Annotated in this window: 91 protein-coding genes and 1 pseudogene (1 of these 92 only partly in view); 52 read left to right on the plus strand and 40 right to left on the minus strand. The window is 62.2% G+C overall.

Annotation, left to right across the window (positions count from 1 at the left end):
* From ACEPP2_RS12225 to ACEPP2_RS12235, 3 genes are all read right to left on the minus strand, one after another.
* Positions 1-1,134: the 5' portion of a methyl-accepting chemotaxis protein gene (locus ACEPP2_RS12225; RefSeq protein ID WP_172973606.1), read on the minus strand. 465 nt of this gene lie to the left of the window's left edge; the window shows 1,134 of its 1,599 coding nt (coding positions 1-1,134); its start codon is at positions 1,132-1,134; the stop codon falls past the left edge of the window.
* Positions 1,131-1,436 carry a hypothetical protein gene (locus tag ACEPP2_RS12230; RefSeq protein WP_077547073.1) on the minus strand — a complete coding sequence of 102 codons (306 nt, stop codon included), beginning with the start codon at positions 1,434-1,436 and terminating at the stop codon, positions 1,131-1,133. Before ACEPP2_RS12230 ends, ACEPP2_RS12225 begins: the two co-directional genes overlap by 4 nt.
* A gap of 68 nt (positions 1,437-1,504) precedes the next feature.
* Positions 1,505-1,657, minus strand: coding sequence for a hypothetical protein (locus tag ACEPP2_RS12235; protein WP_172973607.1), 153 nt, complete (start codon positions 1,655-1,657; stop codon positions 1,505-1,507).
* On the opposite strand from ACEPP2_RS12235, the gene ACEPP2_RS12240 reads away from it, so the two are divergent.
* On the plus strand, positions 1,647-3,533 hold the full coding sequence (locus ACEPP2_RS12240; protein ID WP_077547072.1) for an ABC-F family ATP-binding cassette domain-containing protein: 1,887 nt from the start codon (positions 1,647-1,649) through the stop codon (positions 3,531-3,533). The genes ACEPP2_RS12235 and ACEPP2_RS12240 overlap by 11 nt on opposite strands.
* Positions 3,534-3,536: 3 nt before the next feature.
* On the opposite strand, the gene ACEPP2_RS12245 is transcribed toward ACEPP2_RS12240, so the two are convergent.
* Both ACEPP2_RS12245 and ACEPP2_RS12250 read right to left on the minus strand, forming a co-directional pair.
* Positions 3,537-3,986, minus strand: coding sequence for a DNA polymerase III subunit chi (locus tag ACEPP2_RS12245; RefSeq protein WP_152340509.1), 450 nt, complete (start codon positions 3,984-3,986; stop codon positions 3,537-3,539).
* A 3-nt stretch (positions 3,987-3,989) separates the two neighbouring features.
* Positions 3,990-5,480 carry a leucyl aminopeptidase gene (locus ACEPP2_RS12250; protein WP_395516759.1) on the minus strand — a complete coding sequence of 497 codons (1,491 nt, stop codon included), beginning with the start codon at positions 5,478-5,480 and terminating at the stop codon, positions 3,990-3,992.
* A gap of 367 nt (positions 5,481-5,847) precedes the next feature.
* Here ACEPP2_RS12250 and ACEPP2_RS12255 point away from each other — a divergent pair, with 367 nt between their 5' ends.
* From ACEPP2_RS12255 to ACEPP2_RS12285, 7 genes are all read left to right on the plus strand, one after another.
* Positions 5,848-7,017, plus strand: coding sequence for an LptF/LptG family permease (locus ACEPP2_RS12255; RefSeq protein WP_395516760.1), 1,170 nt, complete (start codon positions 5,848-5,850; stop codon positions 7,015-7,017).
* Positions 7,014-8,102, plus strand: coding sequence for an LPS export ABC transporter permease LptG (gene lptG, locus ACEPP2_RS12260; RefSeq protein ID WP_395516761.1), 1,089 nt, complete (start codon positions 7,014-7,016; stop codon positions 8,100-8,102). The genes ACEPP2_RS12255 and lptG overlap by 4 nt, the downstream gene beginning before the upstream one ends.
* The gene (locus tag ACEPP2_RS12265) at positions 8,102-10,441 is read left to right on the plus strand and encodes an LPS-assembly protein LptD (protein WP_395516762.1); all 2,340 of its coding nucleotides are present in this window, start codon (positions 8,102-8,104) and stop codon (positions 10,439-10,441) included. The genes lptG and ACEPP2_RS12265 overlap by 1 nt, the downstream gene beginning before the upstream one ends.
* Before the next feature lie 107 nt (positions 10,442-10,548).
* On the plus strand, positions 10,549-11,484 hold the full coding sequence (locus tag ACEPP2_RS12270) for a SurA N-terminal domain-containing protein (RefSeq protein ID WP_281977612.1): 936 nt from the start codon (positions 10,549-10,551) through the stop codon (positions 11,482-11,484).
* Positions 11,485-11,499: 15 nt separating this feature from the next.
* Positions 11,500-12,522, plus strand: a complete 1,023-nt coding sequence (pdxA, locus tag ACEPP2_RS12275; RefSeq protein WP_395516763.1) for a 4-hydroxythreonine-4-phosphate dehydrogenase PdxA — start codon at positions 11,500-11,502, stop codon at positions 12,520-12,522.
* Positions 12,522-13,349 (plus strand): 16S rRNA (adenine(1518)-N(6)/adenine(1519)-N(6))-dimethyltransferase RsmA, encoded by an 828-nt coding sequence (gene rsmA / locus ACEPP2_RS12280; protein WP_395516764.1) that lies wholly within the window; start codon positions 12,522-12,524, stop codon positions 13,347-13,349. The genes pdxA and rsmA overlap by 1 nt, the downstream gene beginning before the upstream one ends.
* A gap of 59 nt (positions 13,350-13,408) precedes the next feature.
* Positions 13,409-14,032, plus strand: coding sequence for a methyltransferase family protein (locus tag ACEPP2_RS12285; RefSeq protein WP_281977615.1), 624 nt, complete (start codon positions 13,409-13,411; stop codon positions 14,030-14,032).
* Positions 14,033-14,039: 7 nt separating this feature from the next.
* On the opposite strand, the gene gmk is transcribed toward ACEPP2_RS12285, so the two are convergent.
* The 7 genes from gmk to fabD form a co-directional block, all read right to left on the minus strand.
* The gene (gmk, locus tag ACEPP2_RS12290) at positions 14,040-14,702 is read right to left on the minus strand and encodes a guanylate kinase (protein ID WP_281977616.1); all 663 of its coding nucleotides are present in this window, start codon (positions 14,700-14,702) and stop codon (positions 14,040-14,042) included.
* A 3-nt stretch (positions 14,703-14,705) separates the two neighbouring features.
* Entirely contained in the window at positions 14,706-15,596 is an 891-nt protein-coding gene (locus tag ACEPP2_RS12295) for a YicC/YloC family endoribonuclease (protein ID WP_395516765.1), read from the minus strand.
* A gap of 23 nt (positions 15,597-15,619) precedes the next feature.
* Entirely contained in the window at positions 15,620-16,801 is a 1,182-nt protein-coding gene (gene mltG / locus ACEPP2_RS12300) for an endolytic transglycosylase MltG (RefSeq protein ID WP_395516818.1), read from the minus strand.
* Between the two features lie 127 nt (positions 16,802-16,928).
* The gene (gene fabF / locus ACEPP2_RS12305) at positions 16,929-18,191 is read right to left on the minus strand and encodes a beta-ketoacyl-ACP synthase II (RefSeq protein ID WP_395516766.1); all 1,263 of its coding nucleotides are present in this window, start codon (positions 18,189-18,191) and stop codon (positions 16,929-16,931) included.
* A gap of 105 nt (positions 18,192-18,296) precedes the next feature.
* Positions 18,297-18,533: an acyl carrier protein gene (locus ACEPP2_RS12310; protein WP_029618457.1), complete on the minus strand. Its 237-nt coding sequence runs from the start codon at positions 18,531-18,533 to the stop codon at positions 18,297-18,299.
* A 276-nt stretch (positions 18,534-18,809) separates the two neighbouring features.
* Positions 18,810-19,547: a 3-oxoacyl-[acyl-carrier-protein] reductase gene (gene fabG, locus ACEPP2_RS12315; RefSeq protein WP_395516767.1), complete on the minus strand. Its 738-nt coding sequence runs from the start codon at positions 19,545-19,547 to the stop codon at positions 18,810-18,812.
* 23 nt (positions 19,548-19,570) lie between these two features.
* On the minus strand, positions 19,571-20,515 hold the full coding sequence (gene fabD / locus ACEPP2_RS12320; RefSeq protein ID WP_395516768.1) for an ACP S-malonyltransferase: 945 nt from the start codon (positions 20,513-20,515) through the stop codon (positions 19,571-19,573).
* A gap of 177 nt (positions 20,516-20,692) precedes the next feature.
* Between fabD and ACEPP2_RS12325 the strand changes: the two genes are divergently transcribed.
* From ACEPP2_RS12325 to rplI, 6 genes are all read left to right on the plus strand, one after another.
* Positions 20,693-21,736 (plus strand): aldo/keto reductase, encoded by a 1,044-nt coding sequence (locus tag ACEPP2_RS12325; RefSeq protein ID WP_395516769.1) that lies wholly within the window; start codon positions 20,693-20,695, stop codon positions 21,734-21,736.
* Between the two features lie 200 nt (positions 21,737-21,936).
* Complete coding sequence (locus ACEPP2_RS12330) at positions 21,937-22,206, plus strand: hypothetical protein (RefSeq protein WP_395516770.1); 270 nt, start codon at positions 21,937-21,939, stop codon at positions 22,204-22,206.
* Between the two features lie 297 nt (positions 22,207-22,503).
* Positions 22,504-22,965 carry a 30S ribosomal protein S6 gene (gene rpsF, locus ACEPP2_RS12335; RefSeq protein ID WP_052637783.1) on the plus strand — a complete coding sequence of 154 codons (462 nt, stop codon included), beginning with the start codon at positions 22,504-22,506 and terminating at the stop codon, positions 22,963-22,965.
* Between the two features lie 22 nt (positions 22,966-22,987).
* Positions 22,988-23,236, plus strand: coding sequence for a 30S ribosomal protein S18 (rpsR, locus tag ACEPP2_RS12340; protein ID WP_052637782.1), 249 nt, complete (start codon positions 22,988-22,990; stop codon positions 23,234-23,236).
* Between the two features lie 155 nt (positions 23,237-23,391).
* The gene (locus ACEPP2_RS12345) at positions 23,392-24,360 is read left to right on the plus strand and encodes a DUF2232 domain-containing protein (RefSeq protein ID WP_395516771.1); all 969 of its coding nucleotides are present in this window, start codon (positions 23,392-23,394) and stop codon (positions 24,358-24,360) included.
* Between the two features lie 23 nt (positions 24,361-24,383).
* On the plus strand, positions 24,384-24,959 hold the full coding sequence (gene rplI, locus ACEPP2_RS12350) for a 50S ribosomal protein L9 (protein ID WP_052637780.1): 576 nt from the start codon (positions 24,384-24,386) through the stop codon (positions 24,957-24,959).
* An 86-nt stretch (positions 24,960-25,045) separates the two neighbouring features.
* Here the strand turns inward: rplI and ACEPP2_RS12355 are convergent, their stop codons facing one another.
* From ACEPP2_RS12355 to ugpB, 4 genes are all read right to left on the minus strand, one after another.
* Positions 25,046-26,098: a sn-glycerol-3-phosphate import ATP-binding protein UgpC gene (locus tag ACEPP2_RS12355; protein WP_395516772.1), complete on the minus strand. Its 1,053-nt coding sequence runs from the start codon at positions 26,096-26,098 to the stop codon at positions 25,046-25,048.
* Positions 26,098-26,946: a sn-glycerol-3-phosphate ABC transporter permease UgpE gene (gene ugpE / locus ACEPP2_RS12360; protein WP_395516773.1), complete on the minus strand. Its 849-nt coding sequence runs from the start codon at positions 26,944-26,946 to the stop codon at positions 26,098-26,100. Before ugpE ends, ACEPP2_RS12355 begins: the two co-directional genes overlap by 1 nt.
* 9 nt (positions 26,947-26,955) lie before the next feature.
* Positions 26,956-27,837: a sn-glycerol-3-phosphate ABC transporter permease UgpA gene (gene ugpA, locus ACEPP2_RS12365; RefSeq protein ID WP_052637777.1), complete on the minus strand. Its 882-nt coding sequence runs from the start codon at positions 27,835-27,837 to the stop codon at positions 26,956-26,958.
* 68 nt (positions 27,838-27,905) lie between these two features.
* Entirely contained in the window at positions 27,906-29,216 is a 1,311-nt protein-coding gene (ugpB, locus tag ACEPP2_RS12370) for a sn-glycerol-3-phosphate ABC transporter substrate-binding protein UgpB (RefSeq protein ID WP_395516774.1), read from the minus strand.
* Positions 29,217-29,503: 287 nt separating this feature from the next.
* Between ugpB and ACEPP2_RS12375 the strand changes: the two genes are divergently transcribed.
* The 3 genes from ACEPP2_RS12375 to ACEPP2_RS12385 all read left to right on the plus strand — a co-directional run bounded on the left by ACEPP2_RS12375 (position 29,504) and on the right by ACEPP2_RS12385 (position 34,329).
* Positions 29,504-30,478: a TAXI family TRAP transporter solute-binding subunit gene (locus ACEPP2_RS12375; RefSeq protein WP_077547055.1), complete on the plus strand. Its 975-nt coding sequence runs from the start codon at positions 29,504-29,506 to the stop codon at positions 30,476-30,478.
* An 84-nt stretch (positions 30,479-30,562) separates the two neighbouring features.
* Positions 30,563-32,611 (plus strand): TRAP transporter permease, encoded by a 2,049-nt coding sequence (locus ACEPP2_RS12380; RefSeq protein ID WP_395516819.1) that lies wholly within the window; start codon positions 30,563-30,565, stop codon positions 32,609-32,611.
* A gap of 215 nt (positions 32,612-32,826) precedes the next feature.
* Positions 32,827-34,329, plus strand: coding sequence for a replicative DNA helicase (locus ACEPP2_RS12385; protein ID WP_052641897.1), 1,503 nt, complete (start codon positions 32,827-32,829; stop codon positions 34,327-34,329).
* A 19-nt stretch (positions 34,330-34,348) separates the two neighbouring features.
* Here the strand turns inward: ACEPP2_RS12385 and ACEPP2_RS12390 are convergent, their stop codons facing one another.
* The 3 genes from ACEPP2_RS12390 to ACEPP2_RS12400 form a co-directional block, all read right to left on the minus strand.
* On the minus strand, positions 34,349-34,651 hold the full coding sequence (locus ACEPP2_RS12390) for an AzlD family protein (RefSeq protein WP_395516775.1): 303 nt from the start codon (positions 34,649-34,651) through the stop codon (positions 34,349-34,351).
* Complete coding sequence (locus ACEPP2_RS12395; RefSeq protein ID WP_395516776.1) at positions 34,648-35,355, minus strand: AzlC family ABC transporter permease; 708 nt, start codon at positions 35,353-35,355, stop codon at positions 34,648-34,650. Before ACEPP2_RS12395 ends, ACEPP2_RS12390 begins: the two co-directional genes overlap by 4 nt.
* Positions 35,356-35,426: 71 nt before the next feature.
* The gene (locus ACEPP2_RS12400) at positions 35,427-36,284 is read right to left on the minus strand and encodes an AraC family transcriptional regulator (RefSeq protein WP_281977678.1); all 858 of its coding nucleotides are present in this window, start codon (positions 36,282-36,284) and stop codon (positions 35,427-35,429) included.
* Positions 36,285-36,384: 100 nt separating this feature from the next.
* Here ACEPP2_RS12400 and alr point away from each other — a divergent pair, with 100 nt between their 5' ends.
* The 11 genes from alr (at position 36,385) to cimA (ending at position 48,315) form a co-directional block, all read left to right on the plus strand.
* Positions 36,385-37,545 (plus strand): alanine racemase, encoded by a 1,161-nt coding sequence (alr, locus tag ACEPP2_RS12405; protein ID WP_281977626.1) that lies wholly within the window; start codon positions 36,385-36,387, stop codon positions 37,543-37,545.
* 84 nt (positions 37,546-37,629) lie between these two features.
* On the plus strand, positions 37,630-39,033 hold the full coding sequence (radA, locus tag ACEPP2_RS12410; protein ID WP_281977627.1) for a DNA repair protein RadA: 1,404 nt from the start codon (positions 37,630-37,632) through the stop codon (positions 39,031-39,033).
* An 85-nt stretch (positions 39,034-39,118) separates the two neighbouring features.
* Positions 39,119-39,721: a CvpA family protein gene (locus ACEPP2_RS12415; RefSeq protein WP_395516777.1), complete on the plus strand. Its 603-nt coding sequence runs from the start codon at positions 39,119-39,121 to the stop codon at positions 39,719-39,721.
* A gap of 132 nt (positions 39,722-39,853) precedes the next feature.
* Positions 39,854-41,356, plus strand: coding sequence for an amidophosphoribosyltransferase (gene purF, locus ACEPP2_RS12420; protein ID WP_395516778.1), 1,503 nt, complete (start codon positions 39,854-39,856; stop codon positions 41,354-41,356).
* A gap of 98 nt (positions 41,357-41,454) precedes the next feature.
* Positions 41,455-42,195 (plus strand): SDR family NAD(P)-dependent oxidoreductase, encoded by a 741-nt coding sequence (locus tag ACEPP2_RS12425; RefSeq protein ID WP_152340533.1) that lies wholly within the window; start codon positions 41,455-41,457, stop codon positions 42,193-42,195.
* Between the two features lie 215 nt (positions 42,196-42,410).
* Positions 42,411-43,796, plus strand: coding sequence for a cysteine--tRNA ligase (gene cysS / locus ACEPP2_RS12430; protein ID WP_395516779.1), 1,386 nt, complete (start codon positions 42,411-42,413; stop codon positions 43,794-43,796).
* Positions 43,793-44,275 (plus strand): GFA family protein, encoded by a 483-nt coding sequence (locus tag ACEPP2_RS12435; RefSeq protein ID WP_395516780.1) that lies wholly within the window; start codon positions 43,793-43,795, stop codon positions 44,273-44,275. The genes cysS and ACEPP2_RS12435 overlap by 4 nt, the downstream gene beginning before the upstream one ends.
* Positions 44,272-44,754 carry a GFA family protein gene (locus ACEPP2_RS12440; RefSeq protein WP_395516781.1) on the plus strand — a complete coding sequence of 161 codons (483 nt, stop codon included), beginning with the start codon at positions 44,272-44,274 and terminating at the stop codon, positions 44,752-44,754. Before ACEPP2_RS12435 ends, ACEPP2_RS12440 begins: the two co-directional genes overlap by 4 nt.
* Positions 44,755-44,991: 237 nt before the next feature.
* The gene (locus ACEPP2_RS12445) at positions 44,992-45,678 is read left to right on the plus strand and encodes a hypothetical protein (protein ID WP_395516782.1); all 687 of its coding nucleotides are present in this window, start codon (positions 44,992-44,994) and stop codon (positions 45,676-45,678) included.
* A 9-nt stretch (positions 45,679-45,687) separates the two neighbouring features.
* The gene (gene pip, locus ACEPP2_RS12450) at positions 45,688-46,659 is read left to right on the plus strand and encodes a prolyl aminopeptidase (RefSeq protein WP_395516820.1); all 972 of its coding nucleotides are present in this window, start codon (positions 45,688-45,690) and stop codon (positions 46,657-46,659) included.
* Positions 46,660-46,698: 39 nt separating this feature from the next.
* Complete coding sequence (cimA, locus tag ACEPP2_RS12455; protein ID WP_395516783.1) at positions 46,699-48,315, plus strand: citramalate synthase; 1,617 nt, start codon at positions 46,699-46,701, stop codon at positions 48,313-48,315.
* Here cimA and ACEPP2_RS12460 read toward each other — a convergent pair whose 3' ends face one another.
* Positions 48,316-49,191, minus strand: a complete 876-nt coding sequence (locus tag ACEPP2_RS12460) for a protein-L-isoaspartate O-methyltransferase family protein (protein ID WP_395516784.1) — start codon at positions 49,189-49,191, stop codon at positions 48,316-48,318. It abuts the gene before it with no gap.
* A 136-nt stretch (positions 49,192-49,327) separates the two neighbouring features.
* Between ACEPP2_RS12460 and rarD the strand changes: the two genes are divergently transcribed.
* On the plus strand, positions 49,328-50,239 hold the full coding sequence (gene rarD, locus ACEPP2_RS12465) for an EamA family transporter RarD (RefSeq protein ID WP_395516785.1): 912 nt from the start codon (positions 49,328-49,330) through the stop codon (positions 50,237-50,239).
* A gap of 27 nt (positions 50,240-50,266) precedes the next feature.
* On the opposite strand, the gene ACEPP2_RS12470 is transcribed toward rarD, so the two are convergent.
* A complete protein-coding gene (locus ACEPP2_RS12470; RefSeq protein WP_395516786.1) occupies positions 50,267-50,875 on the minus strand; it encodes an LOG family protein in 609 nt (202 codons plus the stop codon).
* 162 nt (positions 50,876-51,037) lie between these two features.
* Here ACEPP2_RS12470 and ACEPP2_RS12475 point away from each other — a divergent pair, with 162 nt between their 5' ends.
* The 6 genes from ACEPP2_RS12475 (at position 51,038) to ACEPP2_RS12500 (ending at position 56,897) form a co-directional block, all read left to right on the plus strand.
* Complete coding sequence (locus tag ACEPP2_RS12475) at positions 51,038-52,789, plus strand: Ig-like domain-containing protein (protein ID WP_395516787.1); 1,752 nt, start codon at positions 51,038-51,040, stop codon at positions 52,787-52,789.
* Between the two features lie 139 nt (positions 52,790-52,928).
* Positions 52,929-54,818 (plus strand): ABCB family ABC transporter ATP-binding protein/permease, encoded by a 1,890-nt coding sequence (locus ACEPP2_RS12480; protein ID WP_142586903.1) that lies wholly within the window; start codon positions 52,929-52,931, stop codon positions 54,816-54,818.
* Between the two features lie 13 nt (positions 54,819-54,831).
* Positions 54,832-54,960, plus strand: coding sequence for a hypothetical protein (locus tag ACEPP2_RS12485; protein WP_268877001.1), 129 nt, complete (start codon positions 54,832-54,834; stop codon positions 54,958-54,960).
* 123 nt (positions 54,961-55,083) lie between these two features.
* Positions 55,084-55,782, plus strand: a complete 699-nt coding sequence (locus ACEPP2_RS12490) for a phosphatidylserine decarboxylase (protein WP_077547869.1) — start codon at positions 55,084-55,086, stop codon at positions 55,780-55,782.
* A 16-nt stretch (positions 55,783-55,798) separates the two neighbouring features.
* Positions 55,799-56,620, plus strand: coding sequence for a CDP-diacylglycerol--serine O-phosphatidyltransferase (gene pssA, locus ACEPP2_RS12495; protein ID WP_395516788.1), 822 nt, complete (start codon positions 55,799-55,801; stop codon positions 56,618-56,620).
* Positions 56,621-56,768: 148 nt separating this feature from the next.
* Entirely contained in the window at positions 56,769-56,897 is a 129-nt protein-coding gene (locus ACEPP2_RS12500) for a hypothetical protein (RefSeq protein WP_280514316.1), read from the plus strand.
* Here the strand turns inward: ACEPP2_RS12500 and ACEPP2_RS12505 are convergent, their stop codons facing one another.
* From ACEPP2_RS12505 to ACEPP2_RS12515, 3 genes are read right to left on the minus strand one after another with little or no spacing between them, the layout of a single operon-like run.
* The gene (locus ACEPP2_RS12505) at positions 56,898-57,515 is read right to left on the minus strand and encodes a LysE/ArgO family amino acid transporter (protein WP_395516789.1); all 618 of its coding nucleotides are present in this window, start codon (positions 57,513-57,515) and stop codon (positions 56,898-56,900) included.
* A 27-nt stretch (positions 57,516-57,542) separates the two neighbouring features.
* Positions 57,543-58,298 carry an SOS response-associated peptidase gene (locus tag ACEPP2_RS12510; RefSeq protein ID WP_395516790.1) on the minus strand — a complete coding sequence of 252 codons (756 nt, stop codon included), beginning with the start codon at positions 58,296-58,298 and terminating at the stop codon, positions 57,543-57,545.
* A 42-nt stretch (positions 58,299-58,340) separates the two neighbouring features.
* Entirely contained in the window at positions 58,341-58,664 is a 324-nt protein-coding gene (locus ACEPP2_RS12515; RefSeq protein ID WP_152340544.1) for a YnfA family protein, read from the minus strand.
* Positions 58,665-58,737: 73 nt separating this feature from the next.
* Here ACEPP2_RS12515 and ACEPP2_RS12520 point away from each other — a divergent pair, with 73 nt between their 5' ends.
* The 8 genes from ACEPP2_RS12520 to ACEPP2_RS12555 all read left to right on the plus strand — a co-directional run bounded on the left by ACEPP2_RS12520 (position 58,738) and on the right by ACEPP2_RS12555 (position 63,757).
* A complete protein-coding gene (locus tag ACEPP2_RS12520; protein ID WP_395516791.1) occupies positions 58,738-59,166 on the plus strand; it encodes an NUDIX hydrolase in 429 nt (142 codons plus the stop codon).
* 23 nt (positions 59,167-59,189) lie between these two features.
* On the plus strand, positions 59,190-59,627 hold the full coding sequence (locus ACEPP2_RS12525; RefSeq protein ID WP_395516792.1) for a TIGR02301 family protein: 438 nt from the start codon (positions 59,190-59,192) through the stop codon (positions 59,625-59,627).
* A gap of 101 nt (positions 59,628-59,728) precedes the next feature.
* Positions 59,729-59,986: a hypothetical protein gene (locus ACEPP2_RS12530; protein ID WP_052637754.1), complete on the plus strand. Its 258-nt coding sequence runs from the start codon at positions 59,729-59,731 to the stop codon at positions 59,984-59,986.
* A 16-nt stretch (positions 59,987-60,002) separates the two neighbouring features.
* Positions 60,003-60,731: a hypothetical protein gene (locus ACEPP2_RS12535; protein ID WP_395516793.1), complete on the plus strand. Its 729-nt coding sequence runs from the start codon at positions 60,003-60,005 to the stop codon at positions 60,729-60,731.
* Between the two features lie 75 nt (positions 60,732-60,806).
* Positions 60,807-61,652: a CAF17-like 4Fe-4S cluster assembly/insertion protein YgfZ gene (ygfZ, locus tag ACEPP2_RS12540; RefSeq protein ID WP_077547031.1), complete on the plus strand. Its 846-nt coding sequence runs from the start codon at positions 60,807-60,809 to the stop codon at positions 61,650-61,652.
* Positions 61,653-61,684: 32 nt separating this feature from the next.
* Positions 61,685-62,263 (plus strand): YfbR-like 5'-deoxynucleotidase, encoded by a 579-nt coding sequence (locus ACEPP2_RS12545; protein WP_077547030.1) that lies wholly within the window; start codon positions 61,685-61,687, stop codon positions 62,261-62,263.
* On the plus strand, positions 62,260-62,778 hold the full coding sequence (locus ACEPP2_RS12550; RefSeq protein ID WP_077547029.1) for a tyrosine phosphatase family protein: 519 nt from the start codon (positions 62,260-62,262) through the stop codon (positions 62,776-62,778). Before ACEPP2_RS12545 ends, ACEPP2_RS12550 begins: the two co-directional genes overlap by 4 nt.
* An 85-nt stretch (positions 62,779-62,863) precedes the next feature.
* Positions 62,864-63,757 (plus strand): mechanosensitive ion channel family protein, encoded by an 894-nt coding sequence (locus ACEPP2_RS12555; RefSeq protein WP_142586893.1) that lies wholly within the window; start codon positions 62,864-62,866, stop codon positions 63,755-63,757.
* Positions 63,758-63,799: 42 nt separating this feature from the next.
* Here ACEPP2_RS12555 and ACEPP2_RS12560 read toward each other — a convergent pair whose 3' ends face one another.
* From ACEPP2_RS12560 to ACEPP2_RS12570, 3 genes are all read right to left on the minus strand, one after another.
* Entirely contained in the window at positions 63,800-64,618 is an 819-nt protein-coding gene (locus ACEPP2_RS12560; protein WP_395516794.1) for an ABC transporter permease, read from the minus strand.
* On the minus strand, positions 64,615-65,403 hold the full coding sequence (locus tag ACEPP2_RS12565; RefSeq protein ID WP_395516795.1) for an ABC transporter ATP-binding protein: 789 nt from the start codon (positions 65,401-65,403) through the stop codon (positions 64,615-64,617). The genes ACEPP2_RS12560 and ACEPP2_RS12565 overlap by 4 nt, the downstream gene beginning before the upstream one ends.
* A gap of 107 nt (positions 65,404-65,510) precedes the next feature.
* On the minus strand, positions 65,511-66,542 hold the full coding sequence (locus ACEPP2_RS12570) for an ABC transporter substrate-binding protein (RefSeq protein WP_395516796.1): 1,032 nt from the start codon (positions 66,540-66,542) through the stop codon (positions 65,511-65,513).
* A gap of 253 nt (positions 66,543-66,795) precedes the next feature.
* On the opposite strand from ACEPP2_RS12570, the gene ACEPP2_RS12575 reads away from it, so the two are divergent.
* From ACEPP2_RS12575 to ACEPP2_RS12595, 5 genes are all read left to right on the plus strand, one after another.
* The gene (locus tag ACEPP2_RS12575; RefSeq protein WP_395516797.1) at positions 66,796-69,495 is read left to right on the plus strand and encodes a DUF2339 domain-containing protein; all 2,700 of its coding nucleotides are present in this window, start codon (positions 66,796-66,798) and stop codon (positions 69,493-69,495) included.
* The gene (locus ACEPP2_RS12580; protein ID WP_395516798.1) at positions 69,492-70,142 is read left to right on the plus strand and encodes an HD domain-containing protein; all 651 of its coding nucleotides are present in this window, start codon (positions 69,492-69,494) and stop codon (positions 70,140-70,142) included. The genes ACEPP2_RS12575 and ACEPP2_RS12580 overlap by 4 nt, the downstream gene beginning before the upstream one ends.
* 9 nt (positions 70,143-70,151) lie before the next feature.
* A complete protein-coding gene (locus ACEPP2_RS12585; protein WP_077547023.1) occupies positions 70,152-71,000 on the plus strand; it encodes an MOSC domain-containing protein in 849 nt (282 codons plus the stop codon).
* Positions 71,001-71,126: 126 nt separating this feature from the next.
* Entirely contained in the window at positions 71,127-72,023 is an 897-nt protein-coding gene (locus tag ACEPP2_RS12590; protein WP_077547022.1) for a DMT family transporter, read from the plus strand.
* Between the two features lie 106 nt (positions 72,024-72,129).
* A complete protein-coding gene (locus ACEPP2_RS12595; protein WP_395516799.1) occupies positions 72,130-73,362 on the plus strand; it encodes an MFS transporter in 1,233 nt (410 codons plus the stop codon).
* Here the strand turns inward: ACEPP2_RS12595 and recO are convergent, their stop codons facing one another.
* Positions 73,363-74,115, minus strand: a complete 753-nt coding sequence (gene recO / locus ACEPP2_RS12600; protein WP_395516800.1) for a DNA repair protein RecO — start codon at positions 74,113-74,115, stop codon at positions 73,363-73,365.
* Positions 74,116-74,266: 151 nt separating this feature from the next.
* Between recO and ACEPP2_RS12605 the strand changes: the two genes are divergently transcribed.
* Positions 74,267-74,632 (plus strand): hypothetical protein, encoded by a 366-nt coding sequence (locus tag ACEPP2_RS12605; protein ID WP_077547019.1) that lies wholly within the window; start codon positions 74,267-74,269, stop codon positions 74,630-74,632.
* Between the two features lie 6 nt (positions 74,633-74,638).
* Here ACEPP2_RS12605 and era read toward each other — a convergent pair whose 3' ends face one another.
* From era to rpoZ, 7 genes are all read right to left on the minus strand, one after another.
* Positions 74,639-75,577 (minus strand): GTPase Era, encoded by a 939-nt coding sequence (gene era / locus ACEPP2_RS12610; RefSeq protein WP_077547018.1) that lies wholly within the window; start codon positions 75,575-75,577, stop codon positions 74,639-74,641.
* 8 nt (positions 75,578-75,585) lie between these two features.
* The gene (rnc, locus tag ACEPP2_RS12615) at positions 75,586-76,302 is read right to left on the minus strand and encodes a ribonuclease III (RefSeq protein ID WP_142586883.1); all 717 of its coding nucleotides are present in this window, start codon (positions 76,300-76,302) and stop codon (positions 75,586-75,588) included.
* Positions 76,303-77,049, minus strand: coding sequence for a signal peptidase I (lepB, locus tag ACEPP2_RS12620; protein WP_395516801.1), 747 nt, complete (start codon positions 77,047-77,049; stop codon positions 76,303-76,305). It lies immediately after the preceding gene.
* A 76-nt stretch (positions 77,050-77,125) separates the two neighbouring features.
* Positions 77,126-77,530: a holo-ACP synthase gene (gene acpS / locus ACEPP2_RS12625; RefSeq protein WP_142586882.1), complete on the minus strand. Its 405-nt coding sequence runs from the start codon at positions 77,528-77,530 to the stop codon at positions 77,126-77,128.
* A 144-nt stretch (positions 77,531-77,674) separates the two neighbouring features.
* Entirely contained in the window at positions 77,675-77,827 is a 153-nt protein-coding gene (locus ACEPP2_RS12630; RefSeq protein WP_395516802.1) for a DUF3563 domain-containing protein, read from the minus strand.
* 121 nt (positions 77,828-77,948) lie between these two features.
* On the minus strand, positions 77,949-80,162 hold the full coding sequence (locus ACEPP2_RS12635) for a RelA/SpoT family protein (protein ID WP_395516803.1): 2,214 nt from the start codon (positions 80,160-80,162) through the stop codon (positions 77,949-77,951).
* Between the two features lie 104 nt (positions 80,163-80,266).
* Entirely contained in the window at positions 80,267-80,680 is a 414-nt protein-coding gene (gene rpoZ, locus ACEPP2_RS12640; RefSeq protein WP_395516804.1) for a DNA-directed RNA polymerase subunit omega, read from the minus strand.
* 283 nt (positions 80,681-80,963) lie between these two features.
* Here rpoZ and ACEPP2_RS12645 point away from each other — a divergent pair, with 283 nt between their 5' ends.
* Positions 80,964-81,539: a LabA-like NYN domain-containing protein gene (locus tag ACEPP2_RS12645; RefSeq protein ID WP_395516805.1), complete on the plus strand. Its 576-nt coding sequence runs from the start codon at positions 80,964-80,966 to the stop codon at positions 81,537-81,539.
* Between the two features lie 16 nt (positions 81,540-81,555).
* On the opposite strand, the gene ACEPP2_RS12650 is transcribed toward ACEPP2_RS12645, so the two are convergent.
* The 4 genes from ACEPP2_RS12650 to dapA form a co-directional block, all read right to left on the minus strand.
* Positions 81,556-82,509, minus strand: coding sequence for a lysylphosphatidylglycerol synthase transmembrane domain-containing protein (locus tag ACEPP2_RS12650; RefSeq protein ID WP_395516806.1), 954 nt, complete (start codon positions 82,507-82,509; stop codon positions 81,556-81,558).
* A gap of 67 nt (positions 82,510-82,576) precedes the next feature.
* Complete coding sequence (locus ACEPP2_RS12655) at positions 82,577-82,879, minus strand: hypothetical protein (protein ID WP_395516807.1); 303 nt, start codon at positions 82,877-82,879, stop codon at positions 82,577-82,579.
* Positions 82,880-82,943: 64 nt separating this feature from the next.
* Complete coding sequence (smpB, locus tag ACEPP2_RS12660; protein WP_395516808.1) at positions 82,944-83,420, minus strand: SsrA-binding protein SmpB; 477 nt, start codon at positions 83,418-83,420, stop codon at positions 82,944-82,946.
* A gap of 104 nt (positions 83,421-83,524) precedes the next feature.
* On the minus strand, positions 83,525-84,409 hold the full coding sequence (gene dapA, locus ACEPP2_RS12665; RefSeq protein ID WP_395516809.1) for a 4-hydroxy-tetrahydrodipicolinate synthase: 885 nt from the start codon (positions 84,407-84,409) through the stop codon (positions 83,525-83,527).
* A 226-nt stretch (positions 84,410-84,635) separates the two neighbouring features.
* Between dapA and ACEPP2_RS12670 the strand changes: the two genes are divergently transcribed.
* Positions 84,636-86,741, plus strand: coding sequence for a lytic transglycosylase domain-containing protein (locus ACEPP2_RS12670; RefSeq protein ID WP_395516810.1), 2,106 nt, complete (start codon positions 84,636-84,638; stop codon positions 86,739-86,741).
* An 84-nt stretch (positions 86,742-86,825) separates the two neighbouring features.
* On the opposite strand, the pseudogene ACEPP2_RS12675 reads toward ACEPP2_RS12670, so the two are convergent.
* Positions 86,826-87,863 (minus strand): annotated as a pseudogene (locus ACEPP2_RS12675) (porin).
* Between the two features lie 113 nt (positions 87,864-87,976).
* Here ACEPP2_RS12675 and istA point away from each other — a divergent pair.
* Positions 87,977-88,998, plus strand: a 1,022-nt coding sequence (gene istA / locus ACEPP2_RS12680; RefSeq protein ID WP_395516811.1) for an IS21 family transposase, incomplete at its 3' end; no start/stop codon positions are given.

An 88,998-nucleotide genomic window follows, 5' to 3' on the forward strand; every position in this document is an offset into this window, starting at 1 on the left:
CAGGTTGGTCTGGAAGGCGATTTCATCGATGACGCCGATGATCTGACCGATCTCGCGAGACGAATTCTCGATGCGACTCATGGCCTCCACCGCATTGGTGACGATCGCTCCAGAGCGCTCCGCACCATCGCGCGCCTTGTCCACCATGCGATCGACATGCTCGGCGACACTGGCGGTCTCGTTGACGGTCTGGGTGAGAATGCTGAGCGCGCTCGCCGTTTCCTCCACGGAGGCTGCCTGGCGCTCGGTCCGTACCGAGAGATCGTGGGTGGCGCGGCCGATTTCCGCCGTGCCTCCGCGGATGGTGTTTGCAACCAGGCCGGCCTGTGTGAGGACCGACTCGAGATTCTCAACGGAGGAGTTGTAGGAGTCCCGCAATGCATCCAGCGCCCCCTGGAACGGCTGGTCGATGCGATGTGCCAGATTGCCGGTCGACAGCTCGGACAGCGCCGTGCCGAGGCGCTCGACGACCAGCTTGGTCGCCTCCGCCTCACGGGCCCGCTCCTCGGCGTTCATCGCCCGCTGCTCTGCAGCCTCGCGATCCGCCTCCCGGGCCCGCTCCGACATTTCGACGGCATTGCGTTCGGCCTTGGTGGCGGTTTCGACCGCTGCGTCGGAAGCCTCGAACGCATTGACCACAGCATGCGTAAGGGCGACGAGCACGCCGGTCTGCACGATCAGGACCACGGCGTGGAGAATGACGCGCGAGAAATCGGATTCGCCAGGAAAGACCGCCAGCGGCATGACGAAGAAGAGAGCGAGGTGGTGCACCGCCACCAGAGCCGAATAGGCGAGCAGCGCCTTCCAGTCGATCCACACGGCGCAGATCGCTAGGGAGGCGAAGAAGTACATGTGGATGTCGATCTGCAGCGGCGATCCGGAGAAGGAATAGACCAGCATGGCGACTGTGGCGGCATGCGCCATGGAGGTGACGATGCGCGTTGCGGGGCCGATGCGATCCTTCCACCAGCCCGCCGTTGCAAGCGCGACGATCACGAGGGTGGCGAGCACCGGAGCGAGCGAGAAGCCGTCGCTACTGAAGAATTCCCGAACTGCCACGAGCAGCAGGTTGATCCACAACAGACCGACAATGCCGCCCGCAGCCTTGTTGCGCAGCAATGCTAGTGAACTCATCCTTTGTTTCCTTCCAGGCAACCGAGTGCCAGTTGATGGTTGAGGACCAGAACCGCGCCTGCGCTTGCAAGCCGGGCTGCGAAGTCCGGGGCCTCTGAGTGGGCAACGGTCATCCACGGGAAGCGACCCTGGGCGACGAAGTCGCCACCAGCATTCGCGATGACCGAGAGAGGGTAATCGGGTGCCGCATCGGGATCCGTCAGGACCAGGACGAACCGGCCGTTGGGCAGGGCCCAGACCGAGAAGATCAGCAGCAGGAAGACGCAGAAATTCAAGACTATGAAGCTTCGACCCGTCAGCATCAGGCACCTGTCCAAAGGGGGCACGGCTCGTCCGTGCGTGGAGCGTCCTCCGTCATTCCAAGATCATGCTAGCCAGCATTAATAAAAAAGCCATTAATCACGGTCTTGCGGTTTGTCAGGTCGCGAGATGACGACGAGGCGGCAGCTTCGTTTCGCAGCCAGTCTGATCCCGTCTTGCCAGGCTCACCGACTTCAGCCAAAACGCCGGCCATGATCACCATTACCGATGTCTCAGCCCGGATCGCGGGCCGCCTGCTTCTCGACCATGCGAGCGTCAGCCTCCCAGCCGGTGCGAAGGTGGGGCTCGTGGGCCGCAATGGTGCCGGAAAATCGACCCTGTTCCGGATTGTCACCGGCGACCTTGCCGCGGAAAGCGGCTCCGTCTCGATCCCCAGGAATGCCCGCATCGGTCAGGTGGCACAGGAAGCTCCAGGAACGGAGCAGCCGCTGATCGAGATCGTGCTGGCTGCCGACAAGGAGCGGGCGTCGCTGATGCGGGAGGCGGAGACCGCGACCGACTCGCACCGCATCGCCGAGATCCAGACGAGGCTGGTGGACATCGACGCGCATTCGGCGGAGGCGCGGGCCGCGAGCATTCTTGCCGGCCTCGGTTTCGACCACGAGGCGCAGTCACGACCGGCCTCCTCGTTTTCCGGAGGGTGGCGCATGCGCGTGGCACTGGCGGCCGTGCTGTTCTCGCAGCCGGACCTGCTACTCCTCGACGAGCCGACCAACTATCTGGATCTCGAAGGCACGATGTGGCTCGAGGATTATGTCCGGCGCTATCCCTATACCGTCATCATCATCAGCCACGATCGCGATCTCCTCAACAACGCCGTCAATGCGATCGTCCATCTCGACCAGAAAAAGCTGACCTTCTATCGCGGCGGCTACGACCAGTTCGAACGACAGAAGGCCGAGGCCGACGAGTTGCAGATGAAGGCGCGCGCCAAGAACGAGGCGGCGCGAAAGCACTTGCAAAGCTTTATCGACCGCTTCAAGGCCAAGGCCTCGAAGGCGAAGCAGGCGCAGAGCCGTGTGAAGGCACTGGAGCGGATGGGAACCGTCGCGGCCGTGATCGAGGACCACGTCCAGCCGATCACCTTTCCGGAGCCCGAGAAGCAGCCGGCCTCGCCGATCATCTCTATCAGCGGCGGCGCCGTCGGCTACGAGGCGGACAAGCCGATCCTGAAGGGCATCAATCTGAGGATCGACAATGACGATCGCATCGCACTTCTTGGCGCGAACGGCAACGGCAAGTCCACCTTCGCGAAGCTGATCGCCGGACGACTGTCGTTACAGGCGGGAGAAATGAAGCTCGCGCCTAACCTGAAGGTCGGTTTCTTCGCTCAGCACCAGCTCGACGACCTGATCCCCAACGAGACGCCGGTCGACCACGTGCGCCGGCTGATGCCGCAGGCTGGGGAAGCGCAGGTGCGCGCCCGCGTTGCACAGATGGGCCTCGCGACGGAAAAGATGGCGACGGCGGCAAAGGACCTTTCGGGCGGCGAGAAAGCACGCCTGCTGATGGGGCTTTCAGCTTTCCACGCGCCGAACCTGCTCATCCTCGACGAGCCCACCAACCACCTGGATATCGACAGCCGCCGGGCGCTCATCGAAGCGCTCAACGATTATGAGGGTGCCGTCATCCTGATCTCCCACGACCGTTACCTGATCGAGGCGACGGTGGATCGGCTGTGGCTGGTGAACGAAGGGACGGTGAAGCCGTTCGACGGCGACATGGAAGAATACCGCGACCTGATCGTCGCGGCCGGCAGGAAGAAGGACGAGAAGCCGCAAGTCGGCGCAGAGGAGCCGGCGAACAAGGCGGAGCAGCGAAAGGCGAGCGCCGAGAAGCGCGCCTCGCTTGCACCGCTGAAGAAAAAAATCAATGAAATTGAGTCCGTAACCGCGAAGCTTGAAAGACTGATTCAACAGCTTGATGCGGAACTTGCAGATCCGACGCTCTACGAGAAGGCGCCGGCAAAGGCGGCCGAGAAGGCCAGGCAGCGCGGGGAAGCGGCCGCAAAACTCGCAAATGCGGAGGAGCAGTGGCTGGAGCTGTCGGCCGAATACGAAGAGGCGATGGCTGGCTGACGCTCAAGCCTTCTTCACCCAGCGACCTTCGGGAGACTGCTGCCAGTAGGTGAGCAAATGACCCTCCCCCTTCAGCCGCTTCCATTGGCTGCGGGCATTCTCCACCTGCTCTGAGTCATAGCCGTCGAACATGAAGACGAGGCGTTCATAGGCATCCAGCGGCGGCGGCTCTGCGGAGTCGACGACAAAGCGCACGGTGGCGTCGTTGACGTTGCCGGAACCGGTCGTAATCAGCACCGGCTGGCGAGCAGCGTGCTCGCCGTCATCCGTGCCATGGGGCAAGAAGCTCTCTTCCCTGTAGGTCCAGAGATGTTCGTCGAGGCTGTCGCGGCGCTGCTCCTCACGCGTCTGCACCACCACCCGCCAGCCGCGCTCGACACACTTCTCGAGGAGCGCCGGCAGCGCATCCTCGAGCTTCGATTCCGTCAGGTGGTAGAAAAGGACTTCGCTCATGGCTCAGGTCTCGTAATGGTCGCGCACGAGCCTGTCGAGAAGGCGCACGCCATATCCGGAGGCCCATGATTGGCTGATCTCGCTGGACGGCGAGTTCATCGCCGTACCGGCCACGTCCAGATGCGCCCAGGGCGTGTCGCCCACGTAACGCTTCAGGAACTGTGCCGCCGTAATCGCCCCCGCATGACGCCCGGCCGAATTCTTCATGTCGGCAAACTTGGAATCGATCATCTTGTCGTATTCCTTGCCGAGCGGCATGCGCCAGAGCTTCTCGCCCGTCGCCTCGCCGGCTGCGCTGAGCCGGGCGGCGAGTTCGTCGTCATTGGAGAAGAGCCCGGCATGCTGATTGCCGAGCGCCACAAGGATTGCGCCCGTCAGGGTCGCGAGATTGATCATGAACCGCGGCTTGAAGCGGTCGTTGCAATACCAGAGCGCATCGGCCAGCACGAGCCGACCTTCCGCATCCGTGTTAATTATCTCGATGGTCTGGCCCGACATCGACGTCACGATATCCCCGGGGCGCTGTGCATTGCCGTCCGGCATGTTCTCGACCAGTCCGATAATGCCAACGGCATTCACCTTGGCCTTGCGCGCCGCCAGCGCATGCATGAGGCCGGCGACAGCGGCTGCGCCGCCCATGTCGCCCTTCATCTCCTCCATTCCGGCGCCCGGCTTGATGGAGATGCCGCCCGAATCGAACACGACGCCCTTCCCGACGAAGGCGATGGGCGCATCCTTGGCCTTTCCGCCCTTCCACTGCATGACGGCGATCCTCGGCGGACGGGCTGAGCCCTGTGCCACGCCGAGGATCGCATTCATCTTGAGCTTGCTCATGTCCTTCTCGGTCAGGATCTCGACCTCGACACCAAGGTCTTCCAGTTGCCTGGCCTTCTCGGCGAATTCGACCGGTCCCAGCACATTCGGCGGGAGGTTGACGAGGTCCCGAGCGAGCAGGACCCCGCCAGCAACGGCGTCGACATCATCAAGCAATTTCGCCGCCTCGCCGTGGCTGCCGGTCACGATAGTGACGATCACCTTCTTCGGCAGTTTCTCGTCTTCGTCCTTCTTCTTCGTCTTGTATGCGTCGAACGTGTAGCCCCGTAGGAGTATTCCGAGCGCGAAATCTGCAGCCTGGCGAGCCGAGACTTCCAATCCGGGGGCATCGAGGAAGACCACTACGTTGCTCGATGACTTGAACTGTGCGGCAGCAGCTCCGCCCGCGCGCAGCCAGTCATTCGCCGTAAGCGCCTCCGGTTTCCCAAGTCCGAGAAGCAGCAGCCGATCCGCCGCGGATCCTCCCGGCGCGATCAACTCCAGCGTTCCCATCGACTTGGCCTTGAACCCAGATATCCCGGCGGCCCGTGCCGATACCCCTTGCGGGTCCGCCTCCGCAAGACCGGCGGGAGCGCCCTGATCGGCGACCTGCAGCATCACGGCCAGCGTCTTCTCCAGAGGAGCCGACCCTGCGAAACGGATTTCATACTTTCCAGACATTCTCACCCCGACGCTCGTCCTGACATTCGTGCCGATCATCCTCGTTTCGTCGAGCATGGCAACCCGGATGCGAGATTTCCCGCAGAATCATCATCATTGAGCGTGGTTCGGAAGGTCAGGTTCTACCGGCAAGCTTGCTGGATCATTTCTATCCGGCTAAGCAGCCGGGAAGTTTGGCGACAAGTGCCTGATGCCAATCGTGATCTATGCTAGGGCCACCACGCTTTTCCAAATGACACAGTCCGTCAAAAAATCACATTCACCAGCCAATTTATAGAGCCGAAGCCGTCGCAAAGATTGAAGCGATCGCTTAGATAGGCCGGCCGTTCGATGGCTCCAGAGGCCCGAATCGCTGCAGCGGAACGTGATGAAGCTTCTCGAAATCTACATACTGCGTCGTATATTACAGATGTTCCTGGTCGCGCTCCTGCCGGTGCTGACGATCATCTGGACCATACAGGTGCTCGGACGAATTAACCTGGTTACCGACACTGGTCAGTCGATGGGCTCCTTCGTCGTTCTTGCGACGTATATCCTGCCGACCATCGTGCCCGTTGTCCTCCCCTTCGCGCTTGCGATCGGCATCACGCAGACGCTGACAGCGATGAACAATGACTCGGAACTGCCGGTTATCGACGCAGCGGGATCTTCGCGCAGCATCATCTATCGGCCGGTTCTCCTGCTCGCCGCGTTCCTTAGCATCTTCAGTTTCGTCGTCGCCAATTTCGTCGAGCCCCCCTCTCGCGTCGCCGCACGGCAGATGGTGGCAGCGGCTTATGCTGACCTCCTCTCATCTGTCATCGAGGAAAAGACCTTCCGAAGCATCGAGGATGGGCTTTACGTGCAGATTTCGGAACGCCATTCCGGCCGCATCCTGACCGGATTATTCGTGGTCGACCAGCGGGATCCGAACTTCGACCTTATCTACTATGCCCGTGAGGGATCCATCGACGAGAGTGGCACCTCGCTCACCATGCGGGATGGCGAGGTCCATCGAAAGACGCCGGAAGGGCGCGTCTCGATCATCAAGTTTGTCTCCTACGCCTTCGATCTCTCAGCCATGTCCGGAGCTGAGGCGCCCTCCTACACTGCTGCCGACCGGAGTCTGGGTTTCCTTCTCAACCCTGACCCCGAAGATTCCCATGTGCAACGTTCCCCTGGCAGCTATCGCGCCGAGTTGCATGGCCGCCTGACGGAATGGCTTTTCCCTTTCATGCTCGCTCTTGTCTCCTTGGTGGTGGCCGGCGATTCGCGCTCTCACCGACAGGCTCGCCTCCATCCGATGGTTATTGCCCTACTGCTGGCGTTCGGGCTCCGCTGGATGGGATTTTCGTTCAAGAACCTCGTCAAGCAAGATGAGGCAAACACCTACCTGCTGTACCTGCTGCCGGTTGTCACTATCATGAGTTGCAGCTACCTTCTTGCCACCCACCGCACGATACGGATGCCGCGGGCGGTCTACGATTTCGCGAACCGTACGCTGCGCTGGCTACGGCAAAAGCTATCGCCGAGGGCCTCGATAGGAGGCAGCCAATGATCGCCAATACTCTCTCGCGATACTTCTTCCGAAGGTACGTTTCCACGGCCGGGTGGTTTTTCCTCGGCGTCTGCGGGATCATCTTTCTGGCCGATTTCAGTGAAACCAGTCGCCGGCTATCCGGCCTGGAGGGGTATTCCGTACCGGCCGCCTTGCTGTTCACGGCAATGCGCACACCGCTGATCTTCCAGCAGACCATACCGACGCTGACGCTGTTTGTCGGTATGACCTCGCTCATCGCCCTCAACCGCCGCTATGAACTCGTCGTCACCCGCGCCGCCGGAATTTCGGTATGGCAGTTCATCACGCCTTTCGCGGCTGGAGCTCTCCTGATCGGGCTGTTCGCAATGCTGGTGGTCAATCCGGTGGCTGCCTGGGGTCAGCGCGAGTCACTTTCGATGGAGGCCTCTTGGCGGGAGGCAAGCGGCCGGGCACGGAAATCGGAGTTCCTCCCCTGGATCCGGCAGATCTCAGGCGGCAAGGACACGATCATCGGCGCAAAGAACTATCGAGAGGACGGTGCGGAACTGCTTGACGTCGTTATCTTCCACTTCGACGAGGAGGGCCGGGTCACGCTTCGCCAGGACGCAGCCACAGCGAAGTTGGAAGATGGTTACTGGATGCTTACCGACGTCCAGGAGATTCGTCCGGGCGAAATTCCGAGCCGTGTCGAAAGCACGCGACTCAATACCAATCTGAGACAGGACTATCTGAAGGAAAGCCTTTCCCAGCCTGAAACCGTTGCATTTTATGATCTTTTGCGAAAGATCGACGTCGGTCGCTCGTTTGGTATTTCCACGAAGGCGCTCGAGACGCAGTTCCACTCGCTACTTTCTCTGCCCGTACTGCTCGTGGCGATGACGCTCATCGCGGCCACAGTATCTTTGAAATTCAGTCGCTTCGCACAATCACGCTCGGTGATTCTGGGTGGAATCGTTTCCGGCTTCGTGCTTTATGTCGTGACGGTTCTCGTAAAAGCATTCGGGAGCAGCGGCGCCGTCCCGCCTTTCGTGGCGGTTTGGGTGCCGGTAATCGTTGCGACTGCTCTCGGCGCGACGATTCTGCTCCACCAGGAGGATGGCTAGTGGCGGTAAACGACCGCGGAAATATCAGACGGCGCCTTGCGGTCCTGCTGGCGAGTGTCGCTGTGTGCGTGAATGGCGTGCATCCCCTTCCCGTGCGTGCGCAAGAAGGCAGTATGGGTCTGTCGGCCGTTGCAGACGACGACGCCAAGATGCTGCTGCGTGCCAATGAACTCGTTTACAATCGCGACGTCGAAAAGGTCACCGCCTCCGGCGGCGTTCAGATCTACTACAACCGCTATCGCATGGTGGCGCAACGGGTCGAGTACGACCAGCAATCCGGCCGTGTGATCGCACGGGGCAACATCGAGCTGATCGAGCCGGACGGCAACCGGATCTACGCGGATGAGCTCGACATCACCGATGACTTCGGTGAGGGCTTCCTGAACGCTCTTCGTGTAGAAACAACCGACAATACACGCATTGCTGCGGAAAGCGCCGAGCGTCTCCCCGGAGACCTCATGGTCCTTAACAATGGTGTCTATACCGCCTGTCTTCCCTGCGCGAAAAAGCCTGGCCGCGCTCCCCTCTGGCAGGTGAAGGCGGAACGGGTCATCCAGAATGGCCAAACCCACACCGTCCGACTGGAGAACGCTCGCTTCGAACTGTTCGGAATGCCGATCGGCTTCCTGCCGTTCATCGAGGTGCCGGACCACACCGTGGAGCGGAAGTCGGGCTTCCTCTTTCCCACCATGAGCTTGGATGACAAGCTCGGCTTCGGACTAACAATCCCATACTACCATGTGTTCTCACCGCACATGGACGCGACACTAAGCCCGACCTACTATACCGGCCAGGGCGTTCTGCTGCAGGGCGAAGTCCGTAACCGTTTCGAGACTGGCGAGCACAAATTCAGATTTGCCGGCATCGACCAGCGCGATCCAGGCGCTTTCGATACGGGGTCCAGTGACTACAATGCCGAAACGCGGTTGATGGCGGCGTCGGAAGGCCGCTTCAAGATCAATCCTCGCTGGACCTTCGGCTGGGACGTCATGGTCCAGAGCGACAACAACTTCTCGAAGACGTATTCGCTCGATGGCGTCAACGACGACGTGTTCCGCAACGAGGCATACCTGACCGGCTTCGGCAAGCGCAACTACTTCGACATGCGCGCCTTCTACTTCAACGTTCAGGATACGGCAGAGGACAATCTCCTCGAGCGCCGTCAGGCGATCGTCTATCCGTCGTTGGACTACCAGTACATCTCGCCGGAGCCGCTGGCCGGTGGTGAGTTCTCGATCACGACCAACTTCACGAACCTCTCCCGCAGAGAAGACGAATTCTATTATGCGGGGACGACCGCCCGCTACCCGGGACTCGACGGGAACTACACCCGCTTCTCGACCGAAGCGGAATGGAAGCGCACCTTTGCCACGTCCGGGGGCCTTCTGCTGACACCGATGCTCGCCGCGAGGGGTGATGCCCTACGACACAGTTCCGGTACGCCGAACCTAACGTGGGGCAGCGATACCTATAGCTACAATGCGCTAGAGGACTCCGGCGCCTATGGCCGCTACATGGTCACGGCTGGCCTGGAGGCTCGCTATCCGTTTCTCATAAGCGGCGATAGCAGCAGCCATATCGTCGAGCCGATCGCCCAGATCTTCGTTCGACCAGACGAGCCGCTAGCCGGCGGACTGCCGAATGAGGATGCGCAAAGCTTTGTCTTCGATGCGACGACGCTTTTCGAACGCGACAAGTTTTCGGGCTACGACCGTATCGAAGGCGGCACGCGCGCCAACGTCGGCATCCGATATACGGGCTCGTTCGACAATGGCGTCGGGCTTCACGGGGTATTTGGCCAAAGTTATCACCTTGCCGGCCTGAACTCGTTCGATACCGACGATCTCGTCAATGCCGGTGCGAACTCGGGACTTGAAACGGACCGGTCCGACTATGTGGGAATGGCCGGGATCAGCCTTCCCTTCGGCGTCTCCATTGAAGCGGGAGCCCGGTTCGACCAGGAATCGTTTGACCTGGAGCGCACCGATACATCCGTCTCCTATACCTCCGCGAGGCTCAGCAGTTCGTTGATCTATACCCAGATCGAGGCTCAACCGGAATATGGGTCGAGCGAGGACACGGACCTTCTCCAGTCATCGAGCAGCTTCCGCATCAATGAGAATTGGTCTGTCAGCGGTTCTGCTATCTGGGATCTGAACGAACAGGAAGTCATCCGGCGCGGCGTCGGCCTCTCCTATGCTGACGAGTGTACAATCTTTACTCTTGCCTATGCGGACGAAGGCCCCAGCAGCACCAATGCAAGCGACTGGACAGTCAGTGCACGGATCACGTTCCGGACCCTTGGCGACATTCAGCTTGGTTCGGGCAGCCTTGAATAGCGTACGAACGTCATTGTTTCGCCGCAAGATTTGTGCAACCGGTGCCTGATAGGTAGACAGGGGAGCGCGCCCGGCCGGATAGACCTGTCGCGCAGAAGGACGAGATCATGTTGGCAATGAATGCAACCCGCAGGCTTCTCCTCGCGGTGGCGGCTCTTGCCGCCGCCCTCGCGATTGAACCGGTCCATCACCACGCCTGGGCGGCCACCGAAGTGGTCGCCGTCGTCAACGGCCTGCCGATCACCAGCAGCGACGTCAGCCGCCGCGCCGCCTTCCTGCGGCTCCAGCGACAGAAGAGCGACGCCAAGACCGCGCGTGACCAACTCGTTGAGGAGGCCCTGAAACGGGAAGAGATCGCACGGGTGAAGATGTCGGTCAGCACCGATGACGTCGATAAGGCCTTTGCCCGCTTCGCCGCAAGCAACAAGCTGTCTCCCGAGCAACTGACGAAAATCCTCGGACAGGCGGGTGTGGGCGCCGAGCACTTCAAGGAATACATCGCGGTACAGATGAGCTGGCCGCGTCTCGTCAATGCCCGCTACGGCAGCCGGGGCCGGATGTCTTCGCAGGAACTCGTCACGCGAATGATGGAAAACAAGGAGAAGCCGGTGACCACGGAGTACTTCCTCCAGCAAGTCATCTTCGTGGTGCCGGACTCCAAGCGCAATGCCATCCTCGGCAAGCGGAAGGCAGAGGCAGAAGCCTCCCGCGGCAAGTTCCCCGGGTGCGAACAGTCGAAGCAGTTTGCTGCGACGATGCTCGATGTTTCCGTCCGCAGCCTCGGACGCGTGCTTGCCCCCGAACTGCCGGAGGAATGGAAGCCGCTTATAGAAAAGGCCTCGGGTGGAACGACTGGAACGCGGGTTACGGAGCGCGGGGTGGAATTCCTTGCGATCTGCAATCAGCGGCAGGTGTCAGACGATTTCGCTGCGGAAGTGGTCTTCCGTGCGGAGGATCTGGGCAAGCAGAAGAGCGGCGCGAACCCGAACGAGGAGAAATACCTTGAGGAACTGCGCAACAAGGCGCAGATCGACCTCCGCTGACTCTTGAGGAACGGCATGCCACTTGATCGTCCACTTGCTCTTACCCAGGGCGATCCAGCCGGCATAGGTCCGGATATCGCACTCGCCGCCTGGCTGAAGCGGCGGGAATATGGGCTCCCCCCCTTCCTCTACATCGGAGACCCCGAGGTCCTCTCTGCACGCGCCCGGCTCCTTGAGCTGGATGTTCCAATCTCCGAAACCGACGCCGCCGGCGCGCTTGCATCGTTCGACAAGAGTCTCCCCATCTATCCCGTCGCCGCGGGTGCCCTTGTGGCCCCGGGGGAACCCCATACTGCGACCGCAGGCGGGACCATCGCAGCGATAGAGAAGGCCGTTGCATTTGCTCTCGAAGGTACAGTGGTCGCAGTCGTCACCAACCCGATCGCGAAGTCAGTCCTCTATGCCTCGGGCTTCGGATTTCCGGGGCACACTGAGTTCCTCGCTGAACTTGCCTACCGCACCACGGGAGAGAAGGTGACGCCGGTGATGATGCTTGCCGGCCCTAAGCTCAGGGCAATCCCGGTCACGATCCATATCCCGCTTAAGGATGTGCCGGCGGTCCTGACGGAGGACCTGATTGTCGAGATCTGCCAGACTGCGGATCGGGACCTCAGGAGCCGCTTCGGGATCAGCCAGCCGCGCCTCGCGATCGCGGGGCTCAACCCCCATGCGGGCGAAGACGGTACAATCGGCAGGGAAGATGCAGAAACCATCCATCCGGCGATCACGCGCCTGCGCCGTGAAGGGATCAATGCCTTCGGCCCGCTGCCTGCAGACACGATGTTCCACGACGAGGCCCGCAGCCGCTACGACGTGGCCATCTGTATGTATCACGACCAGGCGCTCATCCCGGCCAAAGCTCTCGGCTTTGACACTTCGGTAAACGTGACGCTCGGACTGCCCTTCATTCGCACCTCCCCCGATCACGGCACCGCCTTCGGGATCGCCGGGCAGGGCGTGGCCCGCGAGAGCAGTCTGGTAGAAGCGCTCAGGCTTGCCGCCGAGCTCGCGGAGAACTCCGCAAAGGTAACAGGATAATGGCGACACTGGACGGGCTGCCGCCGCTACGAGAGGTCATCCAGCGGCACGGGCTGGATGCGAAGAAGGCACTTGGCCAGAATTTCCTGCTCGACCTCAACCTGACCCAGAAGATAGCGCGCAATGCCGGTCCGCTGGAGGATGCCACCGTCATCGAGGTCGGGCCCGGCCCCGGCGGGCTGACCCGTGCAATCCTGTCTCTCGGCGCGAGGAAGCTGATTGCGATCGAACGGGATTCCCGCTGCCTGCCTGCCCTTACGGAGATTGCCGAGCATTATCCGGGACGTTTAGAGGTGATTGAGGGAGATGCGCTGACGGTCGACTTCGATGCGCTTGCCGCAGACGGTCCGGTCAAGATCATCGCGAACCTGCCCTACAATGTCGGCACGCAGTTGCTGCTCAACTGGCTTCTCCCCAAGTCATGGCCGCCATTTTGGGATTGCCTGACGCTGATGTTCCAAAAGGAAGTCGGTCTGCGCATCGTCGCACGGGAAGACGATGACCATTATGGGCGCCTCGGCGTACTCGCCGGCTGGCGGACGGAGGCGCGGATGGTGTTCGACGTGCCGCCGCAGGCGTTCACGCCGCCGCCCAAGGTTACGTCGAGTATCGTGCATCTGACGCCGCGGCAGGCGCCCCTGCCCTGTGACGTCAAGAAGCTCGAAACGGTGACGCAGGCAGCCTTTGGACAGAGGCGCAAGATGCTGCGCCAGAGCCTGAAGGCGCTGGGTGGCGAGGCGCTTTTATCGAAGGCGGGCATCGACCCGGTCCGCCGCGCCGAGACCCTATCGGTCGAGGAATTCGTTACCCTCGCGAACGCGCTATAGCGACACGATTTTGCCACATTGAGTTCGGCAAGTATGGGGTCGAATCCGGCAGGAAAACTATGCACGCCATCTCAAACCCCACTCCGTTCAACCAGAAGATACGACTGGGAATCCTCTGGATCATCGCGATCTGTCTCGCCACGATCATCCTGATAAGCAGACCTATGCTTCCGGAAGATGGCATCATTCACGAAGTCATGGAGACGGTCGGTCTTGCGCTTCTCGTTCTTGCCGTCCTTGGCCGCCTCTGGAGCATCCTCTACATCGGCTCCAAGAAGAACCAGGAACTGGTTATCCTTGGACCCTACTCGATGACACGGAACCCACTGTATTTCTCCTCGCTTACCGGACTACTCGGCGTCGGTCTGGTATACGGTTCGATGGTGCTTACGGTCGTCCTGCTGATGGCCGCCCTGATCGTCTTCCAGTATACGGCATTGCGGGAAGCAGACTTCCTGAAGGCGAGATTTGGCGAAGGCTATGCCGACTACGCGTCACGCACCCCGCTGATCTTGCCTCGGCCCTCGTTATACGCCACCTCCGATGAGGTGACATTTTCGGTCAACGCCCTGACTAAGACGCTTCGTGATTGCCTGCCCTTCCTGGTTCTTTACCCGATCATTGAAGTCGTCGAGTATCTGCACGCGACAGACAAGCTGCACCCGCTCCTCGTGCTTCCCTGAGGGGGGTTTATAGGCTCGGCTCTTCCGTAAGCAGTCCCTGGACGAAGTCGAAGAGACCGTGCCGGCGGTCGCGGCGGATGCGCTCCGCCTTCACGATACAACTGACGTAGCCGAAGGCCTCGTCGAGATCATCGTTGACGATCACGTAGTCATACTCCCGCCAGTGCTCGATCTCTGCTCGCGAGTTCAGGAGGCGCGTACGGATGACTTCCTCGGTGTCCTCAGCGCGCCGGTGCAGACGTGACTGGAGCTCCGTCATCGAAGGCGGAAGGACGAAGATGGAGACGACATCCGCCTTCATCTTCTCCTGCAGTTGCAGGGCACCCTGCCAGTCAATGTCGAAGAGCATGTCGCGGCCTTCGGCCATGGCCTGCTCGACCGGCTCACGGGGGGTGCCGTAGTAGTTGCCATGAACCTCCGCCCATTCCAGGAGGTCGCCCGCGTCCCGCATCCGCTCGAACTGCGGCACCGTGATGAAATGGTAGTGCTTTCCGGCGATCTCGCTCGGCCGCTTCTGGCGCGTTGTCACGCTGACCGAGATCTCCAGCGAGTGGTCGTCATCCAGCAGGTTGCGGGCGATCGTCGACTTACCCGCCCCGGATGGCGACGACAGCACCAGCATCAGGCCACGGCGGGCAATCTTGGACGGGCTGGATGCTGCAGGTCTCATGTATCACTCCAGATTCTGGACCTGTTCACGGAACTGGTCGATGACGACTTTCAGTTCGACACCCGCGGCGGTGACCGCGCTCGAGTTCGATTTGGAACAGATGGTATTCGATTCGCGGTTGAATTCCTGCGCCAGAAAGTCGAGACGACGGCCTACCGGACCACCCTTCCCCAGGAGATCGCGCGTAGCGGCCACATGAGCCTTCAGCCGGTCGATCTCTTCACGCAGATCAGCCTTGGTCGCCAGAAGCGCGACCTCCGAATGGAGACGAACCGGGTCGAGCGACTGGCTGTGGTCCTGGAGGAGTGCTGCCACCTGTTGCTGAAGGCGACGGCCGATCTCATCGGCAGACCGGGACGGATCCTTTTCCACGATCAGGGCGAGTTCCTCGATCCTATCGATCTGGCGCGCCATCACATCGGCAAGTGCGGCACCTTCCTGCTCGCGCATCTGTCTCAGATGAGCGAGTGCCCGCGCAAGACATTCAAGTATCTCGGCGTCGCGTGCATCTGCCTCTTCAGGGCTTTCCTCCGCCTCACGAATGTCGACAATGCCGCGGATGCCGAGAAGCGTGTCGAGCCGCAACGGTGCAGGATCGATGACATCGCCGAGCTCCGCGCGAAGCGACAGCACAGCATCCAGCGCCTCGCGATTGAGCACCGCTTCCAGCTTCGTCTCCGAGGCGACAAGTGTCAGCGAAGCCTGGATATTGCCTCTCGTCACCTGTTCCCCAACCAGTCGCCGGACGTCAGGCTCAAGCCTTTCGAGGCCGGGAGGAAGGCGCAATCTTAGATCTAGCCCTTTTCCATTGACTGAGCGCAACTCCCAGACGATGCGGTAACGCCCGAAACTGCTTTCGGCACGGGCAAAACCAGTCATGGACTGCAAAGTCATCGGGGTCTCCAGAGGGCTGTGCTTCAGTTGGTCGGCTTTTCGGCCTCGTCGCCGCCCGGCTGGCCGTCGCCCAACTCGGCTTCGGCACTGTCGGCGCGTTCCGCTTCCAGCTTGCGCCAGCGGCGGACGTTGGCGTTGTGCTCCTCGAGCGTCTCGGCAAAGGCATGGCCGCCGGTGCCGTCGGCGACGAAATAGAGATCCTTCGTGCGCCATGGGTTGGCCACGGCTTCCAGCGCGGCACGACCAGGATTGGCGATCGGCGTCGGCGGCAGGCCCTTGATGACATAGGTATTGTAGGGCGTTTCCTTTTGCAGGTCCGACTTGTAGATCGGCCGGCCTGACGGTTTGCCGTCACCGCCGAACAGTCCGTAGATAATCGTTGGATCCGACTGCAAGCGCATCCCCTTCTGCAGGCGATTGAGGAAGACGGAGGCGACGCGCGCGCGTTCATCATCCACGCCCGTCTCTTTCTCCACGATCGAAGCCAGCGTGACGAACTCCTCCTTCGTCTCGATCGGAAGGTCAGGATCCCGCTTCTCCCAGATCTGGTTGATCAGCCTTTCCTGAGCCACGCGCATCTGCTGGACGATCTCGGCACGCTTGGTGCCGCGGGAGAACTTATAGGTATCGGGGCGAAGGCTTCCCTCCGGAGGCAGTTCTGCTGGCAGTTCCCCTTCCAGCACAGGATCTTCCGCCAGCCGCAGCATCATCTGGCGAACCGTCAGGCCTTCCGGCAGCACAACAGAATAGAGGATCGACTTGCCGGACTCCAGGAGCTCCATGATCTCCTTCATCGAGGCTCCGGCCTTGATGTCGTACTCGCCGGCTTTCAGCGTGCCGCCATCCCGCAGATAGGTGGCACTGACATAGCGGAAGACGCGCGCATCGGAGATGATGCCGTTGCGCTCGAGGTTGTTGGCGATCTCCGCGAGACCGTTACCCGCGCGGACCATGAAATGAGTATTGGCTTCAAGCGGGCCGGGCTTCTGGAAGCTGGAGATCATGTAGTAGAACCCGGCGACAGCGACGACGCAGACGATCATCACCATGGTCATGACGAAGTTCAGGAAGATCACCAGCTGGCTGCGCGCCTTGCGCGACCGCCGCGGTGGCTCCGGCACGCGCTCCGGCTTCAGAGCCTCGTTAGGAGACTTCGGAATGATCGGTCCGTGACCGCCGCCGTGGTTGTGCGGCGTATCGGCCATATGACTGTCGTTGTTCACTGTGCCCCCTAGAATGCACGGTCGTTACCGCTTATTGGCCAAGCAATACGGCAAAAACAGGTTCGTTAACAGGTGGCTGGGCATGCATGATGCCCAAGCCCGGGCAGTGTCAGGCGTCGTAGCGGCGGAGAACGAGAGATGCGTTCGTGCCGCCGAACCCGAAGGAGTTCGACAGCGCGACATTGATGTCGCGCGACCGCGCCTTGTGCGGAACGAGGTCAATGGTCGTCTCGACGTCCGGATTGTCTAGGTTCAGTGTCGGCGGCGCGATGTTGTCGCGGATTGCGAGCGCAGAGAAGATCGCCTCGACCGCTCCGGCGGCTCCGAGCAGGTGGCCGATCGCGGACTTGGTCGACGACATGGAGATCTTCGAGGCCGCATTGCCCACAAGGCGCTCCACCGCACCAAGTTCGATGGTGTCAGCCATCGTCGAGGTACCATGGGCGTTAATGTAGTCGACATCGGCAGGGGAAAGGCCGGCGCGCTTCAGCGCCATGGTCATGCAGCGGTACGCGCCATCGCCGTCCTCGGAAGGAGCGGTGATGTGGAAGGCGTCGCCCGAGAGGCCGTAGCCGACGACCTCGGCATAGATCTTCGCACCGCGGGCCTTTGCGTGTTCCAGCTCTTCCAGAACGACGATGCCTGCGCCCTCGCCCATGACGAAGCCGTCACGGTCACGGTCGTAGGGGCGCGAAGCCTTCTGCGGCTCTTCATTGTGCTGCGTGGAGAGTGCCTTGCAGGCCGCGAATCCGGCAAGGGCAATGCGCGAGATCGGCGATTCTGCCCCGCCGGCGACCATCACATCGGCATCTCCGAGTGCGATAAGGCGCGCTGCGTCGCCGATCGCATGGGCGCCGGTGGAGCAGGCCGTCACCACGGAATGGTTGGGGCCGCGAAGCTTATGGCGGATGGAGACCTGGCCGGAGACCAGGTTGATGAGGCGACCGGGAATGAAGAAGGGCGAAATGCGGCGCGGCCCCTTTTCCTTCAGCGTATAACCCGCTTCCACGATGCCTTCTAGGCCGCCGATGCCGGATCCGATCAGCACGCCAGTGGCAATCTGGTCCTCATCCGTCTGCGGATGCCAGTCGGCATCTTTGAGCGCCATGTCTGCGGCAGCCATGCCGTAAACGATGAAAGGATCGACCTTGCGCTGGTCCTTCTGCTCCATCCAGTCATCCGGATTGAAGCTCCCATCGGAGCCGTCGCCGGTAGGGATTCGGCAGGCGATCTTCGCCGGAAGGTCCTCGACCTCGAACTCCGTTACCTTTCTCGCCGCGTTCTGGCCGGCCAGCAGCCTCTGCCAGCTGACCTCTGTTCCGCATCCGAGAGGAGATACCATGCCGGTACCGGTGATAACGACACGTCTCATCGCCAGCGTCCCACCCTAGTCGTCTTGTTCTAGTTAATGAAACGGCCCGAACGAGCGGGCCGCCAAAGGAACCGAGAGATCAGTTCCGCAACAGTGTCGAGCTAATCAGGCCTGGGCCTTCTCGATGAACTTGATGGCGTCGCCAACCGTCAGGATGGAGTCAGCCGCGTCGTCCGGGATTTCGACGCCGAATTCTTCTTCGAAGGCCATGACAAGTTCGACAGTGTCGAGCGAGTCCGCGCCGAGATCGTCGATGAAGCTTGCGCCTTCGACAACCTTGTCGGCATCAACGCCGAGGTGATCAATAACAATTTTCTTAACGCGTTCTGCGATATCGCTCATGTCGGTTTCCTCGACCTTTATCTTCTCGAATGCCGCGATGGCATCCGCACCCTGTTGAAAACCTGCGCCGGCCTCCGAAAGCAGGCTACGCGGGCAAACCCGTTCAACCCTCTGCAGGTTCCGATCACGGCAGCGAAAGCGCAATGATCCCCTGCGTTTCGGGGGCGACTGTCCACAGTCATGGCCCGCTTAACATGCTTTCCATGTTCCGCAAAGCCAGAATTTGTTCCCGCTGAAGGCACCCACAGGCGAGTGTCTTCAGCGGGAACAGCGTTCTCAGATCATCGCCATGCCACCGTTGACGTGCAGCGTCTGGCCGGTGACATAGCCCGATTCATTGGAGGCGAGATAGAGCACCGCAGCCGCAATGTCAGCCCCTGCCCCCATGCGTTTCATGGGAATGGCACCGAGGATGGCGTCCTTCTGCTTGTCGTTCAGCTTGCCAGTCATCGCACTTTCGATAAAGCCGGGCGCCACGCAGTTGACCGTGACATTGCGGGTGGCAATCTCCTGCGCCAGCGACTTCGAAAAGCCGATCATGCCGGCCTTCGATGCGCAGTAGTTCGCCTGCCCCGGATTGCCGGTCACGGCAACGACGGAGGTGATGTTGATGATGCGGCCGAAGCGGCGACGCATCATCGGATGCGTGAGTTCGCGCGTCAGGCGGAACATGGAGGTAAGGTTGACCTCCAGAACATTGTCCCAGTCCTCGTCGTTCATGCGGACAAAGAGGCCATCCTTGGTGATGCCGGCATTGTTGACGAGGATGTCCACGCCTTCCAGATCGGCTTCGGCCTTCTCGCCCAACGCCTTGACCTCGTCCCGGTCGGAGAGGTTCGCCGGGAAGACCTTCACGCGCTCGCCCAGTTCCGACGCCAGCGCCTCGAGCTTTTCGACCCGCGTGCCGTGCAGGCCGACGGTCGCGCCCTGCTTGTGGAGAAGACGGGCGATCTCTTCGCCCAGTCCGCCGGTCGCGCCGGTCACCAGTGCCTTTCGGCCGGTCAGGTCAAACATGGTCCTATCCCCTTTGGAGTTGGTCAGCCGAGAATGGCGGCAAGTGCAGTCTCGATATCGGCGGGCGTATTTATCGTGGTGCCGGATACGGTCTTGTCGATGCGGCGAGCAAGCCCGGTCAGCACCTTGCCCGAGCCTACCTCGTAGAGTTCGGTGACGCCATTGGCGGCAAACCATTCGACCGTCTCGCGCCAGCGGACCTGACCGGTCACCTGGCTGACCAGCAGATCAACGATCTCGCTCGCATCAGTGACCGGTGCTGCACGGACGTTGGCGATCAACGGCACGACCGGAGCACGCTTGTTCACCTGGGCCAGCGCGTGCCGCATTGCATCGGCTGCCGGAGACATGAGGGCGGAATGGAACGGAGCCGATACCGGCAGCATGATCGCACGCTTGGCGCCCTTCTCCGTTGCCAAAGCGGCAGCCTTCTTGACGGCGGCCTTCGAACCGGAGATGACAAGCTGGCCACCGCCATTGTCGTTTGCGATCTGGCAGACACCAGCGGCAGAGGCGTCACGGCAGATGGTCTCCACGTCCCCATGCTCAAGTCCGATGATCGCAGCCATGGCACCCTCCCCGACCGGGACAGCCGATTGCATGGCATTGCCGCGGATGCGCAGGAGCCGCGCCGTGTCGGCGAGCGAGAATGTGCCGGCGGCGCAGAGAGCGGAATATTCCCCGAGCGAATGACCGGCGACATAGGAAACCGTGTCGGCCAACTTCAGTCCGCGCGCTTCCATGACGCGGATAGTGGCAATGGATACGGCCATCAGCGCTGGCTGGGCATTCGCGGTCAACGTCAGCGTTTCCTCCGGACCATTCCACATGATCTCAGAGAGCTTCTGGTCCAGCGCATCGTCAACTTCCTGGAAGACTGCGCGAGCTTCTGGAAAGGCATAGGCAAGGTCCTTGCCCATGCCGACAGACTGGCTTCCCTGGCCCGGGAACGTAAACGCTATGCTCATGGGATGATTTCCTTCCCTTGTCATTTTTGCCTTCCCATTCATGTTCCCGTGGCGTGAGTCAAGGTAAAGAGCACAAAGGGAGAGTGTCGAAGCGGTGTACCGCCGGCCGTCATGCCGCCTTGCGAAAGCGCAAATCCTGCTTAAACTCCCGCCACCTTCCAAGACAGGACTGACTTCATGAAATTCAACAGATTGGGACGCACGGACATCTCCGTGTCGGAAATTTGCCTCGGCACGATGACCTGGGGCTCGCAAAACAGCGAGACCGAAGCAAACGCACAGATGGACCATGCCATCGAGGGCGGCATCAACTTCTTCGACACAGCCGAGCTCTATCCGACGACGCCGGTAAGCGCGGAGACCTACGGGCGAACCGAGGAATATATCGGTAGCTGGTTCAAGAAGAGCGGCCGGCGGAATGATGTCGTACTCGCCACGAAGGTCGCCGGAAGCGGGCGTCCGCACATCCGGGACGGCCGCGATCTGGACGGCCAGAGCGTCCGCGAGGCGCTCGAGGCGAGCCTGCGCCGCCTGCAGACGGACCATGTCGATCTCTACCAGATCCACTGGCCGAACCGTGGCAGCTATCACTTCCGCCAGTGCTGGAGCTTCGATGCATCGAAGCAGGATCGCGCCAAGGCTGCGGAGGAAATCGACGCTGTTCTCTCCACCCTCGGGGACCTGGTGAACGAGGGCAAGGTACGGGCAGTGGGTCTCTCGAACGAAAGCGCCTGGGGCACGCTCAAGTATCTGCGGCTCGCCGAGGAAAAGGGCCTGCCGCGCATCGCCTCCATCCAGAACGAATACAATCTCCTCTACCGCCAGTTCGACCTCGATCTCGCGGAGGTGGCGCATCACGAGGACGTCGGCCTCATTGCCTATTCGCCACTCGCCGCCGGTCTGCTGACCGGCAAGTATCTCGACGGCGCCCGCCCGGAAGGGTCGCGCGCGACGATCAACAGCGACCTCGGCGGCCGCCTGCAGCCACACCAGGAGCCGGCGGTCAAGGCGTACAAGGAAATCGCCGAAAAGCATGGCCTGGACCTGACCCAGATGTCTCTCGCCTTCTGCCTCAGTCGTCCCTTCATGGCTTCCGTGATCATCGGGGCTACGAGCATGGAACAGCTCAAGACCGCGATCGGCGCCAAGGAGATCATCCTGACCGACGACGTGCTGAAGGACATCGCAAAGACGCACCGGCAGTATCCGATGCCGATGTAAAATGGCAGGCTCCGTTCGGTCACCTGCTCGACCGCCGGACGGAGCCCTTGGCGCTGCTTCTACTCCAGACTGGACGTTAACCATCCGGAACCGGCGAAGGATAGGCGACGCAAGCCTTAAACGAGAACGTTAACCTTACCCCGCAACCCTGTTTCCGGGTTTCGGTTGCCAAGCCGACGGTGATGCGGCTTCCTTGTGCCATGACACAGGAAATTCACGAAGATCAACCGACTGCCACCATCCCGGCAGGCGATCGTGCCCTGGAATTCGACTTCAGTGTGCGAGCGCCGTTGCGGGCCCACATCGCCAGGTGTGTCAATGCGGGCTGGAAACCCGAAGAGATCGTGCTGGCGCTGGCCGAGATGGCCAGCGAGCTGGTGGAAGACGGCGACCTGCTTAGCAAACTTCAACACGCTGCGCGTCCCGGGCCTTTGGAGGAATGGGACGAACCATCCTCCGCCAGCGGCTGATGAAGCCGATCGGCTCGCATCACGGAAAAGACGTCTGACGACCTTGCTTTCCCGCCAGAATTCCGTATAAGCGCGCCTGTTCGAAACACCCGGTCTCTCTGGCTGGTGGCTGAACGGAGGGCAGGCCCGGGTAACCGGGCTGCATGAACCACAGGGTTCAGGCCTCCCGTGTCTCCGCTCTCGACCGTCTCGATCAAACAACTTTTCTTGCTTGGCGTAACGCCTCTCAGGAGCAGTCGTTGAGGCTTAGCCGCCGAGGTCCGGGTGAACACAACCGCAAGAAAAGGCAAAGCTTACATGGCTCTTTACGAACACGTATTCCTTGCCCGGCAGGATGTTTCCGCTCAGCAGGTTGATGCCCTCGTCGAACAGTACAAGGGCGTCATCGAAGCTAACGGCGGCAAAGTCGGGCGCATCGAAAACTGGGGCCTCAAGTCCCTTACCTACCGCATCAACAAGAACCGCAAGGCTCACTACGCCCTGATGGACATCGACGCGCCGGCTGCTGCCGTGCACGAGATGGAACGCCAGATGCGCATCAACGAAGACATTCTTCGCTACATGACGATCGCCGTCGAGAAGCACGAAGAAGGCCCGTCCGCGATGATGCAGAAGCGTGACCGCGACGACCGTCCGCGTGGCGACCGCCCCGGCTTCGGCGATCGCGATCGTGGACCCCGTCCGGACCGTGGTCCTCGCGAAGATCGTGGCCCGCGTGAAGGCGGCTTCGAGCGTCGTCCGCGCGAAGACCGCGCGTAATCGAGCTTAAGGAGAAAACACAATGGCTGAAGCATCCTCTGCTCCCGCACGTCGCCCGTTCCACCGCCGTCGCAAGACCTGCCCCTTCTCGGGCGCCAACGCACCGCGGATCGACTACAAGGACGTCCGTCTCCTGCAGCGCTACATTTCCGAGCGCGGCAAGATCGTACCGTCCCGCATCACGGCCGTTTCCCAGAAGAAGCAGCGCGAACTGGCCAAGGCTATCAAGCGCGCCCGCTTCCTCGGCCTGCTGCCCTACGTCGTAGCCTAATTGACTTCGAGATCCGCCGTCGTCTTCGGCGGATCTCCTCCCTTCCGCGATGGGCGCGGATCGGAACCATCGAAATCCCATGTTGGGGATGAAGGCTCTGAGAGATCGATTCAGGCCAGTCCCCTAACTGCTTGATTTGGCAGGACAGCGAGACCGTGAAGACTTCGAACCAGACAGTACTGCCAGTCGGCATCCTCGCCGGCGTCGTTGCTACCCTGCTTGCGCTCGGTGCGATGGCACAGCTGTCCTTTGCCGTCGTCATCTATGCCGCATCGGCCCTGCCGATCCTGATTGCCGGCCTCGGCTGGGGTAATCGCGCCGCCATCACGGCAATCATCACGGCCGGTGCCCTCGGGGCTCTTATGGTCTCCCCTCCCTTTGCTGCAACCATGGCGGTCTTCACTCTCGTTCCCGCAGGCTGGCTGTCGCACCTGGCAAATCTTGCCCGCCCCGCTTCGGAAATCGGTGGCCCCGACCGGCTGCTCGCCTGGTATCCGCTGTCGGACATCCTGCTGCATCTCTGCGGACTGGTCACATTAGGGATGATTGCGCTCGGCGTCGTCATTGGCTACGGCCCGGGTCTGACCAATGAGCTGGTCGACATGATGACCACGGCTTTCCAGGCGCAGGATCCATCCTTCGCACCTGACCCGGCAAGCCTTGAGCAGACCAAGCAGATGTTCGTGCTGATGCTTCCCATGGTCCAGGCCGGCCTATGGGTGCTGATGCTGTTTGCTGCCTTCTACATCGCCATCCGCGTCGTTTCTCGGTCGGCACGCGCTCTTCGCCCGCGCGAGGACATACCCTCGGCACTCCGGATGAACCGCAATGCACTTTTCGTGCTCCTCGGAGGGATCCTCCTGACGTTCCTGGGCGGCGTGCCGGCGATGATTGGCGCCACCGTCTTCGGCGCATTCGCTGGCGGCTTCCTGATGGCCGGCTTCGCATCCCTGCATTTCCGGAGCAAGGGCAAGGACTGGCGCCTGCCGGTGCTGGTACTCGCCTACATCTCCTCGCTGCTGGTCCTGCCGGCATTCCTCATCCTCGTGCTCGGCCTGACCGATACCCGGCGGGCAGTTGCCCTCACACCGGCACGTGACGATCAACCCGAAAACCCAAGCTAACTGAAACTCGAAAGGACAAACCCATGGATGTCATTCTCCTTGAACGGATTGCCCGGCTCGGCCAGATGGGCGAAACCGTAAAGGTTCGCGACGGCTACGCCCGCAACTACCTCCTGCCACAGGGCAAGGCGCTGCGCGCCAACGACGCCAACAAGAAGCGCTTCGAAGCCGAACGTGCAACGCTTGAAGCCCGCAACCTCGAGCGCCGCTCGGAAGCCCAGAAGGTTGCCGACGCTCTTGAAGGCAAGACCTTCGTCATGGTCCGTTCCGCCGGCGAAACCGGTCAGCTCTACGGCTCGGTCGCTGCTCGCGACATCATCGAGGCGCTGGCTGCCGAAGGCTTCAACATCGGCCGCAACCAGGTCGACCTCAGCCTGCCGATCAAGACGATCGGTCTGCACAAGGTAACGCTCCTGCTGCACGCTGAAGTCGAGATCGAGATCGAGATCAACGTGGCCCGTACTGTCGAAGAAGCCGAGCGCCAGGCGAAGGGCGAGACCCTCACCTCTGCTGATGCCATCTACGGCGTCGACGAAGACGCACTTCGTCCGGAAGACTTCTTCGATCCGGACGCCGATCGTGAAGGCGACGAAGAATAATCTTCAGAGCGACGTGAACAAGAAAGCCCTCGGCGGAGACACCGCCGGGGGCTTTTTCATTCCAGTTCCGAAAGGCTGGGAGTTGCCTAGGCGAGGCGCTTTCCGGCTTCGTCGAACATGTGGATGTCGGCCTGTGCCGCGGCGATGCGGACCGTTTCACCGATGCCGATCTGGGAACGACCGGCAACGCGAAACACGATGGGGCTGCCGTCGGCGAGCGAGGCATGCACGTAGCTCTCGGCACCCACCAGCTCGACGGCATCCACCTTCACCTCGCCGGCGAAATCCGTGGGCGCGTTCTCATTGGCGATGACAATGTCTTCCGGACGGATACCGACGGTGTCCACGTTTGCCGCGACGCCGGAATTGCTGGAGAGCGACCAGCCGCTCCCTTCAACCGCCTTGCGCTTCAGGAGGTTCATCGACGGCGAGCCGATGAAGGTCGCGACGAAGGTGGAGGCCGGGCGCTCATAGAGCTCGATTGGCGTGCCGACCTGCTCGATCATTCCGCCGTTCAAGACAACGAGCCGATCAGCCAGCGTCATCGCCTCCATCTGGTCGTGGGTCACGTAGACGCTGGTCGTCGCGAGAGAGCGTTGGAGGCGACGGATCTCGACACGCATCTGGACGCGCAGCTTGGCGTCGAGGTTCGACAGCGGCTCGTCGAACAGGAAGGCGGCAGGCTTGCGGACGATCGCCCGCCCCATGGCCACGCGCTGCCGCTGGCCACCCGACAGCTGGCGTGGCTTGCGCTCGAGGAACTGCTCGATCTCCAGCGCCTTCGCGGCCTCAGTGATGCGGCGGTCAATCTCGTCCTTCGGCGTGTTGCGGTTCTTCAGGCCGTAGGCGAGGTTTTGCCGCACAGTCATGTGCGGGTAGAGCGCGTAGTTCTGGAAGACCATGGCGATGTCGCGCTGCGACGGTTCCAACTGGTTAACGACCCTGTCACCGATAACGATCTCGCCGCCCGAGATGCTCTCCAGGCCGGCGATCATGCGCAAGAGCGTTGACTTACCACATCCGGACGGGCCGACCAGAACGATCATCTCGCCGTCCTCGATCTTCAGCGACACGCCTTTGATCGCCTCGATATTGCCGCCATAGACCTTGCGGACATCCTTCAGTTCAATTCCGGCCATTACTTTTCAGTCTCCACAAGACCCTTGACGAACCAGCGCTGCATCAGAACCACCACCAGCACTGGCGGGATGATGGCGAGCACCGCGGTTACCATGACGTAGTTCCACGGGGTGGACGCATCGGTGAAATCGACCATGCGCCGCAGCCCGATGATGATCGTGTTCATCTTCGCGTCGTTAGTGACAAGAAGCGGCCAGAGATACTGCGTCCAGCCGTAGATGAAGAGGATCACGAAGAGCGCTGCGATATTGGTCTTCGACAGCGGCAGCAGGATATCCTTCATGAAGCGGAAGGGCCCGGCGTTGTCGATGCGCGCCGCTTCGACCATTTCCCCCGGGATCGTCAGGAAGAACTGCCGGAACAGGAAGGTGGCCGTCGCGGATGCCATCAGCGGCAGCGTCAGGCCGGCATAGGTATCCAGGAGACCCAGATCAACGATCACCTTGTAGGTCGGCAGGATGCGAACTTCCACCGGCAGCATCAGGGTGATGAAGATCATCCAGAAGAAGCCCATCCGGAACGGGAAACGGAAGAAGACGATAGCAAACGCCGACAGGAAGGAGATGACGATCTTGCCGATCGCAATCGCCATTGCCACCACGAAGGTGTTGAACAGCAGCCGCTCCAGGCTGACGCCCACGACCTGCTCCAGGCCTCCGGACATGGCGCCCGTATAATTCTCCACCAGATGGTCGCCCGGCAGCAGCGACATCGGCGGACGGATGATCTCCACGGACGTCATCGTCGAGGCGACGAAGGTGTAATAGATGGGGAAAGCGACGATGATGATGCCGATGACGAGCATCAAATGGGCCATCAGCCTCGCGACGGGGCGGTTCTCGATCATGCGCGGGCCTCAACCATAATGCACTTTCTTCTCGACGAAGCGGAACTGGAAGGCCGTGAGCGCGATCACGATCACCATCAGCACGACCGACTGGGCGGCGGAAGAGCCGAGATTCAGGTTCACGAAGCCATCGTTATAAACCTTGTAGACAAGCGTTTCCGTGGCCTTGGCGGGGCCGCCACCGGTGACGGCATGGATAATGCCGAACGTGTCGAAGAAGGCGTAGACCGTGTTGACGACCAGCAGGAAGAACGTGGTCGGGGCAAGTAGCGGAAAGATGATGGTCCAGAAGCGCCGAGTGCCGCGCGCGCCATCGATTGCCGCCGCCTCGAGCAACGACTTCGGGATCGCCTGCAGGCCCGCAACGAAGAACAGGAAATTGTAGCTGATCTGCTTCCACGCCGCCGCGACGACGACGAGCAGCATTGCCTGGTTGCCGTCGAGAAGCGGGTCCCACATCACGCCATTGCGGCGGAGGAGGTAAGCGAATGTGCCCATGGCCGGGTTGAACATGAAAAGCCACAGCATGCCGGCCACCGCGGGAGCGACCGCATAGGGAACGATCATGAAGGTGCGGTAGAAGCCGCGGCCCCGCACGACAAGATCGGCCGCCGTTGCCAGCAGAAGCGCCGTCCCCATCGCCAACAGGGCGGTCAGGAGGCTGAACACCACGGTGACCTGGAGCGAGTGAAGGTAGTTGGGATCGTTGAAGATCGCCGTGAAGTTGGCAAGGCCGACGAAAGTGCTCCGCAAGCCGAAGGGATCCTCGCGCATGGCGGACTGGTAGAGTGCCTGGCTAGCGGGCCAGAAGAAGAACACGACCGTCAGGATGATCTGCGGAGCGACCAGGAAATACGGCAGTATTTTGTTGGGGAAGACGACGTTCTGCAAAAGCGCGGCCCTTCAGAAAACAGAAGTGCCGTCCGGACGGTCTGTCCGGACGGCATGTCATGGCGGGCTTAGTTGCCGAGTGCCTGCTGGATGGCGGCGTTGCCGCGCTCAACTGCCTTGTCGAGTGCTGCCTGCGCATCCTGCTGGCCCGCAAGCATCGCTTCGAACTCCTCGTTGAGGACGTCACGCACCTGCGGGAGGTTGACGAGACGAACGCCCTTGGAGTTTTCCGTCGGCTCCTTGCCCATCATCTGCTGGATCGGCGTCTCGCGGCCCGGGTTCTTTTCGTAGAAGCCCGAGTCCTTCGTGGCGTTATAGGCTTCCATCGTCACGGGGAGATAACCCGAAACCTGGTGTAGGCGGGCCTGGATATCCGGCTGCGACAGGAAGTTGAAGAATTCGGCAATGCCCTTGTACTCTTCATCCGTCTTGCCGCCGAAGACCCAGAGGCTGGCGCCACCCGGGATCGTGTTCTGCGGACGGCCTTCGCCCTCGTAATAGGGAAGCTGGCCGATACCGTAGTTCATGCCGCTCTTGACGATGTCGCCGAGACCGCCCGAGGATTCCGTCAGGATCGCGCATTCACCTGACAGGAAGAGCTGCTTTGCTTCTGATGTGCGTCCGCCATAGCGGAAGACGCCTTCCTTGGCGAGGTCGGCAATCGACTGGAAATGCTCGACGAAGACCGGCTCATTGATCTTCAACTCGACGTCTGTCGCTGCGAGACCGTTCTCTTCCGTAGCATAAGGTACATTGTTCCAGGCGGCGAAGTTCTCTGTCTGGATCCAGGTCAGCCATGTCGAAGTGTAGCCGCATTCGGCAGCGCCGCTGGTCTTGATCTTTCGGGCGGCTTCCCAGACTTCCGGCCAGGTCTTCGGCGGGTTATCGACGTCGAGGCCGGCTTTCTCGAAGATATCCTTGTTGTAGTAGAGGATCGGTGAGGACGAGTTGTAGGGGAAGGACAGCATCGTGCCGTCAGGCTTCGAATAGTAAGCGACGATGCCCGGCAGGTACTTCGACTTGTCGAAGGTATAGCCACCCTTTTCGAGGACTTCGGCAACCGGAACAACGGCGCCTTCAGCGCCCATCATGACGCCCGTACCGACGTCGAAGACCTGGATGATTGCCGGCGCGTTCTTCGCGCGGAAAGCGGCGATGCCAGCGTTCAGCGTTTCCGGATAGGTGCCCTTGAACACGGGAACGATCTTGTACTCGCTCTGCTTCTCGTTGAATTCCTTCGCGAGCGTATCAACCACTTCGTTGTTGGCGCCCGTCATGGCATGCCACCATTGCAGTTCCGTCACGGCCAGCGCGCTGGATGCCCAAAGCAGCGCAAGGCTCGCAGTAGCTGCCGAGGCAGCGATCTTCGTGGTTTTCATGGTCTTCCTCCCTTTCGATGACTGACTGGCTTTTCACGGCGCGGCCCGTTTTCACCTGTTGCCTCACCGTAATCGTTCAAACCTAAATCAGCTAACTCAAAAACGCGCGCTTTGACAATGGGATAATCGCTAGCGACTTTCGATTCCCTTTCGTTTCTTTTTCGAACGGGCTCGTGTTTACCCTGTTCGCACCTATGGACCTGAATAGAGCGCCAGCGAGGTGCCAAGAGTTGACATCCGGACGTGACCTTATCCATGGTGGCGGAAACAGGAGAAAGGGAACCCCAATGAAACTGAAGAAGAGTTTTCTCGCCATCGCCGGCGTAGTGGCAATCGGCGCCAGTGTCGCGCTCGCGCAATCGCCCGCCTTCTTCCGCATCGGCACCGGCGGCACCGCAGGAACCTACTATCCGATCGGCGGCCTGATCGCCAACGCGATCTCCGGCGCCGAGGGCAAGGGTGTCGAAGGACTGGTCGCAACGGCGGTCGCTTCGAACGGCTCCGTCGCCAACATCAACGCCATCCAGGGCGGCTCGATGGAGTCCGGCTTCACCCAGTCCGACGTCGCCTACTGGGCCCACACGGGAACCGGCCTCTATGAAGGCAAGGGCAAGGTCGAAGATCTGCGTCTGATCGCGACGCTCTATCCCGAGACGATCCATGTGGTGGCCCGCAAGGATGCAGGCATCAACTCGATTGCCGACCTGAAGGGCAAGCGCGTGTCGATCGACGAGCCTGGCTCCGGCACGATCGTCGATGCCCGCATCGTTCTCGGCGCCTACGGCCTCACCGAAGACGACATCCAGGCCGAGCACCTGAAGCCCGGCCCCGCCGGCGACCTGCTGCGCGACGGCGGCCTCGACGCCTACTTCTTCGTCGGCGGCTATCCGACCGGCGCGGTTTCCGAACTCGCCACCTCGGCGGGCATCTCGCTCGTGCCGATCAGCGGCCCCGAAGTCGACAAGCTGCTGGAAGAGTACAGCTTCTTCTCGAAGGACACAGTACCGGCCGATACCTACAGCGGCGTCGGCGAAACGCAGACGATCTCGGTTGCTGCGCAGTGGGTAACCAGCGCCAAGCAGTCGGACGATCTCGTTTACAACATCACCAAGACGCTGTGGAACGAGAACTCCCGCAAGGAACTCGATGCCGGTCATGCCAAGGGCAAGATGATCACCCTGGAAAATGCCACGACCAGCCTCGGCATTCCGCTGCATCCGGGTGCAGAACGCTTCTATAAGGAAGCGGGCGTCCTGAAGTAAGCGCATCGCGCTTGACAGAGACAGCGGCGGTCTGCCCAGAGCTGACCGCCGCTTTCCGTTGAAAGACAGAACCGGGGAATGACGATGGCCGACGGCGACAAGATCGCTCCGATGGAGCTGGACGAAGCGAAAGCGCGCGAGCTGGAAGAGCAGTTCGATTCGGAGATCCGCTTCCGGCCGCTTGCTCCCCTCGCCGTACGGCTCGTCGGCGCGCTGCTCGTCGCCCTTTCCATCTTCCATTACTATACCGCCGGCTTCGGGCTGCTGTCGGAGGTCTTCCACCGAGGGATACACCTCTCCTTCGTCCTCGGCCTGATCTTCCTCGTCTTCCCCTTCGCGAAGAAGGGCTACCACGAGCCCGCGAGATCGACCCTCGTTCGTCCTCTCGGCATACCGATCTTCGACTGGGCGCTTGCCATCGGCGCCGTCGTGGCCGTGCTGCATGTGCCTTTCATCCCGCTTGACGATCTGGCCTTCCGGGTCGGCAACCCGACGACGACGGACGTGGTTCTCGGCGGCATCCTCATTCTGGTGCTTCTGGAGGCGACCCGCCGGTCCGTCGGCTGGCCGCTGCCGATCATCGCGGTCCTGTTCATGGCCTACTCGCTGTACGGGCCATCCATGCCGGGCATCCTTGTTCACCCGGGAGCAAGCTTTTCGCAGCTCGTCAACCATCTCTACCTGACGAGCCAGGGCATCTACGGGATCGCGCTCGGTGTCGTCGCAACCTACGTCTTCCACTTCGTGCTGTTCGGCGTATTCGCGACCCGAATTGGTCTCGGGCAGCTGTTCCTGGATTGCGCGGCCTGGGTCGCGGGACGCTTTGCCGGTGGACCCGCGAAGGTATCGATCTTCGGTTCGGCGCTGTTCGGCATGATTTCCGGCTCATCCGTCGCCAACACCGTGACCGTCGGCTCCCTCACCATTCCGGCGATGATCCGGCTTGGCTACAAGCGGCAGTTCGCGGCAGCGGTCGAGGCGGCCTCCTCGACCGGCGGACAGATCACGCCACCGATCATGGGCGCTGCCGCCTTCCTGATGATCGAATTCCTCAACCTGCCCTATACGACGATCATCCTGGCGGCGATCATACCCGCCTTCATGCATTTCTTCGGCGTGCTGATCCAGGTGCACTTCGAAGCCAAGCGCACCGGCCTTCGCGGCATGACCAGGGAAGAGATGCCGGACCTCACCGAAGCCTTCAAGCGTGACTGGCCGACCGTCATTCCGCTGGTCGTGCTGATCGGGGTCCTGCTGTCGGGCTATACACCCTATCTCGCCGCCTTTTGGGGAATCACGCTCTGCGTGCTCGTCGGGCTCATCAATCCGCGCCGGCGGATGTCGCTGAAGGAAGTCTACGAAGGCCTGCGCGACGGGGCGAAATATGCGCTCGCCGTGGGCGCGGCTGCGGCAACGGTCGGCATCATCGTCGGCGTCGTCACCCTGACCGGCGTCGGCTTCAAGATTTCCTACATCGTCACGACGACGGCCGCGCAGATGGCCGCATTCGTCGGCACGATCCTGCCCGTCGACCTGTTCGGGCCGCAGGCGCTGACGCTGCTGTTCACCCTGATCATGACCGGTATCGTCTGCATCCTGATGGGCTGCGGCATTCCGACGACGGCGAACTACATCATCATGGCGACCATCGCGGCCCCGACCCTCGGAATGCTGGGCGTCGAGCCGATCGTCGCGCATTTCTTCGTCTTCTATTACGGAGTGCTGGCCGACATCACCCCGCCGGTGGCACTGGCGGCCTATGCCGCGGCCGGCATGGCCGGTGCCGATCCCTTCAGAACGGGCAACACGGCCTTCCGCCTGGGTCTCGGCAAGGTCCTTGTGCCGTTCGTGTTCGTCTTCTCGCCATCGCTGCTGCTGGTGACCGCGGACTTCACCTGGGGCAATTTCCTGGTGGCCTTCATCGGTTGCACGCTCGGCATAACCTGCCTCGGCGCCGCCCTTTCCGGCTTCATGCTGGTCAGAACAAAGGCCTGGGAGAACGTGCTGCTGATCGTTGCCGCCATCCTTCTCGTCGCGCCGGAACTGACGTCTTCGCTCATTGGCGTGGCGCTGATCCTGCCGGTGCTGCTGCGGCAAATCTCCGGGTATCGGACCGGAGCAGTCGCCTTGTAGCGAATCAGCCAGCGACCTATCATCTGTAGCCCGTGGCGGACGTCGACCGATCTGCCACGGTCAAATCATCTTGTTAGGTTCGGCGCGTTATTTTTCCACAGGCGGACGCAGGCTGTGGAGATCGGCTATGGCGTTGATTAGTTCGCCGGCCGCCCCTTGCTCCGCCGCAATCTTCTGTATGATCGCGCCGAACCCGAAGACATTGAATGGATGCCATGCAGGACGCAGCACGCAAGCTGACGGCGCTCAGCAACAAGGACGCCGAGCCCCACTACCGGGAAGCTCCCAACAATATCGAGGCGGAGCAGGCGCTGCTCGGCGCCATACTCGTCAACAACGATGCCTATTATAGGGTGTCCGACTTCCTGAAGCCGGTGCATCTCTATGAGCCGCTGCACCGGAAGATCTTCGAGGTTGCCGGCGACATCATCCGCATGGGCAAGACGGCGAACCCCGTCACCATCAAGACCTTCCTGCCGGCCGACGAGCGGGTCGGTGACCTGACGGTGGCGCAATATCTCGCCCGCCTCGCCGCTGAGGCCGTATCGATCATCAACGCCGAGGATTATGGCCGCGCGATCTACGATCTTGCGCTTCGCCGCGCGCTGATCACCATCGGCGAGGACATGGTCAACATCGCCTATGACGCGCCGCTCGACATGCCGCCACAGACGCAGATCGAGGATACCGAGCGGCGGCTGTTCGAATTGGCCGAAACGGGCCGCTACGACGGCGGTTTCCAGTCCTTCAACGACGCCGTCGCGCAGGCGATCGACATGGCCGGCGCCGCTTTCGAACGTGACGGGCATCTTTCGGGCATCTCGACCGGCATCATGTCGCTGGACGGCAAGATGGGCGGCCTGCAGCGGTCCGACTTGATCGTGCTTGCCGGGCGTCCGGGCATGGGCAAGACCTCGCTTGCCACCAATATCGCCTACAACATCGCCGCAGCCTACGAGCCGGAGGTCCAGGCCGACGGCAGCTTCAAGGCGAGGAATGGCGGCGTCGTCGGCTTCTATTCGCTCGAAATGTCCGCCGAACAGCTGGCGACCCGTATCATCTCGGAGCAGACGGAAGTCTCCTCCTCCAAGATCCGCCGCGGCGACATCACCGAAGCTGACTTCGAGAAGCTCGTGGCCTGCAGCCAGATGATGCAGAAGGTCCCCCTCTTCATCGACCAGACGGGTGGTATCTCGATCGCCCAGCTTTCCGCCCGTGCGCGTCGCCTGAAGCGGCAGCGAGGGCTCGACTGCCTGGTGGTCGACTATATCCAGCTGATGACCGGCTCCGGCAAGGGCGGCGACAACCGCGTACAGGAAATCACGCAGATCACCACGGGCCTCAAGGCACTCGGCAAGGAACTGAACGTCCCGATCATCGCGCTCTCGCAGCTGTCGCGTCAGGTGGAAAGCCGCGAAGACAAGCGCCCGCAGCTCTCCGACCTTCGTGAATCGGGTTCGATCGAGCAGGACGCCGACGTGGTGCTCTTTGTGTTCCGCGAGGAATACTACGTCAAGAACATGGAGCCGCGGGATCCGCACGATCCCAAATATCCGGAATGGGAAGCCCACATGGACAAGGTGAAGGGCACGGCTGACGTGATCATCGCCAAGCAGCGCCATGGTCCCACCGGCACCGTCAAGCTCGCCTTCCAGTCGGAATACACGCGCTTCGCGGATCTCGCCGACCCGAGCTTCACCCAGTACGAAGAGCACTGATGCCTTGGCGGTGGCGGGATCAGAGTGCCGCCGCCCGCAAGACCGCCACGCAGGCCATCCCGATCAGGACGCTCGGCAGCAGCGACAGGCGAAGTGCCGCCAGAATGGTCACGGCGCAACCGGCTGTTTCGGCAATGCCGGTCGCGAGAGCGGTCGGGACGACCACCGCGGTCAGCACAGCTGGCGGGATCGCCTCCAGCATCCGCTTCGCCCTGCCCTGCGGCGTTATGAACCGGACAAGAACGAGGCCGCCGTACCTCGTCAGGAGTGTCGCAACAGCCATCGCGACGATGACCGCGAAGGTGGGGGCCGCGATGGTCATCCAGGGAGCCTCTCCTTGGCACCGGCAAATGCCGCGCAGAGAAGTCCGGCTGTGGCGCCGGCCAGGATGTACCAGACACCTTCGGTCACCTGTCGCGTGAGAAGTGCCGCTATGGCGCTTGTGATGATGACGGCAGCGGTGCTGGGGCCCTTCCAGAATCCAAGGATGAGGACGAGAAAGACGGCCGGAAACGCGAAATCCAGCCCCACGACGGCGGGATCCCCCACAATGCTGCCAAGAACGGCGCCTGCGAGCGTCGAGACGATCCAGGCCGCGTAAAAGGGCGCGACGATGCCCGCGTACCACGCCGGCGTCAGGCCTTCCGACGTTGTGGCCCGCATCTCCGAGATCGCCCAGAGTTCGTCCGCAAGAAAGGGCATTGCCGCTGCGGTCTGGAGACGGGTGAACCGCCGCATCTTGCCTGCGATGGACGCCCCCATCAGCACGTGACGGAGATTGACCAGGAGGGCTGCAGAACCGATGCCGGTCCAGCTCGCTGGATGGGTCCAGATATCCATGGCGACGAACTGCGATCCGCCGGCGAAGACCATGGCGCTCATCAGAACCGCCTCGGCGACAGTCAATCCCTTGGTTACCGCCGCCGCGCCGAACACGGCACCGACCGGGACAACGGCGACCAGTAGGGGAAGGATGGCGCGCGCCCCGGCAAAGAACTCTGCCCGCCTGCCCGTGACGATTTCCATTTCAGACCTCGCGACATTTCACGTCCGGACGTCCTAAGGATCATCTCGAGGCTGGTCTTGAAGGAAAGTGATCAGGCGGCCCGATACTGGCCGGGTGTCACGCCGATGCGCGCCTTGAAGTGGCGCGTGAAGTGCGCCTGGTCGGCGAAGCCGCACTCCAATGCGACCGTCGCAGGCGGTGCGCCGGCACGCAGCAGGCGGCGCGCCTGGCGGATGCGTACGTCGGTCAGAAAGGCATGCGGCGTGATGTGGAATTCCTTGCGGAAGGCCCGGATAAGATGCGCCCGGCTGAGTCCCGCAATCCGCGCCAGTTCCTCGAGCCCGATGTCGCTTTCGTAGTTCTCCGCGAGGTAGTCGCGCGCATGCCAAACCGCGCTTCGCTCACGGGTCTCCGGAGGAATGATGATGGCTTCGCCGTGACGTCGAAACAAGCCGACCAGTACGGCAAACATCCCCTCGTCCGCCTCCAGCAGCCCCACATTCGCCTCGAGGCGGCGGTGGGCGATCTGGAAGGTCCGCGCCATCTCCGGATCCACCGGCAAGTGCGTGCGGAATGCAGGGGTGCCGTTGACGGCACGGCCGGTGACATCCTCCAGAACACTGCGCATCAGGGCAGCGTCGGGATAGATCATCCGGTAGCGATAGCCGCTGCCGGCGGGCGCCCCGTCGTGCACTTCACCGGGGTTGATAAGGTAGAGACTGCCCGGCCCGGTGCTTTCCCGTGAGCCCTTGATGGTCGAGATCTGTGCGCCATGCTCGATGGCGCCGATGCTGTAGGTGTCATGCGCGTGCGGCGCATATTCATGGGTCAGGAAGGTCGCGCTCAGGCATTCCATGCCGCCAAAGCGCTCGTCACGCCAGAACCGCGTGGATTCGGCTTCGGCGATCGGCGTGGCATTCAGGGCATGTTCCTGAGAAACGCTGTGCATAGCGCCATAATAGCCTGGGGAAGCGTTCCGGTATTGAACAAAAGTGATAGGTTCGCCGTCGCGCAAGATGCGCAGCCGATATGTAAATTGCAGGAATGCCATGACTGACCAAGACGAGTTTCCGAGTGACGCCGACCCTTTCGATATCGCCCCGGTGCGGCTGACTGTTGATCTTGGCGCCCTTTCCGAAAACTGGCGGGACATGGCGCGGCGGTCGGGTAGTGCGCGCACTGCCGCCGTGGTCAAGGCAGACGCCTATGGCCTGGGGCTGGAGGACTGCGGGGCGACGCTTTACGAGGCGGGCGCTCGCGATTTCTTCGTCGCGGTCGTCCAGGAAGGTGTGACGCTGCGCGCCTATGCGCCTGAGGCTCGCATATTCGTGCTCTCGGGCATCTGGCCCGGGCAGGAGCGGATGTTCTTCGAGAACGACCTGGTCCCGGTGATCGCCTCGGAAGAGCAGCTTGCCTTGTGGATGGGTGTGATTGCCGAATACGGGGACTACCCCTGCGCACTGCAGGTGGACACGGGGTTCAACCGGCTCGGCCTGCCGATGCAGGATGCCCTGGCGCTGGCGGAAGATGTGTCGCGTCCAGCCAGCTTCTCGCCCGTGCTGGTCCTGTCGCACCTTCACAGCGGCGATACGCCATCGGCCGCCAGCAACAAGGCACAGCTTGAATCTTTCCGGCAGGTTAGCGCCGCATTCGAAGGTATCGAATCAAGCCTTTCAGCTTCCGCCGGGATCTTCCTCGGCCCCGAATACCATTTCGACCTGACCCGGCCCGGCATCGCGCTCTACGGCGGCGAGGCCGTGAACGGCATGAAGCCGTTGCGGCCGGTGGCGACAGCGGAAGCGAGGATTGTACAGATCCGGGAGGCAGCAGTCGGAGGTACCGTCAGCTACGGCGCCACCCATCAGTTGGAACGCGCCAGCCGGCTCGCGATCGCGTCCGTGGGCTATGCGGATGGCTACCTCCGCTCGTTGTCCGGATCCGGCATCCCCCTTCGTACCGGCGGGATCTCGGGCGGCTTCGGCTTCATTGCCGGCCATCGCGTGCCGGTCATCGGACGCATCACCATGGACCTGACGATCTTCGACGTGACCGACGTCCCAGACGGCGCTGTGCGCAGTGGCGACTACATCGAATTGTTCGGCCCGAACATGCCGGTCGATGAGGTCGCCCGCGCCGCGGGAACAATCGGCTACGAAATGCTGACGAGCCTCGGCCTACGCCACGAGCGCCGTTACCTCGAAGCGGAATGACGGCGGTCTTGCCAAGGCCAGCCTGCTACACTACAGCTTTTGTTCCTTTTTTGTTCCTTCAGTAAGCTCAGCGGCGACAGATCCATGGCCAAGCCCAAGACCCAATTCGTGTGCCAGAACTGCGGCACCGTCCACTCACGCTGGGCCGGGAAATGCGACGGCTGCGGCGAATGGAACACCATCGTCGAGGAAGACCCGATGGGCGGGATCGGCGGCGGCCCATCGCGGGCGCCGAAGAAGGGCCGACCTGTTGCGCTCACCACGCTTTCCGGCGAGACGGAGGAAGCTCCTCGCATCCATTCCGGCATATCCGAACTCGACCGCGTCACCGGTGGCGGCTTCGTCCGTGGCTCGGCGGTGCTGGTCGGCGGCGATCCAGGGATCGGCAAGTCGACGCTCCTGATGCAAGCCGCGGCTGCCCTGTCGCGACGCGGCCATCGCGTCATCTATGTCTCGGGTGAAGAAGCCGTTGCACAGGTGCGGCTGCGGGCACAGCGGCTTGGTGCAGCCGACACGGAAGTACTGCTCGCGGCGGAGACCAACGTGGAGGACATTCTTGCCACTCTAGCCGAAGGCAAGCGGCCAGACCTCGTCATCATCGATTCCATCCAGACGCTGTGGAGCGACACAGCCGATTCCGCTCCCGGCACCGTAACGCAGGTTCGCACCGGCGTGCAGGCGATGATCCGCTTCGCCAAGCAGACGGGGGCAGCCATGGTGCTCGTCGGCCATGTCACCAAGGAAGGCCAGATCGCCGGGCCCCGCGTTGTCGAGCATATGGTCGACGCCGTCCTCTACTTCGAGGGTGACCGTGGCCACCACTACCGCATCCTGCGCACCGTCAAGAACCGCTTCGGCCCTACGGACGAAATCGGCGTCTTCGAGATGTCGGACATCGGGCTTCGCGAGGTCACCAACCCGTCCGAACTCTTCCTCGGGGAGCGAAACGCCAAGTCTCCGGGCGCCGCCGTCTTTGCCGGGATGGAGGGAACGCGTCCGGTGCTGGTCGAGGTTCAGGCACTGGTGGCGCCCACATCGCTGGGGACGCCGCGGCGCGCGGTCGTCGGCTGGGATTCGTCGCGGCTGGCAATGATTCTCGCCGTGCTCGAGGCACATTGCGGCGTGCGGCTCGGCCAGCATGACGTCTACCTCAATGTCGCAGGCGGGTACCGGATCACCGAGCCGGCAGCGGACATCGCCGTGGCATCGGCACTGGTCTCGTCGCTCGCCGGAACCGCCCTCCCCTCCGACTGCGTCTATTTCGGCGAGATCAGCCTTTCGGGGGCCGTCCGGCCGGTTTCCCAGACCGCCCAACGCCTGAAGGAGGCAGAGAAACTGGGCTTCGCAGGTGCCCTGTTGCCGGCGAGTTCTGCCGAACTTCCGAAGTCCTCCGCCAGCCGCTGGACCGAAATCGAGGACCTGCCCGACCTCGTCAGCCGCATCGCCGGCTCCGCTGCCCGGCTTGCGAAAACGCAAGAAGATGATTGATCTTCCGTTACCCGCACCACTGTTGTAAGAGACAGCCGGAACGCGGGGGGCCGTGGCCACGGCCAAGTCTTGGAGTACATCTTACATGCCCATCACGATCTTTGACGGCATCGTCATCGGCGTCACGCTGTTGTCTGCCGTGCTTGCCATGGTTCGCGGCTTTTCCCGCGAGGTGCTGTCGATCGCAAGCTGGGTCGGCTCCGTGGCGGCCGCCTACTACCTCTATCCATTGCTCGTGCCCTACGCGCAGAACTACACGACGGACGACCGCATCGCGATCGCCGGGTCTGCCGGCATCATCTTCCTCGTCGCGCTGATCATCATTTCCTTCATCACGTCCCGGATTGCCGACTTCATCATCGACAGCCGCATCGGCGCGCTGGATCGTACCCTCGGCTTCCTGTTCGGCGCCGCGCGCGGCATCCTGCTCCTGGTCGTCGCCGTCGCCTTCTGGAACTGGCTGGTCGATGTCCGCTCACAGCCGGAATGGGTAAGCCAGTCGAAGTCGAAGCCCTTCCTCGACACGCTGGTTGGGCGGCTGCAGGCCGTGCTGCCGGAAGATATCGAGCCGCAGATCCGTGCCCGCATCACCGGTCAGGAGGAGGTACCGGCCGATGGCGCACCTGCCCAGGGCCAACCGCCGGCGGAGACCGCTCCGGCCGAAGACGCCCCTGCGACAAATAATTGACGTTTTCTCGCGCTTGATGCGCGGCCAGGCATCACCACTTGTGCTAGTATTGAACACACTGGAGCGAGCTGGCATTGGGGGACCTCCTCCCCGGCCGGCTCTTCCATTTTTCCGAGAGGCAAGGGCCAGCAGATGAACGAGCCGGTTTCGCAGACGACCGCAGATGACATTCGTGGTGATCTCGACGGTGACACGCTTCACGAGGAATGCGGCGTCTTCGGCATTCTCGGGCATCCCGAAGCAGCGACACTGACGGCACTTGGTCTGCACGCGCTGCAGCACCGGGGCCAGGAAGCTGCCGGCATCGTCTCCTTCGACGGCCAGCGCTTTCACTCGGAACGCCGCATGGGCCTCGTCGGCGACCACTACACCGACCCGGTCACCCTCGCGAAACTGCCCGGCACGATCGCCATCGGCCATGTCCGCTATTCGACCACCGGCGAAGTGGCGCTGCGCAACGTCCAGCCGCTGTTCGCCGAACTCGAGGTGGGCGGCATTGCGATTGCCCATAACGGCAACTTCACCAACGGCCTGACGCTACGTCGCCAGTTGATCGCCGGCGGCGCCATCTGCCAGTCGACCTCCGACACGGAGGTGGTCCTGCACCTGATCGCCCGCTCGCGATACACCTCGACGGCCGACCGCTTCATCGACGCGATCCGGCAGATGGAGGGCGGCTATTCGATGGTCGCGATGACCCGGACGAAGCTGATCGCCGCCCGCGACCCGACCGGCATCCGGCCGCTGGTCATGGGCGAGCTCGACGGCAAGCCGATCTTCTGCTCCGAGACCTGTGCGCTCGACATCATCGGCGCGAAGTACATCCGCGACGTGGAGAACGGCGAGGTCATCATCTGCGAAGTCCAGCCGGACGGTTCGATCGATATCGATGCCCGCAAGGCCGGCAACCAGCAGCCGGAACGCCTGTGCCTGTTCGAATATGTCTACTTCGCACGCCCCGACTCGGTCGTCGGCGGACGCAGCGTCTATGTGGCGCGCAAGAACATGGGCATGAACCTCGCCAAGGAAGCGCCGGTTGAGGCCGATGTCGTCGTGCCCGTTCCGGACGGCGGGACACCAGCGGCGCTCGGCTACGCCCAGGAAAGCGGCATTCCATTCGAGTACGGCATCATCCGCAACCACTATGTCGGCCGCACCTTCATCGAGCCGACGCAGCAGATCCGCGCCTTCGGCGTGAAACTAAAGCACTCCGCCAACCGGGCGATGATCGAGGGCAAGCGTGTCGTGCTGGTCGACGATTCGATCGTGCGGGGAACCACCTCGCTGAAGATCGTCCAGATGATCCGAGATGCCGGTGCGAAGGAAGTGCATATCCGGGTTGCCAGCCCGATGATCTACTATCCCGACTTCTACGGCATCGACACGCCGGATGCCGACAAGCTGCTTGCCAACCAGTATGACAGCCTGCAGGCGATGTGCGCATACATCCGCGCCGATTCGCTGCAGTTCCTGTCGATCGACGGCCTCTATCGCGCCGTTGGCGGCGAGCCGCGCAATCCGGCCCGTCCGCAGTTTACCGATCACTATTTCACCGGCGACTACCCCACGCGCCTTCTCGACAAGAATGGCGAAGCCATGGGCAACAAGGTCTCCATGCTCGCCAGCAACGGCTGAACCGCGGCAACTCGCCTGTTTCCATCAGGGCCCAAAGGCACTAGAAGGCTGCGGCAACGCGGCCTTTTTCTTTGCCGCAGCAGGAAATGGGACAGCACATGACGATCAACCTGAAGGACAGGATCGCTCTGGTGACCGGCGCTTCGCGCGGCATCGGCTATTTCACCGCATTGGGACTGGCAAAGGCGGGTGCGCATGTCATTGCCTGCGCCCGCAGCGTCGGCGGACTGGAAGAGTTGGACGATGCGATCAAGGCCGAAGGCGGATCCGCCACGCTCGTACCGTTCGACCTGACCGACATGCAGGCCATCGACCAGCTCGGCGGGTCGATCTTCGAACGCTGGGGCAAGCTCGACATCCTCGTCGCCAATGCCGGCATCCTCGGCGTGATCTCGCCGATCGGGCACATCGAGGCGAAAGTGTTCGAGAAGGTGATGCTGACCAATGTCACGGCCACCTGGCGCCTGATCCGCTCCGTCGAGCCGCTGCTCCTGAAATCGGATGCCGGACGGGCATTGATCCTCTCCTCCGGCGCGGCTCACAAGTGCCGGCCATTCTGGGGCGCCTATTCCGCGTCGAAGGCGGCCGTCGAGGCACTGGCTAGGACCTGGGCCGCCGAACAGCAGCGAACGGCTCTGCGCGTCAATTCGATCGACCCCGGCGCAACACGGACGGCCATGCGCGCCCAGGCCATGCCCGGCGAGGATCCGAACACTCTGCCGCATCCGGCCGAGGTTGCCGCGGCCATCCTGCCGCTCGCCTCTCCCGAGATGAAGGAGACGGGGCGCCTGTTCGTCGTGCGCGAGAACAAGTTCGTGGACTACCGCATGCCGGAGTGATCATTGCGGCCGAGACCGGTCAAGCGCAATAGTTGTTCCCGTCCCGCTTGACCAAGGCCCGGCCCCGCGCCATAACAGCCGCATGAAAACGGCGATTTCCATTTGCGGGATCATTATTCGCTAGTGCACTGCGCTGGCCCGGCCGTTTTCGTCTCTCGAAAAGCCTGAAGACAAACGACCCGGTCCCGCCGGTGGCTTGCTGTCAGGAGAATTCGATGAGCGTTGAGCTCAAGCTCTACAATACGCTGACTCGCGAGAAGGCTGAGTTCCGGCCGATCGATCCGAACAACGTGCGCATGTATGTCTGCGGGCCGACGGTCTACGACTATGCCCATATCGGCAATGCGCGGCCCGTGATCGTCTTCGATGTGCTCTACCGGCTGCTGCGCCACCTCTGTGGTGCCGATCACGTCACCTATGCCCGCAACATCACAGACGTGGACGACAAGATCAATGCACGGGCGCTGCGCGACCATCCCGGCCTGCCACTGAACGAGGCGATCCGGCTCGTGACCGGAAAGACCGAGACGCAATTTCACGAGGACGTAAAGGCGCTGGGCTGCCTTGAGCCGAATGTCGAACCGCGGGCGACCGACAACATTCCGCAGATGATCGAGATCATCGAGCGGCTAGTCGCAAAGGGGCACGCCTATGTGGCGGGCGGCGAGGTGCTGTTCGACACGAAGTCGATGAGCGATTACGGCCAGCTTTCGAAACGCCCTCTCGACGAGCAGCAGGCCGGTGCCCGTATCGCCGTCGATGCGCACAAGAAGAACCCGGGAGACTTCGTACTCTGGAAGCTCTCTTCGCACAACGAGCCTGGCTGGGAGAGCCCCTGGGGCCGGGGTCGGCCCGGTTGGCACATCGAGTGCTCCGCCATGAGCGGCCGCTATCTCGGCGAGGTCTTCGACATCCATGGCGGCGGGCTGGACCTGATCTTCCCGCACCACGAGAACGAGATCGCCCAATCACGCTGCGCCCATGGCACGCAGGTGATGGCCAATGTCTGGATGCACAATGGCTTCGTGCAGGTCGAAGGCCGCAAGATGTCGAAATCCGAAGGCAACTTCGTCACCATCCATGACCTCCTGCACACGGACAAGTTCGGCGGGCGCCAGTGGCCGGGCGAGGTGCTGCGGCTCGCCATGCTGATGACGCATTATCGCGAGCCGATCGATTTTTCGGTGAAGCGGCTGGAGGAGGCGGAGCGGCTGATCGCCAAGTGGCCTATTCCGGACGCGTTCCAAGGCGAACCCGATCCAGCGATCCTCGGTGCGCTTTCGGATGATCTGAACACAGTTGCGGCGGTGCAGGAACTGCATGGCCTGGCTCAGGCAGCCAAAGCTGATCCGGCCAGGCTGCCTGCCTTCGCAGCGAGTGCCGCCCTTCTTGGCGTCGTCCCGAAAAAGACGGAAATCGACGAGGCGGTCGGCTCCGCCGTCGATGCGCTCGTCGAAATGCGGCTTGAAATGCTGAAGGCGAAGAATTTTGCCGAAGCAGACAAGATACGCGATGATCTCTCATCCAAGGGCATCCAGCTCAAGGACGGGAAGGACCCGGCCACCGGCGAGCGGGTGACGACCTGGGAGGTCAGGAGATGACGCAGCTTCACACGGGCGGTTGCCAATGCGGCGCCGTACGATACCGCGCGGAGGGCGAGGTCGGCTTTCCGCATGTCTGCCACTGCCGAATGTGCCAGAAGGCGGCAGGAAACTACTTCATGCCGTTCGGAGGCGTGAAGTACGAGAACTTCACGCTGACCCGCGGCCAGCCGACCTGGTTCCAGTCTTCCGCCAACGTTCGCCGGGGCTTCTGCGGTCAATGCGGTACGCCGCTCTTCTATGACGGCGGGCACGACCATATCAGCATCACGCTGGGCTCGCTGGATGAGCCGGAGAGCGTGAAGCCTGAACTGCAGACGAACCATCCTCGCAAGATGATTTGGTTTGGCGAGCTCGACACATTACCCCACGACGAGCGCATGGACACATCGGCAGAGGACGATGCCGATATCGCCAGGAGCAGCCGCCAGCATTCGGATCACGACACGAGCGAGTGGCCAGCGGAGGGACGCTCATGACATTTCCCGTTTACACCGGCGGGTGCCAGTGCGGTGCGACGCGCTTCCGGATCACCGGGCAGGTCAAGGGGTCCTCGATCTGCCATTGCCGCATGTGTCAGAAGGCTTTCGGAGCCTTTTACGCACCATTGGTCGATATCGGTGAAGCGAAACTCGCCTGGACCCGCGGTGAGCCGAAGCATTTCCAGTCGTCGAACCACGTCAAGCGCGGCTTCTGCCCAGGGTGCGGCACTCCCCTCACTTACGAGGCTGCCGACGGCGTGGCGATCGCGATAGGGGCGTTCGACAATCCGTCAGGGCATCCACCGACCATTCAGTACGGCACCGAAGGGAAGTTGGGCTTCGTGGATCGGCTGCACGACCTGCCGAATCGTCACACAACGGATGATATCGAAGCAGCACCCTTCCTCGCCGACATCATCTCCTACCAGCATCCCGACCACGATACCGAGGCCTGGCCCGAAGGCGACAGGCCATGACCGACAACCCAAACAAGATGCCGAAATGGCTTCTCTACAGCCTGATTGGAAAAGGTCTGCTGGTGACGCTGATCACTGCCGCCATCCTCGCTTACGCCTTTCTCGCATGACGAACTTCACACGCATCCAGATTTGCAGATAAGGATTCTTTCTTATGAATGAACCACTTTCCGTTGCAGTCGGTAGCACCGGTCCGACTCGGGCAATCGTTCCGGCCGGGATGTTGGTGGTCAATCCATGACCGATGACAGACGCGACCACGCCTCAAGCACCGGCCACCCATGGCACCTGATCATCTGGGCTCTGGCAGGTGCCAGCTTCCTGATTGCCGTGGATATCTGGACCACGGGGTTCGGGCCTGGCCTTGTCCGCGAGACAGGCGGCATCGAGATCGCTTCGGCGTTGCTTTATGCCTATGCAGCTATTGCGTGGCTGTGGACTCGCCCCGGTGAGAACTGGAAGACCTCGTGGCAGGTGCCGGCCATCATGCTCCTGATGATGGGACGGGAATTCGATCTCGACAAGAAGCTCACGAGCATAGGTGTGCTGCGGAGCGACCTCTACCTGACGGACATGGCGCCGGTCCTGGATCGGATTCTTGGTCTGATCGCCCTCGCCTTCGTTGCCACCGTTGCGATCCGTCTCGTCAAAATGGGCGCAAAGGAGTTTGTCGCCGGGTTGCGGATGAGGACGCTCTGGGCTTGGAGCATCGTTGGCGCCCTAGCCTTCGCCATTTTATCCAAAGCGGCGGATGGCATTGGGCGTAAGCTTGCGCCCTTCGGGATTACGCTGGAGTCGGGCACAAGCCTGCAAATGGTGATCTTGGAGGAATTGCTCGAGCTCGGCATTCCCCTGATGCTCCTCGTGGCCGTGATCTCGTCGACCACCCGCGTTACCAGATCCTCGCGAACATCCTTTAGGTGAGAGTTGATGATGTCCTCCTCCACTGAAACACTCCGCACCCTTTACCCGGAAATCGAGCCCTACGAGACAGGGCATCTCGATGTCGGCGATTGCCATTCGATCTACTGGGAGCGCGTCGGCACGCGAGGCGCTAAGCCTGCCGTATTCGTGCATGGCGGCCCCGGTGGCGGCTTCGGGCCGGGCAACCGGCGTCTCTTCGATCCGGCACTCTACGACGTCCTGCTGTTCGACCAGCGCGGCTGCGGAAAGTCGACGCCCTATGCATCGCTGGAGGCCAATACGACCTGGCATCTCGTCGCCGACATGGAGAAGCTGCGCGAGATGATGGGCGTGGAGCGCTGGCAGGTCTTCGGCGGCTCGTGGGGCTCGACGCTTTCCCTTGCCTATGCGGAAACGCATCCGGAACGGGTGACGGAACTCGTACTTCGCGGCATCTACACGCTGACCCGCGCCGAACTCCTCTGGTACTATCAGTTCGGCGTTTCGGAGATGTTTCCCGACAAGTGGGAGCGCTTCATCGCGCCGATCCCAGAAGCCGAGCGCGGCGACCTGATGGCCGCCTACCGCAAGTATCTGACGGGGGATGACGAGGCGAAGAAGCGCGAATGCGCCCTTGCCTGGAGCACCTGGGAAGGCGAGACGATCACCCTCCTGCCGAATCCAGACTATTCAGCGCAGTTTCACGACCCCGACTACGCGATCGCCTTCGCCCGCATCGAGAACCACTATTTCGTGCATGCGGGCTGGCTGGAGGAAGGTCAGCTCGTGCGCGACGCGCACAAGCTCAAGGACATTCCTGGCGTCATCATTCACGGGCGCTACGACATGCCCTGCCCGCTGAAATATGCTTGGCAGTTGCACAAGGCCTGGCCCCAGGCTGATTTCCAGATCGTGGAAGGCGCAGGCCATGCCTATCTCGAACCGGGCATCACCGACCAGCTGATCAGGGCGACGGACCGGTTCGCCGGCAAGACCGCATAGGGTTCAATGGTCGCAACAGGCGGCTGCGGAGGACGGCACATGACGCGGGAACGCATCTATCTCTTCGACACGACGCTCCGGGACGGGCAGCAGACGCCGGGCGTCGATTTTTCCGTCGAGGACAAGATCGCGATTTCGGCGATGCTCGACAATTTCGGTCTCGATTATGTCGAAGGCGGGTATCCCGGGGCCAATCCGACGGATACCGCCTTCTTCTCGGAGAAGCGGACACAGAAGGCCAGCTTTGTCGCATTCGGCATGACGAAGCGGGCCGGCATTTCCGCGTCCAACGACCCTGGACTTGCGACGCTGCTGCAGGCTCGCAGCGACGCCATCTGCTTCGTCGCAAAAAGCTGGGACTACCATGTCCGCGTCGCCCTCGGCTGCTCCAACGAGGAGAACCTTCAGTCGATCCGGGAGAGCGTCGAGGCGGCACGAGCCGCTGGCAAGGAAGCACTGGTCGACTGCGAGCATTTCTTCGACGGCTATAAGGCAAATCCCGATTATGCGCTTTCCTGCGCTAGGACGGCTTATGAGGCGGGGGCGCGCTGGGTCGTGCTTTGCGACACCAATGGCGGCACCCAGCCGGCAGAGATCCGGGAGATCGTCGGCGCGGTCATCGCAGTAGGCATTCCGGGATCATCCCTCGGCATCCACGCCCATGACGATACCGGCCAGGCGGTCGCCAACTCACTCGCCGCCGTCGAGGCGGGCTGTCGGCAAATCCAGGGGACGCTGAACGGCATCGGCGAGCGCTGTGGTAACGCCAATCTGGTGACCCTGATCGCCACCCTGTCGCTGAAGGAGCGCTATTCCAGCCGCCTCGAGACAGGGATCGACGCGGTGCGGCTTGAGGGGCTCACCAATCTCAGCCATGCCTTCGACGAGTTGCTGAACCGGTCGCCGAACCATCAGGCGCCCTATGTCGGCGCCTCCGCCTTTGCGACCAAGGCCGGCATCCATGCCTCCGCACTGCTCAAGGACCCAAGAACCTACGAACACGTGGCGCCTGAATGCGTCGGCAACTTCCGCAAGGTGATGGTCTCCGACCAGGGCGGCAAGTCGAACTTCATCAATGCCCTGAAGCGACGCGGCATCGAGGTTGGCAAGGACGACCCGAAGCTCGACCTGCTGATTTCCATCGTCAAGGAGCGAGAGGCAACCGGCTATGCCTATGAGGGCGCCGATGCCAGCTTCGAGCTTCTCGCCCACCGGACGCTGGGCACCATTCCGGAATTCTTCACCGTCGACAGCTTCAGGGTGATGGTGGAGCGACGCTTCGACGCCAATGGCCGCATCAAGACAGTGTCGGAAGCGGTCGTGAAGCTCGATGTCGATGGCGAGCAGGTCATGTCCGTCGCTGAGGGTGACGGCCCGGTGAACGCGCTCGACCTGGCATTGCGCAAGGATCTCGGCAAATACCAAGCGGAAATCGCTGACCTCGTACTGGCCGACTTCAAGGTGCGCATTCTGAACGGCGGCACCGCCGCCATCACGCGCGTGCTGATCGAATCGACCGATGGCGACGGAACGCGCTGGTGGACGGTCGGGGTGTCGGAAAACATCATCGACGCCTCGTTCCAGGCGCTGACCGATTCGATCGTCTACAAGCTGATGAAGAACCGCCACATGGCGGGGCGGATCGCAGCGGAATAGCTACGGCCCGCGCTTCGAGAGGCCCCAACCCTCTTCCGAATACCACTCGTCATCTTCCGGAGGACGGCGCCACCGCAACTGCCGCACCTGGTCCGCGATGCGGCGCCGGAAGGCCGCCTCCAGGCCCTCCCGACGGCTGGCCGGCGGCGGCTCTTGCCCTTCCGCGAAGACGAAAGACACCGGTTGCAGGAAGCGGGCACCGTAACCTGCCGGGCGCCGGTCGATCAGGAGAAACCCGGCCATGCTCGTAAACGGCAACTGCTCCCCGTTGGCGCTCCGGGCCGGGATCCCCAGCGGGAACAGGAGGCGACCGCCAGGCGCAAGTTGATCGACCCAGGCCGCAGCCGGATGGTCAAGCGCGAAGTTGACATAGACGACGTCGACAGCCGCTTGCGGAAACACTAGGGCATCTCCGTGAATGACCGTGACATTGCTTCGGTTCTGGAGGGCCCCTGCTGCCTTGCCGGCCAACTCCCCGTCGTACTCAACGGCGGTGACATGGCCTGACGGCCCAACCAGTTCAGCGAGTATCGCAGTGTAATAACCTGTCCCGGCGCCGAGATGGGCGACCCGTTCCCCCGGTCGGACTCCCAGCTGGTTCAGCGCACCGGCATGGAGGGAGGGGACCCCGTTGTTGACGTGACGCGCCGGATCCAGCGCCACGAGCATGTCCTGGTAGAGAACGACCGGGTCGTGCGAGGCCAGTTCGCGATAGGTCGAGAAATCACTGTAGAACCACGGCGGAGGTCCGAAGAACGGCTCCCGTTCGACGGATGCCAGAGCATCGAGCAGGCGAGGGTCGTTGGCCACCCCGGCCTTGGCGAGCACCTGCCGCGCAAACAGCTGGCGATGAGGGGGCTGCTCTTCGAATTTCATGAGGCCTCCGGTTTCGCTGGCATGGCGACTGCCTGGAATTCATGACCGCGATCAACTCTTCACGCAAATGAATTGGTTCCTCCTCTGCGCGAGGAGTAGATGGCAACCATAAGCGGAAAGACGATCGGAAACATCCATGGCCACCACAGACGCGCCCGCCCCGGCCAAGAACGAGGATTCCGCTCGCGGCTTCGCCTTCGCGCTCACGGCCTATTTGCTGTGGGGTTTCCTGCCGATCTACATGAAGGCGGTTGCACACATGTCGCCTTTCGAAGTCCTGGCGCACCGGGTGGTCTGGTCAGTTCCGGTCGCGGGGATCGTGCTGCTGATCCTGCGCCGGACATCAGAGCTGAAGGCTGCGTTCCGGTCTCCGCGGACGCTGATGATGGCTGGGTTGACCGCGGCGCTGATTACCGTCAATTGGGGCGTTTATGTCTGGGCGATCTCGGTCGATCGCGCGCTGGACACCGCGCTCGGCTATTTCATCAACCCGCTGTTCAGCATCTTCCTGGCGGCCGTGCTCCTCAAGGAGCGCCTGCAGCCCGTACAACTCGCCGCGATCGCCCTGGTGGTCGTCGCTGTCGCGATCCTGACCTACGACGTCGGTGGGCTTCCCTGGGCTTCGCTGGTCCTGACGGTCAGCTGGGGGTTCTATGCCTTCTTCCGCAAGACGCTTCCCGTGGGGCCAAACCAGGGCTTCTTCCTCGAGGTGCTGATCCTCACGCCGTTCGCCCTCGCCTACATCGTCTATGCAGAAATGTCTGGCAGCGGGCATCTCATCCACTCCAGCACGTCGGACACGCTCCTTCTTGCGGCGACCGGCGTCATCACCGCTGGACCGCTGATGATCTACGCCAATGGCGCAAAGTTGCTGAGGCTCTCGACCATCGGCATCATGCAGTATATCGCGCCGACCATGATCTTCCTGATTGCTGTCTTCGTGTTCCACGAGCCGCTTAGCATGGTGAAGCTCGGCGCCTTCGTTCTGATCTGGTCGGCGCTCGCCATCTACAGCTGGTCGATGCTGATGCAGGCCCGCGGCCACTGAGGAGAGGGTCGCCGGCCAAAACCTTTTCTAGAGCCTTGAAATCACCGCTTCCTCGCCAGGGGTCGGGGTGATGTCGCTGGCCCGATCCAGGATCGCGGGTACGATGTCCTCCACATCGTCGATGACCAGGGGCTGAACGAGGTGTGCGCGGTGGATGAACCCCTGCTCCCGCATGTGGTCGACCAGATCGAGCATGGGCTTCCAGAAGCCGCCGATATTGGCGAAGACCATCGGCTTCTCGTGCCGGCCGAGCTGCGTCCAGGTCATGATCTCGACGATCTCCTCGAGCGTGCCGATGCCGCCCGGAAGGGTAACGAACGCATCCGAACGTTCGAACATGGCGTGCTTGCGCGCATGCATGTCCTCCGTGACGATCAGTTCGTCGAGTTGGCTAAGAGAATGACGGGTGGCCTCCATATCCACGAGAAACTCTGGTATAATACCTGTCACCTGCCCGCCATTGGCTAGCACGCCTGCGGCCACTGCGCCCATAATGCCCTTGGTACCGCCGCCATATACGAGGCGCAGGCCGTGGGCGGCGATCGATTTTCCGAGCGCATGGCCGGCCGCGATGTAGGCAGGGTCGCGGCCAGGCTGGGAACCGCAATAGACGCAGATTGACTGAATGGACACCATCGACTCCAGAAACGAACATGAGAGCGAGCCGCGAATGCGGTCATCTGCAAAAGTGGCGGGAAACGGCCGGAACGGCAAGCCCGCGAAGAGCGAAAAGCTTGTTAAGCCAGTAGGAAACGGGTAATCCGAACTGGTGGCACATCCGCCCGGAGACGAATGAACATGAGAAACCGCGCCGGCTGGCTGGCTCTTTCCGTACTCGCAGTCGCGACGCTGCTGATGGTCTTCTTCGTGCTGCCCAGGATCTCCGACGAAGGCCAGCAAATCACCGACAAGATCAACGAAGCCGGCGAGACGGTCAAGGAGGCGGTGACCCAGAAACAGGAGACGGAGATCGGAAGCGCTGCACCGGCGACGGGCGCCTCGACCGACGTCGCCTCGGCGCCGCCGATTGCCACCCCTGCCGACGCCCCACAGCCGCCTGCCTCTGCTCCCGTCCCCGAGGCGGCATCGCAGGCACCCGCAACTTCCGCCGCACCCGCATTCGATGTCCTGCGTGTCGAGCCGAACGGGTCCACCGTGATCGCCGGCCGTGCTGAACCCGATGCGACGGTCGAGGTCGCAGCCGGCGACAAGATCATCGCCGCCATCAAGGCAGGCCCAAGCGGAGATTTCGCGATTGTGCTCGATCAGCCCTTGCCGGCCGGCGACCATCAACTGGTCCTGCGCGCGACCGGCAAGAATGGCGAGACGGTACTCTCCGATGAAACAGCGACCGTCTCGGTACCGGAAACCGAGGATGGCAAGCTGCTCGCCATGGTCACCAAGCCGGGCAAGGCCAGCCGCCTGATAAACGTTCCGGCAGCGGGCAACACGGATGCGGATTTAGCGTCCGTCGATACCGGCAACGCGTCGCCTGCATTTCCCGAACTGCCCGGCGCCGCCTCCGACCTCGTTGCTACGGCGCCACCGATCTCACCGACCCTTCCGGCCGCCGCGCCCGAATCGCCCCGTGCTCAGACTCCTGTGGCCGATATTCAGATCAGCGCCGTCGAGATCGAAGGCAGCCGCCTGTTCATCGCCGGTCGCGCCCCCTCCGGCGCTTCCCTTCTGGGTTTTGCCAACGACCAGACCGTCGGGCGGGCCAAGGCCACGAATGACGGCAACTTCGTCATCGAGGGTGTCATCGATCTGCCGGTCGGCAATCATACGATCGCGGTCGAACTGATGGACGGCGCAGGCAAGACCGCGCTTCGCGTCGAGGTTCCGTTCATCCGTCCGGCTGGTGCCCAGGTCGCGGCCGTAGCCGGGCAGAATGGCCCAGGCTCGGTCTCGGCGATCGATGACGGCGCTTTCGACAAACTTCGCAACGAAGCCGCACGGGCATTCGCCCTGCTGAAGGGACTCTATGAGAACGGAAGGCAGCCCTCCGCGGAAGAACTCGCCGCGGCACGGTCAGGCACCGTCATCGCGCTCAAGTCGCTATCCGAATACCGGCTGCCGGCCGGGGCAAGCGCGGATGCGCGCGACATAGTCGACCAAGCCGCAAGACAGGCCGGCGAGGCGCTAGCGGCGATCGATGGCCTTCCGGCTCAGCCAGAGGCTGTCGGAACTGCGCTTCCCGAGCTCGCTTCAACAATCGAAGCCGCCGTAGGACCGGTGATCGCCGAGAGTGGTGACATCGGTAACGGAGCCTCCGAACAGGCGGCGGCGACAGGCCCTAAGACCATTGAGCAGGCACCGCTGACGCAGGCGCGGAATTCCGTCATCATCCGCCGCGGCGACACGCTGTGGCAGATTTCACGGCGGGTCTACGGCCAGGGCGTCCGCTACACCACGATCTACCTCGCCAACCAGGACCAGATCAACAATCCGGACCTGATCGAGCCCGGCCAGATCTTCGGCGTGCCGGACGAGGCGCTCCCGGATGCGGAAGAACTGCACCGCAAGCGCCTGCAGAAGCAGCAGCGCTAACCCCCGACCTTGATATGTTCAAGGTCGGGACATTTCCTTTCCGGCCTTGCACAGACCCGCTCCCGGTCGCGTCCTCTTGCATCGCCTGTGCCCGCACCTTAAGTCCGCAACAGGCGGAAGCCGCCCTCCGGAGACTTAGATGGCAATAGCAAAGAAGACCGTTTCGGCGGATTCCAGCAATCCGCTTGGGACGCTGGTGAACCTGTGGCCCTATATGTGGCCACACGGGCGCGGCGACCTGAAACGCCGCGTGATCTGGGCAACCGTCTTCCTGTTTCTCGCCAAGCTCGTCCTGCTCGGGGTCCCCTACTTCTTCAAGTGGGCCACTGATGCACTGAATGGCAGACTTGACATGGCCGGTATACTGCCGGCCTTCCTTCTCGGCGCCGTCGTGCTGGTGATCGCCTACAACCTCACCCGCATATTCCAGGTGGGCCTCAACCAGTTGCGCGATGCGCTGTTCGCCAGCGTCGGCCAACATGCCGTGCGGCAGCTCGCCTACAAGACCTTCGTGCACATGCACAAGCTGTCGCTGCGCTTCCACCTGGAGCGCAAGACCGGCGGCCTGTCGCGCATCATCGAGCGCGGCACGAAGGGCATCGAGACCATCGTCCGCTTTACCATTCTCAACTCAGTGCCCACCTTCATCGAGTTCCTGCTGACCGCGGTGATCTTCTGGCTGAGCTACGGCTTCTCCTACGTCGCCATCACCGCCGTGACAGTGTGGGCCTATGTCTGGTTCACGGTGCGGGCGAGCGATTGGCGCATCGCTATCCGCCGGTCGATGAACGACAGCGACACGGACGCCAATACCAAGGCAATCGATTCGCTCCTCAACTTCGAGACCGTGAAGTATTTCGGCAACGAGGAGATGGAAGCACGGCGCTTCGATGCCTCCATGGCGCGCTACGAGAAGTCGGCAACACAGGTCTGGACCTCGCTTGGCTGGCTCAACTTCGGCCAGGGCGTCATCTTCGGCCTCGGCATGACGGTGATGATGGTGATGTCTGCCATGGCCGTCCAGCGGGGCGAGCAGACCATCGGCGATTTCGTCTTTGTCAATGCACTGCTGCTGCAGCTTTCCGTGCCGCTCAACTTCATTGGCTTCGTCTACCGCGAAATCCGCCAGGGGCTGACAGATATCGAGCAGATGTTCGACCTCCTGGAGGTCGAGGCGGAAGTGGTCGACAAGCCGGACGCCCAGCCGTTGCAGATCCGCCAGGGTGCCCTCGCCTTCCGCGACGTCCACTTTTCCTATGATCCGGAACGGCCGATCCTCAAGGGCATCTCGTTCGAGGTGCCGGCCGGAAAGACGGTCGCGATCGTCGGGCCCTCGGGTGCCGGCAAGTCGACGATCTCGCGCCTGCTCTACCGCTTCTACGACGTCCAGGCGGGCGCCATCACCATCGATGGTCAGGACATCCGCGGAGTGACCCAGAAGTCGCTTCGGGCTGTGATCGGGATGGTGCCGCAGGATACGGTCCTCTTCAACGACACCATCGCCTACAACATCCGCTACGGCCGCCCGGGGGCAACCGAGGATGAGGTCACCGCCGCTGCCGAGGTGGCGCAAATCGGGACGTTCATCGAGAGCCTGCCGCATGGGTACGACACGATGGTCGGCGAACGGGGACTGAAGCTTTCGGGCGGCGAAAAGCAGCGCGTGGCAATTGCCCGGACGATCCTCAAGGCTCCGCCGATCCTCATCCTCGACGAGGCGACTTCCGCGCTGGATACCACGACGGAGCATGAGATACAGGCGGCGCTGGACGTCGTGTCGAAGAACCGGACGACGCTGGTGATCGCCCACAGGCTGTCCACGGTCATCAATGCCGATGAGATCATCGTGCTACGCGACGGCGGCATAGCCGAACGCGGCACCCATGCAGACCTGCTCGCCCAGGACGGTCTCTATGCCTCCATGTGGAACCGCCAGCGTGAGGCAACGCAGGCCGAAGAACAGCTGAGGAAGGTCCGGGAGAGCGACGACATGGGCGTTATCGCTCGCGGCGCTCCCGCGGCAGAATGAAGGGCCGGATAGGATGAGATATTCGACCAAGCGGATGATGATTGCCGGCGCCGTCGCGCTTGCCTATGCGCTCGTGCTGATCTTCTACGGTTCGCCGCTGCTGGCGCTCACGACCTGGCTTGGATGGGTCGATCCACAATGAGGGCCATGCAGGCGCATCCGATACGCAGATCCATGTCCCCGGTGGATGCGGCGGAACCGCATTGCCCCCCAAACTGTTTGCCTGTAGTCAGCGAAAGCTGACATCTTGAGGAGATCCGGGTTGATCAATCTGTTCGACACCATTCGCAATACGCTCGTGCCGATCCATAAGGAAGGCTACGTTTTCGTTGCGGCTTTCTTCATCGCATCGCTGATCCTCGGCTGGATTGCCGAGCCGCTGTTCTGGATCGGCCTCGTGCTGACGCTCTGGTGCGCCTATTTCTTCCGTGACCCCGAACGCGTCGTGCCGCAGGATGACGATCTCGTTCTGAGTCCCGCAGACGGCCGCGTCTCGTCCGTCCAGATGGTGGTGCCGCCAGCTGAACTCAATCTCGGCAGCGAGCCGATGCTGCGCATTTCCGTTTTCATGAACGTCTTCGACTGCCACATCAACCGCTCCCCCATGCGCGGACAGGTGACGGAGATCCAGTATCGGGCGGGCCAATTCATCAATGCCGAACTTGACAAGGCGAGCGAAGACAACGAGCGCAACGGGATGGTCATCGAGACGCATCACGGCAAGATCGGCGTCGTGCAGATCGCCGGCCTCGTCGCGCGCCGCATCGTCTGCTGGGTGAAGCCCACCGAGCCACTGAATGCCGGCGAACGCTTCGGGCTCATCCGCTTCGGCTCCCGTCTCGATGTCCTGCTGCCGGCGACGGCGCAGCCGCGTGTTTCCGTCGGCCAGATGACTTATGGTGGCGAGACCGTCATTGCCGAATTCGGCTCGATCAAGGGTCCGACCATCAGCCGCCGCAGCTAAAGCAAGAGGAGAGCGCATGGAGAACCCCGTTTCCCCGCCAGAGACACCGCGGTCCGACACGAGCGGACGGGGCCCCCGGCTGCGGGAAATACCCGTGCGGCTGATGGTGCCGAACCTCATCACGGTTCTTGCCATCTGCGCCGGGTTGACCGGAATCCGGCTCGGCTTCGAGGGACGCTATGAACTGGCGGTGGCGATGGTGCTGCTCGCGGCCTTCCTCGACGGCATCGACGGGCGGGTCGCGCGGCTTCTCAAGGCTAGTTCCCGCTTCGGCGTGCAGATGGACTCGCTCGCCGACATCATTAACTTCGGCGTCGCACCGGCGCTTGTCTCCTATGCTTTCCTGCTCGACCATGCCCGCTCCTTCGGATGGATCGCAGCCCTCATCTACGCGATTGCCGCGGGGCTTCGGCTCGCGCGTTTCAACGTCATGGAAGAGCGTCAGGAAAAGGCGGCCTGGCAGTCGGAATTCTTCGTCGGCGTGCCCGCCCCACTGGGTGCGGTGCTGGTGCTGCTGCCGGTCTACCTGGGTTTCCTCGGTGTGGATCCCTCCCCGGTATTCGTCTACGGCAGCGTCGCCTACACGATCCTGATCGGCTACCTGCTTGTCAGTCGCCTGCCGGTCTGGTCGGGCAAATCCCAGACGAAGGTGCGCCGAGACCTGATGTTTCCCATCCTTCTGGTGGTCGTCCTCTATGTCGCACTGCTGATGAGCTACACATGGCAGGTGCTCGTCGTCAGCGTCCTCGCCTACCTCGCCTTCCTGCCGTTCAGCGCGCGGCTTTGGCAGCGACGGTACGGAACGTTGACGATCGAGGACGACAACGCATCCGTCTGAGGCACTGCGGCAGGTTTGCATCAGTTTCGCTTCAAGGTGCGACCAAAGCGAGCAGGTGAAAGGTTGCCTGCCGTTACGCCACTATTCCGCCGAGTTTGAAGACAAGATCCTCTGCCGCAAGACCAGATCGCATGGCGAGGAGACCACCATGAGCAAAGACCCCGTTACCGCCCCTAAACCTGAGCAGACGCCTCCCTTTCGCCCGCTGGCCCTGAAGGCGGTTGTCGCCGCAGCGCTAATGCTGAAGCCGAAGAAGGTCCTGAAGCCTGCCGGCTGATCAGGCATATTTGACCAGGCTGACGATCAGCCCGATCGACAATAGGCTCATCACGAGTCCGATCAGAACATCCAGGACCCGCCATGCGGCGGGTCTGGCAAACAGCGGCGCAAGAAGGCGGGCGCCGTAGCCCAGGGCGAAGAACCAGACGAAGGAAGAGACGACGGCTCCCGCGCCATAGGCCGCACGTTCGGATCCTTCGAAAGCGGCAGACAGGCTTCCCAGCAGAACCACAGTATCCAGATAAACGTGCGGATTGAGGAAGGTGAAGGCCAGGCAGGTCGCCACCGCTGTCTTCAGCGGCAGTCCTTCCGGCGTACCCGCCGCCATGGCCGTCGGCCGCAAGGCACGGCGAAATGCCATGAAGGCATAAGTGGCAAGGAAAACCGCACCGCCAACCGTGACGACCATGATCAGCGTTGGCGATTGCGCCACGATCGTCCCCACCCCGGCAACGCCCGCGGCAATGAGCAAGGCATCAGAGAGCGCGCAGATCAGGCACAGGATGAAGACGTGGCTGCGGATCAGGCCCTGCCGGAGGATGAAGGCATTCTGCGCGCCAATGGCGATGATGAGCGAGGCGCCGAGCGCGAAGCCCGAGAGTGCTGCGGAGAGCATGGAAGACGTCCAAGTTTCAGGATTGAATCAGAAGAGCGACATCTGGGCTGTAGCCTTGGGAGGCGGGTCCTGGGGTTCCGCCAGGATGATCGGCTTCTGGAGTTCCGGACCCATGTTGGCGACCTTGTTGACAAGATCGGAGACCGGAAGGGCTTCGAAGAAGTCGTCCGGCGCAGGCTGCATCAGGTCGGCCACCTCCCTCGGCTCCTGCGTCTTGCAGTCGAGCCAGCGCGAGAAATCGTCCGGCTGAATAACGACCGGCATGCGATCATGAATGCCCGCAATGGCTGCGTTTGCCTTTGTTGTCAGGATCGCGGCCGTGTCGAGTTCGGACCCGTCCGCCGATGCATAGGTCTCCATCAGCCCACCGAACGCCACGAGTCCACCCTTGCGCGGGCGAATCCAATACGGCTGCGCCGGCAGCCCCGTTTCCTTGGCTGGCCGACGCCATTCATAAAATCCCGAGGCAGGAACGAGGATGCGCCGGTGGCGCATGGCGCCGCGGAACGATGCCTTTTCCTGGGCAGTTTCCGCGCGGGCGTTGATCAGCAGGGGAAAGTTGCGGACATCCTTCACCCAGCCCGGAATGAACCCCCAGCGCGCCAGGAGCGCACGTCGCGGCGGCAGGTTGCTGCCCGGCTCGTGATGGTCCTCCGCGGCAACAACGAGAATCGGCTGCGTCGGCGCGATGTTGAAGCGTGCCGGGAAGTCTTCAATGTCGATGACGCTCAGGAAGTGCAGAATATCTTCCGGCGTCGCGGTCAGCGCATAGCGTCCACACATGCAATTGTCATCGCACCACCCTCGCAAGCGGTCAAGGAAGGCTCAGGCCCGGGGGCCGAACAGGATGAGGGTTGCTCCGGCGAGGCATACAAGGCCGCCGGAAACGTCCCAGCGATCCGGGAGACGCCCTTCGACCAGCCAAAGCCACAGAATGGAGGCGACGATATAGATGCCGCCATAGGCGGCGTAGGTTCGGCCGGCGGCCTCGCTCGGCACAAGCGCGAGGGCTGCTGCGAAGACAGCAAGCGACATCATGCCCGGCACCAGCCACCACACCGGCTTGTCCAGCCGCCACCAGGCCCAGAAGGCGAAGCAGCCGGCGATCTCGGCAAGCGCTGCTACGGAAAAGAGAAGATATGCCTTCATCAATGTCTGGTCCTCTCCGTTCCCGTTTCCCGCGATTCGTTCTACCCTACGGACGATCAGGGACCAACTTCGCATGACAGCATCTCCGGCGCCGCCCGCCCTTGCCTCCTCCGCCATCCTGGAACGAAATGGCCGCTTCCTGCTGATCCGCCGGCGCAATCCGCCAGCAGCGGACATGTTCGCCTTTCCAGGCGGTCGCGCCGAGGAGGGCGAAAGCCCGGAGCAGACGGCGCTTCGAGAATTCTTCGAGGAGACCGGCATCGAAGCGCGCGACCCTGTGCTCTTCGCCACCTACGACCTCAAGACCGAGAATGCGAATGGCATGATCGAGACGCATTTCCTGCTGTCGGTCTTCCGAGTTAGTGCTGACGCATCATCGGAAGCCATTGCCGGGGATGATGCCGCTGACCAGGGCTGGTATACGCTGGAGGAGATTCGGGCGCTTCCGGTGCCGGCAAGCGTGCTTGATTGCATCGAGAAGCTAACCACGGAACCCGGCTGAGCCGAGCCACAGCGAGAGAAACCATGCCATCAAGACTGCTAGCCGGCGCGACACTCCTGAGCCTGATTGCGTTCGCCGTTCCGCCGCTGGCGGCGCAGGAGGCCGTCCCTCCCCCAGCCACGCCCGGGCCCGCGACCGCGCCCGCTCAGGAAGACAAGCCGGCACCTTACGACCAGCAGCTTTCGCGGCTCGCCGAGATCCTCGGTTCCCTGCACTACCTTCGGACACTTTGCGGGGAGACTTCGGATGACTGGCGAACCGCGATGCAGGATCTGCTGAATGCAGATACCGAAAGCGAGCCGAAACGGCGCGAGCGCCTTACGGCTGCCTTCAATCGCGGCTACCGTTCCTTCGCCGCCGTTCATACCACATGCACGGACGCGGCACGGACGGCAGAAGAGCGCCACCGTAACGAAGGCGCAACACTCGCCGGAGAAATTGCCGCCAGATTCGGAAATTAGGGTATTATTTACCTCCTTCGCCAGCAGACCGTGTCGTTTTGGTAAAAGGCTGCTAGAGTCCTTAACGACGAAGTAACCCACGGGTCACCGAGGAAGACATGATGCAGACAGGCCGCAACGAAATCGACGACATGATTGTCCATGAGAAGATGCAGGTTGCGCTGGAGTACCAGAACGAGGCCTGGGCGGACGGAATGGCGGACGGCATCGAGCCCGAGATCATTGCCGATGCCGCTTTCGCGCTCGCCATGCGCGAGACGATCCGCATCCACGGCGAAATGGGCGCCGAAGCCATGCTGGAGACCCTTCGCGAGCGGATGCTGGCGGGCGAATTCTCTCCGGAACGCAGTCTTCAATAAAGCGCAGGGCGTTCCGATGCACCAGGCACCGGGAAGCTTCGAAAAATGCCTTGCCGCCGGCAGAATTGCGCTCGGTGCGCTGCTGGTTGTTGCTCTTTTCCCCGTCTCCACGGTCGCACTTTCCGAATTCGGTTCCAATCGCGGGCAGGATAGCCGGGAGCAAGCGGTCGAAGAGAGCGAGGATGTGGCTCCGGGCCTGCCTCTTCCCGAGCCCCTGATCAACCGGTCTGTACCGCGCAACGACGGCGCACAGGAAGTCGTGACGCCGGAGGCAGGCGACCCCGTCGCCGCCGGGATCATCCTTGATCCTACACTCCTGCCGGAACCGGTTCGCCGAATGCGCGAACTGCTGGTCGAGGCCGCGGCTTCCGGAGACGTCGAGCGACTGCGGCCGCTGACGACCGGTCCTCGGCAGACGATCATCAACGGCGACATCAGCGACCCCATCGACGCGTTGCGAAGCTATTCCGGCGATCCGGAAGGCCTGGAGATCCTCGCAATTCTCCTCGACATCCTGTCGAGCGGAGCGGTCCGGATGGATGCCGGCACGGAGGAGGAAGCCTATGTGTGGCCGTACTTTGCCGGAAAGCCGCTGGCATCCCTGACGCCGCCGGAGCGGGTGGAATTGCTGCGGATTGTGACTGCTGGCGACCTGATGGGAATGGAGGAAGGCGGCAACTACAACTTCTACCGCCTGGCGATCACGCCCGACGGAGAATGGAAGTCCCTCACCGGCGGCGACTGATCTAGCCCTCCTGCGGTCTTGCCCGATCCGGCCTGAACGCCTAACTCTTGGGTCTGACAATCCGAGATTTTTGACATGCCAGCGGCCCATCTTCCCGAGCGACGCTTCCTCCGCATTTCCGGCCAGGAGGCAGAGCACTTCCTGCAGAACCTCATCACGACCGACATCGTCTCCTTGCCGGACGGGGTCGCGAAACCCGGGGCGCTGCTGACGCCACAGGGCAAGATCCTGTTCGACTTCATCATCTGGCGGGATGGCGACGGCTTCCTCATCGAAACGGAGGCCGTGCAGCAGGACGCGCTCGTGCGTCGGCTGACCATGTACAAGCTGCGGGCCGCCGTCGAGATTGCAGTCCTGGAGCAGCAGGGAGCGACCGTCGTCTGGGGAGAGGATGAAGTGGCGGGCGGCGTTGCCGACTCGCGCTTCGATCACGCCGGCATCGCGCTCACGCGTATGCCAGGGTTGGTTGACACAGGTTTCTTCGACGGAGACTACGAGGCGCTGAGGGTGAAGGCTGGTGTCGCCGCTTCGGGCGTGGACTACGCACTCCAGGACGCATTTCCGCATGATATCCTGATGGACCTCAACGGCGGACTTTCGTTCCGCAAGGGCTGCTATGTTGGCCAGGAGGTCGTGTCCCGCATGCAGCATCGAGGCACTGCGCGACGCCGCCTTGTGCAGATTGCGGCTGACGACCTGCTTCCACCGACGGGAACGGAGATCATCGCCGGAGGAAAGCCCGCCGGCACGCTCGGCACGGGATGCGGGCGCGCTGGCCTTGCCATCCTTCGAACAGATCGCGTCGGCGCGGCGATCGCCGCCGGTACGCCGGTTCTGGCAGGCGCAACGCCGGTGACCGTGCGGCTTCCCGCCTGGAGCGGGCTGGCCTTCCCCTCCGATGAGCAAGAGGCCGGCTCGTGAGCGGCACCAGATCGCCCCGCGCCTGGCAGCGGATGCTGTCCGGCCGACGCCTCGACCTGCTCGACCCCTCGCCGCTCGATGTCGAGATCTCCGATATCGCCCACGGGCTTGCCCGCGTTGCCCGATGGAACGGCCAGACCCGCGGCGACCACGCCTTTTCCGTCGCCCAGCACTGCCTGGTCGTGGAGGAGGTGTTCCGGCGATGCACGGACAGTGACTGCCAGAACCTGATGATGGCTTTGCTGCACGACGCGCCGGAATATGTGATCGGCGACATGATCTCGCCGTTCAAATCGGTAGTCGGGGGCGGCTACAAGACCGTCGAGCACCGGCTCGAGGCGGCGATACACCTGCGGTTCGGACTACCGGCGCATCCCGGCCAGGAGTTGAAGACACAGATCAAGAAGGCCGACACCGTCGCCGCCTTTTTCGAAGCGACGGAACTTGCAGGTTTTTCGGTCGAGGAAGCACGGAAATTCTTTGGCCAGCCACGCGGCATTACGCGGGACATGCTGATGCTGGAGCCCATGCCGGCCCTGGAAGCACAGTCTCGTTTTCTGAAGCGATTCGCTGAACTGGATGCCGAGCGCCTGTCGGAGGTCTGCGCTTGAGCGGGATCGTCGTCTGCCCACTCGCCAGCATAGCCGAGCTCTCGGCACGCCACGGGGCGACGCATCTGGTCAGCCTCATGGCGGAGAAGCATGACTTCCACCGCCCCGGTCTCATTTCTGCGGAACGTCACCTCGTTCTCCGGATGAACGACATCGCCTTCGCCGGCACGGGCGACCTGGTGGCGCCGGCCGAGGAGCATGTTGCGCAGTTGATCGACTTCGCACGCCAGTGGGACCGGGCATCGCCCATGGTGATCCACTGCTGGATGGGCGTTTCCCGTTCACCCGCCGCCGCGGTGATCGCCTCGCTCGCCGTTGATCCGGACGAGGACGACGTCGAACTGGCAGCTCGGCTCCGCCAGGTCGCGCCGCACGCGACGCCAAACCCGCGTCTGATCGAATTCGGCGATCGGCTTCTCGGACGTAATGGCCGGCTGATCGCGGCGATCAAGAGGATCGGCCGCGGCGCCGAGACCGACGGGCGAGCATCCTTCCTCCTGCCGTTGCGGAGCTAGACTGCCTCCCTAGCCACACGCTTCCTTGACCTCCCCGGCACCCGCACCAATTAGGGCCGGGGCCGTGAAAGGGAGCAATCAATCCATGGACCAAGCATCCGACTTCGTCGTAGCGACCCGGGCTGCGCTGGCGCAACTCTCGGCACTGGCGGTGCAATATTCCTTCTCGATCCTCGGCGCGATCATTCTGCTCGCGATCGGATGGATCGCTTCGGGCGTTCTCAGCCGCTGGGCCTATCGCGGGTTGTCCAGCATTCACGGCATCGATGCCACGCTTGCGCAGTTCTTCTCCAACGTCATTCGCTATGCGATCCTGGTCATCGTCTTCGTGATGGTGCTCGGCCAGTTCGGCGTCCAGACGGCATCCATTCTGGCCGCACTGGGCGCGATTGGTCTGGCGATCGGATTGGCCCTGCAAGGCACACTGCAGAACATTGCCGCGGGTATCATGCTTCTTGTGCTGCGGCCGTTCCGGGTCGGGGAATATATCGATACGGGAAGCATCAATGGTATCGTGCAGGACATCGGGCTGTTTGCCACCGAGCTGAAGACATATGACGGGCTCTACCGCCTCGCGCCCAACTCGCTGCTCTGGAACGTGCCGGTAACGAACTACAGCCGCCTTTCCACCCGCATGCATGATTTCAAGGTGGGGATCGCCTACGAGGACGACATCGACAAAGCGATCGGCATCATGCTGCAGATTGCAAAAGGCGACGAGCGCGTCCTCGACAATCCTGCGCCGGCCGCCTTTGTCATGGACCTCGGCGACAGTGCCGTCGTGCTGGCCATGCGCTACTGGGCCAATAGCTCCGTCTGGTGGGCGACCAGCCGCGACATCACGAAAGCGGTCAAGGAAGCCTTCGACCAGCAAGGAATCACCATTCCTTATCCGCAGGTCACCTACCGTGCCCCGGCCGACGAAGAGCAGCCGCCGCTGCTGCAGCTATCGGAACAGGCCCCTCAGACGCGCAACTGATAGGACAGGGCCCGGAGGAGACATTCCGGGCCTCCTCACGTCTCAGTGCGACATGGTGGAGCGGTGCGCCCAACCGGTCATCCGCTTCTCGATCCAGGCCATCAGCGCGTACATGGCGATGCCTTCGACCGCGAGCGCCAGGAGCCCCGCGAATACGAGGGGCACGTTGAACTGGCTCTGCGCCGAGCTCATCATGTTGCCGAGGCCGTAGTTCGCAGCCACCGTCTCGCTCAGCACCGAGCCGACGAAGGCAAGCGTGATGGCGATCTTCAGCGAGCCGAAGAAGTAGGGCATGGACCGAGGTATGCCGACCTTCAGCATGATGTCCATCTTGCGTGCACCCAGCGCCCGCAGCACGTCTTCCGTCTCTGGTTCGATGGTGGCCAGCCCGGTCGCGACGTTGACAACGATGGGGAAGAAGGAGATCAGGAAGGCGGTGATGACCGCCGGGATCGTGCCGATCCCGAACCAGATGACGAGAATCGGGACGACCGCGACCTTCGGGATGGCATTGAAGCCGATCATCAGTGGGTAGAGACCGGCGTAGATCGTCTTCGACCAGCCGATGAAGAGGCCGAGCGCCAGCCCGCCAACGACTGCAAGGCCAAAACCGAGCGTGGTCGTAAACAGCGTCTGCAGCGAGTTCTTCCAGATTGCCGACCAGTACTGCACAACCGCCTGGAAGACGCGGCTCGGCGCGGGCAGCACCGTCACCGGCGTATCAAGGAGGATCACCAGCAGTTCCCAGCCCAGGAAGAGGCCGAGCGTGTAGAGCCAGGGGGCAGCACGCACCCAGTTGATGCGCATGGGCATCACCTTTGGGCCGGTCGACGGAGGGGTGGTCTCGGTTACAATCGTCATGCCGCGACCCTCGCATTGGCGATCTCGCCGTGCAGCTCATGCACGAGATCGGTGAAGCGTACCTCGTACATGACCTCAAGATCGCGCGGACGCTCAAAGGGGACCTGGTGCTCCCGCAGGATGCGGCCTGGGCGCGCGCTCATCACGAAGATCTTGTCGGCGAGGAAGGCCGCTTCACGCAGGTCATGGGTGACGAGCACGATGGTGACACCCTGGGCCGCGTGAAGGTCGCGGATCACGCACCAGAGTTCCTCGCGGGTAAAGGCATCAAGCGCTCCGAAGGGCTCGTCGAGCATCAGGAGTTCCGGCTCGTGGATCAGCGCACGACAGAGGTTGGCGCGTTGCTGCATGCCGCCGGACAACTGCCAAGGAAACTTTGAGCCGAAGCCCTTGAGGCCTACAAGTTCCAGGAGATGCTCCGCCTTGGCGACGTACTCCTTCTTGTTTGCCCGCAAGCGATGGCGGTGCTTCTCGACGATCTCCAGCGGCAGGAGGATGTTCTCCAGCGTGGTGCGCCAGGGCAGCATGGTCGGGTTCTGGAACGCCATTCCGACGATGGAAACCGGCTTCGTCACCTGCTGACCGGCAACGATCACTGTGCCCTTCTGCGGTATATGCAGGCCGGTGACCAGCTTCATCAGGGTCGACTTGCCACAGCCGGAGGGACCGACGACGGCGGCGAACTCACCCTTGGCAACGCGCATCGTGAGGCCGGACACGGCGAGCGTGCCGTCCGCCCCGCCATAGCGCATGTCGACGTCGTCGATGGATACGAGATGGGACATTGTCTTCTTCTTTTCGTCAGGGCGCTTGGGCGCCTCTTGCCCGCCGTAGTCTGACACTTCCCCCGCAAGACCGGGGGAAGGTCACCGTGATCGATCCGGAGCGTCTCTTACGGCAGCATCCGCTCTTCCTTGGCAGGCAGGAAGCTTGGGTCGAAGACCTGATCCGCCTTTACATTGCCCTTCAGACCCATCGAGACCTTGAGGGTCTCGATCGAGGCTCCGAGGCGCTCCATGTCGACATCGCCGAAGCCATTTTCGACCACATAGGGCGTCTTGATGTTCATGGCGTTCGCCATGTTGAGGCGCTCGACCTCGATGTCGGTATTGAGCGTCTCGTTGCGCTCGAGGACTGCGGCTACCCCTTCCTCGGGGTTGGCGACGGCATCGGCAAATCCCTTGGCCAGCGCCCTCAGGAAGCCCTTCACCGCCTCAGGGTTTTCCGCGGCGAAGTCGGTGTTAACCAGTATGGCGTTGCCATAGAGATTGAGGCCATTCTCGGCCATCAGGATGGTGGCGATGTCGTCGTCGCCGATCCCCTGCGCCTTGAGGTTGAGGATCACCGAGAAGGCGAAGCCGAAGACCGCATCTACGTCGCCCTTGGCGAGCATCGGCTCGCGAACCGGGAAGCCAATCGACTCGATGGTGATGTTGCTCTCGTCGATGCCAGCCGCTTGCGTGAACGCCTTCCACTGGGCAAATGCGCCATCCGGCGGCGGGGCGCCGAGCTTCTTGCCCTCGAGCGACTTTGGATCTTCGGTGACGCCGAGCGACTTGCGGCCGACGACCGCAAACGTTGGACGCTCATAGACCATCATGACGGCCTTGACCTTCTGGGACGGGTCCTCGTCGAGGAACTTGATCAGCGAATTGATGTCGCCGAAACCCATTTGGTAGGTGCCGGTGGCGACGCGCGGGATTGCCTCAACCGAGCCGTTGCCGGTGTCGATGGTGACGTCGAGCCCTTCCTCCTTGAAGTATCCCTTATCGGCGGCAAGCAGGAAACCTGCAGCCGGCCCCTCAAACTTCCAGTCGAGCGTGAACTTGATGGCGGTCTCTGCCAGAGCGCCTGACGGCAGACCGAGGCCGACGGCAACGGCTGCCGCAGCTGTGAGCTTGATGAAGTATCGACGCGTGAACATTGTTATTGTCGTTCCCCTGCTGGTTTTTGATGCCCCATTCAAACCAGCAAGAGGGACGGTGCGCAAGCGATATCTGCCTAGAAATTCACCAAATTTTGCGATGCACAATAACTAGTCCAGCAGAGGCCGTGACGAAGGCAGCCTGCCCAGAAAGGGAGCATCGGCCAACACCACGCTACCAAGGACGCTCCCCGGTTTTGGTTTTCGCCGGTGGCATGTATAAGCGGAGCATTCTCGGGACCGGGCGACCTTCATGGAACTTCTACTGCTCATCGCCATCGTGCTGGCAATCGCCTGGCAAAGAAAGACCTCGCACAGGCTGGCGAGGGTCGAGGACGAACTCCTCGCCATGAGGCAGCGGATCGACGCTCTCGCCCCCGTGGCCCGGCCGGACGCCGTAATCGCCGAGACGGAGGCCGAAACCTTGGCGCCGCCAGCGGAGGACACGGCAGAAGCCGCAGCAGACGCTGCCGTTGCGACTGCGGCGCGAGAGGACGCTGTCCATGACCTGAAGCCTCCACATGACAAGGAAGAGACCCGCGATACGCTGGAGAGCAATCTCGGTGCGCGCTGGGCCGTGTGGGTTGGCGGCGTGGCGCTTGCCCTCGGCGGGATCTTCCTCATCCGGTATTCGATCGAAAGCGGCCTGATCGGCCCAGAGACGCGCCTAATCCTGGCAGGGGTATTCGGCCTCCTCCTGATCGGCGCCGGAGAAGCCATTCGGCGCCGGATGATCGAGCCGATCGCCGACCGCTACGGCAATGCCATGATCCCTGGCGCCCTGACCGCCGCCGGTGCGATCACGCTGCTCGGCGCAACCTACGCCGCGCATGGCTATTATGGCTTCATCGGCGCGACCCCTGCCTTCGTGCTGCTCGGCGTGATCTCGCTTGGCACGGTTGCCCTATCGCTGCTGCACGGACAGGCACTCGCCGGCCTCGGACTTGCGGGATCGCTGGTGACGCCCGCTCTCGTTTCCTCCACCGCGCCTAGCCCCTGGGTCCTCTTCACCTTCCTTGCCGTCACCTGGCTTGCATCTGCCGGCGCCGCGCGGCTGCGCCGCTGGACCCTGGTACCGGTACTGGCAAATATCGGTCTGGGCGGATGGGCTCTGGCCTATCTCTTCGAGGCCTTCACCCCCGACATCACTCCGCCGACGCTTGCCCTGCTCGTCGTCACCGCGGGTACGGGCTTCGTCTGGCCGGGGCACCGCGCAGAAGAGCCATCTTCCTCCACCGAGACCTGGTGGCGCTTCCTGCGACGCCCTCCCCTCGGCATCACTCTTTCGCTGTCGTTCGTGGTTCTGCTTGCCGCCTTGGCGATGCTTGCCGTCGACGAGGGATATTCCATCATGCCGGCATTTGCCGCCGCATCACTCGTCGCCGCGCTCGCGGCCTTGGGCGCTGGCCGATCCTACGCCGTCTGGCCCACCCTCCTTTCGGCCGTCGGTGCGGTCGCCTGCATCGGTTTGATGGCGCTCATCCTTCTCGATCAGGCTCCTGTGCCGGTCACCGAGGGAGGAACCGCGCCTCCGCGTTCCTTCGGCCTCGAGATCGCAATCAGCCTGGGGCTCGGCGGCGTCTTCACCTTCCTCGGCTTCGCCTTCCTTCGTAGAACGGGCACCCTGGAGCCGAAGCTCGGAGCCCTCTGGGCGCTGTCCATGTCAGCCGTACCGGTCGCCCTTGCGACAATCAGCTTCCTGAACTTCGGCACGCTCGCCGCAGACTGGATCCATGGGCTTTACGGGCTGGCGCTGGGCGCCATTCTGCTCGGGATCGCCCAGTGGCGCATCCTCCGGAGCGAGGCGGGCGAAGCGGACCGGGCGGCTAATCTCGTTGCTCTCGGCTCGTTTGCCGGCCTTGCCTTTGCGCTTCACGCGCTGACCACAGGCATCACGACAACAATCCTGATCGCGGTCATCGGCTTTGCCTATGTCCTTGCCACACGCTGGCGGCCATGGCCGGCATTCCCCTGGGCGATGGGCGCGGCAATTGTCGTTGTCTTCGCCCGCATCGCCTGGGAGCCGACGCTGGTGGGCCCAAACCAGCTCGGCACAACGCCCTTCTGGAACGCCCTGCTGCCGGGCTACGGAATTCCTGCACTGCTCGCCGTGCTTGCGGCCTATCAGCTGCGTAACTGGCAGGACCACCGGGCGCGAAACTTCCTCCAGGCAGTCGCCGCTTTGATGGGGATGATGGCCCTCGTCGTCCTCGTGCGCCATGCGATGAACGGCGGCGTCCTTGACGACAGCGTGGCAACGCTTGGCGAGCAGTCGATCTACACGCTGCTGACGATCGGACTTTCGGCGACGCTGATGACGCTGGACACGCGGGCTCCGAGCCCGGTCTTCCGCTACGGCTCCATGATCGCCGGTGTTCTCGCCACCGCAAACGTCCTCTCATTGCATGTCTTCGTGCTCAACCCCTATCTCAGCGGAGAAAGCACGGGAGCGTGGCCACTCGTGAACCTGCTGCTGATCGGATATCTCCTGCCCGCCCTCTCCTATGCAGGCCTTGCCTACTACGCCCGCGACAAGCGTCCCCGCCTTTATGTCATGATGCTGGCGCTTGCGGGTGCGCTGCTCGGCTTCCTGTGGGCGACCCTTTCGGTCCGCCGCTTCTGGCATGGCGACAACATCGCCGACTGGAAAGGCTTCCTGCAGAACGAAACCTATACCTACTCCGTCGTGTGGCTGCTGATCGGCGTCGCCCTCCTCGTCCTCGGCTCGCGTCTCGATGCGAGGAGCCTTCGGCTGGCCTCGGCGGGTCTGGTCATCATCACCGTGCTGAAGGTCTTCCTGATCGACATGTCCAACCTGGAAGGCATATTGCGTGCGCTCTCCTTCATCGGGCTGGGCATCGTGCTGATGGGGATCGGGCTGTTCTACCAGAAGATCCTCGCCCGCCGCCCCGCTCCGCCTGAACTGCCTCCCGCTCCCGAGGCAAAGGCGTGACCGGAGATCTCTCAATAGCGTTCTCGCCCCATGAGGCACTGGCGGAAGCCCTTCTGCCGCAGGCGACCGAAGGCGATGACGGCTCCCACGATACCGCGCACATTCTGCGGGTCTTCCGCAATGCGATGCGTATCCATGCGCACGAGGGCGGCGACGAGCGGGTACTGGCGGCAGCGGTGCTGCTGCATGATTGCGTTGCCGTCGAGAAGAATTCGCCACTGCGCGCCGAGGCCTCCCGCATGGCCGCCGCGAAGGCATCAACCGTACTCGAAGAACTGGGATGGGAGACGGTTGACATCACCGCCGTCGCGCACGCCATCACCGCCCACAGCTTCTCTGCAAAGGTTCAGCCGGAGACGATTGAAGCAAAGATCCTGCAGGATGCCGACCGTCTGGATGCGATCGGCATGATCGGCGCCGCACGCTGCTTCTATATCGCCGGCCGCATGGGTTCCGGCCTCTACGATCCCGCGGACCCGCTTGCCGAAGCGCGACCGCTGGACGACAAGAGCTTCGCCATCGACCACTTCGAAACGAAGCTGTTCCGGCTCGCTGAGGGCTTCCAGACCGCGACCGGGCGTCATCTGGCGCAGGAGCGGCACGAGCGACTGAAGCATGTGCTCGATCTATTCCTCGACGAAATCTGAAGGTTTTCCATGAAGGTCAGCGAACTTAACGTCTACCCCCTGAAGAGCGGCCGCGGGATCGCGCTGACCGAGGCGGAGATCGGCCCTGCAGGGATACCGGGCGACCGGCAGATGATGGTGACGGATCCGGACGGCATGTTCATCACCCAGCGTGACCTGCCGGCTCTGGCGCGGCTCGGCGTCACGCCACAGCCCTCGTCGGTGGAAATCGGCATGGAGGGTTGGGGAAGCCTTACGGTGGACCGGCCCGATGCGCAGCAGCGTATGGATGTGGTGGTCTGGAAATCCGCGCTTTCCGCCGCCGTCGCCGGCGACGAGGTGAACAGGACGCTTTCCGAATGGCTCGGCCGGGAAGTGCGACTCGTTTTCTTCGATGGTCGCTCCCACCGGACCGCTAGCAGCGAATGGGCCGGCGAGGACACGCCGGTCACCTTCGCGGACGGATACCAGGTGTTGATCACTACGACGGCATCCCTGGCGGCCATCAATGCCGACATGCGCGCGCGCGGCGAAGGCGAGATCGGCATGCAGCGCTTCAGGCCGAACATCGTCATCGAGACCGATGAAGCCTGGGTGGAGGACAATTGGGAATCCGTCGAGATCGGCGGCATCACCTTCGACCTGGTGAAGCCCTGTGCCCGCTGCATCATGACGACCCAAGACCAGAAGACCGGCTCTCGCGATGTCGCCAGCCCGATGCCGGCGATGGGACGAATCCGTATGTCTGCGGACCGCCGGGTGCCCGGGCCGCTTTTCGGCTGGAACGCTGTCCCACGCCAGAGCGGCCGTATCCGTCTCGGCGACGAGGTGCGCGTGACGTCGCGACGGGAAATGCCCTGGCCGATCAAAAGACGCTGATTCTGCCCTTGCCAGCGCGTTGATGATCGCTATTTTCGACGCAGGAGTTGTCAGACAACCTGCCGGCTCCGCTCATGGCTGCAGCGGGGCATGTCCCCGGACAGCTCTTCAGGGACTGCATTCCACATGACATCTCGGGCGACCGGCCTCGTCTTCGCGCTGATGGCGGTAACGATCTTCTCCATCCAGGACGGTGTTTCCAAGCATCTTGCCGACAACTATCCGGCAGTCTTCATCGCCATGATGCGCTACTGGGCCTTCGCCGCCTTCGCGGTCGCTCTTGCCAGCCGATCGCAGGCAGGCGTCAGCGGCACGGCGGCGACCCCGCGGCCATGGCTACAGGTCTTCCGGGGCGTCCTCCTCGCCCTGCAGATCGTCGTGGCGATCACTTCATTTGCGGTGGTTGGTCTGGCGCAGAGCCAGGCGATCCTGCAGTCCGCGCCGCTGATCGTCGCGCTGCTCTCGATGCCTCTCCTCGGCGAGCGTGTTGGATGGCGCCGGTGGACGGCGATTGCCGTCGGCTTCGTTGGGGTCCTGTTGATCCTGAAGCCGGAAGCAGGCGGCTTCGACCTCGGCCTGCTGCTGCCGGTCGCCTGCGCCTTCCTCTACAGCCTCTATTCCATCACCACCCGGCTGGCGAGCCGTACAGACAGCGCCAATACCAGCTTCTTCTATACCGGCGTTGCCGGCGCCGTCGCGATTTCCCTCGTCGGTCCCTTCTACTGGACGAGCTTCGAGGGCAATGACGGCTGGTGGATGCTGCTGCTCTGTGTTCTCGGCATTTCCGGACACTACCTGCTCATCCGCGCCTTCGATCATATCGATGCCGTCATCGTGCAGTCGATGTCCTACCTGCAACTGGTGCTCGTCACGCTGATCGGCGTGTTCATCTACGGCGAGACGCTCGGCTTCAACATGATCGTCGGCTCGCTGATCGTCGTCGCTGCCGGATTGTTCACCATCTACCGCGAGGCACGCTCGGGACGGAAGCTCCTGCCGATGGATCCGTCGGGCGAGTTGTAGCGGCTTCTATCAATTCCGATGATCATTGGCTGGTGAAAAACTGATTTTGGGAATGCCGACAGCGGCGATATGGTGCCAGGCTTGAGTGACTGAGGAGGCATCATCGATGACCCAGGCTGCCGCTACCCGTAACCCGATGCCCTGGCTGATCATCATCGCCGGCTCGCTGATCGCCGTCCTGACCTTTGGGCCACGCTCGGCGATGGGCTTCTTCCAGCTTCCGATGCTGGCCGACACCGGCTGGGACCGCTCCACCTTCGGGCTTGCCATGGCGATCCAGAACCTGAGCTGGGGTCTCGGCCAGCCGATCTTCGGGGCGCTCGCCGACAAGTACGGGACGGGCCGCATGCTTGCCCTGTCCGGCCTCCTCTACGCCGCAGGCTTGATCCTGATGTCCACCGGGGCGTCGGTGACGGCACTTCATGTCGGCGGTGGTGTTCTGGTGGGGCTTGCGGTTGCAGCCGGCTCCTTCGGCGTCATCCTGTCCGCATTCGCCCGCAACGTCACGCCTGAGCAGCGATCGTTCGCCTTCGGGATCGGAACGGCGGCAGGTTCCGCCGGCATGTTCCTGTTTGCGCCGTTGAGCCAGGGCCTCATCTCGGCCTATGGCTGGTCAGACAGCCTCGTGATCATGGCCGTCCTGATGCTCATCGTCCCGCTGCTCGCCTATCCGTTGCGCGGCAATGCCTCCTCCGGCACCCAGTCGCAGGCGGAGTTCAAGCAGACCGTCGGCGAGGCGCTGCGGGAAGCCTTCGCACACAGGAGCTACCTCCTGCTCGTCAGCGGCTTCTTCGTCTGCGGCTTCCAGGTTGCTTTCATCACGGCCCATTTCCCCGCCTATCTCGGCGACATCGGCATCGAAGCCAGCTACGCCGTGATTGCCATGGCGCTGATCGGTTTCTTCAACATCATCGGGTCACTGGCCGCCGGGGTGATCGGCCAGCGCTACTCGAAGCCCTATTTCCTCGCCTATATCTACATCGCCCGGTCGATCGCGGTAACGGCCTTCCTTCTCCTGCCGCAGTCGCCGCTTTCGGTGATCGTGTTTGCGATCGTCATGGGGCTGCTGTGGCTCTCCACCGTACCGCCGACGAATGCGCTGGTCGCGATCATGTTCGGCACACGCCATCTCGGCATGCTGGGCGGAGTCGTGTTCCTATCCCACCAGGTGGGGTCGTTCCTCGGCGTGTGGATGGGCGGCTTCCTCTACGACCGCTTCGGATCCTACGATCCGGTCTGGTGGCTGGGCGTCGCTCTCGGCATTTTCGCTGCAATCGTCCACTGGCCGATCCGGGAGAAGCCTGTGGAGCGTCCGCTGGTGGCCGCGCAGCCCGCCTGATCAGCCGGCCCTCCGCTCCTCCTCAAGCGCCAGCGCCTTGAGTGCGGCCTGGACGAAGCCATCGCGCGCGGCGTTTTCCGAGATGCCGCGCGGTTCGTAGATGTGTCGATGGAGGAAGAAGCCGGTGAGCCGGAAGGCTGCCGCCATGCTTAGGGCATCGGCCGCAGCCGTTGCTCCATCCCGGAGAAAGGCCGGCAGGGCCAGAAGTCGATCCGCGTATGGAGCGCCAGCCTCGGCACAGACGGCGCGCCCGGACTTGGGCGAGACATATTGCAGATCCTGCTGCGAGCCAGTCGCCGCGCACTCCGTCAGGTCAAGGCCGTATCCGAGGTCGTTCAGGATTGCGAGCTCGAAGCGGATGAACAACTCACCGGCATCTGTCGGGTCGTCCATCGTTTCCAGGATCACGTCGAGCGCCTCGTAGAGATGTGGATGCGGGTCGCGCTCCGGAAGCAGGCGCAGGAGAGCGCCCATCGCCTGGACAGCATAGACGGACGTCGCCTTTTCCATCAGCCGCGCGGCCCTGAGGCGAAGCGGCTCCAGCTTGAACTCGCCGAGATGCTCGTCAAGACGCGCCCGCCAGACAGCCTCCACCCTGTTGCCGGGCTGGAGGACGGGCTGCATACTGCGCGATCGGCCGGAACGGACGAGGCCCAGATGGCGTCCGCGTGAACGGGTCATCACTTCGGCGACGACGCTGGTTTCGCCGTGACGCTTCACCCCGATGATGATCGCCTCATCCTGCCATTGCATCGATGTCTCAACCACTTTCCGTACGGCTTCAAGTCTAGCCGATAAGTCCGCGCCGCTGAATCACTTTTCAGCGCCACATTATCGAGGATGTCCGGGAACAAATTGCCTGTCCACGGAATTGCCCCGGCGACATCCGACCTCAGGAGCTTCCATGCGATATCTTCCGCTCGTCCTTGTTCTCGCCGCCTCTCCCGCCATGGCCCAATCTCCAGAACTGGAGGAGGCCTGCGTTGCAGTGGCCCAGAACTTTCTCCTCGTTCCGGCAATCAAGACCGGCGTAGTGCAGTCGTTCCCTGAACTGGAGCCGCCAGGGGCAAGGCTGACCTATACGACCCGCGACGACCCGAAGCCGAGCGACTTCACGAACGAGATCGAGTGCGAGTTCATGAGCGCGACGCCTCCGCTCACCCTCACCCGCTTCTGCATCTCCGAAACATGTTACTCGGAGAACGAGCAGGAGCCTGAGAACCGCCGCCGGTACCTGGAGGTGAAGGCGCTGATGGACCGGCAGAAATAGCCGGCGTCAGCCCTTCGGGAATTCCAGCCCCATTTCGCGGAATCGAGCCGGATCGTCACCCCAGTTCTCGCGCACCTTGACGAACAGGAAGAGGTGGACGGGCTGCTCGAGGATTTCCGAGAGTTCCTTGCGCGCGGCCGTCGAGATTGCCTTGATGGCCTCGCCCCCCTTGCCGAGAGCGATCTTCTTCTGGCTCTCGCGTTCCACATAGATCACCTGCTCGATGCGGACAGAACCGTCCTTGCGCTCTTCCCACTTCTCCGTCTCCACGTGGGAGGCATAGGGAAGTTCCTGGTGAAGGCGCAGGAAGAGCTTTTCCCGGGTGATCTCGGCTGCGAGCTGGCGCATCGGCAGGTCGGAGATCTGGTCCTCGGGATAGTACCACGGCCCCTCCGGAAGGCGCTCCGCCAGGAAATTCATCAGGTCCTCGCAGCCGGATCCGGTGGTTGCGGAGATCATGAAAGTGCGCTCAAACTCGACCGCTTCGTTTGCAACGGCCGCAAGCTTGAGCAGATCCTCAGCCTTCACCCGGTCGATCTTGTTCAGCACGAGGATCTTCGGCTGCTTGACCTCCTTCAGGCCTTCCAGGATCGCCTCCGCATCGCCCCGCAGCCCACGCTCGCTGTCAATGAGGAGCATGATGACATCGGCATCCTTCGCGCCACCCCATGCGGATGTGACCATGGCGCGGTCCAGCCGCCGGCGCGGCTTGAAGATGCCGGGCGTGTCCATGAAAACGATCTGCGCACTGCCGTGGATCGCGATGCCGCGGACAATGGCGCGCGTTGTCTGGACCTTGTGGCTGACGATCGACACTTTCGCGCCGACGAGGCGATTGAGCAGCGTCGACTTGCCGGCATTCGTCGGCCCGATCAGCGCCACGAAACCAGATCGCGTCTGTACTGCCTCGGTTTCGGCAGTGGGGGTGTTCTCGTTGTCTGTCATGGTTCCAATCAACCTTCGGCAGAATTCTTCTGCCATACGCCTTCGCGTTCAAGCATTTTCGTGGCGGCCACCTGTTCGGCAGCACGCTTGGACCGGTCGACGCCGGTCTCCGGTGCCACGCCCTTCACTTCCACAGTGACGGTGAAGCGGGGATCGTGATCCGGTCCGCTGCGGTCTTCGACGCGGTAGGAAGGTGTCACGGCGAAATTCGCATGCGCCCATTCCTGCAATTCGGTCTTGGCGTCACGCCTCGCACCGTCTGCGCGTGTCGCGCGCTCCGTCCAGTTGCGCAGGATGAACTGCCGCGCAGCCTCCAGTCCGCCATCGAGATAAAGCGCGGCGATCAGGCTTTCCACCACGTCGGCCCGAACATTCAGCATCCGCTTGCCGGTCAGCTTCTTCACGTCGGCGCCGGTGCGGATGTAGCGGTGCAGTTCGAGCTCGTCGGCCACCTGCGCGCAGCTTTCGGCGCTGACGAGCTGGTTGAGCCTGACCGACAGCTCTCCTTCGGCGGCCGCCGGGAAGGACTGGAACAGCAGCTCCGCAACACAGAGGCCGAGCACCCGGTCCCCCAGGAACTCAAGCCGCTCGTAGTTCGATACCTTGGCCGAACCGGTGCTTGCATGTGTCAGCGCGCGGTCCAGCCGCTGCTTGTCGGCGAAGTGATGGCCGATCAGTTCCTCGAGCTTCGACCTGTCCTCAGCCGACAGCGCCTTCGCCTTCATTCACTCGACACCCTTGAAGAGACGATCCCAGCGCATGTTGGCCGGCCACTTCCAGAACTCTCGGAAAGAGGTGTCGTTGCCGACGGAGAAGAAGATGACGCTGGCTTGGCCGATCAGGTTCTCGGCCGGCACGAACCCGACGTCGAAGCGGCTGTCCAGCGAGTTGTCGCGATTGTCGCCCATGAAGAAGTAGTGGCCTTCAGGGACAATGAACTCCCGGGTGTCGTCACCGCGCGAGTTCGGCACCTGGTCCAGCGTGTCGTAACTCACACCATTGTCCAGGGTCTCGCGGAAAATCGGGACGTCGGAACCGGGATCGAGCCGGTAGTCGGAGGTGAAGCCACCGTTCGGCTGGCGCGGAACAGCCTCTCCATTGATGTGGAGGACCCCGTTCGTCACCTGGATACGGTCGCCCGGCAGGCCGACGACGCGCTTGATGTAGTCCACATCGGTGTCCGTCGGCAGGCGGAAGACGATCACGTCGCCGCGGTCGGGCTCGCTACCGAAGATGCGGCCGTCGAAGAGGTCCGGCGAAAACGGCAGCGAATACTTCGAATAGCCGTAGGCGAACTTGTTGACGAAGATGTAGTCGCCGACAAGCAGCGTCGGCATCATCGACCCCGATGGAATGGTGAAGGGCTGAAAGAAGACGGTCCGGATGACCATCGCCAGAAGCAGCGCCTGGATGATGACCTTGATGTTTTCCCAGAGGGCGCTTTGTTGCTTTTTGTCGGCTCTGTCGGACACTGGCGGTCTTTCTCTTCAGTCACTTGGTGCGGGTGTGCGGCATTCTCTAGCCCCTTCGTCAAGCGGCGGCAATGGTTCAATCGGTCGCCGGCCGGGCTTCGATGACGACGAAGGCCTGCGCATAGGGGTATTCATCCGTGATGGTGACGTGAACAAAGGCGTCATGGCCGGGCGGCGTAAGGCCCGCGAGGATGGCGGCAGCACCTCCCGTAAGGGCCATGGTCGGCTTTCCGCCCGGCAGGTTCACGACGCCCATGTCCTTCCAGAATACACCCTGCGCCAGACCGGTGCCGAGGGCCTTCGAACAGGCCTCCTTGGCGGCAAACCGCTTCGCATAGGACGCCGCGCGATTGCGCCGCCGGTCGGATTTCGTTCGTTCGATTTCAGTAAAGCAGCGCTGGGTGAAGCGCTCCCCGAAGCGTTCCAGCGACTTCTCGATGCGACGGATGTCGATCAGGTCACTGCCCATACCTATGATCACGGCCCCTCCTTCCGGGAGGGTCCCGGCGTCTTCGGATGCTTCACGCTCATGAATTGAGCATTGAGGAAGGCCGCGTCAAGCGCGTCCTCACATTCGGATTGCCTCACGGGGCAAAATGACCGCCACGATGACCTAGAGCCGTCCCTAGAAGCTCTTGCGGAAAAGGCCACGCTCGACCTGGCGCTGGCGATATTCCAGTTCCACGCGATCGATCGAGTCATTCAGGTAGGCAAGTTCCCGCTCTTCGATTGTCGGGCCGCGCACTGCGCGAGCCATCTTCCGGACTGAACCAAACATCTGCTTCTCTCGTTCCATTTATGCTGCATCGCAACAATATAGGGGTCAGAGTGTGTTTCCACCAATGCAGACATGGTGCGCCTGCCCTGCTCTCCCGGCATGCCGGAAGAACTGCAGGCGATCAGTCGTAGAGACGCTTGACGGTCGAGATGCAATCCAAGTCCTTCAGCTGCGTCAGCAACTGGTTGAGCTGGCGAAGATCCCAGACCTCGACATCAAGAACGATCTCGGAGAAGTCGGCGGCAACCCGTCCCATGTCGAGGTTGCGGATATTGATGTCGAGTCCGGCGATGGTTTGTGCGACCGTGGCTAGAGTGCCGGGCTCATTCAGCGCGTTCATGAAGATCCGGGCTGCAAAGCGCGACTTGTTGCTGTCATCGAGGTCCCAGCGCACATCGATCCAGCGCTCCGGCTGATCGTCGAAGTGCTGCAATGCCGGCGCCTGGATGGGATAGATGGTGATCCCGCTTCCCTCTTCCATAATGCCGACGATGCGGTCGCCCGGCACGGCACCGCTCGGCGCAAACCGCACGTGCATGCTGCTGGAGAGCCCGCGAATGGGAACCGGCGAACGGTCATGACCTTCGGCTCCGGCTTCCTCCGCCGAGCGGCCGGGGACGCGGAACATCATTCCGGAAACGCTGCGGACGTTGAACCAGCCTTCGTCGGTCGAAGGCTTCACGGTGACGCGCTCGTCCTTGTAGTCCGGGTAGACAGCACGCATCACGTCGAGCGACGAAAGCTCGCCGCGACCGACCGCCGCAATGGCGTCCTCCACATCCTTTTGGCCGAGGCGATGAAGCGCGGGCTTCAGGCTCTCGCGCGAGAATATTTTGCCGGCGCGTTCGAAGGTACGCTCAAGGATCCGATAGCCAAGACCGGCATACTGCTTGCGGATAGCCATGCGGGTCGCACGGCGGATGGCTGCGCGTGCCTTTCCGGTGACGACGATCTCCTCCCAGGCCGCCGGCGGCACCTGTACGCCGGAGCGGATGATCTCCACCTCGTCCCCATTGTTCAGCCGGGTGACGAGCGGCATGATCCGGCCGTTGATCTTGGCGCCAACAGTGGTATCGCCGATGTTCGTGTGCACGGCATAGGCGAAATCGATCGGGGTCGCGCCGCGCGGCAGGGCGATCAGCTTGCCCTTCGGCGTAAAGCAGAAGACCTGGTCCTGGAACAGCTCGAGCTTCGTGTGCTCGAGGAATTCCTCCGGATTGTCGCCCTCCGACAGCGCCTCGATCGTGTGTCTCAGCCAGGAATAGGCGTTGGACTCCTTGGAGAGGAGTTCATTGGCGCCACCGTCCTTGTAGAGAGCGTGCGCGGCGATACCGTATTCGGCGATCTCGTGCATGCGCCGGGTGCGAATCTGCAGTTCGATGCGCTGGCGCGACGGCCCGACGATGGTGGTGTGGATCGAACGGTAGTCGTTCTGCTTCGGGGTCGAGATATAGTCCTTGAAGCGGCCCGGAACGACACGCCAGCGGGTATGGACGATACCGAGTGCCCGATAGCAGGCGGGGATGTCACTGAAAAGGATGCGAAAGCCGTAGACGTCGGAGAGCTGCTCGAACGACAGCGACTTCGACTGCATCTTCCGGAAGACAGAATAAGGCTTCTTCTGGCGTCCCTTCACGACCGCATCCGTCAGGCCATTCGCGACCAATAGATCCAGAAGCTCGTCCTCGATCTTGCTGATCAGACCTTCGTTGCGCGTCGAAAGCTCCGCGAGGCGGTTCGTGACCGTCTCGTAGGCTTCAGGGTTGAGATAGCGGAAGGAGAGGTCCTCCAGCTCGTCGCGGACGTCCTGCATGCCCATGCGCCCGGCAAGCGGCGCATAGATGTCCATGGTCTCCTCGGAGATCCTCGCCCGCTTCTCCGGGTTCATGTGCTCCAGCGTGCGCATGTTGTGGAGCCGGTCGGCGAGCTTGACGAGCAGGACGCGCACGTCGTCGGAGATCGCGAGCAACAGCTTGCGAAGGTTCTCCGCCTGCTTGGCCTTCTTCGTGACGAGATCGAGCCGCTTGAGCTTGGTCAGTCCCTCGACCAGCCGACCGATGTCCTCGCCAAAAAGCTCGTCGATCTCGGCGCGCGTTGCCGTCGTGTCCTCGATCGTGTCGTGCAGGAGCGCGACGGCGATCGTCGATTCATCGAGATGCATGTCCGTCAGGATCGCCGCGACTTCCAGCGGGTGGGAGATATAAGGATCGCCGCTGGCCCGCCTCTGCTGCCCATGCTTCTGCATGGCGTAGACATAGGCCTTGTTGAGCAGAGCTTCGTTGGCATCGGGCTTGTACTTCTGAACCCGCTCAACAAGCTCATATTGCCGCATCATGCCTGAAACGATCCTAGACTAGAAAAACGAAAAGGCGCGCCGGGTTGAAGCCGGCGCGGCCATCTTAATGCAGATAATCTTCTTTGAGGCCAGAAGATGAACGATTAGTAATCGTCGCTCTTTTCCGGCGGAACAAGCCCCTCGATGCCGGCAAGAAGTTCCTCCTCCGACATCTGGTCGAAGGTTACGGCTTCGGGCAGGTCTTCCTCTTCCTCGCCGCGATCAGTTGCCGTCACTGCGCCTGCATTGGTGGCGAGCAGCGACGACGGATCGGGCTCGGGCTCGTCCACCTCGACATGCTTCTGCAGGGAGTGGATGAGATCTTCCTTGAGATCATCCGGCGACAGGGTCTCGTCGGCAATCTCGCGCAGCGCCACAACGGGATTCTTGTCGTTGTCGCGGTCCACCGTGATCGACGCACCCTGGGAAATCTGACGTGCACGATGGCTGGCCAGAAGCACGAGCTCAAAGCGGTTGTCGACTTTATCGATGCAATCTTCTACGGTGACACGGGCCATTGCCTGTCCTTTGCGGTCGTTATCTCGGGAATTCAGACGCCCGATACAGGGATTGACGGTCGAATTCAAGTTTTTCCTGATCATCAAGCCATCACGTCGCCTCCACCGAGCCGCAGTGCAGGGATTTACCCCTTAAAGTCCTTGGAGAAATGCGAATCGTGACATAAATGCGCTTACATCAACGATTGGTAATTTACCGGGATATTGATCCATCGCACTGTCGAGCGGAGCGGAGCGATGTAACCTGCGCAAGCAGGCAATAATAAAACGGGATGGAGGAAAAATGTTCGACCCCAGAGAGAAGATTGCACTCTTCATTGATGGTGCAAATCTCTACGCTGCTTCCAAGAGCCTTGGCTTCGACATCGACTATCGCAAGCTGCTGAAGGCTTTCCAGAAGCGCGGATATCTCCTGCGGGCCTATTACTACACCGCGCTCATCGAGGATCAGGAGTACTCCTCCATCCGGCCCCTGATCGATTGGCTCGACTACAATGGCTACAAGGTCATCACCAAGCCGGCGAAGGAATTCACCGATTCCATGGGCCGCAGGAAAATCAAGGGCAACATGGACATCGAGCTTGCGATCGATGCCATGGAGCAATCGGAGACGGTCGACCATCTCGTGATCTTCTCCGGTGACGGCGACTTCACGACGCTGGTGGAGGCCCTGCAGCGCCGAGGTCGCAAGGTCTCCGTCGTATCGACCATGGCGACGCAACCGCCGATGATCGCAGACGACCTGCGCCGCCAATCCGACCATTTCATCGATCTCGCGTCGCTGCGATCCGAGATCGGCCGCGATCCTTCGGAGCGCCCCCAGAGGGCTGTGGAGGCCGCGGAGCCGCAAGCAGACTAGGAAAGCTCGACCGTCGTCAAGCTGCCGTTTCGGCCTTCGGCAAGGAGGCCGCCGATGCCTTGCGTGCACGGAAGATCGCTTCGGTGACCAGCGCGACGGGGATGCCGATCGCCAGCGGGATGAAGAAGTAGATCACCCTGAAGGCCACAAGCGATCCGATGGAGGCCTGATCGCCCATCACATGGCGGACGGTCGCCTCAAGCACGCCAAGGCCGCCCGGGGCGTGGGTGACGATGATCGCGACATTGGCGAGCACATAGGCAGTCGCTGCCTTCAGATAGCTGACGTCGGACGCAGCGGCCATAACCTCGCGCAGTGCCGCGGCGACCAGCGCGAAATTCACGGTCCCGATCACGACCTGCGCAAGAGCCAGACGCAGCGGCGGCATCTGGAACGTCCACTTGCGGATGCGTACCGGTGCCCTCGCGAACTTCGCCAGGGCGAGATAGCCAGCGACTGTCGCAAGACATGCGACGCCGATCGCCAGAACGGTCGCCTCGTTCACCTGCAGGACTTCTGCGCCATCCGCCGGATTGATGATCATGACGATGCCCGTCAGCATGGCAAGGCCGATGCCGACGGTGACGCCGGAAAGCAGCACGATCTTTGCCACGTCCTCGGTATTCATCCCCCAGTGGGCATAGTAGCGGTACCGAAGGCCGCCGCTGCTCAAGCCCGCCAGCCCGACGCTCTGGCCGATGGAGAGGCTGACGAAGGAGGCAAGCGCGATCTTCGGATAGGCGAGGTCGTTCCTGACGTACCGCACGCCGGCCCAGTCGAAGCCGGTTAGGCAGACATAGGATGCGGCACAGTAGCCGAGCGCGGCAAGAAGATTTGCGGTCGGGATCTCCGACACGGACTGGACGATGTCCGACCAGGTGTATTCGCTGAAGATGTTCCAGAGGAGATAACCTGCGAGGCCGAGACCCAGGACGAGGGTACCGTAGGTCAGTATCGTTTTGCGCTTCATAAACCGGCTCATGTGAGGATGTCGCCGACAACGGCAGGAGCAGGCTTTTGTTCCGACCTCCGGCGCATTACACGCGCTGCAGCACCGCGGCGAAAGAGGGATCGGCGGGATTGTAACCCGGTGCATTGAGAAGGAAACGACGATTCGTCTGCTGCAACTGCTCGACCTGGTCGAGGTAGAACAGCCGCCAGCCTTGCCCGGTGCCCGCGACCTGCCACGCACTCAGCGCAAGATGGCCCTGCCGATCCTTGCCGAGGATATGAGGCAAGGCCGTCCTTTCGGCACCATGGTAGCGGAGGAAGATGATCAGCCGGTCGGCTATCGCGGTCTCGATCAGCGGCTGGAAGGTGTTGCTGCGGCTAATTGGCATGGCACAGAACGCCTGCAGCGTCGCATAAGTTCACCTGGACGAGCCGCGCGACCATCCTGCGATTTCAATTATCCTTCAGCAGCCGGCTCTTCTGGCGGTTCCAGTCGCGTTCCTTCTCCGTCTCGCGCTTGTCGTGGAGCTTCTTGCCCTTGGCGAGCGCCAGTTCCAGCTTGGCCCTGCCACGGTCGTTGAAATAGATCTTCAGCGGCACGAGGGTCATGCCTTCGCGGTTGATCCCGGCCCGCAGGCGGCTGATCTCGCGCTTGCTGAGAAGCAGCTTGCGACGTCGGCGAGGCTCATGGTTGAAGCGGTTTGCCTGCAGATATTCCGGCAGATGTGAATTGATCAGCCAAATCTCGTCGCCCTCGTCGGACGCGTAGGATTCGGCGATGTTCGCCTTGCCCTCGCGCAGGGACTTGACCTCGGTCCCGGTCAGAACGAGGCCGGCTTCATAGGTGTCCAAGATCTCATAGTTGAAGCGGGCCTTGCGGTTTTCCGCGACAATCTTGTTCACCGTCCTCTGGCTGCCTTTGGGGGCCATCTGTCCTTACCATGCCTTTCGCTGCTGTCCTTGCTCCGGAGGAGGGCATCCCTCGGAGCTATGCGTCATGTAATGCGGACGGAAGCGAAAGTGAAGCAGCCTGACTAGTTGAGCAGGCCCGCGTGGCGAAGGGCGGCGTCGATAGCACCCTCAGTCGATGCCTCCAGCGAAGACATGAGAGGCGAACGCACCGCCCGGCTCAGGCCTCGCGTCCGCCACAATCCGTACTTGGCGCCGCAAACGCCCGGCTCCAGGAAGATCGCCTTGTGCAACGGCATCAGCCTGTCCTGGTAATCCAGCGCCTTGGCGTAATCACCCGCAAGCGTCGCCGCCTGGAAGTCGGCACAGAGGCGCGGCGCTACGTTTGCCGTCACCGAAATGCATCCGACGCCGCCATGGGCGTTGAAGCCGAGCGCCGTCGCGTCTTCGCCGGAAAGTTGGATGAAGTCCTTGCCACAGGTGATCCGCTGTTCGGAGACACGCTCCAGCTTGCCGGTCGCATCCTTGACCCCTGCGATGTTCTTGTGGGCCTTTGCGAGAGCGCCCATGGTTTCCGGCGACATGTCGATTACCGATCGGCCGGGAATGTTGTAGATGAAGATCGGCAGCTTCACAGCCTCGGCGACGGCCGAAAAATGGGCGAAGAGGCCCTTCTGGGTAGGCTTGTTATAATAGGGTGTAACTACCAGAAGCGCGTCCGCCCCTGCCTGTTCCGCATGGGTTGCAAGCTCGATCGCTTCGCGGGTGTTGTTCGATCCCGCGCCTGCAATGACGGGAACGCGCCCCGCCGCAACCTCGATGCAGAGTTCGACGACCCGCTTATGTTCGGCATGGGAAAGGGTCGGAGATTCGCCGGTCGTGCCAACCGGCACCAGACCGCTGCTGCCCTCGGCGATCTGCCACTCGACATGATCGGCAAAGGCGGCTTCATCCACCGCACCCTCTGCCGTGAAAGGAGTGACGAGTGCGGGCATCGATCCCTTGAACATGCATAAGCTCCCACCGGCCGGCAGTTCACGCTTCGGCCGCATTCCGTGACTAAGGTGGCGCACAATAGAGCGGTGGGAATGCGACGACAAGCGGATGCTGACGCGATTTCTGATGGTGAACCGCGGCGCCAAAGCGGCGCAGTTTCAATGATGCTGGTAAGCTTTCGTTAATCTACGAAGCAGCTAATGTAATAAGAGGAATCGCTTTCTTGTCGCGAGTCGCCGCATGAAGAAGCCTGCCCTGTTGCTGACCGCCATCGGTCTCGGTCTTTCAGGACCCGGCGCCATGGCCGATCCCCTTCCCAAGGGTCCGGCACCCCTTCCCTATGCCAAACCGGCCAGCGCTACCGTAGCCTTTCCGATGGCGCTGAATGTCATGACACCGTCACGAGGCAGCAGGCTTGCCCCGGCTCCAGTCCTGAAAGCCGGCCTCGACGCATTGTCCGACGATGATGCGAAGCGGGCGTTCGTCGTGCGTGACAGCCTGCCGGAGGGCTCGGTCGAGCGCCAGGCGCTCACCTGGGCACTCGCCATGTCCGGTCTTGCCTCCGTCTCGTCGAAGCAAATCGAAGCAGCACGCCAGGAGCTGAAGGACTGGCCGGGGCTGGACGATCTGCGCCTGCGCTACGAGCGCGCGCTCTTTCGCGAGAACCCAGACGCTGACAAGGTGATGGCGGCATTCAGCGATGCCGAACCGAAGACCGCCGAAGGGCTCTACCTGCTGGCAAAGGCGCAGAAGGATCTGGGGAAGGATGAGGCGGCTGCAACGCTCCGTCGCCTCTGGACATCCGAGGCCCTGTACACGGCCCTCGAGAACCGCATCCTCAAGGAATTCGCCTCCACCCTGACGGTTAACGACCACAAGGCGCGGATGGATTATCTCATGTATCGGGGCCGCGTCAGCCAAGCCAAACGCTTCTCGCAACTCGGCGAGGCGCAATCGCTCTACAAGGCCTGGGCTGCCCGGATCAACGGGGCGCGCAACGCCGAGGCACTGCTGAAGGCGGTGGACCCTTCGTGGAAAGACGATCCGGCATTCCTGTTCCTTCAGATCGAGGCGCTCCGGCGCAAGGACAAGTATCGCGAGGCGGCTGCGCTGCTTGCAAAGGCGCCGCGGGATTCGTCGCGGCTGATCAATACGTCCGAGTGGTGGGACGAGCAGCGCATCATCGCCCGCGGGCTCGCGGACCAGGGAGACTACAAGGCCGCCTATGCGATCGTTTCCGCGCATGCTGCAACGCAGCCGACGGACATTGCCGATGCCGAGTTCCATGCGGGGTGGTATGCGCTTCGCAACCTGAACGATCCGCAGAAGGCCGCAGGCCATTTCCGGCGCATCCTGGAGGCCTCCAGCAGGCCGATCTCGGCTTCGCGCGCCTTCTACTGGCTGGGTCGCGCCGCCGAGGCAGCGCAATCCGCGGAGGCCGAAGCGCATTTCCGCAGCGCGGCAGCCCATACCGGGAGCTTCTACGGCCAACTCGCCGCCGCACGTCTGAACATGGCGGCCCTTTCCGTGCATCCGCCCTCGCCCACCGAGAACGACCGCCGGAATTTCGCGCAGCGAGCGCCAGTTGCAGCCCTCGACCGGCTGGAGGCTGCCGGCCATGAAAAACGCACGGCAGCACTGCTGCAGGCGCTGGCCCGGCACATCGAAAGCCCGGGAGAGCTCGCCCTGCTCGCCGAGCGGGCCGAACGCAGGAAAGACCACAGCCTGGCGCTCCAGATCGGCAAATCCGCCTTCTACGAGGGACGGGATGTCGCGGCCCTTGCCTTTCCGACCGGCGCCATTCCCGCCGGCGCCAACATTTCGGGTTCCGGCAAGGCGCTTGCCTATTCGATTGCCCGGCAGGAAAGCGCCTTCAATCCGACAGCCGTGTCGCCCGCCAATGCACGGGGCCTGCTGCAGTTGCTACCGAGCACTGCGAAGGCTGTGGCCAAGCGGCACGGACTGCCCTATGCACCCGAAAAGCTGACAAGCGACCCCGGCTTCAATGCCACCCTGGGCGCCCACTATCTCGGCGAACAGATCGACTCCTTCGGCGGATCCTATATCCTCACCTTCATCGCCTATAATGCCGGACCGCGCCGCGTTGGCGAATGGATCGCGCGCTACGGCGACCCGCGCGGGAAGCCGATTGACGAGGTGATCGACTGGATCGAGCGCATCCCCTTCCCCGAGACCCGCAACTACGTTCAACGGATCATGGAGAACTACCAAGTCTACAAGGCGCGGCTGGGACAGGCGACGGACATTGTCGCGGACCTGCGCGACGGACGGCCATCTCCGGATGCCACGGCGCAGACCACCGACGTCAGCCTGGCCGAGAACTGATACTCGACTTGAGCTTCACCTTACTCATATACAAAGAGCCCGGCATATCCCGGGCTCTTCTTTCTTAGGCATAGTTGGCAGCGATCAGAAATCGCGCTGCAGACGAACCAAACCGAGCCAGTCTTCCGCAGAGTCGTCGTAAGCGACGGCGACCTTCGAGGTAAGGCCTTCAGTGATCGCATAATTGACGGTCACACCCGCAGCCCAGAAGTCTTCGCCGGTGAAATCACCAGCGACATCAAGTTCTGTATCCCAGAAATACTGGAACTCCGGAATGACTTCCAACTTCTCGGTAGCCTTCCAGGAATATGCCGCGGCGACAGTCCACTGTGCTCCACCATAGTAGACGTTTTAGCCGGACGAGTACACGCCAGCGAGGTAGAAGGTGCCGGGACCGAGATCAGCTGAAGCAATGGCACGCACCGCACCATCTTCGTTGCCGAAGTCATAGGAGCCCAGAACCTCGAGTGCGGCCGGGCCCAGAGTGGCCTGAACGAGAGCTTCAATACCGAAGTTCTGGCCACCGCCGGTCACGACGGCGCCGTCGATATCGAAGCCTACCAGTTCTTCATCGGAAAGCTCGTCAAGCTGAATGCCGGCAGTGAACGCGTCGCCGGTATAGGTATAAGCAATCGAGGTCAGGCGGTTGGAGCCCAGAGCATCGAGTTCACCCGGAAGATCGTTGGCATCCCACCAGTTCAGGTAGGTACCGGCCTTGAAACCACCAAGCTGCAGGTAGACTTCCTCAATGTAAAAGTCTGTAGCCCCTGTGCCGATGTCGCGCGGGGCATCGCCGTGCAAGGCGATGAAGCCGGTCAGTTCGCCGAGTTCTGTGTCGGACTTCGACGTGAAGGTTACGCGACCGCGGGTCCATGCGTCCCAGTCGTCACCATTGCCGTCGTGAGCACCTTCACCGAAATCAACCTGGAAGCGGATATAGCCACCGATCTTAAGGCAGGTTTCGGTGCCAGGGATATAGAAATAACCAGTGCCGAACGCATCGCAGACGCGTACGTATTCCATGGGCTCTGGCTCGGCAGCGATAATGGCATCGGCAGCCTGTGCGCCGGAGACTGCTGCGAGGGCCGCAGCGGAGCCAAGAAGAAGGCTCTTAATTGTCATGAATGTGTTTCGGCGTGCAAAATTGACCCCATTAGCGGGGTAATCGGCGTCCAATTTTGACCCCCTTCGGATTTATCTGACCATCCGTCTTTTGACGGCGGATGGAGAGGGAGTTGAAGCGAGTGGATACGATTGCGCGCGTCCGGCGGGCCTTTCATGTTCAAGGCTGGTCGATGAAGAAGATCGCCCGCGAACTGCATGTTTCCCGCAACACGGTCCGCAAGATATTGCGCACCGACGAGACCGACTTCTCCTACGAGCGTGAGCGGCAACCTTTGCCGAAGACAGGCGTCTGGAAGGCCGAGATCGAACGGTTTCTTGCGACGAATGAAGGCAGGCCATCGCGCGAACGGCTGACGCTGATCCGGATTTACGAGGAGCTTCGGGCGCTCGGATACGACGGCAGCTATGATGCGATCCGCCGTTACGCCAAGGGTTGGGCGAAGAACCGTGGCTCAGTGACGGCGCAGGCCTATGTGCCGCTCTACTATGCACCCGGCGAAGCCTACCAGTTCGACTGGAGCCACGAGATCGTGCTGATCAACGGCACGACGACGACCGTGAAGGTCGCCCATGTCCGGCTCTGCCACAGCCGCATGATGTTTGCCCGCGCCTATATGCGCGAGAGCCAGGAAATGGTGTTCGACGCCCACGACAAGGCGTTCGCCTTCTTCCGTGGCACCTGCACACGCGGCATCTACGACAACATGAAGACGGCAGTGGAGGCCGTGTTCGTCGGCAAGGAGCGGCTATACAATCGCCGCTTCCTGCAGATGTGCAGCCACTACCTTGTTCAGCCTGTCGCCTGCACCCCGGCGTCTGGTTGGGAGAAGGGCCAGGTCGAGAACCAGGTTGGCCTGGTGCGCGAACGCTTCTTCACGCCGCGCCTGAGGGTCAAGAGCCTTGAGGAATTGAACGTCTGGCTCCTCGATAAATGTGTCGCCTATGCCAAAGCGCACAACCATCCGGAACAGAACGACCAGACGATCTGGCAGATGTTCGAGGCTGAACGCAGCAGTCTCGTCCCCTATGTTGGGTCGTTCGACGGCTTTCACTGCGTGCCGGCCTCGGTGTCCAAGACCTGCACGGTCCGTTTCGACAACAACAAATACTCGGTCCTCTCAACGGCTGTCGG

Origin of the sequence: Pseudorhizobium flavum (assembly GCF_044142885.1) — a bacterium.
Classification (GTDB): domain Bacteria; phylum Pseudomonadota; class Alphaproteobacteria; order Rhizobiales; family Rhizobiaceae; genus Neorhizobium; species Neorhizobium flavum.

Coding starts and splice junctions, on each gene's coding strand:
- ACEPP2_RS12480 (WP_142586903.1), top strand. CDS start 52,929: ATGGCAATAGCAAAGAAGACCGTTTCGGCGGATTCCAGCAATCCGCTT.
- ACEPP2_RS12515 (WP_152340544.1), bottom strand. CDS start 58,664: ATGAAGGCATATCTTCTCTTTTCCGTAGCAGCGCTTGCCGAGATCGCC.
- dapA (WP_395516809.1), bottom strand. CDS start 84,409: ATGTTCAAGGGATCGATGCCCGCACTCGTCACTCCTTTCACGGCAGAG.
- ACEPP2_RS12565 (WP_395516795.1), bottom strand. CDS start 65,403: ATGTCCCATCTCGTATCCATCGACGACGTCGACATGCGCTATGGCGGG.
- ACEPP2_RS12390 (WP_395516775.1), bottom strand. CDS start 34,651: ATGACCATCGCGGCCCCCACCTTCGCGGTCATCGTCGCGATGGCTGTT.
- alr (WP_281977626.1), top strand. CDS start 36,385: ATGACTGACCAAGACGAGTTTCCGAGTGACGCCGACCCTTTCGATATC.
- rsmA (WP_395516764.1), top strand. CDS start 12,522: ATGGCGACACTGGACGGGCTGCCGCCGCTACGAGAGGTCATCCAGCGG.
- ACEPP2_RS12605 (WP_077547019.1), top strand. CDS start 74,267: ATGCGATATCTTCCGCTCGTCCTTGTTCTCGCCGCCTCTCCCGCCATG.
- ACEPP2_RS12415 (WP_395516777.1), top strand. CDS start 39,119: ATGCCCATCACGATCTTTGACGGCATCGTCATCGGCGTCACGCTGTTG.
- ACEPP2_RS12255 (WP_395516760.1), top strand. CDS start 5,848: ATGAAGCTTCTCGAAATCTACATACTGCGTCGTATATTACAGATGTTC.
- rnc (WP_142586883.1), bottom strand. CDS start 76,302: ATGAAGGCGAAGGCGCTGTCGGCTGAGGACAGGTCGAAGCTCGAGGAA.
- radA (WP_281977627.1), top strand. CDS start 37,630: ATGGCCAAGCCCAAGACCCAATTCGTGTGCCAGAACTGCGGCACCGTC.
- pip (WP_395516820.1), top strand. CDS start 45,688: ATGTCCTCCTCCACTGAAACACTCCGCACCCTTTACCCGGAAATCGAG.
- ACEPP2_RS12330 (WP_395516770.1), top strand. CDS start 21,937: ATGACACAGGAAATTCACGAAGATCAACCGACTGCCACCATCCCGGCA.
- ACEPP2_RS12355 (WP_395516772.1), bottom strand. CDS start 26,098: ATGGCCGGAATTGAACTGAAGGATGTCCGCAAGGTCTATGGCGGCAAT.
- ACEPP2_RS12460 (WP_395516784.1), bottom strand. CDS start 49,191: ATGAAATTCGAAGAGCAGCCCCCTCATCGCCAGCTGTTTGCGCGGCAG.
- ACEPP2_RS12555 (WP_142586893.1), top strand. CDS start 62,864: ATGGACCAAGCATCCGACTTCGTCGTAGCGACCCGGGCTGCGCTGGCG.
- rarD (WP_395516785.1), top strand. CDS start 49,328: ATGGCCACCACAGACGCGCCCGCCCCGGCCAAGAACGAGGATTCCGCT.
- ACEPP2_RS12440 (WP_395516781.1), top strand. CDS start 44,272: ATGACATTTCCCGTTTACACCGGCGGGTGCCAGTGCGGTGCGACGCGC.
- ACEPP2_RS12535 (WP_395516793.1), top strand. CDS start 60,003: ATGCACCAGGCACCGGGAAGCTTCGAAAAATGCCTTGCCGCCGGCAGA.
- ACEPP2_RS12325 (WP_395516769.1), top strand. CDS start 20,693: ATGAAATTCAACAGATTGGGACGCACGGACATCTCCGTGTCGGAAATT.
- pssA (WP_395516788.1), top strand. CDS start 55,799: ATGGAGAACCCCGTTTCCCCGCCAGAGACACCGCGGTCCGACACGAGC.
- rpoZ (WP_395516804.1), bottom strand. CDS start 80,680: ATGGCCCGTGTCACCGTAGAAGATTGCATCGATAAAGTCGACAACCGC.
- ACEPP2_RS12545 (WP_077547030.1), top strand. CDS start 61,685: ATGCTGTCCGGCCGACGCCTCGACCTGCTCGACCCCTCGCCGCTCGAT.
- ACEPP2_RS12595 (WP_395516799.1), top strand. CDS start 72,130: ATGACCCAGGCTGCCGCTACCCGTAACCCGATGCCCTGGCTGATCATC.
- ACEPP2_RS12485 (WP_268877001.1), top strand. CDS start 54,832: ATGAGATATTCGACCAAGCGGATGATGATTGCCGGCGCCGTCGCGCTT.
- ACEPP2_RS12530 (WP_052637754.1), top strand. CDS start 59,729: ATGCAGACAGGCCGCAACGAAATCGACGACATGATTGTCCATGAGAAG.
- rpsR (WP_052637782.1), top strand. CDS start 22,988: ATGGCTGAAGCATCCTCTGCTCCCGCACGTCGCCCGTTCCACCGCCGT.
- ugpB (WP_395516774.1), bottom strand. CDS start 29,216: ATGAAAACCACGAAGATCGCTGCCTCGGCAGCTACTGCGAGCCTTGCG.
- pdxA (WP_395516763.1), top strand. CDS start 11,500: ATGCCACTTGATCGTCCACTTGCTCTTACCCAGGGCGATCCAGCCGGC.
- ACEPP2_RS12630 (WP_395516802.1), bottom strand. CDS start 77,827: ATGTTTGGTTCAGTCCGGAAGATGGCTCGCGCAGTGCGCGGCCCGACA.
- ACEPP2_RS12670 (WP_395516810.1), top strand. CDS start 84,636: ATGAAGAAGCCTGCCCTGTTGCTGACCGCCATCGGTCTCGGTCTTTCA.
- ACEPP2_RS12470 (WP_395516786.1), bottom strand. CDS start 50,875: ATGGTGTCCATTCAGTCAATCTGCGTCTATTGCGGTTCCCAGCCTGGC.
- ACEPP2_RS12250 (WP_395516759.1), bottom strand. CDS start 5,480: ATGTCTGGAAAGTATGAAATCCGTTTCGCAGGGTCGGCTCCTCTGGAG.
- ACEPP2_RS12575 (WP_395516797.1), top strand. CDS start 66,796: ATGGAACTTCTACTGCTCATCGCCATCGTGCTGGCAATCGCCTGGCAA.
- smpB (WP_395516808.1), bottom strand. CDS start 83,420: ATGGCCCCCAAAGGCAGCCAGAGGACGGTGAACAAGATTGTCGCGGAA.
- ACEPP2_RS12445 (WP_395516782.1), top strand. CDS start 44,992: ATGACCGATGACAGACGCGACCACGCCTCAAGCACCGGCCACCCATGG.
- ACEPP2_RS12655 (WP_395516807.1), bottom strand. CDS start 82,879: ATGCCAATTAGCCGCAGCAACACCTTCCAGCCGCTGATCGAGACCGCG.
- ACEPP2_RS12285 (WP_281977615.1), top strand. CDS start 13,409: ATGCACGCCATCTCAAACCCCACTCCGTTCAACCAGAAGATACGACTG.
- mltG (WP_395516818.1), bottom strand. CDS start 16,801: ATGGCCGATACGCCGCACAACCACGGCGGCGGTCACGGACCGATCATT.
- ACEPP2_RS12590 (WP_077547022.1), top strand. CDS start 71,127: ATGACATCTCGGGCGACCGGCCTCGTCTTCGCGCTGATGGCGGTAACG.
- ACEPP2_RS12500 (WP_280514316.1), top strand. CDS start 56,769: ATGAGCAAAGACCCCGTTACCGCCCCTAAACCTGAGCAGACGCCTCCC.
- ACEPP2_RS12230 (WP_077547073.1), bottom strand. CDS start 1,436: ATGCTGACGGGTCGAAGCTTCATAGTCTTGAATTTCTGCGTCTTCCTG.
- ACEPP2_RS12380 (WP_395516819.1), top strand. CDS start 30,563: ATGGCCGACGGCGACAAGATCGCTCCGATGGAGCTGGACGAAGCGAAA.
- ACEPP2_RS12560 (WP_395516794.1), bottom strand. CDS start 64,618: ATGACGATTGTAACCGAGACCACCCCTCCGTCGACCGGCCCAAAGGTG.
- ACEPP2_RS12245 (WP_152340509.1), bottom strand. CDS start 3,986: ATGAGCGAAGTCCTTTTCTACCACCTGACGGAATCGAAGCTCGAGGAT.
- ACEPP2_RS12645 (WP_395516805.1), top strand. CDS start 80,964: ATGTTCGACCCCAGAGAGAAGATTGCACTCTTCATTGATGGTGCAAAT.
- lptG (WP_395516761.1), top strand. CDS start 7,014: ATGATCGCCAATACTCTCTCGCGATACTTCTTCCGAAGGTACGTTTCC.
- ACEPP2_RS12270 (WP_281977612.1), top strand. CDS start 10,549: ATGTTGGCAATGAATGCAACCCGCAGGCTTCTCCTCGCGGTGGCGGCT.
- gmk (WP_281977616.1), bottom strand. CDS start 14,702: ATGAGACCTGCAGCATCCAGCCCGTCCAAGATTGCCCGCCGTGGCCTG.
- ACEPP2_RS12635 (WP_395516803.1), bottom strand. CDS start 80,162: ATGATGCGGCAATATGAGCTTGTTGAGCGGGTTCAGAAGTACAAGCCC.
- fabF (WP_395516766.1), bottom strand. CDS start 18,191: ATGAGACGTGTCGTTATCACCGGTACCGGCATGGTATCTCCTCTCGGA.
- ACEPP2_RS12310 (WP_029618457.1), bottom strand. CDS start 18,533: ATGAGCGATATCGCAGAACGCGTTAAGAAAATTGTTATTGATCACCTC.
- ACEPP2_RS12435 (WP_395516780.1), top strand. CDS start 43,793: ATGACGCAGCTTCACACGGGCGGTTGCCAATGCGGCGCCGTACGATAC.
- rplI (WP_052637780.1), top strand. CDS start 24,384: ATGGATGTCATTCTCCTTGAACGGATTGCCCGGCTCGGCCAGATGGGC.
- recO (WP_395516800.1), bottom strand. CDS start 74,115: ATGCAATGGCAGGATGAGGCGATCATCATCGGGGTGAAGCGTCACGGC.
- purF (WP_395516778.1), top strand. CDS start 39,854: ATGAACGAGCCGGTTTCGCAGACGACCGCAGATGACATTCGTGGTGAT.
- ACEPP2_RS12375 (WP_077547055.1), top strand. CDS start 29,504: ATGAAACTGAAGAAGAGTTTTCTCGCCATCGCCGGCGTAGTGGCAATC.
- ACEPP2_RS12505 (WP_395516789.1), bottom strand. CDS start 57,515: ATGCTCTCCGCAGCACTCTCGGGCTTCGCGCTCGGCGCCTCGCTCATC.
- ACEPP2_RS12525 (WP_395516792.1), top strand. CDS start 59,190: ATGCCATCAAGACTGCTAGCCGGCGCGACACTCCTGAGCCTGATTGCG.
- rpsF (WP_052637783.1), top strand. CDS start 22,504: ATGGCTCTTTACGAACACGTATTCCTTGCCCGGCAGGATGTTTCCGCT.
- ACEPP2_RS12510 (WP_395516790.1), bottom strand. CDS start 58,298: ATGTGTGGACGCTATGCGCTGACCGCGACGCCGGAAGATATTCTGCAC.
- ACEPP2_RS12385 (WP_052641897.1), top strand. CDS start 32,827: ATGCAGGACGCAGCACGCAAGCTGACGGCGCTCAGCAACAAGGACGCC.
- ygfZ (WP_077547031.1), top strand. CDS start 60,807: ATGCCAGCGGCCCATCTTCCCGAGCGACGCTTCCTCCGCATTTCCGGC.
- ACEPP2_RS12585 (WP_077547023.1), top strand. CDS start 70,152: ATGAAGGTCAGCGAACTTAACGTCTACCCCCTGAAGAGCGGCCGCGGG.
- ACEPP2_RS12425 (WP_152340533.1), top strand. CDS start 41,455: ATGACGATCAACCTGAAGGACAGGATCGCTCTGGTGACCGGCGCTTCG.
- cysS (WP_395516779.1), top strand. CDS start 42,411: ATGAGCGTTGAGCTCAAGCTCTACAATACGCTGACTCGCGAGAAGGCT.
- ACEPP2_RS12400 (WP_281977678.1), bottom strand. CDS start 36,284: ATGCACAGCGTTTCTCAGGAACATGCCCTGAATGCCACGCCGATCGCC.
- ACEPP2_RS12295 (WP_395516765.1), bottom strand. CDS start 15,596: ATGACTTTGCAGTCCATGACTGGTTTTGCCCGTGCCGAAAGCAGTTTC.
- ACEPP2_RS12235 (WP_172973607.1), bottom strand. CDS start 1,657: ATGGTGATCATGGCCGGCGTTTTGGCTGAAGTCGGTGAGCCTGGCAAG.
- fabG (WP_395516767.1), bottom strand. CDS start 19,547: ATGTTTGACCTGACCGGCCGAAAGGCACTGGTGACCGGCGCGACCGGC.
- ACEPP2_RS12570 (WP_395516796.1), bottom strand. CDS start 66,542: ATGTTCACGCGTCGATACTTCATCAAGCTCACAGCTGCGGCAGCCGTT.
- cimA (WP_395516783.1), top strand. CDS start 46,699: ATGACGCGGGAACGCATCTATCTCTTCGACACGACGCTCCGGGACGGG.
- ACEPP2_RS12650 (WP_395516806.1), bottom strand. CDS start 82,509: ATGAAGCGCAAAACGATACTGACCTACGGTACCCTCGTCCTGGGTCTC.
- ACEPP2_RS12395 (WP_395516776.1), bottom strand. CDS start 35,355: ATGGAAATCGTCACGGGCAGGCGGGCAGAGTTCTTTGCCGGGGCGCGC.
- ugpE (WP_395516773.1), bottom strand. CDS start 26,946: ATGATCGAGAACCGCCCCGTCGCGAGGCTGATGGCCCATTTGATGCTC.
- ACEPP2_RS12240 (WP_077547072.1), top strand. CDS start 1,647: ATGATCACCATTACCGATGTCTCAGCCCGGATCGCGGGCCGCCTGCTT.
- era (WP_077547018.1), bottom strand. CDS start 75,577: ATGACAGACAACGAGAACACCCCCACTGCCGAAACCGAGGCAGTACAG.
- ACEPP2_RS12475 (WP_395516787.1), top strand. CDS start 51,038: ATGAGAAACCGCGCCGGCTGGCTGGCTCTTTCCGTACTCGCAGTCGCG.
- ACEPP2_RS12520 (WP_395516791.1), top strand. CDS start 58,738: ATGACAGCATCTCCGGCGCCGCCCGCCCTTGCCTCCTCCGCCATCCTG.
- fabD (WP_395516768.1), bottom strand. CDS start 20,515: ATGAGCATAGCGTTTACGTTCCCGGGCCAGGGAAGCCAGTCTGTCGGC.